Source organism: Candidatus Pelagibacter sp. PS_41 (assembly GCF_059417725.1).
The window spans coordinates 1090337-1204255 of sequence record NZ_CM182062.1 but is presented as its reverse complement, the minus strand read 5'-3'; the positions used below and the strand labels follow the sequence as shown (position 1 = coordinate 1204255).

The following is a 113919-nucleotide window of genomic DNA, read 5'->3' as shown; positions in this document are numbered from 1 at the left end:
TTGGGGCAAAATAACTGTACCAATTGCAATTCCAGCAATTGCTAAATTTATTTGATAAACTCTATCTGCATAATAAAGATAAGAAACTGCACTAGTTTGAAATGAGGCAATAATTGTTCCAACTAAAATATTTATTTGGGTAACACCAGATGAAAAAATACTTGGTAATAATTTTTTAAAGAAATTTTTTACTTTTTCATCAATCTTGATTGAAAAATTTACTATAGGTAAAAAATATTTTTTTACATAAAAATATAAAAAAATAAGCTGCAAAATACCTGAGATTGTCACAGCATAAGATAAATAATACACCAATTGATCATCTAAAATTTTACCCAAAAATAAAACACTAATTAAAAGTATGTTTAAAATAATTGGTGCAGCTGATGCTACAGCAAATTTATTATGTGAGTTTAAAATAGCAGAAAAAAAAGATGCTAAACTAATAAATAATAGAAAAGGAAATGTAATTCTTGTTAGAGTTACGGCTATTTCCATTTTTTTAAGATCGCCCTCAAAACCAGGTGCTATTAGAAAGACGAATACTGGCATTAAAATTTCAATAAGAAGTACTAAAAAAAACAATCCTAAAATTAATAAGTTAAAAATACTATTAGCAAAAGCTTGTGATTTTTTTTTATTATTTAATAAAGAGGAATAGCTTGGGACAAACGCAGCATTAAATGTTCCTTCAGAGAATAATCTTCTAAAAGTATTTGGAATTCTAAATGCAACAAAAAACGCATCAGCTAGCAATCCTGTTCCAAGAAAAATTGCTATTAAAATATCTCTTAAATAACCCAATAATCTACTAATTATTGTAAAAAAACTAAACGTACCTGTTGACTTGAGAAGATTCATAAATCATATTAGTCTTAAATTCGCTTCAATTGTATACCTAATTACCAAAAATGAAAAAAACTAAAATAGACCATTACACTGATAAAGAAGCTCTAGAATTTCATAGTTTAAATAAGCCAGGTAAAATTGAGATTAATTCCTCAAAACCAATGACGACTAAGAGAGATCTAGCACTTGCATACTCTCCGGGTGTAGCAGTTCCAGTAAAAGCAATTGCTGACAATCCCGAGGCAGCCTATGATTACACATCGAAAGGTAACTTGGTGGCTGTAATAAGTAATGGATCTGCAATTTTAGGAATGGGAAATCTGGGAGCTTTAGCTTCAAAGCCTGTAATGGAAGGTAAAGCAGTTTTATTTAAAAGATTTGCAGACATCGACTCGATAGATTTAGAAATAGACTGTAAAGATTCTGATGAAATAATAAATAGCATTAAAAATTTTGCATGTAGTTTTGGTGGGATTAACTTGGAAGACATAGCTGCACCTGACTGTTTTATTATTGAAGAAAAATTAAAAGAAATTTTAGATATTCCAGTATTTCATGATGATCAACATGGAACCGCAATAATAACTACGGCAGCTTTAATTAATGCTTTAGATATAAGTGGCAAGTCAATAAAAGACATTAAGATTGTGGTTAATGGTGCTGGTGCTTCTGCAATAGCTTGTACTAATTTATTTAAAAATAGTGGTGTCTTAAATGAGAACATAACCATGTTAGATCGAAAAGGTGTTATCTATAAAGGAAGAACAGAGGGTATGGACCAGTGGAAATCGGCTCATGCAATTGAAACTAAAAATAGAACACTTGAAGATGCAATAAGTGGGGCAGATGTATTTTTGGGACTATCTGCTAAAGGTGCTTTAAAAAAAGAACTTGTGAAAATAATGGCAAAGAATCCAATAATTTTTGCTTGTGCCAACCCTGATCCCGAAATAACTCCTGAAGAGATTATGGAAGTAAGAGATGATGCTATTATTGCAACTGGCAGATCAGATTATCCTAATCAAGTTAATAATTTAATTGGTTTTCCTTATATTTTTAGAGGAGCTTTGGATGTTAGGGCAACAACAATTAATGAGGAAATGAAGGTTGCAGCTGCAAACGCAATTGCTAAATTAGCAAGAGAAGATGTTCCAGATGAAGTGGTTGCTGCAATGGGTGGCGATCGTCCTAGATATGGAAAAGACTATATTATTCCATCTACCTTTGATCCAAGGTTAATTAGTGTTATCCCCGCAGCTGTTGCCAAAGCTGCTATGGATAGTGGAGTTGCAAAAAAACCGATAAAAGATTTTGAGCTTTATAAAGATCAACTTAAACAAAGACTTGATCCCTCGGTAACCATTATGCAGGGTATTAATTCTCATATTAAAAAAAATCCAAAGAGAATTGTTTTTGCAGATGGAGAAGATGAAAATACATTGAAGGCTGCTATAGCTTTTAAAAACTCTAAGCTAGGGATACCAATCTTAATTGGTAAAAAAACAAAAATTAAAGAAAGAATAAAAGAAATTGGATACAATGAAAACTTTGATATCAAAATAATAAATTCTGAAGATAATGAAAAAAGAGAAAAATATGTAAAATTCTTATTTGCCAAACTTCAAAGAGAACAGGGTCTACTAGAGAGAGATTGTGACAGGATGATTAGGAATGATAGAGTAATTTGGGCATCTTGTATGGTTTCTTGCGGTGATGCCGATGGCGCTGTCACTGGCAACACACGGAGGTTTGGATCATCTTTTGATAAAGTTACACAAGTAGTAAATGCTAGACCTGGTGAAATAATGTTTGGTTTAAACATGGTCGTTGCTAAAGGTAAGACAATTTTTGTTGGGGATACTAGTGTAAATGAATACCCAAGCTCAGAAGAGCTTGCAGAAATTGCAATTTCGTCTGCTCGTGTAGTTAAAATGTTTGGCTTTGTTCCAAAAGTTGCTTTTGTTTCTCACTCTACTTTTGGCCAACCTCTTACAAGTAGAACTAAGCATATTAAAAAAGCTGTTGAAATTTTAGAGAAGAAAAATGTCGACTTTGATTTTGACGGAGATATGCAACCAGATGTTGCTCTTAACTCAGAATACAAAGAACTTTATCCTTTTTCAAGTATCGTTGGAAATGCTAATATTTTAATAATGCCTGGACAACATAGTGCAGCAATCTCTTATAAATTAATGAAAAGTTTAGGTGACACAAGAGTAATTGGGCCCTTATTAATCGGATTAGGTCAACCCATTGAAATAGCACCTTTGAGATCTTCTACTTCTGAAATTATAAATCTAGCATCAGTGGCTGCTTACTCCGCTGACGTTATAGATTATAAAAAAAATTAATCTTTTTGAATTCTTAAATCTTCAACCAAAATAATACTTGCTATAACATTCTCAACATCAAGTATTTCTTTTGCTTCATTTATTACTTCTTTTTTTTCTTCATTTGTTAAAGCAATTCCATAAATGAATATTTTTTTCTTATAGGTGTCTATTTGATAATTAGTTGAATTTATTTTTTTATTAAAAATTAATGCAGAACGTAATTGAGAAGTTATCAATAAATCTTTTGCAGATTGTTTAAAATTAAAATCTTCTTTTATTTTAACATCATTTCTTACAGATCTGACACCTTTTGTTTCCCATGCTAGTTTAGTAATTTGAAGTTTTTCTTCAGGATCATCTACTTTACCAGTTAGAAAAATTCTTCCATCTAAAACTTTTGTTTTTACAGATATCAAATAACTTTTATTTGTTAATAGCAATCTACCTGTCAGATTTTTTTGCATCACAGAGTCATCTATTTGAGTACCTAAAGATCTTGGATCAAATGCAACACTTACACCTGTTCCAAAAACACCCTTCGAACTTAATCCTACACATCCAGTTAAAAATAAACAAATTAAGCTTATTAAAATAGTTCTATTTTTCATTTTTCAATTTTAGACAATAATTATAAATTTCTTTTTTTGGCACATTAGAGTTTTGGCTAATTAAATCTGTAATATCTTTTATACTTAGTTTCTTAATCATTTTTTGAATATTAATTTTATCTGATTCTTTTAAATTTATCGAAGAATTTTTTTCTTTTAATTTTTCAGAAATAACAATTGTTAATTCTCCTTTTGGGTCAGATTTAAAAGGTTCAAGTTTATCAATGTCAGTTCTAATATATTCCTCATAATACTTAGTCATTTCTCTACATATTAAGATCTTTCTATTTATAAAATATTCTTTGATGTATTTTACTGATTTGTTGAATTTCCTTGGTGAAATAAAAAAAACAATGCAGCCATCTTGTTTTTTAAGTTTTTCAAAATCTTCTTTGAGTTTATTATTTTTTTCTGGAAAAAAACCATAGAAAAAATATTGTTCATTAAAACCACTAATTGATACGGCAGAAGAAACTGCCGATGCTCCTGGAATAGGATAAATATCGATTTTATTAATTAAACACTCATTAACTAATATTGCCCCAGGATCTGAAACAGAGGGTGTTCCTGCGTCAGAAATTAGAGAAACAACACAATCCGACTTTAAAATCTTAATAATTTTAGATAGGTTTTTTTTTTCATTAAATTTGTGGTTTGAAATAAGTTTGGACTTAATTTCATAACGATCTAATAGGTTTTTTGAAGTTCGAGTGTCCTCGCACAAGATATAATCTGATTTTTTTAACACCTCTAATGCCCGCAAAGTAATATCACTTAAATTTCCAATTGGTGTGGAGACTATATAAAGGCCACTTTTAACTTTATTATTTGTAATGTCAGTATGTAGAATCATTAAATTTTAAACGTTATAATAATAACATTAAAATGAAAAAAATTATTAAAATTATATTGTTTTTGACCTTAACACTCTTAATGAGTTTAACGAGCATTAAAGCAAATGAAAAAATAAAGATAGGTTTGCTCATCCCTTTAACAGGTGAAAATTCAGAAATTGGTGAATCTATAATTAACTCTGTAGGACTTGCTATTAACAAAATTAACAACTCTTCAATTGAAATTATTCCAAAAGATACAGGATCAAATCCTGATATGGCCTTAGATGCCGCAATAGAATTGTCAAACTTAGGTGTCAAAATTATTATAGGCCCTGTATTTAATGAAAGCTTAGCTTATCTTAATAAAGTAAATGAAATAACTTTTTTAGCTTTAACAAATAAGAATAATAATTTTTCAAAAAATATTATTAATGCAGGAATAAATGCAACATCCCAATTAAGAGCAATTGATAGATTTATAAAATTAGAGAAAATTAAAAAAACTATTTTTTTAACTCCTGATATAGGCTTCAAAAATGAAATTGAAGTGGCTATTTCTAGATCTAAAATTAAAGTAAAAAAAAATTATATTTATAATACTGATCCAACTAAGCTCACTGAACAAATAGAAAAAATCACTCGTTATCAAATTAGAAAACAAAATTTACAAGATGAAATAACAAGATTAGAAAAATCTGATGAAAGTAATAAAGAATTGTTAATTGAGAGACTAAAAAAAAGAGACACGCTTGGAAATGTAAATTTTGATTCAGTTGTAATTTCAGACTTTGATGAAAGCTTAAAAAGTGTAACTACTTCTTTATTGTATACCGATGTCTCACCAAAAGAAAAATATTTTATCACTCTTAATCAATGGTTTGACGAATCACTTCTTAAAGAAAAAAGTTCACAGCCACTTTATTTTCCATCTGTAAATAAAAGTAATTATGAAGAATTTTCATCTGAGTATTATGAAAAATATAATCAATACCCAAATCAATTATCTTTTTTAAGTTATGATTTGGTTGGTCTTGTTTATTACCTGATACTACAAAATGATAATATTATTAATCAGGATATGTTTGTCAAAAAAACTTTATTCAAGGGAAAAGTTGGAATTTTTGAAATCCAAGACAATAAAATAAATCATATTTTAAATTTCTATAAAGTTGAGGATGAAAAATTTAAAAAAATTTTTTAATTTTTTTGAAAGCTTTAAATCTATGATCTATTTTATATTTTTCAGATGCTTTCATTTCTCCAAAAGTAATTTTTTTTCCTTTTGGAATAAAAATTGGATCATATCCAAATCCATTTTTACCTTTCATGGCAGGTGAAATTGAACCTTCAATTTTACCAATAGACCTTATTAATTTTCTATTTGGTACAAATATAGTTAATGCACAAACAAACCTTGCTCTAATTTTTTTTTGTTTCCAGTTTTTATCTTTTTTATTTAATTCTCTAAAAACTCTATTCATTGCTTTTTTAAAATCACCTTTTTTTCCACCCCACCTAGCTGAATAAATTCCTGGTTGTCCCTTTAAAAGATCTATCTCTAAACCAGAGTCATCGGATAAACATATTAATTTAGATTTTTTTGAGAAATATCTTGCTTTTATTGATGAGTTTTCTTCAAATGTTTTGCCATTCTCGGCTGGACTTTTAATTTTGAAATCTAAAGGTGAATATATTTTGAGATAATTAGGTAATAAGTCCTTAATTTCCTTTAATTTTCCCCTATTATTTGTTCCAACAATAAGTTCCGTAATTTTTTTCTTTAACATCTAGCAATTTTTAAATTTCATACCATATAAGCTCCTATGGAAAAAGAGCAAAACACTAACTCGGATAAGCAAAATAAAGAAGCTGAAGATAAAATAAACGAGGGACAAAATAATGATGCTCAAACAGATAATAGTACAGATTCTAAGGATGATAAAAAAGAGATAAAAGAGCTAACACCAGAAGAAAGAATTGTAGAACTAGAGGATAAAGTTGCAAGAACATTTGCAGAAATGGAAAATCAAAGAAGAAGGTTTGAAAAAGAAAAAGATGATGCATTTGACTATGGTGGATTTTCTTTTGCTAAAGAAGCTCTAAATCTTATTGATAACTTAGAAAGATCAAAACAAATTCTAGAAAGTGATGAAGCATTAAAAGGTACAGGGGCACTTAAAAAAACTTTAGAACATTTTGAAATTATTAGTAAAGATATGGTATCGATTTTTTCAAAAAATGGAATTACTCCTATAAGTTCTATTGGTAAAAAATTAGATCCAAATCAACATCAAGCAATGATGGAAATTGATGATGATCAAAAAGAACCTGGCACCATAGTTCAAGAAATTCAAAAAGGATTTATGATGAAAGACAGACTTTTAAGACCAGCTCTAGTTGGGGTATCAAAAAAAACAGAAACAAAAAAAGATGAAAAAAATGAGGAAAATAAAGAGAATTCAGACAATTAATAATCTTTGTCAGAGCTTGTAGATTAAAAATTAATAATTATATGAAAGGTAGGAAATAAATTATGAGCAAAATTATAGGGATAGATTTAGGTACAACAAATTCATGTGTTTCAATCATGGAAGGAAGCCAAGCAAAAGTTTTGGAAAATGCTGAAGGCGCTAGAACAACACCTTCTGTTGTTGCTTTTACTGAAGATGGTGAAAAACTAGTAGGCCAACCAGCTAAAAGACAGGCTGTAACAAATCCTGAAAATACTATATTTGCTGTAAAGAGATTAATTGGAAGAAACTTTGAAGACCCTACTGTAAAAAAAGATATTGCTGCTGCTCCTTTCAAAATTGTTAATTCTGAAAAAGGTGATGCTTGGATTGAAGCAAGAGGAGAAAAATATTCTCCCTCTCAAATTTCTGCTTTCATACTTCAAAAAATGAAAGAAACTGCTGAAAAATATTTAGGACAAGAAGTAACCAAGGCCGTTATTACAGTTCCTGCTTACTTTAATGATGCCCAAAGACAAGCAACTAAAGACGCAGGTAAAATAGCAGGTCTTGAAGTTTTAAGAATTATTAATGAACCTACTGCCGCCTCTCTTGCTTATGGTTTAGACAAAAAACAAAATAAAAAAATTGCTGTTTATGATTTAGGTGGTGGAACATTTGATGTATCTATTCTTGAATTAGGAGATGGTGTATTTGAAGTTAAATCAACTAATGGGGATACCTTCTTAGGAGGTGAAGATTTTGATAATGCTATAGTTGACTACTTAATTGGTGAGTTTAAAAAAGATAGTGGTATTGATCTAAAGTCAGATAAATTGGCTCTTCAAAGACTTAAGGAAGCTGCTGAAAAAGCAAAAATTGAATTATCTTCAGCAGAGCAAACTGATGTTAATTTACCCTTTATAACTGCAGACAAAACAGGTCCAAAACATATTAATTTAAAGATGACTAGAGCAAAGTTAGAGGCTTTAGTTGAAAACTTAATTTCAAGAACTTTACCTCCATGTAAAACTGCTCTTAAAGATGCCGGTCTTACAGCAAGTGAAATTGATGAGATTATAATGGTTGGTGGTATGACAAGAATGCCAAAAGTTATAGCTGAAGTTAAAAACTTTTTTGGTAAAGAACCAAATAAAAGTGTTAACCCTGATGAAGTTGTTGCAATGGGTGCAGCAATTCAAGCTGGAGTTCTTCAAGGTGATGTTAAGGATGTACTTCTTTTAGACGTAACTCCATTATCACTTGGAATTGAAACACTTGGTGGTGTATCAACAAAATTAATTGAAAAAAATACAACAATACCAACTAAAAAAAGCCAAGTATTCTCGACAGCAGAAGATAATCAACCTGCCGTATCAATCAGAGTTCTTCAGGGAGAAAGAGAAATGGCAACTGATAATAAAATGTTAGGAAACTTTGAGTTGGTGGGTATTGCACCAGCACCAAGAGGTGTTCCACAAATTGAAGTAACATTTGATATTGATGCAAACGGAATAGTTAGTGTTTCTGCAAAAGATAAGGGCACTGGTAAAGAACAAAAAATCCAGATTCAAGCTTCAGGTGGCTTAAGTGATGAAGAAATAGAGAAAATGGTCAAGGATGCTGAAGCAAATAAAGAAGAGGATAAAAAGAAAAGAGAGTCTGTTGATGTTAGAAACCAAGCAGATACCCTTCTCCACTCTACAGAAAAAAATCTTAAAGAGCATGGTGCCAAAGTTTCTGATGCTGATAAAAAAGCTATTGAAGATGCGTCTTCTGCTTTGAAAGAATCAATTAAAGGAACTGACACTGATGATATTAAGAAAAAAACTGAAACTTTAGTGCAAGCTTCTATGAAACTAGGTGAGGCAATTTATAAGTCTCAAGAAAAAAAAGAAAATTCATCTAAAGATGGTGATAAAAATGATGAAGGAAAAAAAGACGATAATGTAGTTGATGCTGACTTTGAAGAAGTAAAAGAAGAAGGCAAAGAAGGCACCGAAGATAAAGAAAAAAGCGCCTAAGTCTCACAACAACAATCATCTTGGAGTAACTTATGGCTAAAAAAGATTTTTATGACGTCTTAGGTGTTAGTAAAAATGCAAGCCCAGAAGAATTAAAATCAGCCTATAGAAAACTCGCAGTCAAATATCATCCAGATAAAAACCCCGGTGACAAAGCTTCTGAAGATAAATTTAAAGAAGCTAGTGAAGCCTATGGCATCCTTTCTGATAAAGAAAAAAAACAAAACTATGATAATTTTGGTCATGCTGCGTTTGAAGGCGGTGGTGGTAGACAAAGTGGAGGCTTTGGTGGTTTTGGAGGGGCGGATTTTTCAGATATTTTTGAAGATTTTTTTGGTGATTTTGGAGGTGGTGGACGATCAAGAGGAAGAAGAAATACTAGCAATAAAGGCTCAGATTTAAGGTATGATTTATCAATAACTCTTGAAGAAGCTTATGAAGGAAAAAAACAGGATATTAAATTTTCAACTACTGAAAAATGCAACACTTGTAAGGGTAATGGATCAAAACCAGGACACTCACCTGATAGATGCACAGTTTGTGGTGGGAATGGAAAAGTAAGATCAAATCAAGGTTTTTTTACTGTTCAACAAACTTGTCCTCAATGTGCAGGTTCTGGTGAAGAAATTACAAATCCATGTAATGATTGTAATGGCCAAGGCAATAAACAAGCGTCGAAAAAAATATCTGTTACAATTCCAAAAGGTGTGGATGATGGAACAAGAATAAGATTAGCAGGCAAAGGTGAGGCTGGTTCAAGGGGTGGAACAAATGGTGATTTATATTTATTCATAAATGTTCACTCACATGATTTATTTAAAAGATCTGATGAAAATTTATTCTTTGAGTTTCCAATATCTATTGCTGATGCGGCCTTAGGGACAACAATTGAAATACCAACTATTGATGGAGGTAAAGCAAAAATTAAAATACCTGATGGAACCCAAAATGGTAAACAATTTCGTTTAAAAGGAAAAGGAATGCCTTATATGCGAGGAAGCGGCAATGGTGATCTTTATGTGCAAGTAAACACTGAAGTGCCTATCTCATTAAATAAAGAGCAAAAAGAGTTACTTGAAAAATTTAGAGAAATAGAAAACGAAAAATCAAATCCAAGTATCAAAAAATTCTTTCAAAAAGCAAAAAGTTTTTGGAAAAACTAAAAGACTAATTAGTTAAAAAAGGTTAATATTTTCCTTAATGAAAAAAATTAATTTAGCAATATCTGGTTGTCTTGGTCGAATGGGTCAACAACTTATTAAATCTTCAAGATCAAATAAAAATTTTAAATTAGTAGCACTAACTGAAAATAAAACCTTTAACAAAAAAATTGCAGGAATAAAACTTAATCTTAATACAAATGAAGCTTTTAAAAATTCAGATGTTATAATAGATTTTACGGTACCTAATTGTACTTTTGATATCCTTAAAATTGCATCTAAATTAAAAAAAAGAGTAGTGATTGGTACAACTGGATTTAATCAAAAAGAAGAAAATATAATAAAAAATTACTCAAAAAAAATTCCCATACTAAAAGCGGGTAATATGAGCTTGGGGGTGAATTTACTAATGTATCTAACAGAGATTGCCTCAAAATCATTGCATGATGAATATTTAAGTAAAGTGTATGAAGTGCATCATAAGCATAAAAAAGATTATCCATCAGGAACAGCCCTAATGCTTGGTAAAGGCATTGCAGATGGTAAGAAAAAAAATCTTTATAATTTAATGGGTAAAAAGTTTTTAAATAAAAAAACTTTTCCCTATGGAAAAAAAATTAATTTTAATTCAATTAGAAAAGGTGAAATTATTGGAGAGCACGAAGTTACATTCTCAAGTGGGAAAGAAATCATAAAATTAAATCATAAAGCATTTGATAGGGCGCTGTATTCAGATGGTGCCTTAACGGCTGCAAAGTGGCTTATCAATAAGAAACCTGGACTTTACTCAATGAGAGATTTATTAAACTTTAAATAATGGATGAAAAGGAAAAAGCTAAAAAAATACTTAAAATTTTAAATAAAATTTATCCAACAACTCCTATCCCATTAAATCACATAAACAATTTTACTTTACTAATGTCAGTTCTTCTATCAGCACAATGCACAGATTTAAATGTTAATAATGTTACGAAAAATATTTATCCAAAATATAATAAACCAGAACATTTTGTAAAATTAGGTAGAAAAAAAATTGAAAAATTAATTAAAAGTATTGGTCTCTTCAGAATTAAAGCAAAAAATGTTTATCTAATGTCTAAACAACTTATAGAAAAGCATAGGGGTAAAGTGCCTAAAAGCTTTGAAGAACTCGAAAAACTTCCTGGCGTGGGCCATAAAACAGCAAGTGTAGTTATGTCTCAAGGATTTGGAGTTCCTGCTTTTGCAGTTGATACTCATATCCATAGACTAGCTCAACGATGGGGATTAACTAGTGGCAAGAATGTAATTCAAACAGAAAAAGATTTAAAAAGAATATTCCCAGAAAAAACATGGAGTAAGTTGCATTTACAAATAATTTATTATGGAAGAGAGTTTTGTAAAGCTAGAGAGTGTTATGGTTTGACTTGTAAAATCTGTAAGACTTGTTATCCTAATCGAAGAAATCATGTTCAAATAAAAAAAGCTTAATATGAAAATTCTAGGAATTGGTAATGCTATTGTGGATGTTGTATGTAGAATTAATGATCAATATTTAATTGATAATCAATTAACAAAAAGCACAATGAAATTAGTTGATGAAGTTGAATTTAAAAAACTATTATCAACTCTTAAAATAGAACAAACTATTTCTGGTGGATCGGTTGCAAATTCTATTGTTGGATTATCTCAATTAGGAAATGATGTTGGTTTTATTGGTAAAGTTAATGCTGATGATCTAGGACAAAAATATGAAGAGGGTCTAACCAAAGAAAAAGTGCAATTTTTCTATAATAAAAAAAGAGAAATTTTACCAACTGGAACATGTTTAATTTTAATCACTCCTGACGCCGAAAGAACGATGGTCACTTATTTGGGTATCGCAGGAAAAATAAATCAAAATGATATTGATGAAAAAGCTATAAAAGAAAGTGAAATGATTTTTCTTGAAGGCTACTTATGGGATAAGGGAGAGCCAAAATCGGCCTTTGATAAAGCAATGTCTTTCTCTCGTACCAAAGCAATGTCTCTGTCAGATCAATTTTGTGTGGAAAGACATAAGAATGAATTTTTAGATTTAGTGAAAAATAAACTTGATATTATTTTTGCTAATGAGCAAGAGATTAAATCATTAATTGATGTTAAAGATTTTGGGGATGTTGTTGAGTTTGGCAAACAAATTGAAAAAATCTTAATTATTACACGTGGTGAAAAAGGAAGTGTGGCCATTAAAAATAAAGAAGTTATGGAATGTAAAAGTAAGACAGATTTAAAAATTGTTGATTTAACTGGTGCTGGAGATCTTTTTGCAGCAGGTTTTCTTCATGGATTTATTAACAATATCTCAACCAAAGAGGCTCTAGAAAAAGGAACTGATATGTCTGCAAAAATAATTCAAAAAGTGGGTGCTAGACTTAATTAAAATTTTTTAGCCAATTAAATAACCATTTTTTTGACTTACAATAAATTTTTTATCCTTAAAAACTTTGTCTATTTTTTTTCTTAATCTATAAATATGAGTCTCCACTGTGTGTGTTTCAATATTTGCAGAATACCCCCAAATATTTTTTTGTAAATCAGCAATATCACAATTAATTTTTTTTTTATTTAAATACAGTATTATTTCAATTTCTTTTTCAGTTAATTTTAAAGTTATACCAAATTTAGATAAGTGCTTTGAATTAACATCTAATTGAAAATCTTTTATATTAATTTTAGACTGTAAACTGTATCTTAATTTAATTAAGTTAATATTAATTTTTTCTAAAAGTTTTTCAAAAGATAAGGGTAAGTCATTTAAATATAAAATGTTACTTTCATGAAGACCATGATTAAATAATAGTTTCGTTTTTTTATTTAAGATGATTAGAGATTTTCTTTTATCAAGACTATTATCTTTTAAAAAGTCATCTTCATTTTTAAATTTAATTGTTTTAAAAGGTAAATTTTCTTTTAAGTCATCAAATATTTCATATAGTGAATTATAATTTATTATAATAACATTTTGCATAAATATATTTAATTTTTTTTATGATAATTCATGTACTAAATAAAAACACTCTTATAATTGATGATTTTAAGATGAGATGTTGTGTGGGAAAAAATGGCTTAAACTCACAAAAAGAAGAGGGAGATTTTTCAACACCGAAAGGTTTATTTAATTTAAAGAAATTATATTTCAGAAAAGATCGTGTTGGTATTCCAAAATGCTCAATTAATAAAAAAGCAATTAATAAAAATATGGCCTGGTGTGATGACTCAAATGATAAAAGATATAATACAGAAATTAAAACTACAAATAAAAATCTTAAAGAATACTTATATAGAAGTGATCATAAGTATGATTACTTAATTACAATTAGTCATAATGATAAAAAAATACCTTATAAGGGTAGTGCTATATTTATTCATCTAACCGATAACTATAGACCAACATCGGGTTGCATAGCACTAAAGAGGAAAGATTTTGAAATTTTAGTAAAATTAATAAAAAATAACTCCAAGATAAAAATTGGTTAATTTCTATTTCCAAAAATTTTAGATCCAATTCTTAGGTAGGTAGACCCATATTTCGCTGCTTCAAGGTAATCATTTGACATGCCCATGCTTAATTCTTTAACATCTATTCTCTCTGCAAGATTCTTCATTTTAGAAAAATATTTTTTAGTATCTCCATTTTGTGGTGGCAAGCACATCAATCCAATAATATCTAATTCTAATTCGTTTATACATATTTTATGAAATTCATTTAATTCAGCTTGATCAATTCCACTTTTTTGGCTCTCGTTTCCAATATTTATTTGGATAAATATCTTTAATTTTTTTTTTAATTTTTTTTGTTCTTCAGAAATTTTTTTGGCTAATTTTAAGCTATCTAATGAATGAATATAGTCAAATAAACCCACAACAAACTTAACTTTATTTGACTGTAGTTTACCAATCATATGTAATTGAAGATGTTTAAAGTCCTGCTTGATCGGTTGCCATTTCTCTAACGCTTCTTGAACTTTATTCTCTCCAAAATGAACTTGGCCATGATTAATTAAAGGTAATATTTCATTAATTGGAAATGTTTTACTAACAGCTATTATTTTTGTTTGATTTGAATCTTTTTTTTCTATCTTTAATGTATTTTGGATAGAAACTAGATTATTAATACTTTGATGCAAAAAAAATTTCCTAAAATTTACTTGTTTGTTGAGGATTTCAATCCTGCTGATTTAAATAACTTAAATAAAAATATTTCAATTATTTATCGTAATTATAAAAAAAAACCTGATGAAAGTACAATATTATCATTAAAAAATTACTGTAGGGCTAATAAAAGAGAGCTTTATTTGTCAAATAATATTAAATTAGCTATTAAACATAGATTAAACGGAGTTTATATTCCATCTTTTAACAAAGTTAAAAATTTCAATTTTTTATCCAAACCAAATGATTTTTTAATTATAGGTTCAGCTCATAACAGAGCTGAAATTAAACTGAAGGAAGATCAAGGTTGCAATTTAATTTTCTTAGCTCCAACATTTAAGGTTAATAAAAAGATTGGTTTTCTTGGTATTAATAAATTTAACTTACTTACAACGAATAGCAAAAGTGTCTTTATTGCTCTTGGAGGAATTAATCAAAAGAATTTAAAAAAATTAAAACTCTTAAATTGTGAGGGTTTTGCGGGAATATCCTGGATAAAAAAAACGGCCCAAAAAATTAATTTTGGGCCGTTTTAAAATTAAATGATTTATCTAATTAAAACGCTAAACCAAGTGCGATTTCAGTCATAGATTTATCAGCTGCATCTTCATCATACGCTGGATTTGTTACGTCAATTTTGTATGCTTTAATTGACATAGCACCCATAGAGTAAGCTGCTTGGATACCATCAGTTTTCATTACAACATCAGCTACAGCTGTTGCTGCATTATCCTGCGCATCATAAGTTTCTTCTGATTCAGTGTATGAAACCGAAAAGTTTTCATTCACGTTGAAAGCGATCGACATTTGATTACCTTCAAAGAAACCAGCAGCTGTTCTTGTGTTACTGCCAACATTTTTTGCATCATTAACATCTTCGATAGTACCATTAGCACCACCATCCATGTAAGATTCAGTGTAACCAACTGCAACTGGACCAAATGAATAGTTTACATACCATGCACCTTCAAAAGCGTCTGCTACGTCTGTATTTCCTTCAGCAGTTCTCTCAATCTCAGCACCGTAGATACCAAACTTTAATGCATCGTAACTTAAAGTTACACCCGCAGCACTTGATGATCCGAAGTCTTCATTTACAGATACACTACCACCATCATTAACCATTACACCAGTACCACTAGCGCCTACGTTTGGCGAGTATTCTAAATCAAATGATGCAGTTACACCACCTAAATCAAATGAAGGTGAGTTATAAACGATCATGTTTGTGTCACCGAAGTTACCAATTCTGTTAGCAGAATTGTTCTGTGCATCAGACATTTGTTCGTATGCTTGTGGCACTTCTTCATCATACTTGTAGTTAGCTCCACCAGTATCTGTACCAAAAGATACAGTTCCTAGAGAACCCATAGTCATAGATGTGTAAGATGATGATATAGAAATAGCATCAGTTAACAATGAGCTAACTGTGAAAGTCCAACCATTATCTAATTCACCAGTACCTGTAAAAGATACGTCTTTATCAGTACCGATTGATTTTCCTGCAGCAGCATCTTTTCCAGTAACGTATGTTACGTTAGCAGAACCTGTTACAGAAATTTCTCCTGCTTGAGCACTAACTGCAACTAGCGAACCTGCTAATGCTGAAAGACCCAATTTTTTTATATTTGTCATATTTATTTTCCTTTTGTTATTATTCATATGAATAAGGCTTTTTAACAAAAAAATTTTTTTTTATTTGAAAAATTTACTCTAAAGTGTCTATTTTATTGAAATGTGACAAAATTATCACATATGATCAATTTTTTTGTTGAAATTCAACAAAACAAATGGTTTTTGACTACAAATGTATTTCTTAAAAAAATATTTTATCTTTCTTTTTCTAATTTTTTTCACTTTTTCGGGATGTTCGAATAGCATTTTTAAAAGAGCCGATATTAAAGATACACCAGTAAATGTTGATGATCGGATAAAGAAAAATATTGCAGAAGGTAGAGGAATTAGATTTGGCAAGGGATCCTCAAGTGGGGGCACTTTTGATTTTGCCTCCTCTAATGAATTATGGAGAGCGTCTATGGATGTACTAAATTTTGTTCCCTTTTCAAATGCGAGTTACTCTGGAGGTATTTTAATAACAGAATGGTTTGATGGTAATTCAAATGATCAAAATGAAAAGAGAGACTTAAAGATTACTGTAAGATTTTTATCTAATGAAATTAGAGCTGATGCTCTAGATATCAGTGTCCACGAAAGAATATGCCTAAGCAATGGAACGGGTTGCAATGTTAATAAAATTACATCCAACATAGAACCTGAAATAAAATTAGCAATTCTTAAACGCGCTGCAATTTTAGAAAAAGGTCTATTTTCAAAAAATGCCAAAGAATATGGTAGAAAGAAACGAACTACACTTAAAGATAAGTAATGTCGCAAAATAGTGTAGTAAAAAATGAGCCTCGGTGGATAAGGAATGACCTTAATAAAAAATAAATAATTTTATTAATATTGACTAGATACAATTTTAAACTAATCGAAAAAAAATGGCAAGATCATTGGATCAATAATGGCTTTTTTGAAAGCTCATTAGACAAAAATAAAAAAAAATTTTATTGTCTAGAAATGTTTCCTTACCCATCGGGTAAAATTCATATGGGACATGTAAGAAATTATACCATAGGAGATGTTTTAGCACGATTTAAGATAATGCAAGGTTATAATGTTTTACACCCTATGGGCTGGGACTCCTTTGGTATGCCAGCTGAAAATGCTGCTAGACAAAATAAATTAGATCCAAAAAAATGGACTGAAAAAAATATTAGTACAATGCGAGGCCAATTAAAACAATTAGGTCTTTCAATTGACTGGGATAAAGAAATTTCAACATGCTCACCTGAATATTATAAGCATCAACAAGCTCTCTTTTTAGAATTATATGAAAAAGGTCTTGTTTACAGAAAAGAAAATTATGTCAATTGGGATCCGGTTGATGAAACCGTTTTGGCCAATGAACAAGTAATTGATGGAAGAGGATGGAGATCTGGTGCTTTAGTTGAGAGAAAAAAATTAAACCAATGGTTTTTCAATATATCAAAATTTTCTAACGAGCTATTAGAGGGGCTAGAAACACTTAATGAGTGGCCTAATAAAGTGAAAACTATGCAAAAAAACTGGATAGGTAAATCTTTTGGTTGTGAAATAGATTTTCAAATAGATAGTAAGGTGCCTGTAAAAAGCATAAAATGTTTTAGCACAAGACCCGACACGTTATTTGGTTGCTCCTTCTTGGCAGTATCTGTTGATCACCCGATAGCAAAATTTTATCAAAATGATAAAAAATTTTTAGAATTTAAGAGAGAGTGTTCTAAAACTGGCACAACAGAAGAGTCTATTGCTCAAGCAGAAAAATTAGGATTTCCAACAAGTCTAATGGCTATTAATCCCTTAGACCCAACTATAAAAGTACCTGTTTTTTTCGCAAACTTTGTATTAATGGATTATGGATTTGGGGCAATATTTGGTTGTCCTGCACATGATCAAAGAGATTTTGATTTTGCAAAAAAATATAACTTAAATATCATTTCAGTTGTTAGTCCAATTGACTCAAAAGATAAAATTGAACTGAGTGGCAAGGCTTATACTGGTCCTGGTAAAATAATTAATTCAAAATTTTTGAATGATTTAAGTGCACCAGATCAATCTATTTTAGAGGCTATTAAAATATTAGAAGAAAAAAAATTAGGTAAAAAAAAAATTAATTTTAGGCTTAAAGACTGGGGCATTTCAAGACAAAGATATTGGGGCTGCCCTATACCGATTGCTTATAATGAAAAAAATGAAATTGTTAAAATTCCCAAAAAAGATTTACCTGTAACACTACCAGAAAACATTAATTTAAATACTAAAGGTAATCCTTTAGATCATCAAAAAGAATGGATTGAAATAGAAATAGATGGTCAAAAATGCAGAAGAGAAACGGATACTTTGGACACATTTGTGGACTCTTCTTGGTATTTTTTAAGATTTTGTTCAAGCAAGAACATTGAAGTAGGATTTGCTTTAGATGAAATTAAATATTGGATGCCTGTCGACCAATACATTGGAGGTGTTGAGCATGCAATACTACATCTTTTATATTCTAGGTTTTTTATGCATGCAATAAAAGATCAAAGAAAAGAATTTATAAACCCTGAACCATTTAAAGGACTTTTTACACAAGGAATGGTTTGTCATGAGACTTATAAAGATAAAAACAATCAATGGTTAAGTCCTGATGATATTGAAACAAGCGACAACATAAACTTTTATTTAAAGGGAAAACCTGATGAAAAAATACAAGTTGGACCAAGTGAGTCTATGTCAAAATCTAAAAAGAATACGGTGGATCCAGCAAAAATTATTTTAAATTATGGTGCAGATGCGGTAAGACTTTTTATTTTATCAGATAGTCCTCCTGAAAAAGATGTGCAGTGGTCTGATCAAGGAATGCAAGCTTCATATAAATTTATTCAAAAGTTTTGGCTTTTACACAAAAAAATTATTTCAAAAATTTCACTTAAAAATGAAAATGGTGACTCTAGTTCATTGGAATCGTTTACCAATATTATGATTGATAAAATTACAAAAAATATAGATAATTTTCATTACAATGTAATTATAGCAAATTATCATGAAACCTATAATTACTTAAACAAAGAAATTGAAAAACCAATTAATTATTTGAGTTTGACAAAAAATTATAAGAAAATATTAAGTCTAATACATCCTGTGGCTCCTCACCTTGCAAGCGAATGTTTGCTAGAACTAGATTCTAAAAATAAACTTGAGTGGCCAAATGTTGATCAAAAAAAGATATTGAATGAAAATATTAATATCGTTGTTCAAATAAATGGTAAAAAAAGAGGTATAATTAATCTAACTAGTGAGATTTCTGAAAGTGAATTAATTATTAAAATAAAAAATAATCCTTTAATAAATAAATTTATTAATAATGAAGAATTAAAAAAAACAATCTATATTAAAAATAAACTGATAAACTTTATTATCTGATGAATAAAATAATTTTAATTATAATTTTTATAATATTAAATAGCTGTGGATATAAATCTATTTATTCAAACAAAAATATTAACTTTAATATTATTAGCATCAAAAAGTTGGAGACAAACAAATTAAACAATATATTTGAAAAAAGAATAAAAAATTTTTCTAACAGTGACGCTAACAAACAAATTGTATTGGAAATTGTTTCAAAAAAAAATATTTCCATAATTTCAAAAGACTCAATGGGTAATCCTTCTCGTTATAAAATGACCATAATATTAAATCTTAAAACAATTGATGATCAAAACAAAAAAGTAGAAAAAGAATTCTTTAAACAATTTGATTATAATTCTAATTCGAATAAATTTGCACTTAGCCAATATGAGAAAGATATTGAAATAATATTAATTGAAAAAGTTATTGAAGAAGTAATAAGATATTTATCAAAATTTTAAAATGATTGTTAAGTCATTCGAAATAAAAAAAATTAAAGACAAACACAAATTTTTTTTATTTTATGGTGAAAACCAGGGCTTTAAAAATCAATTAATTGATGATGAATTTAAAAAAAAAAACCTAGAAAACTGTTATTTCTATGAAGAAAATGAAATTTTAAATAATAAAGAAACTTTTTTTTCAAACCTTTTAACAAAATCTTTTTTTGAAAATGAAAAATTAATTATTATTAATAGAGCCACGGATAAGATTAAAGAATTGGTAGAAGAAATTGTAGAAAAAAATCCTGAGGAAGTGATTTTAATTGTTAACGGAGGAATACTTGAAAAAAAATCCAAATTAAGATCATTTTTTGAAAAAAATGAACTAACCGTATGTGTTCCATTTTACGAAGATAATGCACAAACATTATCAACAATAACAAGTCAATTTTTTAGAGAAAATAATATTCAAATTTCTCAACAAATAATAAATTTAATTGTGGGAAGGTCACGCGGTGACAGACAAAATTTAAAAAATGAACTTGAAAAAATAAAAAACTTTTCACAAAATAAAAAAAAAATTCAAATAGAAGATATTCTTAAACTAACAAATTTAGCTGAAAATTATAGTGTTTCAGAATTAATCGATAGTTGTTTATCTAAAAATAAAAAAAAAACAATCAATGTGCTTAACGAAAACAATTATTCCCAGGAAGACTGCATTCTTATAACTAGAACTATGCTAATAAAGACAAAAAGACTAGTTAGATTATGCAAAGAACAAGCTAAATTAAACAATTTAGATGCTACAATTGCTGGATTTAGACCACCTATATTTTGGAAAGATAAAGAAATTATAAAACAACAAATTAAAAATTGGTCATATAATAAAGCAAAGTCTTTACTTTATGAGATTAATGAGGTCGAATTGTTAATTAAAAAAAATCCTGTAAATTCAATTAATATTTTATCAAATTTTATAATTGAAAAAACTTATATCAATTAATAATTAATTTTTATAATCTCAATTAGCTTATTTAATTGATCTAAATCTTTATATTCAAACACAAGAGACCCTGTGTTGTTTTTTTTATTTTTAATTAAAACATTAAGACCAATTTTTTCTCGAACTGAGTTTTCTAATGATTGTAAATTAATGTCACGTTGTCCTTTAAAGGATTGTTTCTTTATCTTAAAAATTTTTACAAAATTTTCTGCTTGTCTAACAGAGAGATTTTTCTCAACTATTTTATTTGCAACAAATTCTGAATTATCAAGACCTACTAAAATTTTTGCATGTCCTGGAGTTATTTTTTTTGTCTCAATTAATTTCAAAACTCCATTTGGAAGTGTAAGCAGTCGTAAAAAATTAGTTATATGACTTCTACTTTTTCCAATAAATTCAGCTACTTTTTCTTGATCGTAGGAAAATTCATCTATCAATCTTTGATAACCACGAGCTTCTTCTAATGCGTTAAGATCGTTCCTTTGAACATTTTCAATTATTGCAAATTCTAATGATTTTAAATCATCGACATCTGTAATTACTACAGGCACATCATGAAGACCTGCCTTTTGAGCTGCCAACCATCTTCTCTCACCTGCAATTATTTCATATTTGGAACTATCATCAGATGATTTTCTGACAATTATTGGCTGTATAATTCCTCTTTTTTTTATTGAATTAGTTAAGTCTTGTAAATTTTCTTCATCAAAAATTTTTCTAGGTTGGAATTTATTACTAACCAAATTGCTGATAGATAATTTATTAATATTTACCTCTGTCTTTGTCTCACCTATTAATGAAGATAATCCTCTACCTAGACCCTTCTTAACTTTATTTCTATCCATTATGCAGCACTCCCTACTGTTTCTTCTTGATTAATAAATTCATCTGTAAAGCTAAAATACGACTTACTTCCAGGACAAGATTTATCATAAATTAAAACTGGCATTCCATGAGATGGGGCTTCTGACAGTCTTACATTTCGTGGAATGACCGTTAAATAAACTTTATCATTAAAAAAATCTCTAGCTTCCTTTTCAACTTGGGAAGATAATTTATTTCTTTTATCGTACATTGTTAAAAGAATTCCTCTAATTCTTAAATCAGGATTTAAATTTGTTTTTACCCTTTCTATTGTTTTCATTAACTGTGTTAATCCTTCTAGCGCAAAAAACTCAGTCTGCAATGGAACAACTAAGGAGTGAGATGAAACTAAAGCCATGACAGTGAGCAAACTTAGGGATGGAGGACAATCAATTAAGATATAATCATACTGTCCTCTAAAATCATTTAAATAAGCGGTTAATTCACCTTTTAAAATGAAGGCTCGTTTGCTATCTCCTGCGGTCTCAACCTCTAAACCAGACAAATCAACATTTGAAGTTACTACATCTAAATTTTGATAGTTTGTTTTTTTAATTACATTAGAAATTGACTTAGAGCCATTGAGAACAGCATAAATTGTTTCATTTGAATTTTCTAAATTTGATAAACCAAGTCCTGTTGTAGCATTACCTTGTGGATCAAGATCAATAATTAAAACTTTTTTTTCTTTTTGAGCTAATCCTGCGGCAAGATTAATTACAGTTGTAGTTTTTCCTACCCCACCCTTTTGATTTATTACAGATATAATTTGCATCTATTTTTTTTTAATATTTTTTATGTTTAATAAAAAAGAATCTTGGCTTGTGATACTTTTTTTTTTTCAAAATCAAAATCCCAAATTTTTAAAGTGTCCTCCAAAATTTTTTCACCATTTTTACCCATAAATAAAATTAAATTTTTATAATTATTAAAATTTTTGTAAACTAATTCTAAAACTATTGGTAAGGGCTTAAATGCTCTTGCCATTATTGTACCTGACTTTATATTTTTTATCTCAAAAATATTTTTTTGTATTACTTCTGTTTCTAATTTTAATTCTCTAGATATTTTTCTTAAAAAAACGCTCTTATGATGACTTTTTTCATATAAGTTAACTTTTACGTTTTTTTTTAAGTTTTTGATCAAAATTGACACTATTATTCCTGGGAATCCACCTCCTGAACCTATATCTGTTACAATATTGCTGTTAAAATCAACAAAATCAATACTTTGAGCTGAATCTACTATATGTCGTTCTCTTATTGTATTATCCTGGGCATTTTCCTTGCTTATTAGGTTAATTTCTTCATTATTTCTTTTTAATTGAATAATAAATTTTTCAAAATCTACACAAGTTTCACGTGAAACATTTTGATATTTTAATAGTGGATATTTATCTAAAATTTCTTCCATTAAGCTATAAGCTTAATAGACTTTCTTTTCACATGTGACAACAAAATATATACAGCTGCTGGGGTAATTCCGTCAATTCTCAAAGCTTGACCCAAGGTTTTTGGCCTGATCAATTTAAATTTAGATTTTACCTCATTTGAAAGACCTGAGAGGTTATCATAGTTAAATTCTTCAGGTATGGATAAATTTTCATCTCTTTTAAAGGCTAAAATATCTGATCTTTGTTTTTTTAAATACCCCATATAATGGGCATTAATTTCAACTTGCTCATCTATTTTTTTATCAAAAAAGGGAATATTTGCCCATATTTCTCTTATTTTTTGCATATTAACTCCTTTTTGAGACAATATTTCATTTGATTTTCGTAAAACTCCATCCTGAGCTATATTTATCCCAAAATTCCTAACTTTATTTGGCGAAATTGATAATTCTGACATTTTTTTTACAATTATTTTTAATTTTTGTGACTTTTCCTCAAAAAGGACTTTTCTTATTTCATTTATTAAACCAATTGAAATACCTTTATCAGTTAATCTTTGATCGGCATTATCGGCTCTTAGGGTTAGTCTATATTCAGCTCTAGAGGTAAACATTCTATATGGCTCAGCTACGCCTTTGGTTACAAGGTCATCTATCATAACGCCTATGTAGGCATCAGATCTATCTAGAATAAAAGGTTCTTCATTTTTAAAAGATAGAGCAGCATTTATTCCTGCAATGAGCCCCTGTGCTGCAGCTTCTTCATAACCTGTTGTTCCATTAATTTGTCCCGCAAGATATAAATTAGGTATTTTTTTTGTTTCAAGCGTTAAAAAAAGCTCTCTTGGATCTATATAATCATATTCTATAGCGTATCCAGGTCTAATTATCTTGACATTTTCTAAACCACTGATATTATTACATATTTCTTGTTGAACTTCCTCGGGAAGTGACGTAGATATACCATTGGGGTATATTGTGTGATCATTTAAGCCCTCTGGCTCTAAATATATCTGGTGGCGACCTTTATCAGCAAACTTTACGATCTTGTCCTCTATTGATGGGCAATATCTCGGACCAACCCCCTGTATGCTACCAGAGTACATGGCACTTCGTTTTAAATTTTTTTGAATAATGTTATGAACATTCTCATTAGTATAGGTCATTCTACATGAAACCTGTTTGTTAATATTTTTTTTAGTTAAAAAAGAAAAAAAATAAGGATCCTCGTCTGCAAACTGTTCTTCCAAATTTTTATAATTAATTGTTCTTGAGTCTAATCGTGGAGGGGTGCCTGTCTTTAATCTTCCAATTTTAAAATTATATTTCTCCAACTGCTCGCTTAATCCTGTAGAAGGTTTCTCATTGTATCTTCCAGCTGGCGTTCTCTCTTCACCAATATGTATCAATCCATTTAAAAAAGTGCCTGTTGTTAGTATTAATTTATTACATAAAATTTTTTTTCCAGATTTTGTTACAAATCCAGTTATAGTGTTTTTTAAAAAAATAAATCTAATTACAGGATCTGAAAAAACTGTTAAATTACAATAGTTTAGTAGTTTTTCTTGCATATATTTACGATATAAATATCTGTCTGATTGAGTTCGTGGACCTTGAACGGCTGGACCTCTACTTCTGTTTAGCAGTCTAAATTGTATGCCTGATTTATCTGCAATCTCTCCCATTACACCATCTAATGCATCTATCTCTCTAACTAAATGACCTTTACCAAGACCACCTATCGCTGGGTTACAAGACATCTCTCCTATCGTTTCAATCTTATGTGTGAATAGGGCGGTATTAACTCCAAGACGCGCAGAAGCTGTTGCAGCCTCACAACCAGCATGTCCTCCACCAATAACCACTACCTCAAATGACAAATCATTTTTCATAAGCTAAATTTATAACTGATATAAATATTTACAAGCAGACAGTATTTTTTTTAAAGATATTTATCTAAAGCAATTCTGACTGTATTTATGATTTAAATTGACGAATTAGTTATGTTTATCAACAAAAATGGAGAAAATATGCTGAAAAACCCCGCAAAATCTTGTTTATTTGCCTATACAAAAATCGTTGAAAATACTACCTAATATCTCTTCAACATCTACTTTTCCAACTATCATTCCCAAATGTCGTGTTGCTAAACGAAGATCCTCTGCAGCTTTATCGAAATCCTCTGCTTCATTTTTTTCTTCAAAGTTTTTTAAATAATTTAAGCTTTGTTCAAGATGTTGTCTGTGTCTTTCGCGAGTAATTAAAATATCTTTATTTGTGATAAATTTATTTTTTAATTTATCTTTAATTTTTAAAATTAAATTTTCTATGTTGAGATTGTTTTTTACTGAAATTAAAACATGTTCAAAATTTTTTATTTCAGAGCTTAAATCTTTTTTTAAAAGATCAGATTTATTGACTACAAGTATTGCATTTTCATCCATCAATTTCCTCAAAACTCCTTTAAAATCAATACTTTTAGCGTCTACAATGATCAACTTTAGGTCTGCATTTTCCGCCTTATCAAGGGCTAGCTTTATTCCTTTTTTTTCTATCTCATTTTTAGAGTCTCTAATTCCTGCAGTGTCGGAAACCACAACTGGATATCCATCAATATTTAAATGAGTTTCTATTACGTCTCTTGTGGTCCCCGCTATCTCGGATACTATTGCAACATCTCTTTTTGATAGATGATTTAGTAAACTAGATTTTCCAGCATTAGTTGGTCCTATAATTGCAATCTTAAAACCTTCCCTAATCCTTTCTCCAACTTTTTGATCGTTTAAAATTTTTTTAATGCTTAAAATGACTTCATTAGAAATTTTTTTAATATTTTTTAAAACATCCACTGGCAAATCTTCATCGGGGAAATCTATTTTTGCTTCGACATTTGATAAAATTTTCAAAAGTTTTTCTCGAAGATCATTAAATATTTCTGATGATTCACCATGCATTATTTTTATCGCTTGCTGCCTTTGAATTTCGGTCTCTGCTGAAATTAAATCTGCTATACTTTCGGCTTTAAGCAAATTTATTTTTCCATTTTGAAATGCAAGTTTTGTAAACTCGCCAGGTTCTGCCAAGCGGCAATTTTCAATTTGAGAAATAGATGAATGTAGAGCGTCAATTACAGCTTTACTACCATGTACATGGAATTCTGCCATATCCTCGCCTGTGTAGCTCTCAGGGCCGGGAAACCATAATATTATACCCTCATCTATAAGCTCAGAAGTGTTAATTTTATTGATCTTTTTTAATGTGGCCACTCTGGCTTTTGGCAAATTCTCGTTGGTCAATAACTTTATTATTTTTTTTGTGTCTTCACCTGAAACTCTAATTATGGCTATGCCTGAAATACCTGGACCAGTTGATAGAGCATAAATTGTCATGCAATTATTATAGCTTCAATTTTACACTCATGTAAAACTTTAAATTAATGAAATAAATTTTTTAGGCTGGTTTGTTCATTGAATTAAAGAAATCTGCATTACTTTTGGTTTCTTTAAGTTTTGAGTTAATAAATTCAATTGCATCCATAGTGCCCATTGGAGCAATAATTCTTCTCAGAACATTCATTTTTGAAAGATCATCTTTGTTAAAAAGTAATTCTTCTCTTCTTGTTCCAGATTTAGTTATATCGATTGCAGGATAAATTCTTTTGTCAGCAATTTTTCTATCTAGAACTGTTTCACTATTTCCTGTTCCTTTAAATTCTTCAAAAATTACTTCATCCATTCTTGAACCGGTATCAATTAAAGCAGTTGAGATAATTGTTAAAGATCCACCTTCTTCAATATTTCTAGCTGCTCCAAAAAATCTTTTTGGTCTTTGTAACGCGTTCGCATCAACACCACCTGTTAAAACTTTTCCAGAGCTTGGAATTACTGCGTTGTAGGCTCTGCCCAGTCTAGTAATTGAGTCTAACAAAATAACTACATCTTTTTTATGTTCCGTTAGTCTTTTTGCTTTTTCGATAACCATTTCAGCAACAGCAACATGTCTTGAAGCGGGCTCATCAAATGTTGAGCTAATAACTTCACCTTTAACCGTTCTTTGCATGTCTGTCACTTCCTCTGGTCTTTCATCAATTAACAAAACCATTAAATAACTTTGAGGGTAATTTTTTGCGATAGAATTTGCTATGCTTTGTAAAATCATAGTTTTACCTGCCTTAGGAGGTGAAATAATAATTGATCTTTGACCCTTGCCTATTGGACTTACAAGATCAATTAATCTGGGTGTTAAGTCTGGTTTTTTTTCTATTTTAGTTGTTTCAATTTCCATGACCATTTGTTGATCTGGGTAGAGAGGTGTTAAGTTATCAAATGCGATTTTATGACGAGCCTTTTCAGGTTCCTCAAAATTTATTTTACTAACTTGCAATAATGCAAAATATCTTTCGCCTTCTTTTGGTGCTCTAACAGGACCCTCAACAGTATCACCCGTTCTTAAACCAAACTTTCTTATTTGACTTGGACTAACATATATATCATCGGGACCAGCTAAATAATTTGACTCCATGGCTCTTAAAAAACCAAAACCGTCTTGTAATAATTGCAAAACACCAGCACCTGTAATTTCCTCTTTTTCTGCAACTTTTTTTAGTATGGCAAATAATATTTCTTGCTTTCTAAGTGTGCTCGCATTTTCAATTCCAAGCTCTTCTGCTTGTGTAATTAATTGTTCAGATGATTTTAATTTAAGTTCTTGTATATTCATGTTGTGGGGGGTGTGTTTGAGATTTGTAAGATAGATAGAATATATATGCTCTTTAAAATATTACAAGTCTAAATGGGTTTAAATATTACAATAAAAACAATCAAAATTAACAATATTGTTGGTACCTCATTAAGTATTCTAAAAAATTTTGATGATTTTGTATTTCTGTTCAAGTTAAAATCTTTAAGCAATTTAGATAAATAGAAATGATAAATCGTTAATAAGATAACAAATAATAATTTTAACTTTACCCAAAGTGTAAAAAAAATATCAATTCCTATAGTAAGAATTAAAATAAATCCAAAAATCCAACTTAAAATCATGGCCGGCATCATGATGTAAAAAAATAACTTTCGTTCCATGGTTTTAAAAATTGAAGAAGAGTTTTGATCGTTTAAGTTTTCAACATGATAAACAAAAATTCTTGGTAGATATAAAAGTCCCGCCATCCAAGAAATGACGGCTATTAAATGTAAACTTTTGAATAATAAATAACTATTCATGATTTAAACATGGACATTTTTTAAATTCTAAAGGACATTGAATTTTTGGAGGATAAAGATCATCTTTAAACTCATATTCATTTTTTTTAATTATTAAATCTGACATTGTTTTAATAAAATCTTCATTTGTTCCAAGGGCAGGGACTCTTGTGTAATTCTTGCAACCATTTGCATCCGCAAGCTCTTTATATTCTATGTCTAGTTCAACAAGCGTTTCCGAGTGTTCAGAAACAAACGCAATAGGCACCAGGACTATATGTTTTCCAATTTTAGAGTTTTTTATAATGATGTCCTCTGTTGATGGTCCAATCCACTTAAGTGGACCAACTCTACTTTGATAGCTTAATATCCAATCTAAGTTTTCAATATTTAATTCTTCCACTATCTTTTTTACTGACTGTTCTACTTGCCATTGATAGGGATCTCCTTTTTTAATATTTTTTTCTGGCAAGCCGTGTGCTGAAAATATTAATTTAAAATTTTTTAAATCTTTAATCTTTTTAAGTATCTCTTTGGTGTGAGCTTTTACAAAGTTTTGATCAGTTGGATAACAACAAATGGTACTTGTTTTAACTTTATACTGATTTTTTTTACAAACATCTTTCCATTCTTTAATTGAAGACCCAGAGGTTGCTGCAGAATATTGGGGATAGAGGGGCATTAAAATAACTTCTTCTGGATTAAAAAACTGTACTTCTTTAATCACTTGCTCCGCTCTTGGGTGCCAACACCTCATAACAATAAAACATTTATATTCGTCAACCTCTTGATCTTGATTAATCTTTTTTTCAAGAGCGTCTGATTGTTCTTTTGTTAGTTTTAATATTGGTGATGCGCCACCAAGCTCTTCATAAATTTTTTTTGCAACAGGCGCCCTTCTATTAGAAATTAATTTTGCAAGAGGATATCTTAGAAAAGTTGGTAAATTTAATATTGCTGGATCATTAAACAAATTAAATAAAAAAGGCTCAACATTTTCTATTTTGTCTGGGCCCCCAAGATTAAATAAAATTATTGCTTTTTTCATTTAATAATCTTTTACTATCTTTACTAAATAATCAACCATTTCAGGATTGGTCTCTGGCAGGACACCGTGGCCTAAGTTAAAAATATAAGGATGGTCTTTAAATATATCTAGGTATTTTAAGGCTTGTTTTTTAAGGTTACTAATATCTGTTAGCAAAACTTTAGGATCCAACCCTCCTTGTACAGGAATGTTGATTGATTTAAATATTGAGATTGGATCTACATCATAATCGATATTGACTGCATCCGGATTGACTATATCACAATAATTTTTATAATTTTTTATTCCTCTAGGAAAACAAATTACAGGAACATTAAGCGATTTAACATAGTTTACCAAACTTAATGTTGGATTGTATACGTAATTAGGTAAATCATTTTCATCCAACAATCCAGCCCAACTATCAAAAATTTGTATTATGTTTGCTCCATTTTTAATTTGTTGATCAATATGTATTTTTAAAAATTTATCTAAGATTAATAGTATTTTTTTTATTAGATTTTTATTTTCAAAAAAAATTTTTTTTTCCAATTGTTTTTTTGGCGAATGTTTATTAATCATGTAAACCAATAGTGTCCAGGGTGCGCCAACAAAACCTATTAAACTCTTATTATTAATTAAATTTTGCTCACTTACTTTCTTAATAGATTTGTAAACTGGATCCAATTTTTTTAAAAAATCTGTTTCATTAATTTTTACCAAATCTTCTAAATTTAAATCACCTAACAGAGGGCCAAAATCTTTTTTAAATTCTACTTTTTGATTTAATCCATAAGGCAACATTAAAATATCTGAAAAAATTATTGCAGCATCTAGCTCGAATCTTTTTAAAGGTTGTAAAGTAACTTCAGATGATAATGTTTCATTTAAGCATAATTTTATAAAATCTGGATTATTTTTCCTAATTTCTCTAAACTCAGGCAAATATCTTCCTGCTTGTCTCATTAACCATATGGGTGTATTTGTGGTTTTTTTATTTAATATTGTTTCCTGAATAGGAGTCATAATAATAAGTAATTATTTAATTATAGTATTAGTTATATAGTATGTGAATAATGGTAATAAATTATTTTACCAATTTTATACACTTTTTATTAACAATTAATAATATTTAAGATCTCTTTTTAAATAGTATAATTAATATATTTTCTAATCTTGTTCGATAAGTTGTATATAAATAGTTCACATGTTTATTAATGTTTGTAAAAACGTTGTTTTACAATAAAAAATAATAAACTTCATTAATGGAAAAAAGTGATAAAAATAATACTTAATTACCAACATTTTATTCATGAGTAATACATATCAAATATATCTCATTTCTGATTCTACAGGTGAAACTTTAGACAGAGTGTTTTTAGCAATTAAAGCACAATTTAAAAATATAGAATATGATGTTAAATCTTATTTTTTTACAAGAACCAATAATCAAATCATTAAAATAATTGAAGAAGCAGAAAAAAAACCAAATGCTATAATTTTATATACAATTGTAGATAGTTCACTTGCTAAATTTTTAGGCAACAAAAGCGATGAAAAAAAAATTCCTTGCTTTAGTGTTTTAGGAAATTTAATCTTAAATTTTTCTAAACTTTTAAACCAAAAAGCATCACACAAACCTAGCGGACAGCACGAACTTAACGAAGAGTATTATGAAAGAATAGAGGCTATCCAATTTACTATGGCCCATGATGATGGTAATTTAGTTCAGGACATTAATAAAGCTGATTTAGTATTGTTAGGAGTAAGTAGGACTAGTAAAACTCCCACATCTATCTATCTTGCAAATAGAGGACTCAAAACGCTAAACATTCCTTTGGTTAATGAAAACTCAGTTCCAGAAACATTAAAAACAAACCCAAAATTATCGTGTGTTGTTGGACTCACAACTGAACCTGAAAGATTAGCCGATATAAGAAAAAATAGGATGAACACACTAAAAGAGACAGAAAACACAAGCTATACAGATATAAAAAAAATTGAAAAAGAAATTATGGAAGCAAAAAAAACATTTGCAAAATATAAATGGCCAATAATTGATGTTACGAGAAAATCAGTTGAAGAAACAGCAGCCTCGATAATTAAAATTCATGAAATATTTAAAAATAATGATCGATAAAATAATACTTGCCTCAAAAAGTGGAGTAAGAAAAAAAATTTTGGAAGATAATGGAATTAATTGCAGAGTTGAACCGTCTAATGTTGATGAAGATAGTATTAAAAAAAGTCTGCTAAAACAAAATGCAACACCAACAATTATTTCAAAAAATTTAGCAGAACTAAAAGCAAATAAAATAAGTCAAAAATTTACCAGTGAAATAATTTTGGGAGCAGACAGTGTTATCGATTTAGAAGGACAAATAATATCAAAGCCGAATGATAGAGCTGAGGCCATTAAAATACTTCAAAAATTAAATGGCAAAACCCATCAATTAGTTAGCTCTGTCTGTATTTCAAAGGGAGGTTCGATGTTATGGAATCATACAGACAAAGCTTCATTAACCATGAAAAACATGAGTTTTTTAGAGCTAGAAGATTATTTGGCTAAAATTTCAGACGAAGCGCTTTATGCTTATAATGTTTATCAAATTGAAGGAGCGGGGAGAAGTTTATTTTCTAAAATTGATGGAGATGAAGACACCATTATGGGATTACCCATTAAACAAATAAAGGAATATTTAAATATATTTTAATGATTAAAAAATTTTTAGTTATTGGCAATCCAATACAACATTCTTTATCGCCAGATTTGCACAATTATTGGATTAAAAAGAATAAAATAAACGCATCCTATGAAAAAAAACTAATACAAGAGAATGAATTAAAGAAATACATTTCTGACATCAAAGAAGAAAACATCCATGGAGCAAATATAACGGTTCCATTTAAAAATAAAATCATACCTTTGTTGGACTCTTTGACTTCTGAAGCCGATAGATCACAGTCTGTAAACACAATTTATAAAATGAAAAATAAAATTATAGGAGATAATACAGATATTGATGGTTTTAAAATTGCTTTAGAAAAGACAAAACAAACTATAGAAAACAAAACAGCACTTATTTTGGGGGCGGGTGGAGTAGTTTCATCAATAATTATTGCTTTAAAAAAATTAAAAATAGATAAAATTTTTATCACCAACAGAACAGAAAAAAAGGCAACCGAAATTAAAAAGACCTTTTCTGATGTAGAAATAATAAAATGGGGAGAAATAATTGATTTTGATATTATTATAAATGCAACTAGTGTTGGTCTGGACAAATCAGATGTGATTAAATTAGAGTATGAAAAAATTAGTAAAGATAAATTTTTTTATGATGTAATTTACAACCCCAAAGAAACAAATTTTTTAAAAGAGGCTAAAAAGTTTGGTGGAAAAACTGAAAATGGAAAAACAATGTTTTTATATCAAGCTCAAAAGGCTTTTTTTATATGGCATGGAGTTCTACCAAAAATAGATACAGAGGCCATTAATTTAATTAATTTATGATTAGAATAGCTGTTTTGGGAGGCATAGGGTCAGGGAAAACTTACATAGCTAAACTTTTTAATTTTCCAGTTTTTAATGCAGACTTAGAGGTTGCTAAAATTTATAAAAACAACAGGCAATGTTTTAAGAAATTAAAAAAAAAATTACCTGGATATTTTTTGTCATTCCCAGCAAAAAAAAATCAAATTATAAGAGCAATAATAAATAATGAGAAAAACTTAAAAGAAATAACCAAAATTATTCATCCAGAAATTAAAAAAAAAATGCATATATTTTTAAAAGATAATAATAAAAATAAAGCAGTTGTTTTAGACATCCCCCTTTTTCTTGAAAACAGACTAAATAAAAAAGATGATATTTTAATTTTCATTCAATCAAATAAATCAGAAACCATTAAAAGATTAAAAAAGAGAGATAACTTTAATATTGATTTATTTAAAAAATTTAAAAAAATTCAACTTCCTTTGAGTTTTAAAAAAAAAAATCAAATTATATAATTAAAAACAACTTTACAAAAAAATTAGTTAGACAAAGAATAGAAAGAATACTAAAAAAAATTATATAAAATGAAAGAAGTTGTATTAGATACAGAAACAACAGGACTATCGGTTAAAGAAGGACACAGGATTGTAGAAATTGGTTGTATTGAGTTAGATAATTTAATTCCAACAAAAAATAAGTTTCACTGTTATCTTAATCCTGAAAGAAAAGTTTCTGAAAGAGCGCTAGAAGTACATGGATACACAGATGAATTTTTATCTACACAAAAAAAATTTTCAGAGATTGTAGAAGAGTTTTTAAGCTTTATTAAAAATAAGAGATTAGTAATTCATAATGCTGAATTTGACTTATCGCACTTAAATAATGAATTGACACTATTAGGTAGGGAAAAAATAGAGAGTAAAAATACCATCGATACACTTGCCATAGCTAGAGATAAGTTTCCTGGTTCACCCACCAGTCTAGATGCGCTTTGTAAAAGATATCGTATAGACAATTCAAATCGAACTCAACACACCGCCCTTGTAGACTGCGATTTATTAGCGAAAGTTTATATTAATTTGTTAGATCAAAAAGAGCCCACACTTAATTTCAAAAATGAAGATAATGAAAGAACAACAATTAATACAAGTAATACAAACCAATATTATGAAAAAGTTGTTAAGCCTACCGAGGAAGAGCTAAAGCTTCACAAAGAGTATGTAAAAAATAGTTTAAGAAAAAATTTTTTTTAATTAGCCCTTTGCTTATATAGCTCTGTAAAATTTATTTTTTTTTCAAGTTTTATTTCTGGAAACCCTGAATTATGCAGCAAATTTAAAAATGCTTTTTCAAGGGTAGGATAAATTTTATTTTGAACATCACACAATATAATTTTTTCAAGTTCTTTTTTATCTTTGACCGCCTCATCAACTTGAACAATGGAAGCATATACTATTTCAAAATATGATTTTTTATCATTATACTCTTTGTCTTCAAATTTTAACGTTGTGCTAACCTCTACCATTTTATTTTTAAGAGGTTTGGAGCTAATATCTATATTCAATTGATATTTTGAAATATTTTCTTTTACATATATATAACTTTCAATATTTGGTGTTTCACTGGATATATCTTTTATGAATTCTGCTAAAATTTTAAAATTTTCTGTCATCTTCATCCTCTATATCTTCAAATTCGCCATTAATAAAATCTTGTTTTTTATTTATGGGTCTTTGTTTATTTGATACTTTTTTAAAAATCAATTTTCTTGTTGGCGGAAATATTATTAATAAGCCTATAAAATCAGTAGCAAATCCAGGTAAAATTAAAAGGAGTGCAGCAAAAGCTAAGGCTGCTCCAGAAATAATTTCGTAAACTGGGAGTTCATTTTTTACCATTTGAGACATCCCAGATCGCAATGTATTAAAACCTTCATAGCGGGCATAAACAACGCCAAAAAATGCAGTAATAAAAATCAATAAAATTGTATAAAAGGCACCTATTTGAGAACCTAATTTAATAAATAAATAAATCTCAATAACCGGAATACCTATAAGTAATAATAAAAATGTGTTCATTTGTCCTTAGTCTAAATTGCTAGTTGTAATTAATCAACTTAGTAAATATTATCAAGTTATGAATTATAGTTTTGAATACATCGATATTATTCTCTTAGCAATGATTGCAGGTTTCATATTTTTACGTTTGCGAGGAATACTTGGAAAAAAAACTGGTTTTGAGGGTAAAATTCCTTCACCAATCGAAAAAGAATTCCAGGAAATAAACATAAACCCAAAACCAGTGAGCGCAAATTTTGATGAACAATCTCAAAAAGAATTTTTAAAAGGTGCAAAAATAGCTTATGAGACAATTATTACAGACTTTAGTGATAGTGATAATAAATTAATAGCCAGCAAACCTCTTTTAAGTAAAAAGATTTTTGACCAGTTTAAAGAAGCACTTGAAGAAAGAGAAAGAAGGGGTCAGTTCGCAGAAATTACATTTATAGGAATTAAGTCAGCACTAGTAAAGTCTTATAAAAAAGTAGAAAATAGTTTTGAGGTTACGGTGGATTTTGTTAGTGAAATAATTACTTGTGTGAAAGATAAAGAAAAAAAAATAATTTCTGGTGATAGTGAAAAAATTAAAACTGTTTATGATACATGGGTTTTTTCAAGAGACCTTAAGTCAAATAATCCTAACTGGCTGTTAATTGATACACTTACATAATTGAATAAAAAAATTTCAGATAAAGATAAAGAGGATTGGGAAAATTTTTTAAAAGATAAAGAAAAAATACCCAATAAAGATTTCATTGTTAATAAAAAAATAAGACATGAAAAAATAAAAAAAATAGATCTTCATGGTTTTACACTTCAAGAAGCAAACAAAGCTATAGAACAATTTATTCAAAAGTCCTTTGATAAAGATGTCACTAAAATTATAGTAATTACTGGAAAAGGTTTAAGGTCTAAAAATGTTCACAACCCCTATCTCTCAAAAGATTTAAGTATATTAAAATATTCAGTTCCTGAATTTATTGAGTCAAATAACAATCTAATGAAAATGATTATAGAAATTACTGATGCTAAGATTGAAGACGGTGGTAGTGGTGCATTTTATATTTTTCTTAGAAATAAAAATAAACTTAAGTAATCATTAAAGAATAAATTTAGAGAGATCTGTATCTTTAACTAGTTCATCTAGATTCTGTTTAACATATTGAGAATTGATTATAATCTTTTCCCCAGCTCTATCTGTTGCAGTAAAACTTACGTCATCCAAAATTCTTTCAATAATTGTATGAAGTCTTCTTGCACCAATATTTTCTACTGTAGAATTTACTTCGGATGCAATATTGGCAATAGCATTAATTCCATCATCAGAAAACTCTAGATCTACATTTTCTGTTTTAAGTAAAGCAACATATTGCTTGATTAAACTATAGTCAGGCTCTTTAAGTATTCTTTTAAAATCATCACTATTTAAAGCTTCAAGCTCTACTCTTATGGGGAGTCTTCCTTGTAATTCTGGAAGCAGATCTGAAGGTTTTGCTAATTGAAATGCTCCAGAAGCAATAAATAAAATGTGATCTGTTTTAATTGGACCATATTTTGTACTTACAGTTGTTCCTTCAATCAAAGGAAGAAGATCTCTTTGTACACCTTCTCTAGACACATCTCCTCCAACTCTATCTGTACGACCTGAAATTTTATCAATTTCATCTAAAAAAACTATTCCATTATTCTCAGTTGAATTTTTTGCAGATTTAATAATTTTGTCTTCCTCAATTAGCTTATCGGCCTCATCATTTATTAAAATTTCATGAGATTCTTTAACAGTCATCTTTTTCTTTTTTTGTTTATTGCCAACTGATTTACCAATCATTTCACCAATATTAATCATCCCAATATTAGCCCCAGGCATTCCAGGAATTTCAAATGAAGCTTGGGAACCACTATTATTCACTGCGATTTCAATTTCATTATCATCTAAATCTCCATCTCTTAGTCTTTTTCTGAAACTCTCTCTTGTTGCAAGGCTTGCTTTATCACCCACCAAAGCATCTAAAACTTTTTCCTCAGCAAGCTTTTGTGCTTTTGCATATACTTCTTTTCTTTTTTTTACTTTTTCCATAGCAATAGCAATTTCAAGAAGATCTCTTATAATTTGCTCAACATCTTTTCCAACATAGCCAACTTCTGTAAATCTAGTTGCTTCTACTTTCACAAAAGGGGCTTCTGCCAATTTAGAAAGTCTTCTAGAGATTTCAGTTTTACCAACACCAGTCGGTCCTATCATTAAAATGTTTTTAGGTAGAACTTCATTTTTCATTTCACCTTGTAGGGCTTGCCTTCGCCATCTATTCCTTAGAGCTATCGCAACAGCCTTTTTGGCTTTGTTTTGACCAACTACATATCTATCTAATTCTGATACTATTTCTCTTGGGGATAAAGAGCTAACTAACGATCCATCGTTGTTTTGAATCTTTTCTTTTGGAAATGGAGTAACGTTTGTGTCTTTCATTAAATTTTTTCTATCTTAATATTGTCATTGGTAAAAACACAAATTTCTGATGCTATCTTAATAGCTTTTCTTGCAACTTCTTCTGCACCCAAATCTGTTTCTAATAAAACTTTAGCAGCTGCTAAAGCATAGTTTCCACCAGAACCTATGCCAATTGCATCACCTTCTGGCTCAAGAACATCACCTGTGCCAGAAATTATATAACTATTATCTTTGTCACCAATTGCCATTAAAGCTTCTAATCTTCTTAAATATTTATCAGTGCGCCAATCTTTAGCTAATTCGACAGCAGCGCGGGGCAGGTTTCCAGCATGCTTTTCAAGTTTTGCCTCCAATCTTTCAAACAAAGTTAAGGCATCAGCAGTAGACCCTGCAAATCCTGCTATTACATTTCTTTTTTCGATTTTTCGAACTTTTGCCGCTGTGCTTTTGATCACAGTATTTCCCATACTAACTTGACCGTCTCCAGCAACCACAACTTCGTTGTTTTTTCTAATAAGTACTATTGTAGTCATAGATTATAAATGGATATTAATTTTTTTTCTTCAAGTGCTCGATTACTAATATTGATATAGTTAGCTAATCTCTATATACCTATTAAATATTATGAGCAGAAAAGGAAAAGTTTCAAGAAAAACGAAAGAGACCAGCATTAGTGTTGATTTAAATATTGATGGTAAAGGTAAATATAATATTGATACAGGCATAGGTTTTTTAGATCATATGCTTGAGCAATTATCCAAACATTCACTAATTGATATCAATCTTAAGGCAAAAGGGGACACACACATTGATCTTCATCACACAACAGAGGATACCGGAATTGCTATTGGTGAGGCTTTAAAGAAGGCATTGAAAGACTATGCAGGGATAAAAAGATATGCCCATGCAATGATACCAATGGATGAAACCTTAACAAGAGTTGCAATTGATGTCTCTAACAGGCCATACTTAATATGGAAAGTTAAGCTTAAAGTGGAAAGACTTGGTGAAATGGATACAGAACTTTTTAAAGAATGGTTTCAAGCATTTTCTCAATCAGCAGGCATAACACTTCATATGGAAAACATCTATGGAGACAATAGTCATCACATAATTGAGTCCTGCTTCAAGGCTCTAGCAAGATCACTGAGGACTGCTTTAGAAATAGATCCTAGAAATAAAAAAAGCATACCATCAACTAAAGGCTCATTATAAGCTTAATGAATGTCACAATTGTTGATTATAATTCAGGAAACATAAGCTCTGTAATTAATTCTTTTAAGGAAGCTGCAAAAGATAAAGTTAAAATCGAAGTAACCTCTAATCTAAATAAAATAAAATCAAGTGATAAACTTGTATTGCCAGGACAGGGATCTTTTAAGAGCTGTGTTGATGCATTAAGTAGCATAAATGGTTTGATAGAAACACTCAATGAGTTTGCAATAATAAATAAAAAACCTCTTCTTGGGATTTGTGTTGGTTTACAAATGTTTGCAGATCTTGGTTATGAAGAAATTGAAACAAAAGGCCTGGGTTGGATCTCAGGCAAAGTTTCAAAGATTGATAATCAAAATAATAAATTCAAACTTCCACACATTGGTTGGAATGAAATAAAAATCATTAAAGAAAGCAAGATTTTTAAGGATATAGAAAATAAATCTCACATGTATTTTGTACATAGTTATGAATTCATTCCAGATGATAAAAGTACAATTTCAGCAACAACAGAATATTCGTCAAATATTGTTTGCTCTGTTGAAAAAGAAAATATCTTTGGAACTCAATTTCACCCTGAAAAAAGTGATAGAATTGGATTAAAGTTAATAGAAAATTTTTTGAATTTATAGAAATGAAAATATTTCCAGCAATTGATATTAAAGATAAAAAGTGTGTAAGATTAATTAGAGGAGATTTTAGTAACAAAACTGAATATCAAATATCACCAGTTGACCAAGCTGGTAAATATAAAGAACATGGCTTTAAAAATTTACACATAGTTGATTTAGATGGTGCTCTAACTGGAAAAACAGTTAATTTAGATATTATTCAACAAATAGTTCATAATTTTAATTTAAAAATTGAAGTAGGAGGGGGTATTAGAACCATTGATAGTATTCAAAAATATACAGATATAGGAGTTGAAAAAGTTATTTTAGGAAGTGCAGCCATAAAAGATAAAAATTTTTTAGAAGAAGCATGTAAAAAATTTTCAAATAAAATTGCCTTAGGTTTAGATGCTAAAGATGGATATTTATCTGTTTCAGGATGGAAGGAAAACTCTAATCAATTAACGTTAGATTTTTTAAAAGAGGTTAATGACTTTGGTGTTAGTAGATTAATTTATACAGATATAAATAGAGATGGCATGAAGCAAAGTCCTAATTTTGAAGAAACGATAAACGTTGCTAATGTTTCAAACTGTCCAGTGATTATTTCAGGAGGGGTATCCTCAATTGATGATATTAAAAATGCAAAAGGTTTAAAAAATATTGAAGGAATAATAGTTGGTAAAGCCATTTATGATGGTGATATTAGCTTAGATGAATTAATAAAAGAAATTGATGCTTAAAAATAGAATTATTCCTTGTCTAGATGTAAAAAATGGAAGAGTTGTTAAAGGAATTAATTTTATAGATTTAAAGGATGCTGGTGATCCAGTTGAGCAAGCTAAAATTTATAGTGAGGGTGGTGCTGATGAGATTTGCTTTTTAGACATTACTGCTTCCAATGAAAATAGAGACACAATTTATGATATTGTTGAAAGAACATCTAAAAAATGTTTTGTGCCCTTAACAGTTGGTGGAGGGGTTAGAAGCATTGATGATATTAGTAAATTATTAAATTGCGGAGCAGATAAAGTTTCGATCAATACTGCAGCAGTTCAAAATCCTGAAATGATAATTGAAAGTTCAAAAAAATTCGGATCACAGTGCATTGTTGTTGCAATAGATGCTAAAAAAAAAGACAATAAATGGGAGGTTTTTACTCATGGAGGAAGAAATAATACAAGCATAGATGCAATAGATTTTGCAAAAAAAATGGAAGATAGTGGAGCAGGAGAGTTGCTGGTCACTTCGATGGATAGAGACGGTACTCAAATTGGCTATGATAATGATTTAATGTTTAAGATATCATCAACAGTAAATATACCTGTTATTGCCTCAGGTGGTGTAGGAAATTTAGATCATTTAGTAGATGGTATAAAATTAGGAAATGCTAGTGCTGTACTAGCTGCATCCATTTTTCATTATGGAACCCATTCAATAAAGGAAGCTAAACAATATTTGAATTCAAAAGGGATTCCCGTTAGAAATTAAAGATGTCAGAAAATCTATTAAATTTAGTAAATATAATTAGAGAAAGAAAAAATAAAGACAAAGATAAATCTTACACATCATCATTGTTATCTGGTGGTTTATCTAAATGTATAGATAAAATGGAAGAAGAATTTGGTGAACTTAAAGAAGCTCTAAATGATAAGTCGAATGAGGTTCATGAAGCAGCAGATACAATCTATCATATATTAGTCACACTAGAAGCAGCTAACATTAAATTTGAGGATGTTTTACAAGAGCTAGAAAATAGGAAAAACCAATCAGGAATTGAGGAAAAAAATAATAGAAAATGATTTACGACAAGAATAATATTTTTGCGAAAATTTTACGAAAAGAAATTCCTTGTAAAAAAATTTTTGAGAATGAACATGTTTTATCCTTCTATGATATTAACGCTCAAAAAAAAATTCATGCTCTGGTAATACCAAAAGGTGAATATATTGACCTAGATGATTTTAATCAAAAAGCTTCAGATGAAGAAATTGTTGCTTTGAGTAAAGCAATTACAGAAGTATCAAAAATATTAAATATATCAACAGATACAGGCAAAGGTTATAGAGCGTTAACTAACTTGGGGGAGCATGGAGGACAAGAAGTTTCTCATTTACACTTTCATTTATTTGGAGGTGAAAAAATAGGAAAAATGGTTGAGTGACAGAAAAAATTCTTAGAAATTATTTAGAAATTAAATCCCTGGAAGATTTTAAAGAAGTAGAAGCACCCTCGCAGCATAGCTCTGTAGAATTACTTAATCCTAAAGATTTTCAATTAAATAAATTCTTTTATAAAAATGTAGGGAAAAATCATCATTGGATTGATAGACTTATTTGGACAGATTTAAATTGGATTGAATATGTATCTAATAAAAAGCTTTTTACTTATGTTTTAAAAGAAAAAAATGAGATTGCTGGTTATTATGAATTGTTATTTTATGAAAATAATAAAGAGGCAGAAATTGCTTATTTTGGAATTTTAGAAGAATATTTTGGAAAAAAATTAGGTGGATATCTACTTAGTGAAGCAATCAAAAATTCATTTAATCGGGGAGCAAAAAGAGTTTGGGTACACACCTGTTCACTTGACCATGAGAATGCCTTAAAAAATTATTTAGCAAGAGGAATGAAACTTTTTAAAACAGAAACTCTAATTAGGTAGAATTTTAGTTATTTTTTGGTAACTTGAATTTGTTATAATCTAATTTTTGATTTATCTTAATTGAAGAAATAAATGTAATACTCAAATTTTGATATATATCTTCTGTTTGCCATCCAATTAAGTTTAAATTTTTTTTGTCAAAAAAAATATTTATTTCATTATTATTTTCAAAAATTTTAAAGTTAAGATATTTATTATCTATATTCCTTGGTTCTAACTCTTGTATTTTAGAAATTAGATACTCTTTATCTAGTAAATACTGCAACGGCGTTTTAGCAAGTGGGTAAATATAATAATTACCACTATTGTTAATCTTAATTACTAAAGATTTTCCATTAGAGACAAGGACTTTCTTATTTGATCCACTATACTCACACCAAATTTTTCCCGGATATTCCAAGACACACATTCCATTTTCACTTTTATTATCAACAGTTTGAATAAAATTAAAACTTAAATTATTAGTGCTTTTCATTTTTGCAATTATATCTTCCTTCGTAGATGGTAATGCAGGATTATAAAAGTTTAGCAAAATAAATATTATTAATATCCTAGGCATTATAGGACATCTCTTTTACCAACATGGTTTGCTTTGCTAACAATTCCATCAGCCTCCATCATATCAATAATTCTAGCCGCCCTATTGTATCCTATTTGCAATTTTCTTTGTAAAAATGAAGTTGAGGCTTTACCTTCTGACCTAATTATATCTAAGGCTGCTTGATATAATTCATCTTTATCTCCATTATTAGATCCAGTATCACCACTATCTTTTTCATCCGCAAAATTTAAGATTTCATCTATATAGTCTGGTTCTGCCTGGACTCTTAAATAGTTATTTACCTTTTCAATTTCATTGTCAGAAACAAAGGGTGCATGAATTCTCACTATTCGATTAGCAGATGACATATAAAGCATATCTCCTTTCCCAAGTAATTGTTCAGCTCCTTGTTCTCCTAAAATTGTTCTACTATCAATTTTTGAAGTTACCTGAAAAGAAATTCTTGTAGGAAAGTTTGCTTTAATAGTACCTGTAATTACATCAACACTAGGTCTTTGAGTGGCCATTATAATGTGAATACCAGCAGCTCGGGCCATTTGTGAAAGCTTTTGAATATAATTTTCTATTTCTTTTCCTGCTACTAACATCAAATCAGACATTTCATCCACAACCACAACAATGTAAGGCATAGACAAAGTATGTTTTGCATTATATCCATCAATATTACGGACACCTTCTTTTGTCATAAGTCTATACCTATTCTCCATTTCTTTAACAACCCAACCTAAAACTGAAGCAGCTTTTTTTGCCTCTGTAATAACTGGACATAACAAATGAGGAATTCCTTCGTATGTAGACAGCTCTAACATTTTAGGATCGATTAATATAAATTTACATTTATCAGGAGCGTGCCTGTAAAGTAAGGAGAGAATAATAGTGTTGATACATACAGACTTTCCAGAGCCAGTTGTGCCAGCTATTAATAAATGAGGCATAGATGCCAAGTCACCAACAATAGGTATTCCCGAAATATTTTTTCCAAGTGCTATTGGTAGTCTTACGTCTTTTTTATTAAAGTCAGCATGTGAGAGAATTTCACTAAGAAAAACATTTTCTCTAGTAGAGTTGGGTAATTCAATACCAATAGTACTACGACCTGGTATAGTTGCTATTCTCGCAGATTCAGAGCTAGTGTTTCTAGCGATATCATCTGAGAGGTTAATAATTTTTGAAACCTTAACTCCTGCTGCTGGTTCAAATTCATTAAGAGTTACAACGGGCCCATGACTAACTTTTTTAATATTTCCACTAACTCCAAAGTCTAAAAGGATTTTTTCCAAGAATTCACTATCAATGTAATCTTCATCTTGAAGTTTAGCTCTTTCTTTTTCACTTGGAATTTTTAATAAATCTACAGAAGGTAATTTAAATCTTATTTTTTTATTGGTATCTTTATTTTCACTTTTAATAAAAGGAAGATCATCTTGAATTAAGCTTTTTATCTCATCTTGTGGTATAAATTCACTTATTATTTCATTTTCATTGGTGTAATTTTTCTCTTTTTTAGAAAACAGAAATTTGAATAATTTTTTTATAGTATTATAAAAAAAATTAATTCTAAATTGAATACTTATTAAAAAAATAGTCAAAATTAAAAAAATTAATAGATAATAAAATATTTGTGAATTGGTATTGATCATTGATGCCAGGAAAGTTGTTTCAAGGTACTTACCAATAAAACCCCCATTACCATTAATATAAAGATTAAATGCCCTAGGATAAAAAAAAGAAAAAAATAAAGATCCAATTAAAGAATAAATCAAAGTGTAGAAAATACTTTCTATTATTAATAAAATTTTTTTATTTAAAACAATATTAATTCCACAAATTATAAGACTAAAAGGAATTAATAAGGATATAACCCCAAAAGACTGAAAAAAAAGATCAGAAGTAAAACTTCCTTGAAAACCAAATAGATTTTTGATTACCGTGTTATCTGGAAAAATAAAATTTGGATCATCAGGCGAAAAACTAACCAATGAAATTAACAAAAAAACACCTGCAACTATGATACCCAAACCCAAAATCTCAATTACTCTATTTATTCCAAAGTTAATTGTATTGTTTGCTAGTTTTTTAAATTCCATAAATTAATTAATCAGATTAATCACTTTGTATCATCTAATTTTTATTGTTAAAATTAAAAAATATTATGAATGTATGCATTATAGGAGAAGGATTAACCAGTCTAGCTTTAGCTAAAAATCTTATAAATAAAAAAATAAATGTTCATATTTATTATAAAACTAAAATTCAAAAAAAAATAACTAGTAGAACTATTGGTATATCAAAAAATAACTTAGAATTTTTTAAAAAAGAAATTTTTGAAATCACTAAAATAAATTATTGGAAAATAAAAAAAATAGAAATTTATTCACAAAAAATTAAAAATGAAAATATCTTTAATTTTAATAATGAAAAAAATGATTTATTTTATATGGTTAAAAATGAGAGACTTTATGAATTGTTAAAAAAAGAAGTTTTAAAAAGTAAGTTTATTAAAAGAATAGCAATCAATAAAAAATTAAATGAGAAAAATCTTAATAAAAAAAATTACGATTTGATAATAAATAGTGACCCAAATAATTTTATTGCAAAGAAATATTTTACAAAAAAGATAGAAAAAAATTATTTTAATGTAGCCTACACAGCAATTTTTAAACATAAAGAAATAGAAAATAATACTGCAGTTCAGGTATTTACGGAGCTTGGTCCTGTTGCATTCTTACCTATTTCAAAAAATGAAACCTCAGTGGTATGTTCGCTGGATACAAAAAGTAAAAAATTCTCAAACTCTGAAATAATAGAATTGATTAATAAAAATAACCCTAAATATGTAATAAAAAATATTTTTGATATTAATAGTTTTAACTTAAGTTCGTCTGTTTTAAGGAAATATTATCAAAAAAATATTTTAGCTTTTGGAGATTTATTGCACAGAATTCATCCCTTGGCTGGACAAGGTTTTAATATGACTATTAGAGATATAAAAATTTTCTCTGAAATTATTCAAAATAAAATTGATTTGGGTTTACAGTTGGATTCTTCGATTTTAAAAGATTTTGAAAATCAAGCCAGAAATAAAAACTTTATGTTTTCAAATGGAATAGATTTTATTTATGAATTTTTTAATTTAGAAAAAAAATTGAAAATAAGAAATTTCACCAAAATTCTTAAAGCAGTTGGTAAAAATAATAATTTTAATAATTTATTGATTAAAATTGCAGATAGGGGAATAAATCTGTAATTTATTGAATGGTTGTATTATCAAAGTTATCATAATTATAAGTATTTAAAATTTCAGCAATTTTATTTTTTCTAATTTCTAAATCTTGGCTTTCCAATAATATTTGTTTTTCCTCTAATGAAAAAGGTGACGCCATTGCAAGAGCATTAATTGTTTCATTTAAATCTTGTTTCTCAAGAGATTTCCAATTGATTATGTATCCTTTTTTTTCAAACAAGGTTTTTAAGTCTTTAAAAATTAACTCAAGATCTGCAAATTTTAATTCTTTTTTTGAAATGTGTAAATCATCTGAAAAATCATCAAAAGTTACTTCACATAGACGGTAAGCTTTATCAGCTTTAATTTCTTTAATTACTTTAAATCGCGTTAATCCATTTAGCTCAATTAAATATCTGCCATCAACTTTTTCAAAATTTGAAATTTTCCCTAAGCATCCAACCTCATATAAATCAGGTATATTACTTAGTTTTTTTTGTTTTGGTTGAATTAAACCAATTAATTTATTGGTTTTCATACTATCATTTATCATCTCTATATATCTTGGTTCAAATATATTTAAGGGAACAGTTGTATTTGGAAAAATAATAAAGTTACTTAAGGGAAACACGGGTATAATTTTTGGTAAATCTTGTTTTTTCATAATTTCTTTTATCAAATTTTTGATAATCTATATACTAATCAAAAACTTTATTATTGCTTGCGTTAAAAAAACCGTCTATTTATTATATTTATATGCGGGTCTAGCTCATTGGTAGAGCGAATCGTTGCCAACGATTAGGTAGAGGGTTCGATTCCCTTGACCCGCTCCAATAAATTTTAAGTTATAATATTAAATGAGTGATCTTTTAAGTAAAAAATGTGTGCCATGTGAAGGTGGGATATTACCATTTGATATAAGTGAAATCCATAAATATCAAAAAAAAGTTGATGGATGGGATGTAAAAAAAAATGATAAAGATATTTTTTTTTTAGAAAAAAATTTTATATTCAAAAATTTTATTAATAGTCAAAATTTTATAAACAAGGTTGGGGAAATTTCTGAAAGTGAAAACCACCATCCTGATATCTCTTTTGGATGGGGTTATGCAAAAATTATAATTACCACACACGCAATAGAAGGTCTCTCTGAGAATGATTTTATTTTAGCAGCTAAAATTGATCAAATTGCTAATGTCTAAAATGTCTAGTTTTAGAAAAAACTAATATCGTATTAGTTTGATTTGCAAATTTTATTATTTCCTTATCTCTAATAGAACCAGAAGGTTGTATAACAGCACAAACTCCAGCTTGAATTAATTTTTCTATTCCATCTACAAATGGAAAAAATGCATCTGAAGCTGCAACCACGTCTTCTCTAAAATTTTCAAATTTATGCATTTTATCAATTGCGATTTGGCAACTATCTAGTCTACTTGGTTGACCTGAACCAATACCTACTGTTGCCTCATTAGCAGCTAATACGATTGCATTTGATTTGACATATCTACAAACATTAAAAGCAAAGATTAAGTTTTTTAATTGTAATTTGGTGGGTTTTTTTTTTGAAACTATCCTAAAATCTTTAATATTAAATTTATTTATATCTTCAGACTGAGTTAAAATTGACTCATTTGCAGAATTAAATCTTACCAAATCTTTTATTTTAAAATTTGAAGAGTCTATTAGACGTAAATTTTTTTTATTTTTTAATATATTAAGAGCCTCTCTATCAAATCCATTAGCAATAATAACCTCTAAAAAAATATTTTTTAATTCTTTTGCTAAAGTTTTATTTAATTTATAGTTGCATGCAATTATTCCACCAAAAGCACTAATAGGGTCACAAGCCAGTGCTAATTTATAACTTTCTAGAGCGTTTTTATGAATAGATACACCACAAGGGTTAGCGTGTTTTATAATAACCGTTCCAGTATTGGAGGGCAGTGATTTTGAAATAGTTAAAGCAGAAAATATATCATTATAATTGTTATAGCTTAATTGCTTTCCATGAATTTGATCTAAATTTAAACTATCAGTTTTTGAATAAATAGCTGCTTGTTGATGTGGATTTTCCCCATATCTTAAATTCTCTACTAAATTTCCATAAATAATTTTTTTTTTAGGAAATTTATTATCTTTAATGTTGTTAAAATAATTTGAAATTACTGCATCGTAATAAGCTGTTTCAGAAAAAGCTTCTAAAGACATTTTTTCTCTAAATTCCAAAGATGTTGAACCTTTATTTAATTGCAGTTCATTAATAAGTTCAGAGTATTGATTTGAGGAGGTAATAACAGTTACATCCTTATAATTTTTTGCTGCAGCTCTCACCATAGTTGGCCCACCAACGTCAATATTTTCTATTATTTTTAAATGATTATTTGTCTGTTCTAAAGTTTTCTCAAATGGATAGAAATTAACTATAACAAGGTCGATTTCATGAAAATTATTATTTTTTAAATCATTTTTATGTTTTTTATTTTTTCTTTTACTTAATATCCCAGCATGTATTTTTGGATGCAGTGTTTTAACTCTTCCACCAAGTATTTCAGGAGATCCTGTGTATTCTGAGACCTCTAAGCATTTAAATTTTAGTTTCCTAATTTCTTTGTAAGTGCCACCTGAGCTTATGAATTCAACTTTATATTTAGTTAAAATTTTTAAAAGGTCTTTTAAATTACTTTTATCAGATACAGAAATTAATGCTTTTTTGATTTTATTCATTATAATTTAGTAATTTCCCATTTTATAGTTTGATTTTCATCATTAGTCATTCCTGAAATAAATATATTTTGATTATCAGAAAAAGAATTTTTCTTACCAAAATATAGTCCGTTATCAATATTGATAGTATTGTTTTCTGAGTTAAATTTCCATCCTTCACCATCAAGATCAATGAGTATTGACTTGTTATCCTGTGTTTTCATTACCTTAATATTTGGCTCTAAATGAAATCTAATTTCAAATTTTATATTTTTAATACCATTTTTTGAAATCATTTTATCATGACCCACAAATTTTATTTGTTCTGGATAAAATTCAACTTCTCTTTCATGAATAATACCATATCGCTTTAGGTAACCATCGTGTGAGGCATGAACTTTCCAATAATTTTTTTCAAAAATAATATTTTTTTTTAATATTTTTAAATCCTGCAAAAGTTTGGAACCCTTATTTTTAGTTTTAGTAAATTTACATGAAGATCTGTCATCTATAATTAATGTGCTATGGACTGCACTTGATTTAGATAAATCATTTAATTTATGTTTATAGTCTTGATAATATCCTGAGTTACAAATTAATTTTTTACCATTTGTTAATATCTCCAGAGATAAAGCACCTGCCTGATAATCAGATGAAAATTTCTTATCAGGACTATCTCCAATATCCATTATTAGAGAGTATTTCTTATTATTAAGAATTACATATCCTCCTATTTCTTTGTTTTGAGATTTAAAGTTATAATCAAACTTTTTCAAATAATGATCAAAATTGTCATTATTTGTTTCATGATTACCGTTGAATAATAAGTCCACATTATTATTTTTCCAAGTAAAGGCATATCCTTGTCCTAAATAATAAATATATTCATTGATATAATCTGGTATTTCATTTTGAGATTCTTTGAACCACTCTCGAATTAGAATAAAATATTTTAAATAAAAATTTAATTGTCTTATGTTTCTAGATTTTGGAAAGCCATCATTATCTAAAGAAAATTTAACAAATTTTTTGAGCAAATTAAGCCCTTTATCTAAGTATTTATCTTCATCTCGGTAACACAATCCGGCTAAAATTATAGCAGCACAACCTATCATTTTATCATCAACTTTTTCAGACCGTTCAATTTGATCAATTAAATAGTTAATTTGTTTTTTAATAACACCGTTGAAATTATCTTTATAGTGGCTAGCGCCATCTTCATAAGTTAATCTAGCATTTGAAATCCAAGCTATTATTCTTTTTGCTAATATATCTATTTCCCAGCTTTTATGATTATAACGATAATTCTTACTTATCCATTGTTGTATTATTTCTTGAGTATCTTTTTTTGAGGATCTTAAATCTAAACTAAACAACCAAAAAAAACTGTTTAAATTTTTGTAATCTTTATCTTTTAAATTTTTATCATTCCAGATGTTACCTAGTGAGTAATTTTCGATATTAATTTTTTTTTTTTCAAATTTAATAAGTGAATCTAAAAGATTAGGACTTGGTTGATATTCTAAAGAACTGATGATGGTGGGATTAATTTTTTTATTATAAATACTGGAATTTAAATAAAGGGAAAGAATTTTTTTTTTAAAAAAAATAAATGAGTTATTAAAAATCATTATTTAACTTGATTTTAGAAGCTCTATATTTTTTTTTATATTTCCATTGTTATTTTTAAATATAGTTGTGCCTGAGACCAAAATATTAGCACCAGCTTCAATAGCCAATTTATTATTATCAAAGTTAATTCCTCCATCTATTTCAATATCAAATTTCAAATTTTTTTGATCTTTTATTTTTTTTAACTCTTTAATTTTTTGTAATACTTCTGGCATAAATTTTTGACCACCAAATCCAGGATTGACGCTCATGATTAAGATTAAATCTATCTCTTCTAAAAAATTTGTTACTAAATTAATTTCAGTTTTAGGGTTTAGCGATACACCCACTTTTTTATTTAAACTTTTAATGTGTGCTATTGAACTTTTTAAATCTTCAGTTGCCTCAGGATGTATAGTTATAATATCTGCTCCAGCATCTGCATAATCTTGAATGTATTTATGTACTGGTGAAATCATTAAATGAACATCAAATGGCAGTTTTGTATATTTCCTTAAAGCTTTAATAATTGGAGGCCCCATAGTTAAATTAGGAACAAAATGACCATCCATCACATCTACATGGATCATATCAGCCCCACCTTCTTCTAGTCTTTTAATTTCATTTCCTAATTGACTAAAATCAGCTGATAAAATTGATGGTGATATTTGTATTTTTTTCATTGATTGCCAGCTCTACTAGTATCAATTTTTAAAATTTAATTGAATTAAATAATTGATAAATTTGTTTAGAAATTTCACTTTCTAGAGGAAATGATAACATTCCCATTACAGAATATCCTAAGACCCAGGGCATAAAGTAAAATCTAATCATAAAAAAGAACCATGCTACATATAATGGAACTAGAGGTCCTATGATGAAAGAAGGGGTTATTGGTTTAAAAATTTTTATTAGTGGATTGGTAGATTTGACAAAAATCTTCATAAAAAAGAATTCAGAATCTTCTTTTTGAAAAATATTCATCGCAACTCGTCCTATTAAAGTCCACATAATCATACCAAATAAGTAATCTATAAAATAAACTAATGGATGGAAATTTGCTGACATTTAATGATTTATATTAGAAATGAGATTGAATTAAAAGGGGCGAAATTAATCGCCCCTTAGAATTAAAGTTTATTAGTTCTACTTACCAGTAACAGTTCTACCGCTTGGTATACGAACTTCATCAACCATTTTTTGAATTGCTTTATCTGGTTCTTGAGTCATTAAACTCACTACAACCATTGAAACAAAACTAACACCTGCTCCGAAGATACCAAATGTTAATTGAGTAAGTCCTAAGAACCCACTTCCACCACTTCGCACCCAAACTAGGTACCAAATAGCAGAACCAAGACCTAAAACCATACCAGCAATAGCACCTTCTCTGTTGGCTCTCTTCCACCATACACCAAGTACAAGTGGGAAGAACAATCCAGACATCGCAAAGTCGAAAGCCCAGATAACTGAACCTAAGATACCTTGGATTTCCATTGCTGCAATAGTTGCTCCAGCAAAACCAATTACTACAAGTAATACCCTTGCAACAAGAAGTCTTTTTGCAGTCTCTGCTTTTGGATCAATCATTTTGTAATAAACGTCATGAGAGATCGCGTTCGCAATTGCTAGGATCAAACCATCAGCTGTTGACATGGCAGCAGCCATACCTCCAGCAGCAACCAGTCCTGAGATTACATATGGTAATCCAGCTATTTCTGGTGTTGCTAACACAACCGCTTTACCGCCCATGAAAAACTCGTTTAACTCAAGAGTTCCATTGCCGTTAAAGTCACTGATGAACATCAAGTTTGCTTGATTCCAGTTTTGGAACCAATCTATTGACTGAACTTCAGCAAATGATTTACCAATAATACCTGTTGGTAGTGTTGGATCGATCAACGATAGTTTAGATAGCGTTGCTAACATTGGCGCTGAAGAATACAGAAGGAAGATAAAGAATAATGACCAACCAACTGATTTTCTAGCTGCTTTTACACTTGGAGTAGTAAAGTATCTCATCATCACGTGTGGTAATGATGCTGTTCCCATCATCATCGCCAATGCTAATGAAATAAACGCCCAAGGTGTTGCATTTACTGCAGAGTGTGCTTTAGTTATTCCAGCTAACCCTTTAGGTACCGTTGCTAGATCAGCAGCAGAGTTTTTAACAAAACCAAACTGTTGTTCTAACTCACCAATTCTAGCTACTTCATCAGCTAACATAAAGTGAGGGAAGAAACCCGCACCCATTTTGTTACTGATCCAAAAAATTGGAAGTAAGTAAGCTATAATTAGCACGATATATTGTGCAACCTGTGTCCAAGTTACCGCTCTCATACCCCCTAACATTGAACAAAGTAAAATACTTATTAGTCCAATATATACAGCGTATTTAAAGTCGATATCTAGAGCAACAGATGCAATAGTACCAGTAGCGTTAATCTGAGCAGTCACATAAGTGAATGAAGCAACAGTTAAAACTATTACCGCACATAGTCTCGCTAAATTACCACCGTATCTTGTACCTACAAAATCTGGAACCGTGTAACAGCCAAATTTTCTTAAGTATGGTGCTAATAAAGTTGCAACTAATATGTAACCACCAGTCCAACCGACAAGTAGAGCCATATATCCATAGCCTTTGAAGTAAATACCACCTGCCATTGCAACGAATGAAGCACCAGACATCCAGTCTGCCGCCGTCGCCATTCCATTGAATACAGTGGGCACTTGTCTTCCAGCCACGTAATATGCGTCTGCTTGAGCTGTTCTTGATAGATAACCGATCAATGCATAGATGAATATTGTAAAGGCCACAAAAGCAACACCTATTGCTTTAGCAGTCATACCCATCTGCTCACCAATTGCCATTAAGATTATGAAACCTATAAAACCTCCCGTATAGATTCCGTAAACTTTTGGCAAATTGTCTATAAATTTACCTTTTATCATTATTGATCTCCTTTTTCGTTGAAGCCAAATTCTTCATCGATTTTCTCTTGCCTATTAGCAAACCAGAAACATAAAATTACAAAAATTCCAAGAGATCCTTGACATGTAAACCAGTATGTCCATGGATAACCGAAAGGTCCTGTAACCTCATTCATTTCAGCTGCAAAAAGGAAGATGCCGATAGAGAAAACAAACCAAATAGCCAATGTTACGAATAACAATGTCCTAGTTTTTTCCCAGTGTTTTGTTGCGTTTGACATTTATACCTCTCTGTTTTTAGTTATAACTAACCGAAAACATACCCATTCTGATGGTTTTTAAAAGGCTAAAATTTTTCAAATTAAGTCCTTATTTGCTTAATTTTTAGGCTATGATGGCGCATATTTGAACTTTTATGCAAAAATATAAACTTTCCTGGAGAGATATATCACTCAATGATTTTAAAGTTTACTTGTTTGCGATGTTTAAGGCTTTTATCCCAAAGAAAAAAATTAAGAATTTAAATGACCTTGAACACTTTATTCAAACAAAATCTGCCTGGGTAACGCAAGTTACTTTATATAATTATTTAAAAACTAGAATGGGCACAAGGTACGTTCTTCATTTTGACAATGATGTATTCATGGCATCTCTTGATATTGCCAGATGGAATATTTATTCTGTTGCTTTACAGGATCTGACATTATTTACTTTCTCATATTTAAAAGTTAATTTTAATTATCAAAACATCAACCAGTCTAAAGAAATTTTTTTTAAAATTTTAGATAGTGAATCTTCTAATAAGATGCCAGTTGATATTATTGAGGGAGCAAAAAAAACTTTTAATGAGCGACATCAAAATATAAACTGGGAAACTTATTATAAAGATCTGCCATTTAATCCTAGCGCATTATCATTATATAAATGGGCCCCAATAGCTGAAGAATTAAAAACTTTAGATAGAAAAATTGTATTAAACTCTATGATTTTAAAATGGGATAATGTTGAAAAAGAGTTTAAAGAGTTAATAAATTTTTAAATATTTTTTCTATTATCAACTAAACTTTGTACAACACTTGGATCAGCTAAAGTTGTCGTATCTCCTAATTGGTCATGCTCATTAGCAGCAATTTTTCTTAAAATTCTTCTCATAATTTTTCCTGATCTCGTTTTAGGTAGCCCAGGTGAGAAATGAATGATGTCTGGTGTTGCAAGAGCACCTATTTGCTTACGAACCCAAAGTTTTAAATCTCTCTCTAGATCAAGGTCAGCTACCTCATCAACATTTAAAGTAACATAGCAGTAAAGTCCGTTACCCTTGATATCATGAGGATAACCAACTACTGCAGCTTCAGCAACTTTTGGATGGGCAACAAATGCACTTTCTATTTCGGCAGTTCCAAGGTTATGACCAGAGACAATAATTACATCATCAACACGTCCTGTTATCCAATAGTAACCGTCTTCATCTCTTCTAGCACCATCCCCTGTAAAGTATTTACCATCAAACTGAGAAAAATAAGTATCAATAAATCTTTGATGATCACCATACACTGTCCTCATTTGTCCAGGCCAAGATTGGGAAATACACAGCCTTCCTTCGCCAGCTCCCTTAATTTCATTTCCTTCTTTATCAACAATTGCTGGCTTAATACCATAAAATGGTTTTGTGGCCGAACCTGGTTTTAAATTTATAGCTCCTGTTTGAGGACTAATTAATATTCCACCCGTCTCAGTTTGCCACCAAGTATCAACTATAGGACAATTTGAATTTCCTACAGCTTTGTAATACCACATCCATGCCTCTGGATTTATTGGCTCACCTACCGTACCTAGTAATTTTAAGGATTTTCTTGAAGTTTTTTTCAAAGGACCATCACCTTCACGCATCAAAGCTCTAATAGCTGTTGGAGCAGTATAAAAAATATTTACTTTGTACTTGTCAATAATTTCCCACCATCTAGAACTGTCAGGATATGTTGGAATTCCTTCAAACATTATAGTTGTGGCTCCATTAGCCAGTGGACCATAAATTATATAACTATGACCCGTAACCCACCCAATATCAGCAGTGCACCAATAGATATCTTTAGGTTTATAATTAAAAATATATTGATGAGTCATTGAGGCATAAACCATATATCCACCAGTTGTATGAAGAACTCCTTTAGGTTTGCCAGTTGAACCAGAGGTATAAAGAATGAACAATGGATCTTCAGCATTCATCTCCTCAGGTTCACAGTGATTGGGAACACCTTCAATTAGATCATGGTACCAAATATCTCTATCATTATCCCAGCTAATTTGACCTCCCGTTCTCTTGACTACAATACATTTTTTAACATTAGCACAGCTTCTTAAAGCCTCATCTGTAATTTGTTTTAATGGAATAGTTTTTCCACCTCTAACTCCTTCATCAGCTGTTATGATATATTCTGACTCACAATCATTAACTCTTCCAGAAATAGAGTCTGCTGAAAATCCTCCAAAAATAATAGAATGAACTGCACCAATTCTAGCACAAGCAAGCATTGTGATTGCTAACTCAGGTATCATTGTTAAATAAATTGTAACTCGGTCGCCTTTTTTAATTCCCAATCTTCTCAAACCATTTGCAGTTTTTGATACTTCTCTGTGCAATTGATTGTATGAAATTTTTTTTGTATCTTTTGGATTATCTCCAACCCAGATAATTGCAGTTTTATCTTTTTTATTTTTTAGATGACGATCTATACAATTAGCAGAAGCATTTAATGTTCCATCTTCATACCATTTAATTCTAACTTCTTTCTTACTATATTTAACATTTTTAATTTTTTTGTACGGCTTAATCCAAGTTATTCTTTTTCCCTCATTTTTCCAAAATTCATTATTATTTTTAATTGAGTCATAATATTTTTTTTGATACTTAGTCTTATTAATTAAAGCACTTTTAACCCATTCTGGTCTAGTTTTAAAAACTAACTCTTTTTCTTTTTGTATTTTTACTTTTTTTTTTAAAACTTTTTTTTTAATCTTGGATTTTACAGAGCTCTTTTTTTTAGCTTTTGTTTTTTTTTTAAGCTTAGGCTTTATAGAGCTTTTTTTCTTAGCTTTAGATTTTGTTTTTTTTTTAAGCTTAGGCTTTATAGAGCTTTTTTTCTTAGCTTTAGATTTTGTTTTTTTTCGTTTTGGCATGATTTTATTTTTAAATACTACCCATCTTATATAAAACTTTCCAGCTTTTAGAGTTAATTGGCATAACGGAAAGTCTGCTTTGTCTAATCAGCGATAAATGGCTTAGTTCTTTGTTTTTTTTAATATCTTCAAGAGTTACGCTTTTCTCTAATTTTTCCTTAAACTTAACTTGGACAGCTACAAATCGACTTTTTTTATCTGTTTTATCTAAGAAAGCTTCTTTGATAACCTCAACAATGCCAACGATTTCTTTGCCAATATTTGAATGATAAAAAAAACATAAATCTCCTTTTTTCATTCCCTTTAAATTTTTTGCTGCTTGATAATTTCTAACTCCATCCCAAGGAGCCCCTTTTGCGCCAGCTTTTTTTTGCTGATCAATTGACCAAACATCAGGTTCTGATTTTAATAACCAATATTGCATCTAATTGTTTCTCCAGTGTTTACTTACTTTTTTAAACATAGAACTTTCATTTCTACTTATGTGATACCAATAGATTTAAACGTTTGTAATGTTTTCTATGAATATAAGGCATTAATATTGAAATCCAATTGTTCCAAACGTTAACTTTTTTTTTAAAATACCAATCTATATTATTATGGTCTAAGCCAAAGCCGTAATATGAATAACCATTAGTAATAAGCTTGTGTAAAATTTTTTGCTTTTGTTTAACATTTAAGTGCAAGTATTCTATTGAAATATTCTGTATATTATATTTTTTCAAATTTAGGTTCATAATTACATTAAAATCACCACCCTCTATATCAACTGAAAAAAAATCAATTATTTTTTTTTTAAAATTTTTTTCCATAAAATTTTTAATACTTTCAGTTTTTATTAATTTACTTTCAATTTTTGAATCAGGGAAATAATGTTTTACATGTTTGATGTTTTGAGAAAATAGCTGGTAATGTGGAGCATCTTTTTTACAATAGTAAAATCTAATTTTATTTTTATTTATTTTTTTTGACACAATAGCAAAATTATAAATTTTTACTGACTTATAATTTTTCCAGCATTTTTTTAATTTTTTAATATTTATAGGATTTGCCTCTACAACAAAAACATTTTTATTTTTTGTTTTATGATTTTTTACTAATTCAGTAAATCCATCTCTATAGTTTGCTGCTGGATCTAGGTCGCCAGCACCAGCTCCAATATGTACAAAATTCATAAATTCATTTTCCTATTTATTAAGTCTTCTTTGCAAGACATTATAATTTTATTCCAGCACCTTTTAAAAAAATAGCATCTGCATCTAATGGCCACCTAGGTTTTGCAGGACTATTCAAATCACTAAATTGTTTTAATTTAAATTTTTCTAATCCAACCATTGCAATCATTGCCGCATTATCACCACACAAGTCAATGGGTGGAAAAATTGCCTCAAAACCCTCTTCCACACAAAGGTTGGTTAGAATTTCTCTAATTTTTTTATTTGCCGCAACACCCCCTGCAACTACAAATTTATTTTTATTATTTGGGTTCATTTTTTTAAATTCTCCAAAAGCAATCTTACTTTTTTTATAAAGTATTTCCTCAATTGTTTTTTGAAAAGATGCTGCAAGATCATATTTTTCTTGGTCAGTTTTTATTTTTTTTGAAATTTTTAAAACAGCAGTTTTTAAACCTGCAAATGATAAATTACATCCTCCTTTATAAAAAATTGGTTTAGGTAACTCATATTTATCGGGATCACCTTTTTTGGCATACACTTCTATTTGTGGCCCACCTGGAAATTCTATACCTAATAATTTTGCTGTTTTATCAAAAGCTTCACCAACAGCATCATCAATAGTTGTTCCTAATCTTTTATAATTTCCTAATCCTTGCACACTTAAAAATTGAGTATGACCACCTGAAATTAAAAGTAACAAGTATGGATAGTTTAATTCAGAATTTAATTTTGGACTTAATGCATGTCCTTCTAAATGATTAACAGCTATAAACGGTTTATTGAGTGATGAAGCTACAGCTTTGCCAAAACTTAAACCCACTGATAGGCAAACTATAAGACCAGGCCCTGCAGTTGCTGCTATTGCATCTAGGTGTTCCATTTTTAGTCCACTTTCATCTAGTGCCTTTTTTGTAATTAAGTCTATTTTTTCTATATGAGATCTTGCAGCAAGTTCAGGGACAACACCGCCAAATTCTTTATGAACATCTACCTGGCTTGAGACAATACTTGATAAAATTGTTGGCATACCTTGCTCATTTTCTGTTACAATAGAAGCAGCAGTTTCATCACAGCTCGATTCAATTCCTAAAATTATAGGTTTTTTAATCATTAAATTAGTTTTTATTAATAATACATTCTCAATATAAGTATGAAGTATAAAGCAAATAAATGAAAAATAGAAAAATTATTATAGGTTCAAGAGGAAGTAAATTAGCACTGATCTATGCTGAAAAAGCTAGAGAAATTATTCTTAAACATGCAAAAGATTTTGGAATTGAGGATGTGGATATTAAAGAAATTGCAACTAAAGGCGATCAAGTTCAAGATAAACGATTGTCAGAAGTTGGTGGTAAAGGTTTATTTTCAAAATCAATAGAAATAGAATTATTGAATAAAAAAATTGATATAGCTGTACATGCTTTAAAAGATATGCCTTCAGAAGAAACTGAGGGGCTGTTAACTAATTGTTTTTTAAAAAGAAATGATCCACGAGAGATTTTGATTAGTAAAAATAATAAAAATTTAAAAGATCTAAAATTAAACTCTGTTATTGGAACTTCATCATTTAGAAGAGAATTTCAAATTAAAAAAATAAGAAGTGATTTTAAGTGTAAATTAATTAGAGGAAACATAGACACTAGATTAAGAAAGCTCGATGAAAATTTATATGATGCAATTATCTTATCCTATGCTGGAATTAACTCACTAGGTTTAAATAAAAGCATAACTCAAACTTTTTCAACTTCAGAAATTATTCCTTGTGCAGGACAAGGAGTTATAGCTTTACAATGTCGAGACAACGACAATGAATTGATTAAATTGTTAGACTTAGTGAATCATAAAAAAACATACGACTGTATAAAAGCAGAAAGAAGTGTTTTAAAGATTTTAGAAGGTGATTGTGAAACAGCTGTAGGTGCTTTTGCAAATATTGAAGGAGAAAAAATCACTTTAGAGGTAGAGCTTTTTTCCTTAGATGGAAAAAATAGATTTTATTTAAAATCCTCTAAAGGAATAGAGGAGGCTGAGAAATTAGGTATAGAGATAGGTAGTGCTCTTAAAAAACAGTCAAATAATTCTTATAAAAAATAATATGCATATTTTATTTACAAGACCATTGGAAGATTGTCATGAAATGATGATAAGATTTAAATCATTAGGGAATGAAATATCTCATTTACCATTAATTAGTATTCAAGGTATTAAGTACAAATCTGTTGATTATTCAAAATTTAAGGGAATTATTTTTACAAGCTCTAACGCTATCAAATTTTTGGATATTAAAAGTATTAATAAAAAGTTAAAATGTTTTTGTGTAGGAAGCGCCACTGAAAAAAAAGCAAGAGATGCTGGTTTTCAAAATGTATTTGCTGCAGAGGGAAATGTAAATAATCTCAAAGAATTGATTTTGCAAAATTTTAATCCCTCGGATGGAAAATTGATTTATGTTAGTGGAGAAGTTGTCTCTAGTGATTTAGATCAAGAATTAATTTTAGACGGCTATAGCATAGATAGAATAATTAACTACAGAGCTAATGAGATAAAGAAATATGACGAAAATTTTATCGAAAAATTAAAGCTAAATATGCCAGACATTACTTATATATACTCAAAAAATAGTGCGATTAATTTTTTAAAGGTAATTAAAAATTATCAGCTAGAAACGTTGTGGATGAATACTAATTTGATGTGTGTGGGTGAGAAAACCTCCGCAGCACTTAATGAAATAAAATGGAAAAAAATTTTTCTTTTTAACCCTGGAGAAGAAGAATTTTTGCTATATAAAATTTGATTATGGACATATTTAATAATTTCAGTGAATTATTTTTTTCAGTTTGGTCAAGAGGAATTTATGGAATTGATATTTTTCAAATTTTAATTGGAATTGGAATATTTTTTATATTTTTAGTTTTTAGAGGTTTAATTAGTAAACTTATTATAAAAAAATTAGAAATAATTTCTAAAAGAACTACAAATAAACTAGATGATACATTTGTTCATGCAATGGTGGGGCCTGCAAGATTTTTACCAATTGTTCTAGGTTTTTTTATTGCAAGTTATTACATGTCTTTTGGAGAAGAGGGTAAGTTAGCCATAGATACAATAAATAGAACACTGATTACTATTTTTATTTTTTGGTTGATCCATCAGGTTGTTGAACCCATTTCTTATATTTTAAGTGGTTTAGACAAGATGCTAACTAAAGAGTTGATTGGTTGGATTATTAAATCGTTAAAAATCTTAATTTTTATATTAGGTTTAGCTGCTGTCCTTGAACTTTGGGGAATAAAAATTGGACCAATTATTGCTGGACTTGGTTTATTTGGTGTTGCGGTTGCTTTGGGTGCCCAAGATTTATTTAAAAATTTAATATCTGGGATTTTAGTTTTAGTTGAAAAAAGATTTAAGATTGGTGATTGGATTTTAGTTGAAGGAACAATCGAAGGTATTGTTGAAAAAATTGGCTTTAGATCTACGGTGATTAGAAAGTTTGATAAATCTTTAGCAATAATTCCAAATTTTCAATTTGCAGAAAATTCAGTAGTTAATATTAGCGAGACTACTAATTGGAGAATAAGATGGTCGATTACTCTTCAGTACGACACAACTGTTGAACAATTAAAAAAAATTAGAGAAGAAATTGAAAACTATATAAATAAAAGTGATGATTTTAATCAAAGTGTAGGTGTTGCTGTAAGAATTGAAAAATTTTCAGATAGCTCAATAGATCTACTTGTTAGATGTTTTACAGCCAGTAATAGTTGGACTGACTCACTTTTAGTTAAAGAGAGATTAGCAATTGCAATAAAGGAAATAGTAGAAGGTAATAAAGCTTCTTTTGCTTTCCCAAGTCAGTCAATTTATATCGAGAAAAAATGATAGCAATTTTTTATTTGTTTCTTCAAATATTAAAACTCTATTCTTATGTGGTAATTGCAAATGTAGTTACCAGCTGGCTTGTTGCATTTAATGTTTTAAATACTCAAAATAGATTTGTTTATTCTATTTTAGAGGTGACTTATCGATTAACAAGTCCTGCACTTAATAAAATAAGAAGTTTTTTACCTAATTTAGGATCAATAGATATTTCACCAGTTATATTACTTTTATTGATTTGGTTTATAGAAATGTGTATGAAGCTGTACATTGCACCAATGATTTTTTAAGAAAATACATGATTTTAATAGATGGAAAAAAAATAGCAGCTGAACTTAGAGAAGAACTAAGACAAGAGGTTATAGAGTTAAAAGCTAAACACAATAAAGTTCCAGGACTTACAGTTATTTTAATTGGCGATATGGCTCCTAGTCAGATTTATGTTCGTAATAAAGAAAAATCAGCGAATGAAGTAGGGTTAAAATCAGAAGTGATTAGATATCCAGAGGCTGTTGAAGAAAAAACAGTATTAGATAAAATTGAAGAACTTAATAAAGATGAGAGAGTTTCAGGAATTTTAGTTCAATTACCATTACCAAAACATATTGATAAGCAAAAAGTTATTGAAACTATTTTGCCAAGTAAAGATGTTGATGGGTTTCATCCAATGAATGTTGGCAATCTTTCTTCAGGCTATGAAAGCTCAGTTCCTTGCACTCCTTTAGGGTGTTATCTAATGATTAAAAAAATTGAACCAAACTTGAGTGGAAAAAAAGCAGTTATGATTGGCAGATCAAATCTAAACGGTAAGCCAATGGCACAGTTACTTTTAAAAGAAAATTGCACAGTAACAATTACTCATTCAAAAACTAAAGATTTAAAAGCAGAATGCTTAGAAGCAGATATTATCGTTGCAGCTGTTGGTATTCCTGAACTTGTAAAAGCTGACTGGGTTAAAAAAGATGCAATCGTAATAGATGTTGGGATCAATAAAACTGAAAACGGCATAGTTGGAGATGTTGCATTTGACGAAGTGTCAAAAGTTGCAAGTGCTTTAACGCCTGTTCCAGGAGGAGTAGGACCAATGACTATTGCCTGTCTGTTAAAAAATACAATTGAGTGCTTCAAAAGATCCCAAAGATAAGTGTTAAAAAAGATTTTCAGAAAACTTCATATACTTCACAGTATTTATATTAAGCATAAGTTTTTTATTAAAAAAAAATCTTATTCAATGGATAATGAGGATACTGTTATTTTAAAATATTTCAAAGATAGAAAAAATGGTTTTTATGTTGATGTTGGTTGTTATCATCCTATACATAGAAATAATACATATCTCTTACACAAACAAAATTGGCATGGAATCAATATAGACACAAGTCAATTTTCTATTGATCTTTTTAATTATATGAGACCAAAGGATTTGAATTATAATTGTGCAATTTCTAATAAGAACGAATTTATAAAGTTGTTTTACCAGAAAGAGCTTAGTCAATTAAGTACAACAGAAAAAAAACAAGCTGAAATTGTTTTTCAAGGCAATATTAAAGAAAAAGAAATAGAAGCTTTTACCTTAGATGAAATATTAAATAGAGATAAATATAAAAATTCCAAAATTGATTTTTTAGACATCGATGTTGAAGGGGCCGACCTCAAGGTTTTAGAGGGTCTTTCTTTTGATAAGTTTAAACCCGAGTTAGTTTGTGTTGAAATTCGTGCAAAAGAAATAAAAAAAAGTGATATCTATAATTTTTTAACTGATAAAAATTATGAATTATTATGGTCAGGTGTTTTTAGTCATATTTTTAAAAGATTGTACAATTAAGAAAAGATAGATGAAAAAATTTTTAACTTTTATAATTATGATTTTTATTTATAACTCATCATCATTTGCTATGGATAAAAAACCTTACCATCATTTACCAGATGGAACTTTTAGAAACCCAGAAGGATCGCCCGTTAGAACTAGTAAAGCCAAGTTTTCTTACACACAATTTATTAAATTGAAAAAGAAAATAGACATGACCGTTCCTAAAGAACACGTTGTTGATAAAGAAAAAGTTTTATCTGATTTAGAAAAGCATAAAAATGAAGATTATATTGCTTGGATTGGTCATGCTACTTACTTAATTAAACTTGGAGATACAACGATTATAACTGATCCTGTATTTTCAAAAAATGCAGGTCCTTTAATTTTTGGTCCAGATAGATTTACTGAGCCTGCTTTAAATTTAAATGAAATTCCAAAGACTGATTTATTATTATTAACACATAATCATTATGATCATCAAGATATGGGAACTATTAAAAAATACCCATTTAAAGATACAAAAGTTTTGGCACCACTAAATCTTGGAAAATACTTTACAAAAAATAAATTTAAAGATGTAAATGAAATGGATTGGTATGAAGAAATTAAAGTTAATGAGGATTTAAAAGTAACATTGCTCCCAGCTGTTCATTGGTCTAAAAGAAGTCTAACGGATAGGAATAAAACACTCTGGGGTAATTTTTTAATTGAATATAAGGGTAAAAAAATCTTATTTGCTTGTGATACTGGCTATGGAAATATTTACAAAGAATTAGGTGAAAAATATGGTCCAATTGATTTAACAATGATTAATATTGGAGCTTATGACTTTAAGCCGATGTTTGATAAATCAATTTATCACACAACGCCAGAAGAAGCCTTAAATGTAGCAAAAGATTTAAGAAGTAAAAAGGTTATGGGAACTCATTGGGGTACATTTGTTTTATCTTTGGAACCAATTATGGAACCACCAATGAGATTTAAGGCTAGTGCAGAAAAATATGGGTTTAAAAAAGAGGATGCAATTATATTTAAAATTGGAGAGATAGCATCATTTAAAAGTATAATTTCCGAATAGAAATATTGATAAGTGCTTAAAATAGTTTTTATTCAAAACTTAGCCAACAACACCTTTAAATATTTTTTCTAAATTAGGAATTATATCTTTGTTTTCATAAGGTTTTATTGTCTCAAATAAAAATTATTTAATTAATTCCTTTTAATTTTTGATAATCTTTAAGGATGAAAAGACCAAAATATCCGTACAGAATTGCAATCATTATGCTTCTTCTAACGGCTGTGCCAATTGGTGCTACTCAACTAGGATGGTATTTGTATGGAAAACAGGTTGGCTTTGATTATGGAATGATAGCAGGCACTTTTGCTGTTATATTAGCTGGATATTTAATGTATGAAAAAGACTGGAGAAATGAAGATGAGGATGAGGATTAAATAATGGATAAATTAATATTTTTTATATTAGCAGTACCAATATTAATCTTTGTTTTTTATCTTGGTGGTTCAGCAATCATGACAGGCTTCAAGGCTAAGGTTGACAATGCGCCAAGTCAAGACAATGAAACTCAATCTGATAACTTTAATAATGTTTTAGAAAGTAATTCAAATTTAAGTAGTGAAATTACAAAGTTAAATGAACTTTTAAAATCAGGAATTTTAACACAAGAAGAATTTGATAAAGCAAAAAAAAAACTGTTAGATAATTAGCCTACAATTTTATTCAGAACATTCTCTAAATCAGTAATGGATTTTTTATTTTCATACAAGTTTGTCTCTGCTTTAAGTTTTAGTTGATTTTTAATTTCAATGAGATTCTTGTCGTTTGCAATTTCAACTGCTGTATCAACATAATTATCAATATTTTTTACAATTGGATTAAATTTCATGTCTGAAATTTTCATTTGATTATAGGCTCCGAGTACAAGTCTAGACTTTGTGTGATTTGTGGGCATAGTTATTGTGGGAGTTCCATAAAACATTGACTCGTAAAAACTATTACCAGCACCAAAATATAATGGGTCTAGCAAGACAGACGCTCTACCACAATGATTAATATATTGTTCCCAATTCATAATTTCTAAAAAATTAATTTTTTCAAGATTTATTTTTGAATTTTTTTTTAGTCTATTGATGAAAATATTGCTGAGAGCCTTGTTTGAATCCTTGATAAAATAAAATATTGAATTTTTATCTTTCTTTTGAATTTTTTCTATTATTTGGTCAAAATCTGGGTGTAATTTGAATAATGTTTGCGGACATGAATATAAATTTAATTCATTTAATTTTTCTTCATTAAGTATATTTTTAATTTTTGGTTTGTAGTAGTACATAGGCAAACTTTCTGAACAAATTATTTGCTCTGAAAAATTTTTATGTGAATTTTCAGACTCTATAAATTTTGAAGAAATGAAATAATCAATAGAGTCGTTTCCAGTAGTTTCAGGGTGTCCCCAAGAAGTTATTTGATATTTCGCAAGGCGAATATATGAGAGAAAATATAGTTGAATAGATAAGCCAATTTCTGGATAAAAAAGTATATCTAATTTTTGATCAAGTATTGAGATTTGTTTCTGTTTAAAATCTTTCGGTAAAAAAATATTTTTAATAACACCTTTTTTTTCGGCATCTACCAAATCATTTAATATTGATCCTTTTTTAGTTTGCTCAGAATGAAAAACCAATACTTCAAATTTTTCTTTATTAATTTTTAAGATAATACCTTTAAATAGTTTTCCAATAGTGTGGTCAGTTAAATATTCAGAGATAAAGCCTATTTTAATTTTACTCGATGAAGTATTTTTGTGAAGGTAAACTTTGTTAAGCTCAGGATATATTCTTCTAAACAAAGATATACATTTCTTGTTTATTTCTAAGTTATCGAACTGATCATATGATAAACCGAATTGAGGAGGTTTTATAAGATGGTCATTAATATTAAAATTGTAGTTTTTATTGTTATTTAAAATTTCTTCAATAAATTTATTAATATTGGATCTAAATTTTATAATTTCATTAGAGTTATTTTTAATCATTGGTATCAGCAGTTCTTTTTTGATTTTCCAATGGTCATTTAATAAATTATTATTTATACCAATACCGATAAATTCTTTTGCCTCTTCAATTTTATCTTGTTCCTCAAGGACTAAAATTAGCATATTTAAAGCATTAGGTTCTTTTAAATTTATTTTAATTATTTTTTTTAGAATATTCTCTGTTTCAAAGAAATTTTCTTGATTGAAATAAGTTAAAGATATGTTTCTTAATAGAGATAGGTTTTCAGGATAAAATTCTAAAATTTGAAACCACAGCTCTCTTGCTTTTTCATATTTTAGAGACTCAAAATTTTTTTGAGCCTCGTTAAAAATTTTTTTAGCTTTTATTTCATCCATTTAGCTTTTTTCCATTAACCACAAACTATTATTTGCTAAAAAATAAATTTTTCCATTTACGGGATGTACCTGAATATCTCTTATTCTTCCAATATTATTTCTAAATATAAGATCTTCCTTCACATTCGTTAGATCATTAAATATTAATTTTCTTAAAGATTTATCTTTTAAAGAAGTGACTAGAGCATGACCATTCCATTCTTTAAACTCATCCCCTTTATAAATTGTGATAGCACTAGTAGCTATTGATGGTACCCAATATTGAATTGCTTTAGTAAAACCTGGTTTCCATTTAGGGCCAATAGGTATTCCAGAATAATTTTTTCCACCCCAGCCCAAAATTTTCCATCCATAATTTTCTCCTTTTTTAGCCTCTCCAAACCAATCACCACCTCTTGCTCCATGATTACTTAAATATATTTTTCCATCATAATCGGAGAGTGTTAACCCTTGTGGATTACGAACACCTATCTGATAAATTTCAGGCAACCAATCTGGTTCACCAGTAAATTTTGGGTTGTCTTTAGGAATACGACCATCAGTATGAATTCTAATAATACTACCAGGATGCTTTGTGGGATCTTGAGCAATCATACCTTGACCTCTTTCACCAGCTGATGCATAAATATAATCATCTTTAATCGCTAATCTTGAACCAAAATGATAACCTGAATCTATAGGAGGGTTTGCTTGAAAAATATTTTTAAAATTTAATTCTTGTTTGTTTAATTGTGCTTTTGCAATTGATGTACTTGTTTTCGAACTTCCTCTATCTTCTGAATAAGAAATCCATAAAGTATTATCTTGGTAAATAATATCTAATAATCCACCTTGGCCAGCTTCTAAAAAATTAAGATTATGCTTAACTTCTGTAACTTCTTTTGAAATGAAATTAACAATTTTAATTTTACCTTTTTTTTCGGTAATAATGATTTCTTCATTATTAATAAATGAAGATCCCCAAGGTTCATCTAGCTCTATAATTTTAGTGAATTTATAATTATTAGAATAGCCTTTTGAAGTAAATAAAAGAAAAAAAATTACTAATAAAAAATATTTTTTCACTTTAAGAAAGCTTTGATCTACCACCATCAACAGCTACTATCTGTCCAGTAATCCAAGAACTCTCTTCAGTAATTAAAAATTTAGCAAGCGCTGCAGAATCTTTTCCTTCACCCAATCTTTTCAGAGGATGTGCTTTAGCAATTCCTTCTGCAATTGTAAGATTTTTTAACATTGGTTCTGCGATTTTAGATTTCGATAAGCTAGGTGCAATACAATTTACTCTAATATTTGGAGCAAACTCAGCAGCCAGTGTAACAGTTAATCCCTCAACAGCAGCTTTAGCAGAAGCAATAATTGTATGATTAGTAAAACCTCTTTGAGCAGCAACGGTTGAAAATAAAACAACAGAGCCTTTATTTTTTTTTAAACTTTCTTGAAATCCTTTTATAACTTCAATGGCTGTATAAAGGTTTAGTTTCATACATTTATTCATATCAGCCTCTGTAACCATTCTTAATGGTTTTAAATCAATAGAGCCCACACAGTAAGCGACCCCTTTAATATCATTAATATCTGATTTTACTTTTTCTATAAACCCATCTTCTAAAACGTCAGCAACTGTATAAGAGCAACCCAATTTTTCTGCGATTGCTTTAACTTCACTTTCATTTCTTGCAACAAGATGTATATCGTTACTTGAATTTTTTAATTGTTCAGCTAAGCTAGAGCCCACAGAACCTGTCGCACCAAAAATAAGATATTTTTCTGACATATAATTTTTAATTAGTTATATTTAATTATGAAATTGTTTTTTATACTTGGCAATCAATTATTTCCATTAAAATACATAGACCGCTTCAAAAAGGACCACTCTTTTTACATGGCAGAAGACTATGAGCTATGTACTTATGAAAAGCATCATAAACAAAAGATACTGCTATTTCTATCTTCTATGAGGTCTTATGCGGATACGCTTAAAGCGAATAAATACAAAGTCGAATATTCTAAAATTGAAGACAAAGGGTTTAAAGACACTTACTTTAAAAAATTAAAAATTATCATTCATCAAAAAAAAATTACTGAAATTTCAAGTTTTGAGGTTGAGGATAAATTTTTTGAAAAGAAAATTTCTCAATTTTTAAAAAAAGAAAAAATAAATTGGAATATTATTCAAACTCCAATGTTTTTAACCTCAAGAGATGAGTTTAAAAATTATTTAGCAAAATCAAAAAAACCTTTTATGGCAACATTTTACAAAGAGGTTCGTAAAAAATCTGGAATATTAATGGGTGCAGATGGAAACCCTATTGGGGGCAAATGGAGTTTTGATGAGGATAACAGAAATAAATTACCAAAAGATGTGTTAATACCAAAATTTCCAAAAATTAATGAAACTAATCACACTAAAAAATTAAAACCAATTATTGAAAAAATATTTAAAGATCATCCCGGTAGCACAAATGATTTTTGGCTTGCAACTGAATATGCTGATGTTGTTAAGCTTTTAGAATTTTTTATTAAAGAAAAATCAAATTTATTTGGTGACTATGAAGATGCTGTTAATCAAAAAGACAATATTTTATTTCATAGTGCATTAAGTCCGTACATTAATTTAGGATTGATAACTCCTGAGATTATCATTCAAAAAATTTTAGAATTTCATAAAAAACATAAAATTAGAATGAACTCGCTTGAAGGTTATATTCGTCAGATAATAGGATGGAGAGAGTTCATGCGTGGAATTTATCAAGGTTACTCTGATGAAATGGAAACAAAAAATTTTTTTAAACATGAAAGAAAAATGAAAAAGTCTTGGTATGAAGGCACAACTGGTTTACCTCCATTGGATCATGCAATTAAAAATGCTGTTAATCATGGCTGGTCTCATCATATTGAAAGATTGATGATTTTATCAAATATAATGAATCTTTGTGAGGTTAAACCAACAATTGTTTATAAATGGTTTATGGAAATGTTTGTCGATTCATCTGACTGGGTGATGGTTCCCAATGTTTATGGAATGGGTTTATTTAGTGACGGAGGTATTTTTGCAACAAAACCATATATCTGTGGATCAAGTTATTTTATGAAAATGATGGATTTTAAGAAAGGGGATTGGTGCAATACGATGGATGGTTTGTACTGGAGATTTATAGATAGAAATAGAAAATTTTTTTTAAAAAACCCCAGATTATCAATGATGGTTTATGTGTTTGATAAAATGAAAAATGATAGAAAAAAAATGATTTTATCTGAAGCAGACAAATTCATAAAACAAAATACAATTTAGTGAAAAAAAAACATCTACCATCAAAAATTTGTCCTGTTTGTAAAAGACCTTTTATTTGGCGCAAGAAATGGAAATTAAACTGGGATAAGGTAAAGTATTGTTCTAAGAAGTGTTCGAAGTGATTTACTTATCTTTATTTGCTATATCTTTTTTAGCTGCAACCATTTTACCATTTTCATCTGAACTCACATTGGCAGGGTTAATTGCAACATCGAATTATGATAATTTATTATTGTTAATCGTTGCAAGCTTTGGAAATGTTTTAGGATCTGTTGTTAACTGGGTTTTAGGATTTTATTCAAGAAACCTTACTACAAAAAAGTGGTTTCCATTTAAAGAAAAGCAAATAGAAAGATCATCAGTATGGTTCAGAAAGTTTGGTAAGTGGACATTATTATTTGCTTGGGTTCCTGTTGTAGGTGATCCGCTAACTTTAGTTGCAGGATTACTACGAGTTAAATTTTTAGATTTTATTATTTTAGTGGCAATTGGAAAGGTAAGTAGATACCTTCTAGTCTTCTATTTGATCGGTTAAGGAATGAACATAATTGTCTTACAGCACATAAAGATTGAAGACCCAGGCTATATCAAAGATTTAATGTTAGCTGATGGTTTTAACTTAACCACCATAGAGCTGGATGAAGGTGAAAAAATTCCAAGTGATCTAAGAAAATTTGATGGAATGTTTTGTATGGGTGGTCCAATGGATACTTTTATGGAACAAGAATACCCATGGCTAATTGAAGAAAAAAAAGCAATTAAAGAATTTGTTGTTAATTTAAAAAAACCTTATTTAGGTTTTTGTCTTGGGTGTCAATTATTAGGCGAGGTAATAGGTGGCAAGGTAGTTAAATCAAATCCAGCAGAAATTGGAATAATGGATATAAATTTTACTAAAGAAAAAAATGAAGACATCTTATTTTCAAAATTTCCAGAGCAAATTAAAAGTTTGCAGTGGCATTCTTATGAAGTGCAAGGAATAGAAAATAATAAGGATGTAACTTTACTAGCATCATCTTCTGTCACCAAATATCAAATTTTTAAATACCAAAATCATGCATATGCAATTCAATTTCATATTGAAATTAAAGAAACCACAGTAAATGAATGGGGATGCGTACCCGAATATAAAAAAGCCCTAGAAGACCAATTAGGAGATGGAGCATTAGAAAAATTTGATAAAGCTGCCAAAAATAATATGACTGATATGAATAATTATTCTAAGATTCTTTATAAGAATTTTAAAAAAATATTATGAATAAATTAAAACTAGGTCCTAAGGTAAAATTTAAAAAAGCAAAGTTACCATTAAAAAAAAAATTAGTTGGAAATTATACAATTCTTGAACCTTTAAATGTTAGCAAACATTCAAAAGACTTATATTCAGAATATTCAAAAGATAAAAAGAATATAATTTGGACGTATTTGCCTTATGGGCCATTCAAAACTTATTCAAATTTTAGAAATTGGATGAAAGCATTTTGTTTAAACAAGGATCCTTTTTTTATTCAATTTATTCCAAAAGACACAAAAAATATTGTGGAATGGCGAGCTATCTAAGAATTGAACCAGATCATGGTTCAATTGAAGTTGGGCACATTAATTATTCTCCACTTCTTCAAAATTCAGTTGAAGGAACTGAAACGATGTATTTGATGATGAAAAATGCATTTGAAGTTTTGAGGAACAGAAGATATGAGTGGAAATGTAATAATTTAAATTCATCCTCAAAAAAAGCAGCTTTAAGATTGGGTTTTAGATTTGAAGGTGTGTTTAGACAAATGTTTATTTTTAAGGGCAGAAGCAGAGATTCAGCCTGGTTCTCTATTTTAGATAAAGAATGGCCTAAAAATAAAAAAAGATTTTTGAATTATTTAAAAAAGATAAATTTTAATAAAAATTTTAAACAAATAAAAAAATTATAAAATGAATAATAAATTTTTTGAATGGGCGGGGGTTGTTACAGCAATTCTTTATTCTTTATTTGTAGCCTTAAATATTGGAATAGAGTTTTTAGGATTTTGTTTGTTACTGTTGTCAGCTATTTTAATTGGTATCTGGGCATACAGAGGAGGTCATAAGGGAATACTCGTATTACAATTTTTTTATGCCACAGCTGGTATAATTGGAATGATACGTTGGTTTTAATTAAAATTAGCAATAATTTTTGGAATATAATTTTTAAAATTAAAAAACCCCTTATTACAATATTGCCAAGAAAATTGATCTAACTTTCTATATAAAAATTTAAAATTTCTTAATTGATTATTTTGAATAAAATCCAAGTTTTCACCAACGGTTGGATAAAGAGCATAAACTTCTTCAGTAATATTTTTTAAATCATTAATATTAATAGTTTCACAATTAATTGATTTTTCTTCTAATCTTATTTTTTGATCCTCTAAAAGATTAGCTTTAAATTTCAACACTTTTTCACTTAATTTGATAGTTCTATTTGTATTATTTAGGACCAAAAAAATTTTTTTAAATTTATCTTCTTTAAAATCAGAAAATTCAAATGCCATATTATTTTCAAATATTAATAAAGTTTTATCTTCAAAAATCTCAGAATTTTTAAAGCTCTTATTGATAACTGAATACATTTTATCACCAGATATAGGCTTAGCATTTTCATTAAGTTTTATGTTTTTAAACCTATTATTTGTAAATTTATTTATGTTCCATTCATTTGCTAAATAATTTTTACCCTGCGTTTGAATGCCAGCAACCCATCTCCAACCAAGGGTATTTGATGCAGCATCTCCATCGTACAAATGATTCATAAAAAATTCGGCTCCTAATTGCCAAGGAAGTTCTAAAGTGAAAACCCAAATACTTGCAAACCACATTCTTGCATGATTGTGCAAATAGTTATTTTCTTTCAATTCATTTACCCATTCATTGAAACATTCTATGTTTGTACTACCCTCAATAGCATTTTTATAATCAGCGTTATCTATAAATTCTTCACGTATCTTTTTTAATTCATTTAAGTAATCTGTCCAAACATTAGGTCTTAATTCTAACCAACCTTTCCAATAAACACGCCAAAGAACTTCCTGAATAAATTTTTCATTTTTTGCAAATGAAAACTTTTTAAGAGATTTATTAATTACTTCTAATTCATTTATTACCCCGTGTGTTATATAGGGGGATAAAGAAGAAATATTAGATCTATTACTAGGTCCAAAATCAAAATTTCTTAGTTTTGAATAATCTGTAAGATTTTGTTCAATAAAATTATTTAATTGATCAACGGCTTTAGCCCTTGAAGCTTCAAAAATCATTTTAAACTATTTAGATTTTCTTTTCTTTAGGCCCAATTTATCACTATGTCTCAATCTAAGAATAACTATTGCAGATGCAATCAGAACTATAGCTATAGCTTCATAAACTAATGCTGATGGATCCATCTCTTTTCCTTGCAATATAATAAATCGAGCTAGGGCAGTTATTGCAATTAAAAGAGGTAAAGTTATGCTTATTGATTGCTGGTTCCAAAAAACACGAACCATTGCTAAGACTTCTAAATAAAGAAACATCAAAAGTAAATCTGCTAGCATTACAGATTGATTTAGAAACATATTTTTAATTTCCATACCAACAGCAATTACAGTGCTTACTAAAATAATGCACATTAATACTAGTTGTAAATTTTTTGCTATTTTATCCATTACTTATCTTTACTAAATGGTAGCCACTTTTCAAACACTGATTTTGATGGACCATCATATGGAATTGAGTAAGAGCTAGGGTTTGGACTGGTTAAAACTTCTATTCCTTTAGAGAATACGAAGATGAATACAATGACAAAAACAATAACCATAATTTTAAATGGATCAAAGTTTTTAGTTTTGAATACACTACTAGATTGTGCTTCTGCTTTATGAAAATGCTTGAATGTCATATAGACTGCAAATATCAATCCAATATGAGCAACATATAAACCGGCCCAACCAAATGCAAAAGTTGTATAAGAAAATATATATAAACTAAAAACAGTTGTCCAAACGAAGCTCAGAACTAATAAAATTTGTAATCTAACAGACCTTGGTAAAGACCTTAGATCATTTTTACTATCATCAAATAAAATGTTAGCAGCATCTTTCATCCAATTTTTTAATGATTCCATAAAGATAGATTAGATTTTTATTAGATAAAAACAAAGGTTAAATTGTCCTTTAATTTTTAGCTTAAATTGGACTTTATTACACTTTCTAAATTTGTGGAGCTTTGGGCGCCTGAAATAAAATCTTTTCCTATTTCAAAGAAGGGCACTCCATGAATTTCTTTCTCTCTCGCGACCGAAATATATGAATTAACTTCTTCAATATTTTTTAAGTTAAAAAAATCATTAATTGCTTCTCCATTAATATTAAATCCTTTTCCAATATTAATTAAGATTTCTTTATCTCCAATATCAAGACCTTCAATAAAGTATGATTGATATATTTTTTCTTTAATTTCGTTGTGTACATTAGATTGTTCAGCTAATTTGATTAATAAGTGAGAAAATACAGTATTGGGTGTTTTTTTTATCTTATCTAGATTAAAATTAAGATTTTCTTTATTGGCCTCTTCTGTCATTCGATCATACATTGGTTGAGCAAACTCTTTTCCCCCAAACTTTATTTCTAAGTACTTGTTTCTTTCAATTCCTTCTTTAGGCATGTCGGTATTTAGTTGAAATGGAACATGCTCTATCTCAAACTTAGTTTCAGGAAAGGCGTTTAAAGCTTTATTTAATCTTGTCTGACCAATAAAACACCACCCACAAATTGTGTCAGCAAATACTTTTATTTTCATTAATTTATGAACGAAGTTTTTGTTTATGAAAGTTAATAAATCTTTCTACGTTTGATTTATTAAAGGTTTTATTTTCTTCAAAAGAAACTTTTTTCATTGAGTAAGCATTACTTTTTGTCTGTCTAGACATTATAGTGATATTACCTTTGTATAATTTAAGCTTAACAGAGCCATTAACTTTATTCTTTTTAAGGTCGACAATTTTTTGAAGTTTAAATCTTGCTTTTGAGTACCAATAACCATTGTAAATAAGTTCTGCATATTTAGGCATAATCTCATCTTTTTTATGCATAGTTTCTTTATCTAAAGTAACAGACTCAATTGCTCTATGTGCTAACATTAATAGTGTTCCACCAGGCGTTTCATAAACACCTCTAGATTTAATCCCAATAAATCTGTTCTCAACTAAATCAACTCTACCTACTCCATTTTTGCCAGCAACATCGTTAAGTTTTTTTAACAAATTTCCAGGCGATAATTTTTTACCATTAATTGTTACAGGGTCTCCATTTTTAAATCCTATAGTTACAAAAGAAGGTTTATTAGGTGCTTTTTCAGGGGACACTGTTCTTTGAAAAAGAAATTCAGGAGCTGAATTTTTTGGGTTTTCTAAAACCTTACCTTCAGTTGATGTGTGATATAAATTATCATCAATAGAAAAAGGAGGAGCACCTTTTTTATCTGTTGGAATTGGAATATTATTTTTTTTTGCATATTTAATTAAATCTGTTCTAGAATTTAATTTCCAAATTCTCCATGGTGCAATAATTTTAACTTTTGGACCAAAGTAATGATAGCCTAATTCAAATCTTACTTGGTCATTTCCTTTACCAGTTGATCCATGTGAAACAGCATAAGCTCCAAATTTTTTAGCAGCAGCAATTTGACGTTTTGCAATTAAAGGTCGAGCAATTGATGTACCCAATAAATAAACACCTTCATAAATTGCATGTCCTCTTATCATTGGAAAAACATAATCTTTTACAAAAATATCTTTTAAATCTTCAATAATGATGTTTCTAACACCTAGTCTTTTGGCATTTTTTATAATTTTTTTTCTATCAATTTCTTGTCCAATATTTGCAGTATAACAAATAACTTCTGCGTCATAGTTTTCTTGAAGCCATTTTAATATAATAGATGTGTCAAGCCCACCAGAATATGCGAGTACAATTTTTTTTTTAGGCTTCATCTACTTAGCTGCAATTTGCTATAGTAGCATTGTATGCCTTTGTGAAACCCAATAGTGAATAATGATCAATAGTTGAAGATCCATTCTGAGTATAACCTGTAATCATTATCCTAGATCCTCTTTTCATTGTTTTGATCATTTTTTTCTCTAGTTTATTATCTTGGTCTGACATCCAAGCAAATCCTTCTTGAATAAGATCAAATTTATATTTATTTTTTCCTGAAGTTGCAGTTACCGTATTTTTATTATTAAATTCATAGCCACCAGTAACACTTATCTCATTGGTTATTTTTTCTCCGGGTCTAAAGCTAATAAATAATCGTGCTTCTCTAGGGTTCGCCTTGGGTGATTGGAGAACTGGCTTAGATTGAGCAAAACACACTTTACCTGTGTCCGAGTTTATTACATATGTTTCCCAATCTTTATGTGTACCCATTTTTTTTACTTCTTCAGCATTAGCTTGACTGATAAAAGTAGCAACAAAGATTATGATTATAAAATTTTTAATTATGGACATGGGTTAGGGTAAATAGTTTGTATTTCATTTATTTCTTTAATTACGTCTTCACTTAAATCTATACCTATACTTTCTATATTAGTTTTCAACTGTTCCATTGTCGTTGCACCAATGATAACCGATGTTACAAACGGCTGAATTTCTAAAAATTTTAAAGACATTTGAGCTAAATCCAAATTATGTTTCTTTGATATTTCATAATATAATTCAATAGCTTTTTCAGCATTTTGATTATTATATCTAGACCAAAAATCACCATCTCTTTCCATTCTAGAATTTTTTGGCAATTGTTTATTTCTGTATTTTCCAGATAAATAACCACACGCAAGAGGAGAGTAAGCTAGCAATCCTGCTTGCTTCCTAATAGACATTTCTGCAAGTCCAATTTCATAAGTTCTATTTAATAAATTATAAGGATTTTGAACCGAAAGCATTCTTGGTAATTTTTTATCTTTCGAAAGCTCTAAATATTTAGATAATCCCCACGGTGTTTCATTCGATACACCAACGTATTTAATTTTTCCTTGATCAATAAATTTTTTTAAATTTCCTAGAATATCTTCAAACCTAGTCCACTCATTGCTATCATCATGTTCATAACCCAGTTTGCCAAAAAAATTTGTTTTTCTTTCTGGCCAATGTAATTGGTATAAATCAATACAATCAGTTTTTAATCTTTTTAAACTTCCTTCAAGTGCTTCTGTAATATTCTTTTCTCCAAATTGATTTCCACCACCTCTTACATACTCTCTCATTGGGCCACAAACTTTTGAAGCTAAAATTACTTTGTCTCTCTTTTTTGTTTTTTCAAACCAATTACCAATAATAGTCTCAGTATGACCAAACGTTTCTTCTCTTGGAGGAACAGAATAAATTTCCGCAGTATCCCAAAAGTTTACACCCTGATCTAAAGCATAATCCATCTGCTCAAAACCTTCATTTTGTGTATTTTGTTCACCCCAAGTCATAGTACCGAGACAAATAGTGCTTACTTTTAAATCTGTATTTCCTAGTTTTTTATAATTCATAATTATTTAACCTTATTAAGACATCTTGAAATAATAGTAAAAGGCTATTATATATGTGTCATGGAATTCAATAAACAAAACATACTAAATAAAGTAAAAGAAGCTCAGCAATCAACAGTGGTAATGGATGAGGGCTTAAGAGCCTACATGTTAAAAGTCTATAACTACATGGCATCTGGTATTTTATTAACTGGATTAGTTTCTTTAATATTTTTTAAACTTTCAGTAGTAACAGATGCGAATGGATCAATTGTTGCTTTAACAAGTTTGGGAAATACAATTTTTTTATCAGGTTTTAAATGGGTTGTAATGTTAGCTCCTCTTGGAGTTGTTTTTTACATGAGTGCTAGAATTAACAAAATGTCGGCTGCAAGTGCCCAAACAACCTTTTGGGTTTTTGCCTCATTGATGGGTCTTTCTTTATCTTCAATTTTTTTAGTTTATACAGGAGCGAGTATTACTAGAGTTTTCTTTATTACTTCAATTACTTTTGGAGCAATGAGTATTTACGGCTATACAACTAAAAGAGACCTTACAAAATTAGGATCATTTTTAATGATGGGATTAATTGGTATTATTGTGGCTTCAGTTGTTAATATGTTTATGAAATCTTCCATGATGGATTTTGTTATTTCAATCTTAGGTGTTTTAATTTTTGTGGGACTTACTGCATATGATACTCAAAGAATTAAAAACATGTTTGTATCAAGTGATACTGGAGAGTTAATGGGTAAAAAAGCTGTGATGGGTGCCTTAACTCTATACTTAGACTTTATAAATTTATTTATAATGTTGCTGAGATTGTTTGGACAAAGAAGATAGTTTTTATTTTTTAAGATTTTTCCAATTAGTATTCTTAAGTAATATTTCTAGATCAAAAGAATTTTTTAATATTTTTCCATTAGAGTCAGTGATTAAATATTTCAGATTTTTACTGTTAGGTTTAAAATTTTTACAAATTTTGTATAAAGCATTTTCGGTAGCATTTTTAAAAACACTGAAACTTACTTGTCTGCTTGAAATATTTAAACCATAATCTTTCCAAGTTCCTGCTGAGACCATTTTGGCATATAAATCTAAAATAACTTTAAGCTCATTCTTTTCAAAAAATTGTTTCTCTGTTATCTGATTATGAGGATTGTTGATGACTAATTTTAAGTTTCTATTCATCAAGCTTATGCTTCTTAATTATAGATATTTGAAAGGCCGTAAAAATAATAGTTATTGGTAGCATTCCCCAAACCTTAAAATTAACCCAAAACTCTTCAGTTTGTGTTCTCCAAATATATTCATTTAACAATGCAAGACTAAAGAAAAAATACATCCATCTTTTGTTTAAAATTTCCCAACCAATATCAGTTAAAGAAATTGATTTACCCATAATCTTCTTAAGAACAGGTTCTTTTGTAAAGTATTTTCCAAAAAACAAACCAAGAGCAAATAAAATATTTATAATTGTTGGTTTTATGTAAACAAAAATTGGATCATTAAAATAAATGGTAAGACCACCAAAGAGTGTAATTAAAATACCACTCAGCAAAGGCATCATGGGTATTTTTTTTTCAAAAACCCAAACAATTGCTAAAGCAACTAGAGTTGCAACTATAAGTGGTGGTATGGCAACTGATAAATTTTTATCATTATTATAATAATAGAAAAAAAATATAGCTAAAGGCCCAAAGTCTGTTGCAAATTTAAGAAAAGATTTATTCACTTGAGACATATTAACATAATAAAAAAACAATTATATTTTTTTTATTGATTTTTGTTTTTAAACCCCCATATTAATAATAATGGCAATTCAAAAAGCAAAATTTTCAATAGGTGATATTGTTAAACACAAACACTTTGAGTTTAGAGGTGTAATTTACGATGTTGATTTTGAGTTTAATAACTCTGAAGAATGGTATCAGTCAATTCCTAAGAATGTACGTCCAAGAAAAGATCAACCCTTTTATCATTTACTAGCTGAAAATGATGAGATTACCTACGAAGCCTATGTATCAGAACAAAATCTACTTATGGATGACTCAGAGGATCCAATTAAACATCCATTAATTGAAGAGATATTTTCTGGAAAAAAGGGCTCTAGTTACTTTAAGCCATCTAATTAAATCTTTTTTTTAACACATTTTACTCAAACCTCAGACACAGATTGAGCCTAAATTAAACTATATTCTGGTCAAGAGTGTTATACTAATACCTCTTAGTAATCATTATCTCCCTCTTCACTCTTGATCAGATTAACTTTTCAAAATAATAATTAATTTAACTTCTTTTAATATATATAATTTTAAAATGTTTAGATATTTTGAACCTAATAAGATTTTTGCAATAACTTCAAAGGCACCAAAATATGTTCTATTTCTATTTATCGTTGTTTTAACAATTGGCTTAATAGAAGCACTCATTCTTTCACCTGAAGATTATAAACAAAGTGACTCTGTAAGAATTATGTACGTACATGTCCCCGCAGCATGGATATCACTTGGAATATTTTCAAGTTTAACTTTATTGTCTATTGGAAGCTTTATTTTTAAAAATAAAAATTTTGCATTAATTGCAAAAAGCTTGGCACCATCAGGCTTTGTTTTTAATATTGTAGCATTAGTTACTGGATCTATTTGGGGCAAACCAACATGGGGAACTTGGTGGGCATGGGATGCAAGAATAACATCTATGCTAGTGTTAGCTTTATTTTATGGAATGTATTTATTGGCATGGAGGATATATGAGGACAAAGAAGAAGTGGTTAAAATAACTTCTATAATTGCAATCATAGGAGTAGTTAATGTTCCAATTATTAAATATTCAGTTGATTGGTGGAACACACTCCATCAACCGGCATCAATAAACATCATAACAACTAACACAGCAATTCACCCATCAATGTTAATACCTTTAGGCTTAATGACTGCGGCATTTGCTCTTTTTTCATTACTCATTTTTTTGATGAAATATAATACGGAACTGATAAAACTTAAAAATAAAGGATTAGATAGATTATGATAATAGAAATAATTTCAATGAATGGGTACGGAGCTTATGTATGGTCAGCCTTTGCATTTACATTGACTAGTTTTACAACTTTATATTTTGTGATCAAATTGCAACTTTCAAAAGAACAAAAAAGATTTGCAAATAAGTTTGGTTCCCTAAGTATTGAAAAAGCTAAAGCTGCTAAACAACAAACTATCAATAACGAAATATTATCCAATATATCAAATATTTAACTAATAAACCATGTATGGTAAAAAGGTTAAATTACGATTTTTATTCTTAGTATTGCTTCTAGCAACTGTAATTTTAACTGTTTTTCTAATTCTACAATCATTAAAAGAGAACGTTATATATTTTCAATCTCCATCTGAAATAAATTCTCTAATAGAAATAGAGAGCAAAAAGATAAGAGTAGGGGGTATGGTTAAAGAAAAATCTGTAGTTATCAATTCCAATAAAGTAAATTTTATTATTACTGATTTTAAAAATGAAATTAACGTCACTTATTCAGGTGCCGTACCAAATTTATTTGCTGAAGGAAAAGGAGTAGTTGCTGAGGGTTTTTTAAAAGACAAAAATTATTTTTCTGCAACAAAAATTTTGGCAAAACATGATGAGAATTATATGCCACCAGAAGTCAAAGAAGCTTTAGGAGTTAAATAAATTGCTTGCTAATCAAATAGGTTATTATTCGTTAATACTTGGATTGTTATTTTCATTTTTACTCTGCACAATAGCTATCCAAGACTTTAATAAAGTTAATAAAAAACTTAATGAAAACATAATAATCTTAACTTTCCTTCAGTTAACTTTTGTGATTGTAAGTTTTTTTAGTTTAATTTTATCTTTTATAAATTCAGATTTTAGCAATGAGACAGTTTTTAATAATTCACATACAACCAAACCATTATTTTATAAAATTTCTGGAACCTGGGGCAATCATGAAGGTAGTTTGTTATTATGGTTATTAGTTCTAACTTTATTTATTTTTCTATTTTTACTAAAATCAAATTCACAACCAAAAAAATATAGAATATTAACTTTATTATTTCAGCAAATTATAATTATTGGATTTTTTTTATTTGTATTAACTACCTCAAATCCGTTTAATTATTTATTTCCAATTCCTAAAGAAGGCCTTGGTCTTAATCCAATATTGCAAGATCCGGCATTAGCAATACATCCTCCAATTTTATATTTAGGATATGTTGGTGCCTCTATAATATTTTCAGCCTCACTGGCAGCAGTTGCTCAAAATTATATTTCTCAAGAATGGGCACAGCACATAAAAAAATGGGTTTTAATATCTTGGATTTTTTTATCATTAGGAATTATGCTGGGTTCAATTTGGGCTTATTATGAATTAGGCTGGGGAGGTTTTTGGTTTTGGGATCCTGTTGAGAATGTTTCTTTAATGCCCTGGTTATCGTTAACAGCTCTTTTACATTGTATTGCGGTATTAGAAAGAAGAGCCACATTAACATCATGGGTAGTTGTGTTATCTATTACAACATTCACCTTAAGTATGTGTGGAACATTTTTAGTTAGATCTGGCTTACTAAATTCTGTGCATACTTTTGCAAACGATCCAGCAAGGGGAATTTTTATATTAATCTTCCTGTTTGTTTTAATAATCTTATCTTTGGGTGTATTTTTTATTTTTCATAAAGATAATAATGTTAATCAAAATAATTTTTTTTGGCTTAGTAGAGAAACATCCATTTTAATAAATAATTGGTTTATGATGTACTTTTTGTCTGTTGTTTTAATAGGTACAGTTTATCCAATTTTTTTAGATGTTATTTCATCAGAAAAAATTTCTGTAGGACCTCCATTTTATCACAAACTCATAGCTCCATTTTTAATACCCTTTTTATTATTTATGGCCTTGGGCCCAAGACTTAAATGGATCAAGTCAAAAATTGAAAAGAAATATTCAATAATTATAATATTTATAATTTCAATAATTTTAACGTTTTTTATAATCAAAAATCTAACAACAAATATTCTTTTCTATACTCTTTTATTATCAGCTGCTTTTTTTCTTTTTTTCACAACTCTTAAAGAATTTTTGACTAAAAAATTAAATAATAGTTCACAAACAATTGCCCACTTTGGTTTTAGTTTATTAATATTGAGTATTTTATTTAATGGCATCTTATCATCAGAGGTGATTACCAATATGAAGATAGGTGAAAAATTTAAATTTGGAAAAGAAGAAATTTTTTTTAAAAAGATTGAAGAAAGAAGAGAGAGTAATTTTAATTCAATTATTGCTTTTTTTGAAATTAAAGATCTGGAGGGAAACGTTGTTGAATTAGAACCAGAGATAAGAGTTTATAATCAACCTCTAATGGTTACTAGCGAGGCAGATATAAAAACAACATTATTGGAAGATAAATTTATAGTCATGAATCTTGTTAAAGGTAATGAATATTTTAATGTTAGATATCAATCAAAACCATTTATGGTATGGATTTGGATTTCTGTCTTTTTATTAGGTCTTGGTGGAACGATAGGTTTATTTAAAACTAGGACATGAAAAAAAATATAACTATATTAATTACAGGCGTAGTTTTAAGTTTTTGTTTTATAATTTTTTACAAAGGATTAAATAATCCAAATACTTATGCACCAAAAACTAGCATTAAAAAAGATATTCCAATTTTTAATGCAGTAGATTTCTTTTCAAAAAAAACTGTTAGTTCAGATGAAATTTTTAAAGATAATACTTATTATATTGTAAATATTTGGGCATCTTGGTGTGTGCCTTGTAGAGCAGAACACCCTCTATTAATGCAATTAAATAGAAATCATTCAGTTAAACTAATTGGTATAAATTACAGGGATAGTTTTAATAATGCAAAAAATTTTATTGATGAATTTGGAAATCCCTATTCAAGAATTTTAATTGATAAAGATGGTACTTTAGGTGTTGAATTTGGTGCTTTCGGTGTCCCGGAAACCTTTTTAATAGATAGAAATAAAAAAATAATAAAGAAATTTATTGGCCCAATTGATCAAGAAGCTGTAAATAAGATTGAGTTAATTATTAAATGAAAATTTTTAAGATATTTATAATACTTTTATTAATTACAAATTTTTCAGAGTTAAAATCTGAAGAAAAAAATGATATCTTAAAAAATAAAATATTAAAAAATATCCGTTGTTTGATTTGTCAGGGTCAGTCTGTATACGACTCCGAGTCAGAATTTGCATCTAGTATAAAATTAATTGTTGATAGAAAAATTAATGAAGGACTAAAAGAAGAGTATATATATGAATTTTTAAGAGAAAAGTATGGTGATTGGATAGTTTACGATCCACAATTAAATAAAAATACTTATATATTGTGGTTATTACCGTTATTGTTATTTTTGTTAGGTGGTGCAATAATGAGAAAAAAAATTAAAATTTAAATACTAAATATTCATGGAGCTAAAAAAAATATATTTATTGTTATCCTTGTTGCTTTTTTTTACTCCAGCAAAGAGTGAAACAGAGTTCAGCTTCTATGCCGGCACCTTTGATACCATAGATAAAGAAGGTGATGATGAGGCAACTCTATATGGTTTTGAACATAATAATCCAATATTATTCAGAGATACGTTTATTGGAAAATTTTCTCCGATTACAGGTGGATTTGTTACAGATAAAAGTTCAATTTATTTGTACACTGGGGTTCAAGCTGAATATGAGTTGGGTCCTTTAAATATTGTACCCAGTTTTGCACCTGGTTATTACGAGCAAGGTGATGGAAAAGATTTAGGAATGGCTCTAGAGTTTAAAAGTGAATTAAAATTTAGTTTAGATATTTTTAAAGAATCTAAAATAGGATACTCTTATAGTCATATTTCAAACAATGACTGGGGAGACAAAAACCCTGGTGTAGATAATCAAACAATTTCATTTTCAAAAATTTTTTAATTTAATGAAGTTAAATGATTGTTATAATTTTAATGACTTTAGAAAATTAGCTAAAAAAAAATTACCTTCACCTATATTTCATTATATTGATGGTGGTGCAGATGATGAGCAAACATTAAGAAGAAACACAGAATCTTTTAATGATTGTGATTTAGTTCCTAATATACTTGCTAGCGTTGGTAAGCCTGATCTTTCAGCGACTGTTTTTGGTAAAAAGATTAATATGCCTATCTTTCTTTCCCCAACTGCAATGCAAAGACTTTATCATCATGATGGCGACAAAGCATCTGCTAGAGCTGCTGAAAAATTTGGTACTTTTTATAGCATGTCAACTATGGCTAATAATACAATTGAAGAGATTGCAGAAATCTCAAATGGTCCAAAATTGTTCCAACTTTATGTTCATAAAGATCAATCAATAACAGATGATTTAATTGATAGATGTAAAATATCTGGCTTTGACGGCATGTGTTTAACAGTAGATACTTTAGTTGCTGGAAATAGAGAAAAAGATCATAGAACTGGATTTACCACTCCTCCAAAACTTACCCTTCAAAGTTTAATTAGTTTTGCAATGAGGCCTGAGTGGGTATTTAATTATTTTACTCATAAAAAATTTGAATTATCTAATGTTAAAAACAAAACAGACAAAGGTACCAATATTTCAAAGTCTGTAATTGAATATATTAATGAACAATATGATCCAGCTATGAATTGGAAAGACGCTGAATATTGTGTGAAAAAATGGAATGGTCCATTTGCACTTAAGGGCGTGATGTCAGTCGAGGATGCAAAAAAAGCTATAGATATAGGATGCTCTGCAATTATGATTTCAAACCATGGCGGTAGACAACTAGATGGTTCAAGGTCGCCTTTTGACCAAGTTAGTGCAATTCGAGAGGCTGTTGGAGATAAATTAGAGATCATATTAGATGGTGGAGTAAGACGTGGAACTCATGTTTTAAAAGCTTTAGCAGCTGGTGCAACAGCTTGTAGTTTTGGAAAAATGTTTTTATTTGCATTAAGTGCAGGAGGTCAACCAGGTGTTGAACGTCTATTGCAAAACATGCATGATGAAATTAATAGGAATATGGTATTAATGGGCTGTAAGACCCTGAAAGAATTAGATGCATCAAAATTAATCTATAGAAAATAGTTATTACTTATCATAAGTATATATAAAAAAAATAAATTAAATTATAAAATATTAATATTAGAATTAAATTATTATGAAATTAGCAAAAAATTTAGAGAGATTAGGAACTGAGTCTGCATTTAGTGTTTTGGCTGAAGCTAAGGCTTTAGAGGCTAAAGGAAATCCAATGATTCATTTAGGGTTAGGTCAGCCTGATTTTAAAACACCCCAACACGTAGTAGATGCTGCAAAAAAAGCTTTAGATGATGGTCACCACGGATATGTAATGTCCAACGGTATTCCAGAATGTAGACAAGCTGTAACAAGATGGATTAAAAAACGTTATAGTGTTGATGTAGATTTTGAAAGAATTTTAATCATGCCAGGTGGAAAACCTACGATGAGTTATGCCATTCAATGTTTTGGAGAACCAGGTGCTGAAATAATTCACCCTACACCTGCCTTTCCAATATATGAGTCAATGATTAATTATACTGGATCAACATCTGTACCTTATGATTTAACTGAAGATAAGGATCTTAAATTTAATCCAGAAAAAATTTTATCACTAATCACTGATAAAACTAGATTGTTAGTATTAATTAACCCAAACAATCCAACGGGTAGCTTTGTGGAAAAAGCGGATATTGATGTATTGGCTGAAGGTCTTAAAAAACATCCACACGTAACTATATTAAGTGATGAAATTTACAGTAGACAGATTTTTGATAATAAAGAAATGCCATCATTTTTTAATTATCCAGAGTTAAGAGAAAGACTGATTGTATTAGAAGGTTGGAGTAAAGCATATTCGATGACGGGATGGAGACTAGGATGGAGTTTTTGGCCCAAGGAATTAATTTCACATGTTAATAAGCTTTTAATTAATAGTGTATCGTGTGTAAACGCAGCAGCTCAATTTGCAGGAATTGCAGCATTGGATGGTCCAGATGATTCAATTAATGAAATGATGGTAAAGTTTACACAGAGAAGAAAACTAATTCATGAAGGTTTAAATAGTTTGCCAGGTATAGAATGTAGCCTTCCAGGAGGAGCTTTTTATGCATTTCCAAAGGTAATTGGAACGGGAATGAATGGTTCAGAATTTGCAAAAAAATGTATGCATGAAGCAGGAGTAGCAATAGTTCCAGGAACAGCTTTTGGTAAAACTTGCCAAGATTACGTAAGATTTAGCTTTGCAGCCTCACAAGATAACATATCTAACGCATTGGAAAATATCAAAAAAATGCTAGGCTAAGACTAATGAGTGAATTAGTTCTGCCAAAGATAGATAAAGCAACGATAAATAAAAAAGAATATATCTTTAAAAATCTTGCAAAAATTATAAATCCAGAAAATGTTTTAAGTCATGCTGATGACGTTAAGCCATATGAAACTGATGCATTAGCGGCTTATACGCAGACACCACTTGCTGTTGTGATGCCAGAAAATACTGAAGAAGTAAGTAACATTTTAAAGTTTTGTTACAAAGAAAATATTAAAGTTGTACCAAGGGGAGCTGGCACTGGCCTTTCAGGTGGTGCACTACCTTTAAATGATGCAATTTTATTAAGTCTTGGGAAATTTAATAAAATTATAGAAATTGATTTTGAAAATAAATGTGTAGTAACCCAACCTGGTGTAACAAATCTAGGAATTACTCATGCTGTCCAACATAAAAATTTTTACTATGCACCAGATCCATCAAGTCAGCTTGCATGTTCAATAGGTGGTAATGTTGCTGAAAATTCAGGAGGTGTTCACTCTTTAAAATATGGAACAACAACTAATAATATTTTAGGTGTTGAAATGGTAATGATGGATGGAACGGTTTGTAGAGTTGGTGGAAAAACTCTTGATCAAGAAGGATATGATTTGATGGGATTAATTTGTGGTTCAGAAGGATTATTAGGAGTGATTACTGAAGTGACAGTTAAAATTTTAAAAAATCCTCAAGTAGTTAAAGCAGCGTTAATAGGATTTCCAACAATTGAAGAAGGTGGAAATGCAGCATCAGAAATAATTTCAAGTGGAATTGTTCCAGCAGGCATGGAAATAATGGATAAAGCTTTAATAGAGGCAACAGATAATTTTAGTAAAGCAGGTTACCCAAGAGATGCAGAGCTTTTATTAATTGTAGAATTAGATGGAACTGAGTCTGAAGTAGATGAATTATTAAAACAAGTAAGAACTATTTGTGAAAAAAATAATTGCTCAAGTTTAAAATTTAGCAAAAATGAAAAAGAAAGACTATCATTTTGGGCAGGTAGAAAAGCAGCTTTTCCAGCATGTGGAGCTATGGCACCAGATTATTATTGTATGGACGGATCCATACCAAGAGGAAAACTAGCAGAAGCTTTACTTGAAATAAAAAAACTTTCTGAAAAATATGAGTTGCCAGTAGCAAATTGTTTTCATGCGGGAGACGGAAATTTGCACCCGTTAATAATGTTTGATGGGGGTGATAAAGAACAATTAAGAAAAACTGAAGAATTTGGAGCTGAAATACTAAAAGCCTGTGTAAGGTTAGGAGGAGTTATAACTGGAGAACATGGGGTCGGAATTGAAAAAAGAGAACTAATGTGTGAGATGTTTAATAATACAGATATTCAACAACAATTAGATATTAAAAAATCGTTAGATGAAAAAAATTTGTTAAATCCTGGAAAGGTTTATCCAATATTAAGAAAATGTGCAGAGGAAGGAAGGGTACATGTCCACAGAAATGAAGAAAAATTCCCAGATCTTCCAAGATTCTAACAACATCTATTATCCAGAAGATGAGCTGCAAGTTTCAAATCTAGTTCAGGAGCTTTATAAAAAAAACCAACCAACAGAAATAATTGGCACAGGCTCAAAAAATTTTATTGGTAACAGAATACAATCTGCAAAAAAACTATCTATGTCTAAATTGTCAGGTGTAATTGAGTATTTGCCTGAAGAACTTTATATTAAAGTTAAAGCTAACACGCCATTAGAGTTAGTTGAAAAGGAGTTAGAAAAAAATAATCAAGAATTGGCTTTTGAGCCTATTGATTTTGGATTTATTGAAAATGGAAAATCAAATAAGGGCACTATAGCAGGTCATTTAGCTTGTAATTTTGCTGGCTCTCGAAGATTTAAAGTCGGAAGTTTAAGAGATCATATATTAGGTTTCAGAGGTGTAAATGGTAAGGGAGATATAATTAAATCAGGCGGAACAGTTGTAAAAAATGTTACTGGTTATGATTTATCAAAGCTAGTTACAGGATCTTTTGGAACTTTAGTAGCATTAACTGAAATAACATTAAAGGTTTTACCTAAAAAAAAATTATCAAATACAATTACAATTTATACTGATGATAAAAAATTAGTTAAAGATTTATTCGAAAAAATTTCTGGCTCAAGTAGCGAAGTCTCAGGAGCTGTTTATATTCCCGAAGAACCCAAAGATGAAAATTATGACCAAAATAAAGAAATGGTTTTTAAATTTAATGATTTAAAATATAAAGGGTCATTTTTAGCGTTAAGAATAGAAGGAGATAAAATCTCAATAGAAGAAAAATTAAAAGCTTTAACAATTGAACTTGAGTTTAGTAATTTGAATACAATAATTTTGGATGTTCATCAATCAATACCATTTTGGAAAAAAATAAACAATCTTGAGATATTTAAACAAACAAAAAATAACCTCTTAAGAGTAGTAGTGCCTCCTTCAAAAGGCCCTAAGTTGATGCAATTTCTAGGCAATAAGTATAAATATTACATTGATTGGTGTGGCTCATTATATTGGATAGAAGTTCAATCAAAGAAGAGCTCTAAGGTAAGTGATATTAAAAAATTAACCAAGGAATTAGGTGGCTATTTAACTATCATAAAGACATCGGAAGAATATGATTACGAAGAAACGATTTTTACAGTAGACGATACAAGACTTTTAATATCAGAAAAGATCAAAAAAAGTTTTGATCCTAAAAGAATTTTTAATCCAGGAAAAATGTACAGAGGAATTTAATGCAAACAAACTTTACTGAAAAACAATTAAAAGACAGTGATAATACGGCAACAGAAAAAATTTTTAAAAAGTGTGTTCATTGTGGTTTTTGTAATGCAACTTGTCCAACTCATCAAATATTTGGTGATGAATTAGATGGGCCTCGGGGAAGAATTTATTTAATTAAGGATATGTTGGAAAATCAAAAAAAACCAACAGCAAAAACGGTAAAACACATAGATAGATGTTTGTCTTGCTATAGCTGCATGACCACTTGTCCTGCTGGAGTAAATTATATGCACATCATTGATCATGGAAAAAAATATATTGAAAAAAACTATGAAAGATCCTTTTTTGATAGAACAATTAGGAACTTTTTATCAGTAGTGTTACCGAATACTGGATACTTTAGATTAGCAAGTTATATGGTTAAATTAGCTAAACCTTTTCAATTTTTAATGCCATTAAAAATAAAAGATATGATGAACTTGATGCCAACAAGTTTTCCCAAAAAAACCTTAAAACAAAAAGAAATTTATCCTGTGGCTAAAAATAAGAAAGTTGCAAGAGTTGCGCTTTTAACTGGTTGTGTGCAGAAAGAAATTTCTCCTCAAATTAATGAGGCCACGATTAGACTCTTAAATAGACATGGAGTTGAAGTAATTGTTCCTAAAAAAATTAGATGTTGTGGTTCTTTAAATCACCACTTAGGCAAAGAAGATGATGCTCACCAGGATTTTATAAATAATATCAATACTTGGTATGACGAACATCAAAAAGGAAATTTAGACGCTATTTTATCTAATACTTCTGGATGTGGAACTACCATGAAAGACTATGGTTTCATTTTTAGAGATGATGAAAATATGAAAAAGAAAGCTAAAGTAATTTCTGATTTAACTAAAGATGTCACTGAATATTTAAATACAAATTTAAAATTAAATTTTAACTCTAAAGAAAAGAAGTATAAAATTGCTTATCATTCAGCTTGTTCAATGCAACATGGACAAAAAGTACACAGTCAACCCATGTCATTACTTTCAAAAACAAATAATGAAATTATGGAAATTCCAGAAGGACACATCTGTTGCGGATCTGCTGGTACTTATAATATTTTGCAGACTGAAATTGCAAAAGAATTATTAAGTAAAAAAGTAAAAAATATTGAAAGTTTAAAACCTGATTTTATATCAACTGGAAATATTGGTTGTATTACTCAAATTTCTAATGGAACGAAAACTCCAATTTTACATACCATTGAGATATTAGATTGGTATACTGGTGGCCCAAAACCAAAAATATTACAAAAAAATTAACTATGAAAAAAATTATAATTACAAGAAGGTTATTAAAAGAGTCTGAAGATAAAGCATCAAAAATATTTGATGCAAAATTTAATAGCAATGATGAATTATACTCTCAATCAAAACTAATTGAATTGAGCAAAGGACAAGATGCAATCCTAACTTCTTTAACTGATAAGATGGATGAAGAAACTATAAACAAACTGCCAGATAGTATTAAGATAATTTCTAATTTTGCAGTTGGTTTTGGAAATATTGATTTAGAAGCAGCCAAAAAAAGAGGAATAGCTGTAACTAATACACCAGAAGTTTTATCTGATGCCACAGCTGAGATTGGAATTTTATTAATACTTGGAGCATGTAGAAGAGTGCCAGAGGGCATTCAGGCTGCAAAAGAAAGTAGCTGGAAATGGTCAGCAGATTATTTGATAGGAAAACAGTTAACTGGTACGAGGCTTGGAATTTTAGGAATGGGGAGAATAGGTCAAAAGATTGCAAAAATTGCAAAATCTTTAGGAATGATTATTCATTATCACAACAGATCAAAACTAAGTGACGAAAAAGAACAGGGTGCTATTTATCATGATAGCATTAAAAGTCTTTTTGGAGTTTCAGATGTATTGTCAATTTGTTGTCCCGCAACAAAAGAAACAGAAAATTTAATTAATAAAGAAACATTAGAATATTTTCCAACAGGTGCAGTTATAACAAATGTAGCTCGAGGAGATATTGTTGAAGATGAAGCTTTAATAGATGCATTAAATAGAAGAAAAATTTATGCAGCAGGACTTGATGTTTATAAGGGTGAACCAAATTTAAATCCGGGCTATCTGAAGATTAAAAGTGTTTTTATTTTGCCTCACCTTGGAAGTGCTACTAAGCACACAAGAATTGCTATGGCCAATCTAGCTATAGACAATATTGATGAGTTTTTCAAAACAGGAAACTGTAAAAATTTAGTAAATTAATTTTTGGTTATCAAGTTAATATAATACAATTTTAAGTTGTACTGTTATTGTCGCAAGAAGATTTTTCATTATAAAAACACAATTTTATAAAGCCATTCAAAGTCTACTATTCTTTAGACTCTGATTACGAATGTGATTAAGATGCCGACAGTTAATTAACTAATAATCAAAGGAGAAATAATGATTAAAGAAAAAAAATCATTGAAGAGCTCAAATTCTTCAAGACGTAAGTTCTTTAAGACTGCTGCTAAAGCTGGTGCTGTAGCTGCAACAGCTGTTGCAATGCCTAATATTGCAACTGCAGACGGACACGTTACATTAAAAATGCAAGCTGCTTGGCCTTCAGGCGCAAACATTTTTTTTGAAATGGCGCAAGACTACTGTAACATGGTTAGCGATATGTCTGGAGGATCACTTAAAATTGATCTTCAGCCTGTAAACGCAATTGTTAAAACTTCAGAAATCGGAGCGGCGGTAAGCGATGGAATCGTTGATATGGGTCACTGGGTGACTGCATATTGGTATGGTAAAAACGCTGCAGCTTCACTTTTTGGAACTGGTCCTTCATACGGAATGTCATCTCAAGAAGTTATGGGATGGATGGAGTATGGTGGAGGAAGAAAATTATATGAAGAAGCAGTAGCTAGTGTTGGATATAACTACACTGGATTCTTTCATATGCCTATGCCAGCACAACCTTTTGGTTGGTTCAAAAAGAACGTAACTAAAGTATCTGATGTTAAAGGTATGAAGTATAGAACAGTTGGTCTAGCGACTAACGTTTTAACTGCTATGGGAATGGTCGTAAGACAATTACCAGGTGGTGAGATCCAACCAGCAATGAAAACTGGTTTGATTGATGCTGCTGAGTTTAACAACCCAACATCAGACTCACAGTTTGGAATGCAAGATGTCTCTAAACACTATCACTTAGGAAGTTTCCATCAATCTCAAGAGATGTTTGAAATTCCTATGAACACTAAGAGACTGAAAAGCCTTTCACCTGCTCATCAAGCTATCTTGAAGAACGCTGCTTATGCTGCTAACTCAGATAACTACTTCAAAGCACTTGTTAGATACTCTGACAGTTTAGCTGATTTGATGAACACACATAAGGTTAACGTTTACCAAACATCTGATGCCATTTTAGCTGAACAGTTAAAAGGTTGGGATAAAGTTGTTGGAGAATTCTCAGGAAAAGATGCATTCTTCAAAAAAGTGGTAGACTCTCAAAAAGCATACGCTAAGAAAGTAATGAAGTACTTGCTGATGAATCAGCCTAATTACAAACTAGCTTATGAAAATGAGTTTGGACCAATTGGAAAAGTTAAAATCTAATTAACTTTTTAATTATTTAAGAAGGGGGTTTCGGCCCCCTTTTTTTTATAGTACAGTTTTTAACAAAATTAGAGTATCCTATTCAAATCATGATGAGAGCCTACATAAAATTAGCTGACACATTAAGCACCTCAATAGGTAAGGCTTTTTCTTGGTGTATTGTTATTTTGATGGGTGGAACTTGTTATGAAGTTATGATGGCCTATGTATTTAATAAGCCAACACTTTGGAATTTTGACTTTAGTATGCAGATGTATGGTGCGATATTGATGATGTCAGGTGCTTATTGTTTAGCAACAGAATCTCATGTTAGAGGAGATGTAATTTACAGATTATTTAAACAAAGAACACAAGGCTATATTGATTTAGTACTTTATTTTATTTTCTTTTTTCCTGGTGTCGTTTCTTTAGCATTTTATGGTTATGAATATGCTGCACTTGCTTGGAAGATAAAAGAGACTAGTTGGAGTAGCCCGGCACAAATTAATATTTACATGGTAAAATCTTTAATACCTGCCGCGGGAATATTTTTGGTTATTCAGGGAATAGCTGAAGTATTTAGAGCAATTATTTGTATTAAAACTGGACATTGGCCAGCAAGAATGGTTGTTGCTGAAGAGACAGAGCAAATTTTAATGAGAACAGCACAAGACGAGGATCAAAGAGATGTTATTTAGTTTAACAAATCCAGAAGTAGCCATCTTCATGATGGGACTATTTTTATTTGCAGTGCTATTAGGTTTTCCAATTGCCTTCACTTTAATGGCAATGGGAATAGGTTTTGGGTATTATGCTTATTACGATCCTGCTTTAATGGATCATGTATTTGATAATAGAATATTTTCTTTATTTGTAAAAAACACATACACCGTTATGGATAATAACGTGCTCACCGCTGTACCACTGTTTTTATTCATGGGATATTTAGTTGAAAGAGCTGGCATTGTAGCAAAATTATTTTTTGCAATAAGACTTGCAGCTCATAGATTACCAGCTTCAATGGCAGTAGCCGCTCTAATAACATGTACTTTGTTTTCTACAGCAACAGGAATTATTGGTGCGGTTGTAACCCTAATGGGGCTACTTGCTTGGCCTGCGATGGTTAAGGCAGGATATGATAAAAAATTTGCTTCAGGAGTAATTTGTGCAGGCGGATGTTTGGGTATTTTAATACCACCTAGTATTATGTTAATTGTTTATTCAGTAATAGCCCAGTTATCTCCTTTGAGATTATTTGCGGCAGCAATTTTTCCAGGACTTTTACTTGCAGGACTTTATATAGCTTACGCTGTGGGTAGAGCTTGGCTCCAACCATCAATTGCACCTAAGCCAAGAGCAGAAGATATTCCACCACGAGCTGAAATTTTAAAAGAAGTATTAGTTTCTTTCGTCCCTCTTTTTGGATTAATTATGTTGGTTCTTGGAACAATCTTAGCAGGTATAGCAACTCCAGCAGAGGCAGCAGCAGCAGGAGCATTTGGTGCTATATTGTTATCTTGGTTTTACAAAACACTTAAATGGCAAAGTTTTAAAGAGTCTGTTTTTCTAACTGCAAAAACTACAGCTATGATTATGTGGTTATTTATTGGTTCTTGGACTTTTTCTTCTGTATTTTCTTATCTAGGTGGTCATGAAATTTTTGAACATTTCTTTACATCAATAAATATAAATACATGGCAATTTTTAATTATCACACAAATTATTATTTTTCTTTTAGGATGGCCATTAGAATGGACTGAAATCTTAATTATATTTGTTCCAATATTTTTACCGCTTCTAGAGGTATTTGATGTTAATCCATATTTCTTTGCAATGTTAATTGCTCTTAATTTACAAACATCTTTCTTAACTCCTCCAATGGCAATGTCAGCTTATTATTTAAAGGGCGTTCAAAAGAAAAATGTTGAATTGATGGAAATATTTGCAGGAATTATGCCATTCTTGGGTATAGTAATATTTGCTATGTTTCTTATGTATATGTTTCCAGGCATTGCCTTATGGTTGCCAGAAACGTTATTTGCAAATTAGACAAACTAAATGTTAAATATTTTTACACTCACAGCCAATAAATTGGCTGAACATTTAAAATCAGGTCAATTATCTTCAGTTGAAGTTTGTACACAATATATTGAGAGAATTGAAAAATTTGAAAAAGATGTAAAGGCGTGGCAATATTTTGATAAAAAAAAGCTTTTAGAAAAAGCTGTAGAGGCAGATGAGTATAGAAAATCAGGTAAACCACTAGGCTCATTACATGGCTTACCAATTGCGGTTAAAGATATAATTGGCACATTTGAAATGCCTACTGAATGTGGTTCTCCCTTAAGAAAAAAAATGCCTAGCTCACAAGATTCAGAGATAGTTAATTTACTTAAGATTGAAGGAGCGATAGTGATGGGTAAAACTGTAACCACAGAACTTGCATATTTCCATCCTGGAAAAACTACCAATCCACACGACAACACAAGAACGCCAGGGGGATCATCAAGTGGTTCAGCAGCTGTCATTGCAGCACATATGGCACCCCTATCAATTGGAACCCAAACTAACGGCTCAGTTATTAGGCCCGCTTCTTACTGCGGGGTTGTAGGCTATAAGCCTTCTTATGGATTAATTTCAAGAAGTGGAGTTATGAGACAGTCTGATAAATTAGATCACATCGGAGTTTTTGGAAAAACGGTTGAAGATGTTGCCTTGTTTGCAAAATCATTAATTAAAAAAGATTTATATGATCCATCAACTATTCATTATGCTGCAGATGAAATGTTAAATGTTTGTAAAAAGGGTCCAATATATGAGCCAAAGTTTATTTTTTACAAAACTAAAAATTGGAAAAATATTGATAAAGAGTCCCAAAAATCTTTTGATTTCTTTATAAAAACTTTTAGTAAAAATATTGAGGTCTTTGATACCCCATCTTATTTTGATGACATTCCAAAATATCATAAAATAATTCATGAAACTGATATGGCAAATAATTTTCAAGGTTATTATAAAAAATCTAAAAAATTTCTTTCTAAAGAGATGGTTAGTGCAATTGAAAGAGGACTAAAATACTCAGCAAAAGAATATGCTGAAGCAATAGACTTTATGAAAAGAAGCTACGAGTCTTATAAAGAGGTTTTTGAAGATTTTCATGGAGTATTAACTCCGTCATCGTCTGGCGTTGCTCCAAAGGGTTTAAAGAGCACAGGTAGCCCAGAATTCTCAACTATTTGGACATATATGGGTTTGCCGTCTATCTCATTACCTTTACTTATCGGTGCAAATAATTTACCATTAGGAATTCAATTAGTTGGAGACAAGTTAGATGACCTAAGATTTCTTGGTGTAGCTAATTGGTTAGAAAAAAATTGTAAAAAATATGCTAAATAAAATATCAACATTTTTAGGATCGTGTCTTGCAACAATATTTCTTATTGGACTTGCAACAACCTTAACTAGATCTTCTATGATTGGTTTTTGGGACGTGTTACCCGTATATATCTTAATGGCTCTAGCAATTGGAATGATGATTTACGAAGCTTATTTCGATAAAAAATAAATCAAATTTTTAGTGAATAATTCAAAGAATAATTATTTACCTTTTTTATTACTTTTCATTCAACCTATTTTTATGGCAAGCAATCTAATCGTTGCAAGAGGTGGAGTTGAATATGTGCCTCCAATTTCTCTAGCATTTTGGCGGTGGACTGCTGTATTCTTAATATTATTACCTTTTACCTATAGCTCTCTTAAAAAAAACTTTAAATTTGTAAAACAAGAATACAATAGAATATTCTTTATTGGGTCAATGGGGTGTGGTGTTTGTGGCGCCTTTCCATTTTTAGCAGGCCAAACAACAACCGTTACAAACATGGGAATTATATATTCCTCATCACCAATATTTATAATTTTAATTTCAAGTATTTTTTTTAAAGAGAAAATAAATTTTTTAAGAATTGTAGGTCTAGTTTCTTGTTTAGTTGGGGTTTTTGCTATTATTATTAAAGGTGACTTATCTTTATTAATTAGCTTAAAATTTACAATTGGTGACCTCTGGATGTTAGCTTCTGCAATAGGTTGGGCCCTTTATTCAATTTATTTATTTTATTGGAAAACAAATTTAAAAATTTTTGATAGATTTACATTGATTGCATTTTTTGGTGTAGTTAGTTTATTTCCATTTTATTTGATTGAAGAAATTTTTTTTGTTAAAACAATTTTTAATGAAGACTTTTTCATTTGGGTTTTATTTGCTGCTATTTCCCCAGGAATAATAGCTTTTACATTATATACCATGGCACAAAAAAAACTTGGGGCCTCCATAACAGGTTTTACACTTTATATCTTTACAGTTTATAGTGCCATTTATGGAGTGCTATTTTTTAAAGAACAGCTTGAATATTATCACTATCTAGGAACAGCCTTAGTTTTTGGTGGTGTTTATTTAGTTAAAAAAAAAAATAAATATGAAAAAAAAACTTAAAGAGTATTTATTGAAGTTAATTTTAATTATACCAATAGCTTACTTTTCTTTACTTTTTATTATATTTATATTTCAACGAAATTTATTATATCACCCAAAAGAAAATAACTATTCTGGTGATGAATTAAAAGTTAAAATAGAAAAAGTAAAGATTGAGACAGGTGATAATATTGAATTACTTGGATGGTTTCATGAAAAAGATCTTGTAAATTTTAAAACTCTGGTTTTCTTTCATGGCAATGCGGGAACATTAGAAAATAGAATACATAAAATTAATCATTTTAAAGAAATGAATATAAATTTTCTAATCATTTCCTGGAGAGGATTTAGTGGCAACTTAGGCAAACCATCAGAAAAAGGATTATATGAAGATGGCGAGAGTGCAATTAATTGGTTAAAAGGAAAAGGACTTAAAGATAATGACATTATTCTTTATGGTGAGTCATTAGGTACTGGAATTGCAACTCATGTTGCTCAAAAGCGTAAATTTGCAGGTATTATATTAGAATCTCCATTTACATCTATGGTTGATGCAGCAAAAAATGTATATCCATATTTTCCAATCAGATTTTTACTTAAAGATAAATACGAAAGTGACAAAAAAATTAAAAATTTTAAGTCTCCAATTCTGATTATGCATGGAGAAGCAGATAAAATAGTGCCATTTTGGATGGGTAAAAAAATGTATGAATCAGCAAATGAACCAAAGTATTCTTACTTTTCCGAAAAAGATAATCACATGATGGAATACAACAAAAAAATGATAGTAGTTTTGAAGGAATATTTAAAGAGTTTAAATTAAGCCACAATCTGACCAAATAATTTACAGATTTTATTTTTAAATATTAAGAGTGCTAAGATTTATTATATCTTTATTAATTATAATTTCTTTCAGTAATTTTACATACTCTGGTGAGACAAATTATAATACAGATAATCTTTTTCATGTAGGTCAAATGAATTCTTATGATAAAAATTTTAGTCTTTATTTTAAAACTAGAGAAAAATCTATTTTAGCAAGAGGAGAAAATTTTAATTATGTTACTGATTTTCCCCAGGATCTATATATTTATGACTATAAAACAAAAACTTCATCCCCTTTAATCTCTTATGAATGGTTTCCATCACAAGCTAAATTTTTTTTAGAAGAGTATGATTTTCCAGTTTTTCCAGAGGATTTTGCGTATTACCTACTAAGGGATAACAATACACTAATTATGATTAGTGCAATTAAAAATATCAAAACAAATTTTCAATTTGATATTGCGAATAAGAAATTAAATCAATATTCCTCTACTGGAAAACTAGAATTTATAATTTCATCAGTTGCAAAAAATTGTGGACATTCACATCTACAAGAAAATTATAAATGTAATTATTACAAACCTTTAATTTCTAATAACTTGATTAATTAATATTAATAAAAGCTTCTGCAAACTTTTCTGCATTAAAGATTTGTAAATCATCTTCTTTTTCTCCAAGTCCCAAAGCAATTATTGGTAGCTGATATTTTTTAGCAAGAGCTAATAAAATACCCCCTTTTGCTGTTCCATCTAATTTTGTCATTATTAGACCCGTAACAGGGATAATTTTATTAAATTCCTCTACTTGGTTAATTACATTTTGTCCTGAAGTAGCATCTAAAACCAAAATTACATCATGTGGTGCATTAGGATCTATTTTTTTAGTTACATTAGCAATTTTCTTATATTCTTCCATTAAGTTCTTTTTATTTTGTAATCGTCCAGCTGTATCAATTAACACATGATTAAAACCTTCTTTTAATGCTTCTTCTATAGCCTTGTATGCAACAGAGGCTGGATCAGACCCTTGTGATGATTTAATGATTTGTATATTAATTTTATTCGCCCAGCTTTCTAACTGCTCGATAGCCGCCGCTCTAAATGTGTCACACGCAGAAAACATAACTTTATTTCCGTTAGATTTTAAAATTTTACCTATTTTACCTATGGTTGTGGTTTTACCAACTCCATTAACTCCTGATATTAATACTGCATTGAGTGTTTCTTTCTTATCAAAAAAATTTTGGTTTTCTAATGGTTTCATTAATGTGATTATATAATTTTTAAGAATTAAATTAACCTCATTCATAATATCTTTTTTAGGATTAATTTTTTCTTCAGAAATAATCTTTTTAATTTCTTCGGCTGCAACAAGACCAACATCTGACTGAATTAAGTATTCCTCTATTTGATCTAATGTTTTGTCATCAATTTCTTTTTTGATAATTATATCTCTTAAACCAGAGGTGAAAGTAGATGCACTTTTTTTAAAACCAATTTTAAATTTATCAAAAATTCCCATTATAATTTAATATCTATATCTTGAATATCAGAGACTGGTCCCTTCATAAAAACACTATTTCTTTCGTCAATAAAAATTGTTAGTTTTCCTAGAGCAAACTCAATGTCTAAAGTTTTATCAGCTAGTTGATTTATATTTGCTGCAACAGCAGTTGCACAAGCTGCAGTACCACATGCCTTAGTAAGTCCAGCACCTCTTTCCCAAACTTTAACTTTTATTAGATTTTTATTTATAACTTTTGCAAGAGTAACATTGCATTTTTCTGGAAAAAATTCATGATGTTCAATTTTTGGACCAAGGTTTTTCAAATCAAATTTTTCTATTTCTTCTACAAAAAATATTATATGTGGATTGCCAACATTAACGGCTGTACCCCCAATAAATTTAATATTATTGTCATCTATAATCTCAATTTTCAAATTTTTTGTATTCATTTCTCTAATTAAAGGAATTTCTTGCCAATCTGTTTTTGTTATTCCTATCTCAGTTTCTACCAATTTATTTTCAATGATATTAGATTTTAGTGAACCCGACTCTGTCAAAACTGTTATTTCCTTTTGCCCATTTTCCCTTGATAGGAACTCCGCAACACATCGAGTACCATTTCCGCAGGCTCCAGATATACTGCCATCTGAATTATAAAAAACTAGTTCTGCGTCAGCATCATTTGTTTTATTTTTTTTAATCAAAATTAGCTGATCACATCCAATGAAATTACGATCACATATTTTGATTATTTGATCTTTATTTAAATTTAAGTCCTTTTTTCTTAAATCAATGATAACGAAATCATTGCCTAAACCATCCATTTTAAATGCTTTAATATCCATATATAGATATTTAACTTATTTATTGACTTTTTGTACCTCTATTATAGGTTGTTGCCGTTCCCACAAAAACGTTAAATTTGTGGTGTCTTTGGTAACAAAGAGATCAACACTAGTCAGCGAGGATTCGCCCACTAGTGCAGTACTGCTATGTGTAAAAAAAATGTTTGAAAACTTAACAAATAAATTTGAAGAAATCTTTTCTTCTTTAAAAAAAGCACCATCACTTGATGAAAATCAAGTTGATGAAGGTTTAAGAGCTATTAGACAAGCTCTCTTGGAAGCTGATGTATCGCTTGATGTAGCTAAAGATTTTATAACAAGAGTTAAGCCAAAAGTTTTAGGACAAGAAATAATTAGATCAACCTCTCCGGGGGATATGGTTGTTAAAATTGTTCACGATGAGTTGGTAAGTTTTTTAGGTGAAAGCAACACAGATATTAATTTAAATGCTGTTCCACCAGTTTCGATGATGCTAGTGGGCTTGCAAGGTTCGGGTAAAACTACAACTACTGCAAAATTAGCAAAATACTTAGAAAAAAATAAAAAAAAGAAATTAATGATGGTCAGCCTTGATGTCTACAGACCAGCAGCACAAGAGCAACTTAAATCCTTAGGTGAACAAAACAATATTTTAACTTTACCAATTATTGAAGGACAATTGCCAGCAGATATTTGTAGAAGAGCAGTAAGTGCTGCTAATTTAAATGGGGCAGAAATTATATTATTTGATACAGCAGGAAGGACTCAAATTGATCTTCAGATGATGAGTGAGATTAAACAAATAGAGAGTATAATTAATCCAACAGAAACTTTTTTGGTCGCAGATTCATTAACAGGGCAAGTAGCAGCAGAGGTTGCTAAAGAGTTTAAAAATACCGTGAATTTAACTGGTATTGTTTTGACTAGAGCCGATGGTGATGCAAGAGGTGGAGCTGCACTTAGTATGAAGTATGTCTCTCAAGTTCCAATTAAATTTTTAGGGGTAGGTGAAAAAACAGAAAATTTAGAAGTTTTTCATCCAGATAGAATAGCAAATAGAATATTAGGTATGGGTGATATTGTTTCTCTAGTTGAGAAAGCAGCTGAAGATCTTGGTGAAGAGAACATAAAAAAAGCAGAAGAGAATTTAAAAAAAGGTCAATTTTCGATGGAGGACTATTTAACTCAGCTAAGACAAATGAAAAAAATGGGTGGAATAGAGGGGATAATGTCATTTATGCCAGGTGTTTCTAAGATGAAGGCACAAATGGATACTGCAGGAATTGATGAAAAAATTATTTCTCAAAATGAAGCAATAATTTTATCTATGACGAAAAAAGAAAGAGGAAATCCTAAAATCATTGATGGTTCTAGGAAAAAAAGAATTGCTAATGGCTCTGGAACAGATGCGGCCACTATCAATAAATTGCTTAAGCAATTTAAAATGATGTCTGAAATGATGAAAAAGATGTCAAAAGGAAACCTGAAGGGTATGTCCGATAAAGGAATACCTCCAGAGCTACTAAATCAACTTAAATAATAAAGGAGAAGAAATGTTAAAAATAAGACTATCAAGAGGTGGAACAAAAAAAAGACCAGTTTACAAAGTAGTTGTAGCTGATAGCCGACGTGCAAGAGATGGAAGATTTATTGAGAAGGTAGGATTTTTTAATCCTCTTTTACCAAAAGATAAAAAAGAAAGAGTTGGACTAGAAGCTGAAAGAATTAAATATTGGTTAGGTGAAGGTGCACAACCAACAACTAGAGTTGCAAGAATATTAGGTGAAAATAATTTAATCACAATGCCAGTAAATGGAAGCAATCCTCTTAAAGCGGTTCCAAAAAAAGAAAGAAAAAAAGAAGGTGATGAAGCTCCAAAAGCAGATGCTCCAAAAGCAGATGCTCCTAAAGCAGATGCTCCTAAAGAAGAAGCTCCAAAAGCAGATGCTCCTAAAGCAGATGCTCCTAAAGAAGAAGCTCCAAAAGCAGATGCTCCTAAAGAAGAAGCTCCAAAAGCAGATGCTCCTAAAGCAGATGCTCCAAAAGCAGAGGCAGCTCCTAAAGCAGATGCTCCTAAAGAAGAAGCTCCAAAAGCAGAGGCAGCTCCTAAAGCAGATGCTCCTAAAGAAGAGGCAAAATAGTTTGACTTATGTGGCAAGCTCAAATTTTTACACTTTACCCAGATATTTTTCCCGGTCCTTTAAGCAAGGGGCTTTATGGGAAAGCTTTAGCAAATAAAATCTGGGATTTAAAAGTTGTAAACATAAGAGATGCAGCAGAAGATAAACACAAAACTGTAGATGACACTCCATTTGGAGGTGGTTCTGGAATGTTGCTAAAGGCTGATGTATTAGCAAAATCTATTGATCAAAATAAAAAGGAAGGAGAAAGAATTTTTTATTTATCTCCTAAAGGAAAAAAACTTGATCAAAAATTAGCTTTAGAATTATCAAGAGAAAAATCTGTAAGTTTAATTTGTGGACACTTTGAGGGTGTTGATGAAAGAATATTGTCGACCAGAAATATTGAAGAACTTAGCATTGGTGATTTTATTTTGTCAGGAGGAGAAACGGCTTCATTTGTTGTTTTAGATAGTATTCTAAGATTATTACCTGGCGTTTTGGGAAATGAACAATCAAAAAGTGATGAGAGCTTTGAGAATGGACTTTTAGAGTATCCCCAGTACACAAAACCTCAAATTTGGGAGGAAAAAAGCGTTCCAGATGTGCTATTATCAGGAGATCATAACAAAATTAAAGACTGGCGTTTATCACAATCAGAGGCTATAACACGCGTCCGAAGACCAGATTTATGGGAAAAGTATAAGAAAAACTAATTAAAAATATAGCATTATGAAAACGATTGAAGAAATAAACCAATTTAACGTTAAAAAGATATTAGCAGAAAAAAAGATACCAGAATTTTTTCCTGGCGATGTTATTAAAGTTGGTGTGAGAATTACTGAAGGAAAAAAAGATAGAATTCAGTATTTCGAAGGTGTTTGTATTGCTAGAAAAAATAGAGATCTTAATTCATCATTTACAGTTAGAAAAATTTCATTTGGTGAAGGTGTTGAAAGAACGTTTCCTTTATATGGAACCGTTATTGACTCAATTACTGTAATAAGACATGGAAAAGTTAGAAGAGCTAAATTATATTATTTAAGAGATAGAACAGGTAAATCAGCTAGAATTGCAGAAAAAATTAGAAAAAAAATAGGTATAGAAGTTGATGTTAAGCCTGAAACAGTAACAGAAGAGACTTTAGCACCAGTAGAGACTGTAGAAGCTGAGACTGAAAAACAACCAGAAGTTCAAGTTGAAACAAAAATAGAAAAAACTGAAGAAAAAAAATAATTTTTTTTCAATGCCTTTAACTCTTTACGATAAAATTTGGAATGATCATTTAGTTGATCAGCAGGAGGATGGAACAGCACTACTTTTTGTTGATAGGCATTTAGTCCATGAAGTTACAAGCCCCCAAGCATTTGAAGGATTAAGAAATGCAAATAGAAAAGTAAGACAACCAAGTCTTACCCTAGCTGTTGCAGATCATAATGTTCCAACTACTGATAGATCCAAGGGTATTGCTGATGCAGAGTCAAAAATTCAAGTAGATACCTTGGAAAACAATTGTAAAGAGTTTGGAATTCAATATTTAGGAATGAATGATAAACGACAAGGTATAGTTCATATTATTGGACCAGAGCAAGGATTTACACAACCAGGGACAGTAATTGTTTGTGGAGATAGTCATACAGCAACCCATGGAGCATTTGGAGCCCTAGCTTTTGGTATAGGCACATCTGAAGTTGAACATGTTTTGGCAACTCAAACCTTAGTGCAGAAAAAAGCAAAAAATTTCAGAATAAATGTAAATGGAAAGCTTCCAATTGGTGTGACTTCAAAAGATGTAATTTTACAAATTATAGGTGTTATTGGTACTGCAGGTGGAACAGGATCTGTTATAGAATATTCAGGTAGCCTAATTTCATCCTTAAGTGTTGAGCAAAGAATGACAATTTGCAACATGACAATTGAAGGTGGAGCAAGAGCTGGATTAATAGCCCCAGACGAAAAAATTTTTGAATATTTAAAAGGCAAGCCAATGTCCCCAAAAGATACAGATTGGGATAAAGCTATGAAATATTGGATGAGCTTAAAAACAGATGATGGTGCTAAATTTGATAAAGAAATAAACTTGGTTGCAGAAGATATTCTTCCCATGATTACTTGGGGAACATCTCCTCAAGACGTCATCACTATTGATGGCAAAGTTCCAAACCCACAAAATGAAAAAGATGAGGATAAGAAAAATTCTATAGAAAGATCTTTGAAATATATGGGTTTAAAGGCTGATACATTAGCTACAGATATAAAAATTGATAAAGTTTTTATTGGAAGTTGTACAAATGGTAGAATAGAGGATTTAAGAGAGGCTGCAAAAATATTAAAGGATAAAAAAAAAGCAGCACATGTTCATGCAATGGTTGTTCCAGGATCTGGGTTAGTTAAAGAACAAGCAGAACAAGAAGGGCTTGATAAAATCTTTATAGAGTCAGGATTTGAATGGAGAGAGCCAGGTTGCTCTATGTGTTTAGCCATGAATGCTGATAAATTAAAACCAGAGGAAAGATGCGCATCAACATCAAATAGAAACTTTGAAGGTCGACAAGGAAGAGGTGGGCGTACGCATTTAGTAAGCCCTGGAATGGCAGCTGCTGCAGCCATTTCTGGAAATCTTGATGATGTTAGAAAATATCAAAATTAGAAATGAAAAAATTTAATACACTTAAAAGCATTCCAGCTTATTTACCAATAGTTAATATTGATACAGATATGATTATTCCTAAACAGTTCTTAAAAACAATTAAGAGAACTGGACTTGGTAAAAATTTATTCTTCGAAATGAGGTACGATGATAACGGTAATAGTTTAAAAGATTTTATTTTAAATCAAGAGCCTTACATTCAATCAAAAATATTAATTGCAGGTAAAAATTTTGGCTGTGGGTCATCAAGAGAACATGCGCCCTGGGCATTATTAGATTTTGGAATAACATGTGTGATAAGCTCAAGCTATGCAGATATTTTTTATAATAATTGTTTTAAAAATGGAATTTTGCCAATTACTTTGGAAGAAAATAAAATTAAAGAATTATCTGAATATTCAAAAAGAAAAGAGGAAATAGCAATTGATTTAATGGAAGAGAAAATAATTTTTGGAAATAATGAAATAAGGTTTGATATTGATCCTTTTAAAAAAAAATGCCTATTAGAGGGATTAGATGATATTGCTCTTTCATTAGCAAAAAAAGATAAAATCATGACATTTGAGGAAAATTTAAAAAATACTAAGCCATGGATATTTAATGATTAAAGTAAAAAAAAGAAAAATTTTACTTTTACCAGGGGATGGCATTGGTCCTGAAGTAATTCAGGAAGTGAAAAAAATTATTCAATGGTTAAATTCAAATAAATCTTTGGACTTTGAGATTGATCAAGATTTAGCTGGAGGATGTTCTTACGATAAACATGGAACTCCAATTACAGATGAAGTTTTTTATAAAGCTTTAGAAAGTGAAGTTGTAATGTTAGGAGCTGTTGGTGGTCCAAAGTGGGATAATTTAGATTTTTCTAAAAAACCTGAAAGAGCATTATTGAAATTAAGAAAAGAATTAAAATTATTTGCAAATTTGAGACCAGCAATTTGCTTTGAGCAATTAGTTGATGCATCAACTTTAAAGCCAGAGATTGTATCTGGATTAGATATAATGATTGTAAGAGAATTAACAGGTGGAATTTATTTTGGAGAACCAAGAGGAATTAAACCAATAGAAAATGGAGAAAGAAAAGGCATAAATACTCACACTTATACTACTAGCGAGATAGTTAGAGTGGCTAAAGTTGCCTTCGATTTAGCAAGAAAAAGATCCAACAAAGTTACTTCGTGTGAAAAATCTAACGTGATGGAAGCTGGGCAATTGTGGAAAGAAGAAGTTCAAGAATTACATGACAAAGAATATAAGGATGTAGAACTAAGCCATATGCTTGCAGACAACTGCGCTATGCAGTTATTAAGAAATCCAAAACAATTTGATGTGATTGTTACGGATAATTTGTTTGGAGACATGTTATCTGATCAAGCCTCAATGTTAACTGGTTCGTTAGGTTTGCTGCCATCAGCATCATTAGGAGCTAAAAATAAAGAAGGAGAAATGAGAGCAATGTACGAACCCATTCATGGATCGGCACCTGATATAGCCGGCAAAGGAATTGCTAATCCAATCGCTAGTATTTTAAGTTTTGCAATGGCTTTAAAATATTCTTTGGATTTAGATAAAGAGGCGGAGGCTTTAGAGAAAGCGGTTCAAGATGTACTAAATGACGGCTTAAGAACTAAAGATATTCTATCAGAAGGCACAAAAGAGGTTTCAACTTCTCAAATGGGTGATGCGATAATTTCAAAATTGCAATAATCTATTAATTATTCTAAACTATTTTTATGCCAACCTATTCTGCTCCAGTAGAAGACATGATGTTTCTTTTTGAGAAATTGAGAGACAACAAAAATTACAATGAATTAGAAAAATATAAAGAAGTCAGCTCTGAACTAGTTAAGGATATATTAGAAGAGGCAGCAAAAATAAATCAAAATTTAATTTTACCACTTGCAAAAATAGGAGATGAAAATCCTGCAGTTTTAGAAAATGGAGTAGTAAGAACACCCCCAGGATATAAAGAAGCGTACCAAAAATATATTGAAGATGGTTGGACTTCTTTATCTTGTGATCCAAAATTTGGTGGCCAAGGAATGCCAAAAACTGTAAGTGCATTTTTTGATGAAATGCTCTCTTCTGCAAGCCTATCATTTAAATTATATAGTGAATTAAGTATTGGAGCATACAACTGTATTAATCATCATGCTTCAGATGAAATAAAAAATAGGTATTTACCCAAGATAGTGGAAGGTAAATGGAGTGGCACAATGTGCTTAACAGAACCTGTATGTGGAACTGATTTAGGACTTTTAAAAACAAAAGCAGAAAAACAAAGTGATGGAACTTATAAAATTACTGGTCAGAAAATATTTATTACTTCGGGAGACCAAGATTTGACAGAAAATATTATTCATTTAGTAATTGCTAGAGCAACAGATTCTCCTGCTGGAACCAAGGGTATTAGCTTATTTTTAGTTCCTAAATTTAAAGTAAATGAGGACGGGACTGTTGGCCAACGAAATGGAATATCAACAGGATCCATTGAAAGCAAGATGGGTATTAAAGGTTCTGCTACATGTGTGTTAAATTTTGATCAAGCTACAGGTTTCATGATTGGTAAAAAAGACAAAGGTCTAAATGCAATGTTTACAATGATGAATCTTGAAAGAATAGTTGTTGGTATTCAAGGATTAGGAATTTCTGAAATTGCTTATCAAAACTCACTTGCTTACGCAAAAGAGAGAAAACAAGGTAAAACTAATAATACTAAATCTACTAATGGTGCAGATTTTATAATTGAGCATGCTGATATAAGAAGATCATTATTAAATATGAAATCAATAATAGAGGGTGAGAGAGCCTTATGTTTTTGGTTATCGCAGCAAACTGAAGTTAGTCTGAATCATCCAGATGAAAAAATTCGCCAAGAGGCCTCTGATTTTGTTTCGCTAATGACTCCAGTGGTAAAGTCATTATTTACAGATCTAGGCATGGAAATTACAAATGATGCAATGCAAATTCATGGAGGTTATGGTTATACTAAAGACCAAGGGATAGAACAATTATTTAGAGACAACAGAATAACACCAATATATGAGGGAACAAATTCTGTGCAAGCTGCAGACTTAGTTTTTAGAAAATTATCCAATAAAAATGGAAGTATAATTAATAAATTTTTAGATCTAATAAAATCTGAAACAGATATAGATAACGAAAAAATTAAGCCATTTACTAAGGATTTTGCTCACTATTTAAGCATCTTAACTAAGTTTAGTGAATGGATAAATGAAAAAACAAAATCAGATAAAGACGATGTGAGTGCAGCAGCAAACGATTATTTAAAGACACTTGGGTTTGTGGCAGTTGCTTATGCTTGGATAAAGGTTTTAGATATAAGTTTTAAAAATTACGATGAGAACAAAAACTTTTATGATGATAAAATAAATACGGCAAAATTTTACTTTGATAAAGTTTTACCAAGAGCAGAGCAACATTATAAATCAGCCATATCTGGAAGTTCAAATATAATGAATTTTAAATTTAATTAAAATGAGTCATTACGATACTAATTTAGACAAAAATGCAGCAAACTATGTTCCATTAACACCGATATCTTTTTTGGAAAGAGCAAAAGATGTTTACCCAAATTATGAAGCAATTGTTTACGAAGATCGAAAATATACTTGGGCTGAAGTTTATAAAAGAACCACTAAATTTGCTAGTGCACTCGAAAAAATTGGTGTTAGTAAAGGTGATACCGTTTCGTTTTTAGCTTTTAATACACCAGAAATTTTTGAGGCTCATTATTCAGTTCCTATGATGGGTGCTGTGTTAAACACAATAAATATTAGGCTGGATGCTAATACTATCTCTTATATTTTAAAACATAGTGATGCAAAAGTATTAGTAGTAGATAGACAACTTCACATAGAAGTAAAAAAAGCATTAAGTAAATTGGATAAAAAAATAACTATTATCGACATACATGATAAGTTTGCAGATCAGTCAAAGTTAGAAAAAATTGGCGAACTAGAATATGAAAGCTTCTTAGAAACAGGTGATGATGGTTTTATTTGGAAAAGACCAGAAGATGAGTGGCAAGCTATATCATTAAGTTACACCTCTGGAACAACAGGAAATCCTAAAGGAGTTGTCTATCATCATAGAGGATCATATTTAATGGCAACAGGAAGTGCAGTTGCATGGAATATGCCTAACAGATTAAATTTTTTAACAATTGTTCCAATGTTTCATTGTAATGGCTGGTGCTATCCTTGGACAGTTCCAATGTTAAATGGAAGGACTATTTGTTTAAGAAATATAGATGTTAAAAAGATTTTTGAGTTAATTGATAAATACAATGTTACTCATTTTGGAGGTGCACCAATCGTATTAAATATGATTACGGGTGCTCCAGAAAGTGATCGAAAAAAATTAAAACACAAAGTTCATGTGCTTACCGCAGGAGCGCCACCACCAAGTATAATTTTCAAAAAAATGAAAGAACTTGGTTTTGAAGTAATGCATGTTTATGGTTTAACAGAAACTTATGGTCATGTTACTCAATGCGCTTGGAATAATGATTGGAATGAATTTGATGAAGACAAACAAAATGAAATTAAAGCAAGACAAGGTGTAAGGTACCCTAATCTTGAAGGTGCAACTATTATGGACCCTGAGACGATGAAAGAAGTTCCAAGAGATGGAAAAACAATTGGTGAGATTATGCTTAGAGGTAACGTGGTCATGAAAGGTTATTTTAAGGACAAAGCAGCAACAGATAAAGCTATGGCTGGTGGCTGGTTTCATTCTGGAGATTTAGCGGTCATGCACCCGGACGGTTATGTTAAAATACAAGACAGATCTAAAGATATAATTATTTCTGGAGGAGAAAACATATCTTCAATTGAGATCGAAAATACGCTTTCTAAACATCCATCAGTATCAATTGCTGCTGTTGTTGCTAAGCCTGATGAAAAGTGGGGAGAAGTACCATGTGCATTTATTGAAATGGTTAAAGACAAGCCTACAACTGAAAAAGAATTAATAAGCTTTTGTAAAGAAACTTTGGCTAGTTTTAAGGTTCCTAAACAAGTTGTTTTCTGTGAATTGCCAAAAACTTCTACAGGAAAAATTCAAAAATTTGAGCTTAGAAAAAAATTTTAATTAATTAAAGTGATAGAAAGATAAAGTTTTCTTATTAAAAAATCAATTTAAGCAGTTAGACTTCAGATTAGGCTTTTGGTAACATTAATTAATGAAAAAATTTAAAATTTGTTTAACGCTATCTTTATCTTGGATAGTATTAGTGGGATACCTCGTTTGGGCTAATGGATTACTTGCAAGAGGTACTAAAGATTTTAGGTGGGATGAATGGATATGGTTTGGACTAATTCCTGCAATAGTTCCATATATATTTTATTATATTTGGAAACCAGAGGTTATAAAAGATTTTTTAAATCAAAATAAACAATGAAAATAGAAATCTATACACAAAACTTAAATTTAATATATGAGAATAGCATTTTGTTTATTGATTATTGTTATCAAGGTGTAGTTAATTTAGTTACTTATTTAAATCTTTGATTTTTTTTTATTCATTCTTAATCTTTTCATTAGGTGCTTGCCTTGGAAGCTTCGCAAATGTTTGTATCTATCGTTTACCAAAAAATAAACAGATTGTTAGTGGTCGGTCTTTTTGTCCAAAGTGTAAAAAAAAAATCAATTGGTACGATAATTTACCTTTAATTTCTTTTATCATTTTAAATAATAAATGTAGAAATTGTAAAAGAGTTATTTCATCAAGATACTTTATTGTTGAATTAATAACTGGAATTTCTTTCTTGTTGATTTATTTAAATTTTAAAAATCCTTATACAATTATTTTTTTATCTATTTTAAGTTTAATTTTAATAATGATATTTTTTATCGATTTAGAAAATTTCATTATCCCAGATAGTTTAAATTTTATTGTTATGGGTTTAGCTTTATTAAAAAATTTTCTACCTAATTTTGATACAAGTTTAATTCATGAAATAAACCAATCAATTATTGGCGGTATGGTTGGATATTTAAGTATTTGGCTAATTATTTATTTATATAAAACGTTTAAAAAAATTGATGGTATGGGATTTGGGGATGCAAAATTAATGGCAGGTATTGGCTTATTATTTGGTTGGCAATCTATACCTTTTATTCTTTTTGTTTCATCTATTTTAGGCTTAATTTTTGTAGTCCCATCATTAATTAAAAAACAAAAAACTATGAGAACTGAAATTCCTTTCGGACCCTTTATTATAGCGGCCTGTCTAATCTATTTTGCCCAAGGTGATCTATTATACAGTCTAATATTAGTTTAATTTTTATTATTAAATAGTATTATTAACATGATGTTAAACAAAATTTCAGAGCTTGCAAAAACTAATAAAAAAATTTCCGATTTTCATTTAAGGTCTGGTTCAGATATTTCTTATAGAGCCTTAGGAGACATTGTCATGGAACCTAACAGTCAAGTTGAAGATAAAGATTTACAAGAATTATTAAAGAATAACTGTTCAGCAGATGAAATTAAAAAGTTTGAAGTAAAAAATGAATTAGATACCGCAGTTATGTTAGGTGAACTAAGGTTTAGAGCTAACTTTTTTAAAACTTTAAATGGTTTAGCTGCAGTTTTAAGAAGAGTGGAGACAAAAATTCCCCTAATGGAAGATTTAAACCTTCCTCAAGTATTGTTCACTTTACTTGATGCCCATAAAGGTTTGGTATTAGTTACAGGTCCAACAGGGTCTGGAAAATCTACAACTTTAGCAGCAATTATTAATCAGATAAACGAGTCGAGACCCTCAAATATAATTACAATTGAAGATCCTGTGGAATTTATTCACAAAGATAAAAAAAGTATAGTCTCTCAAAGGGAAGTTGGAAAACAAACAGAGAGTTTTTCTCATGCATTAAAAGCAGCTTTAAGAGAAGATCCAGATGTAATTCTTGTTGGAGAACTTAGAGATCTTGAAACTATAGGTATGGCATTAACTGCTGCTGAAACAGGTCACTTAGTTTTTGGAACATTGCATACAAGTGGTGCGCCCAATACTGTGAATAGAATTATCGATGTCTTTCCACCTGAACAACAGGGTCAAATAAGAGCACAACTTGCAGAGTCTTTAAAGATGGTTGTCACTCAAAAGTTATTCAAAAAGAAAGATGGTTCAGGCAGAGTTGGGGCTTTTGAAATTATGATTTGTAATCCACCCATTAAAAATTTAATTCGTGAAGCAAAAATTCATCAAATTCCAAGCGTTATGCAAACGGGTCAACGTGAAGGGATGGTTACGATGGAAAAATCAATTGATGAATTAATTAGTGGAGGTATCATCTCAAGTGCAGAAAAAAATTCTTAAAGGTTTTACTTTAATTGAATTATTAGTTGTGATGGCAATAATTAGTATTTTATCAGGAGTGGGTGTAGTGGCTTATAATGGCTATACTTCAGCTGCCAAAGATGTTGCTACAAAAGCTAATCACACAAAAATTGTAAATAACATGGAAAGTGAGTTTGCCAAATGCAAATTAGATAAAAGCTCTAAAATATTTAATTCTCATAAATGTGATTCATCTAATCGTCCATCAACAGCAACTATCAATAATTATGTTAATAGTTTAGGCCTTAAAAACCCTTATGATAAAACTCAAAAAGTTGCACAATCAAATGTTTGTACATCTGGATCTATTGCAATTACTGAAAAAGAAGTAGGCTCATATGATGTTGCTTATGCATCAGTTAAAAAACAAAAAAAAAACACTTCATTAGTAAGCTCTGGTTGGTCAGAAAATTATTCTAAAACTAAAACTACTTCTGTTGCTTACACTTGTGCTTCTGCCTCAAATTCTAATAAACCAAAGAATAGTCTTGCAGAATATAAGCCACCTAATCCTGGTTCAGGAGCGGGTATTATTGTTGATAAAGATGGTAATATTGTTCAAAATGGAGCGCACGCATGTAGTGCTGACTGTTTTAAAACAGATTCAGCTGGGATGAAGAATTGGTACACTTATATTAATGGACAAAAAGTTTATCCAAATAGAAGTGGCAGTCCATATAGGTTTGTAATGTTTGAAGGTGCTAGTCCATCTGGAAATATAGCTTCAAAATGTGGCGGTGGGAATTGTAAGTACAATTTTGCTGATGATACTTATACAGATCTAGGAAATGGCCAGATCTACAAAGCAGGGGAATAGATAAAATTTCAATGCAACTGATAAGTAATAAAAAAGGTTTTACAATTTTAGAGCTTTTAGTTGTTCTAGCCGTTATGGGTGTTTTTACTGCAATAGCTTATCCAAATATATCTAGTTGGATCACTGATCGTGAAGTAAAAAAAGAAGTTTATGAAACTGTTACCTTTATAAAAGAGCGTAAAGCTGAAGTTACTAGTGGAAAATATGGAATGACCCAAATTGTTTTACAACCAAATTTAGAAGTTTATACGATGAGCCCCCAAAATTTTTTTAACACATATCAAAATATTTCTTCAAGTAGTTCGTATAAAACAAATAAACAGTGCGACTATGCATCGAGGCAATCAGGATTTACAAGAAACTCAAGTTTAGAAACAATTAGTTTTCCAATCAATGTTAGTGAGGTTCAGGTTTATCCTAATGGTGCACACAATCCATCAGCTACGTACCTTTGTATTACAAAAGATGCGAGTATTAAATTTATGCAATTAAGAAAAACTGATAGAGATCCAGATACAAATCAAAATGTTGATATGT

The 113919-nt window shown here is 29.6% G+C and carries 130 protein-coding genes, 1 tRNA gene and 1 pseudogene (2 of these 132 only partly in view); 85 read left to right on the top strand and 47 right to left on the bottom strand.

The features are described 5' to 3' along the window. On the bottom strand, positions 1–861 hold the 5' portion of the coding sequence (gene murJ, locus AC5SL8_RS06585) for a murein biosynthesis integral membrane protein MurJ (RefSeq protein ID WP_494579850.1). Its footprint begins 666 nt before the window's first position; 861 of the gene's 1527 nt are visible here — the first part of the coding sequence; it begins with the start codon at positions 859–861; its stop codon lies beyond the left edge, outside the window. A 50-nt stretch (positions 862–911) separates the two neighbouring features. On the opposite strand from murJ, the gene AC5SL8_RS06580 reads away from it, so the two are divergent. Continuing rightward, on the top strand, positions 912–3200 hold the full coding sequence (locus AC5SL8_RS06580) for an NADP-dependent malic enzyme (RefSeq protein ID WP_494579849.1): 2289 nt from the start codon (positions 912–914) through the stop codon (positions 3198–3200). Here AC5SL8_RS06580 and AC5SL8_RS06575 read toward each other — a convergent pair. Together AC5SL8_RS06575 and rsmI are read right to left on the bottom strand one after the other, a co-directional pair. Then, positions 3197–3790: a BON domain-containing protein gene (locus AC5SL8_RS06575; protein WP_494579848.1), complete on the bottom strand. Its 594-nt coding sequence runs from the start codon at positions 3788–3790 to the stop codon at positions 3197–3199. The two genes, AC5SL8_RS06580 and AC5SL8_RS06575, sit on opposite strands and share 4 nt — an antisense overlap. Next, on the bottom strand, positions 3780–4643 hold the full coding sequence (gene rsmI / locus AC5SL8_RS06570) for a 16S rRNA (cytidine(1402)-2'-O)-methyltransferase (protein WP_494579846.1): 864 nt from the start codon (positions 4641–4643) through the stop codon (positions 3780–3782). The genes AC5SL8_RS06575 and rsmI overlap by 11 nt, the downstream gene beginning before the upstream one ends. 32 nt (positions 4644–4675) lie before the next feature. On the opposite strand from rsmI, the gene AC5SL8_RS06565 reads away from it, so the two are divergent. Next, positions 4676–5827: an ABC transporter substrate-binding protein gene (locus tag AC5SL8_RS06565; RefSeq protein WP_494579844.1), complete on the top strand. Its 1152-nt coding sequence runs from the start codon at positions 4676–4678 to the stop codon at positions 5825–5827. On the opposite strand, the gene rdgB is transcribed toward AC5SL8_RS06565, so the two are convergent. Next, on the bottom strand, positions 5811–6413 hold the full coding sequence (rdgB, locus tag AC5SL8_RS06560) for an RdgB/HAM1 family non-canonical purine NTP pyrophosphatase (protein ID WP_494579843.1): 603 nt from the start codon (positions 6411–6413) through the stop codon (positions 5811–5813). The genes AC5SL8_RS06565 and rdgB overlap by 17 nt on opposite strands. A gap of 36 nt (positions 6414–6449) precedes the next feature. On the opposite strand from rdgB, the gene grpE reads away from it, so the two are divergent. From grpE to AC5SL8_RS06530, 6 genes are all read left to right on the top strand, one after another. Beyond that, positions 6450–7097, top strand: a complete 648-nt coding sequence (grpE, locus tag AC5SL8_RS06555) for a nucleotide exchange factor GrpE (RefSeq protein WP_494579841.1) — start codon at positions 6450–6452, stop codon at positions 7095–7097. Between the two features lie 62 nt (positions 7098–7159). Then, entirely contained in the window at positions 7160–9100 is a 1941-nt protein-coding gene (gene dnaK / locus AC5SL8_RS06550) for a molecular chaperone DnaK (protein WP_494579839.1), read from the top strand. A gap of 32 nt (positions 9101–9132) precedes the next feature. Next, positions 9133–10263, top strand: a complete 1131-nt coding sequence (gene dnaJ / locus AC5SL8_RS06545; RefSeq protein WP_494579837.1) for a molecular chaperone DnaJ — start codon at positions 9133–9135, stop codon at positions 10261–10263. 37 nt (positions 10264–10300) lie between these two features. Continuing rightward, a complete protein-coding gene (dapB, locus tag AC5SL8_RS06540; protein ID WP_494579835.1) occupies positions 10301–11077 on the top strand; it encodes a 4-hydroxy-tetrahydrodipicolinate reductase in 777 nt (258 codons plus the stop codon). After that, positions 11077–11730: an endonuclease III gene (gene nth, locus AC5SL8_RS06535; protein WP_494579834.1), complete on the top strand. Its 654-nt coding sequence runs from the start codon at positions 11077–11079 to the stop codon at positions 11728–11730. The genes dapB and nth overlap by 1 nt, the downstream gene beginning before the upstream one ends. 1 nt (position 11731) lies before the next feature. Beyond that, positions 11732–12661: an adenosine kinase gene (locus AC5SL8_RS06530; protein ID WP_494579833.1), complete on the top strand. Its 930-nt coding sequence runs from the start codon at positions 11732–11734 to the stop codon at positions 12659–12661. A gap of 6 nt (positions 12662–12667) precedes the next feature. Here AC5SL8_RS06530 and AC5SL8_RS06525 read toward each other — a convergent pair whose 3' ends face one another. Beyond that, positions 12668–13249 carry a winged helix-turn-helix domain-containing protein gene (locus AC5SL8_RS06525; protein ID WP_494579831.1) on the bottom strand — a complete coding sequence of 194 codons (582 nt, stop codon included), beginning with the start codon at positions 13247–13249 and terminating at the stop codon, positions 12668–12670. A 20-nt stretch (positions 13250–13269) separates the two neighbouring features. On the opposite strand from AC5SL8_RS06525, the gene AC5SL8_RS06520 reads away from it, so the two are divergent. Further along, positions 13270–13758: a L,D-transpeptidase family protein gene (locus AC5SL8_RS06520; protein WP_494579829.1), complete on the top strand. Its 489-nt coding sequence runs from the start codon at positions 13270–13272 to the stop codon at positions 13756–13758. Here the strand turns inward: AC5SL8_RS06520 and AC5SL8_RS06515 are convergent. Continuing rightward, positions 13755–14408 carry a YggS family pyridoxal phosphate-dependent enzyme gene (locus AC5SL8_RS06515; RefSeq protein ID WP_494579827.1) on the bottom strand — a complete coding sequence of 218 codons (654 nt, stop codon included), beginning with the start codon at positions 14406–14408 and terminating at the stop codon, positions 13755–13757. The two genes, AC5SL8_RS06520 and AC5SL8_RS06515, sit on opposite strands and share 4 nt — an antisense overlap. Here AC5SL8_RS06515 and AC5SL8_RS06510 point away from each other — a divergent pair. Continuing rightward, positions 14403–14969, top strand: coding sequence for a thiamine phosphate synthase (locus tag AC5SL8_RS06510; protein ID WP_494579825.1), 567 nt, complete (start codon positions 14403–14405; stop codon positions 14967–14969). The genes AC5SL8_RS06515 and AC5SL8_RS06510 overlap by 6 nt on opposite strands. Positions 14970–14988: 19 nt before the next feature. Here the strand turns inward: AC5SL8_RS06510 and AC5SL8_RS06505 are convergent, their stop codons facing one another. Then, positions 14989–16068 (bottom strand): porin family protein, encoded by a 1080-nt coding sequence (locus AC5SL8_RS06505; RefSeq protein ID WP_494579824.1) that lies wholly within the window; start codon positions 16066–16068, stop codon positions 14989–14991. A 172-nt stretch (positions 16069–16240) separates the two neighbouring features. Between AC5SL8_RS06505 and AC5SL8_RS06500 the strand changes: the two genes are divergently transcribed. From AC5SL8_RS06500 to holA, 4 genes are all read left to right on the top strand, one after another. Further along, positions 16241–16819 carry a DUF3576 domain-containing protein gene (locus tag AC5SL8_RS06500; RefSeq protein WP_494579822.1) on the top strand — a complete coding sequence of 193 codons (579 nt, stop codon included), beginning with the start codon at positions 16241–16243 and terminating at the stop codon, positions 16817–16819. Between the two features lie 80 nt (positions 16820–16899). Continuing rightward, positions 16900–19440, top strand: coding sequence for a leucine--tRNA ligase (leuS, locus tag AC5SL8_RS06495; protein ID WP_494579821.1), 2541 nt, complete (start codon positions 16900–16902; stop codon positions 19438–19440). Beyond that, the gene (locus AC5SL8_RS06490) at positions 19440–19889 is read left to right on the top strand and encodes a hypothetical protein (RefSeq protein ID WP_494579819.1); all 450 of its coding nucleotides are present in this window, start codon (positions 19440–19442) and stop codon (positions 19887–19889) included. Before leuS ends, AC5SL8_RS06490 begins: the two co-directional genes overlap by 1 nt. Position 19890: 1 nt before the next feature. Further along, a complete protein-coding gene (gene holA, locus AC5SL8_RS06485) occupies positions 19891–20877 on the top strand; it encodes a DNA polymerase III subunit delta (protein WP_494579817.1) in 987 nt (328 codons plus the stop codon). Here holA and AC5SL8_RS06480 read toward each other — a convergent pair. From AC5SL8_RS06480 to hemE, 9 genes and pseudogenes are all read right to left on the bottom strand, one after another. Continuing rightward, entirely contained in the window at positions 20874–21722 is an 849-nt protein-coding gene (locus tag AC5SL8_RS06480; protein WP_494579815.1) for a ParB/RepB/Spo0J family partition protein, read from the bottom strand. The two genes, holA and AC5SL8_RS06480, sit on opposite strands and share 4 nt — an antisense overlap. Then, positions 21722–22516: a ParA family protein gene (locus AC5SL8_RS06475; RefSeq protein ID WP_494579814.1), complete on the bottom strand. Its 795-nt coding sequence runs from the start codon at positions 22514–22516 to the stop codon at positions 21722–21724. The genes AC5SL8_RS06480 and AC5SL8_RS06475 overlap by 1 nt, the downstream gene beginning before the upstream one ends. Then, positions 22517–23154, bottom strand: a pseudogene (locus tag AC5SL8_RS06470) (16S rRNA (guanine(527)-N(7))-methyltransferase RsmG). Beyond that, entirely contained in the window at positions 23154–25025 is a 1872-nt protein-coding gene (mnmG, locus tag AC5SL8_RS06465; RefSeq protein ID WP_494579812.1) for a tRNA uridine-5-carboxymethylaminomethyl(34) synthesis enzyme MnmG, read from the bottom strand. The pseudogene AC5SL8_RS06470 and the gene mnmG overlap by 1 nt, the downstream one beginning before the upstream one ends. Before the next feature lie 165 nt (positions 25026–25190). Beyond that, entirely contained in the window at positions 25191–26522 is a 1332-nt protein-coding gene (gene mnmE / locus AC5SL8_RS06460) for a tRNA uridine-5-carboxymethylaminomethyl(34) synthesis GTPase MnmE (RefSeq protein ID WP_494579810.1), read from the bottom strand. Positions 26523–26583: 61 nt separating this feature from the next. Further along, positions 26584–27852 (bottom strand): transcription termination factor Rho, encoded by a 1269-nt coding sequence (rho, locus tag AC5SL8_RS06455; RefSeq protein WP_494579808.1) that lies wholly within the window; start codon positions 27850–27852, stop codon positions 26584–26586. Positions 27853–27920: 68 nt separating this feature from the next. Beyond that, positions 27921–28355 carry a protoporphyrinogen oxidase HemJ gene (hemJ, locus tag AC5SL8_RS06450; protein ID WP_494579807.1) on the bottom strand — a complete coding sequence of 145 codons (435 nt, stop codon included), beginning with the start codon at positions 28353–28355 and terminating at the stop codon, positions 27921–27923. Further along, positions 28348–29382, bottom strand: a complete 1035-nt coding sequence (hemH, locus tag AC5SL8_RS06445) for a ferrochelatase (protein WP_494579805.1) — start codon at positions 29380–29382, stop codon at positions 28348–28350. The genes hemJ and hemH overlap by 8 nt, the downstream gene beginning before the upstream one ends. Next, positions 29383–30387 (bottom strand): uroporphyrinogen decarboxylase, encoded by a 1005-nt coding sequence (hemE, locus tag AC5SL8_RS06440; protein ID WP_494579804.1) that lies wholly within the window; start codon positions 30385–30387, stop codon positions 29383–29385. A gap of 286 nt (positions 30388–30673) precedes the next feature. On the opposite strand from hemE, the gene AC5SL8_RS06435 reads away from it, so the two are divergent. From AC5SL8_RS06435 to dnaQ, 5 genes are all read left to right on the top strand, one after another. Continuing rightward, positions 30674–31501, top strand: a complete 828-nt coding sequence (locus AC5SL8_RS06435; protein WP_494579802.1) for a pyruvate, water dikinase regulatory protein — start codon at positions 30674–30676, stop codon at positions 31499–31501. Then, on the top strand, positions 31491–32075 hold the full coding sequence (locus AC5SL8_RS06430) for a Maf family protein (protein WP_494579800.1): 585 nt from the start codon (positions 31491–31493) through the stop codon (positions 32073–32075). Before AC5SL8_RS06435 ends, AC5SL8_RS06430 begins: the two co-directional genes overlap by 11 nt. Further along, entirely contained in the window at positions 32075–32872 is a 798-nt protein-coding gene (aroE, locus tag AC5SL8_RS06425) for a shikimate dehydrogenase (protein WP_494579799.1), read from the top strand. The genes AC5SL8_RS06430 and aroE overlap by 1 nt, the downstream gene beginning before the upstream one ends. After that, positions 32869–33369 carry a dephospho-CoA kinase gene (gene coaE / locus AC5SL8_RS06420; RefSeq protein WP_494579797.1) on the top strand — a complete coding sequence of 167 codons (501 nt, stop codon included), beginning with the start codon at positions 32869–32871 and terminating at the stop codon, positions 33367–33369. The genes aroE and coaE overlap by 4 nt, the downstream gene beginning before the upstream one ends. Positions 33370–33438: 69 nt before the next feature. After that, positions 33439–34107, top strand: coding sequence for a DNA polymerase III subunit epsilon (gene dnaQ, locus AC5SL8_RS06415; RefSeq protein ID WP_494579796.1), 669 nt, complete (start codon positions 33439–33441; stop codon positions 34105–34107). Here dnaQ and AC5SL8_RS06410 read toward each other — a convergent pair. Next, positions 34104–34526, bottom strand: coding sequence for a protein-export chaperone SecB (locus AC5SL8_RS06410; protein ID WP_494579795.1), 423 nt, complete (start codon positions 34524–34526; stop codon positions 34104–34106). The genes dnaQ and AC5SL8_RS06410 overlap by 4 nt on opposite strands. Then, positions 34510–34932 carry an FxsA family protein gene (locus AC5SL8_RS06405; RefSeq protein WP_494579793.1) on the bottom strand — a complete coding sequence of 141 codons (423 nt, stop codon included), beginning with the start codon at positions 34930–34932 and terminating at the stop codon, positions 34510–34512. Before AC5SL8_RS06405 ends, AC5SL8_RS06410 begins: the two co-directional genes overlap by 17 nt. Before the next feature lie 58 nt (positions 34933–34990). Between AC5SL8_RS06405 and AC5SL8_RS06400 the strand changes: the two genes are divergently transcribed. Both AC5SL8_RS06400 and AC5SL8_RS06395 read left to right on the top strand, forming a co-directional pair. After that, the gene (locus AC5SL8_RS06400; RefSeq protein WP_494579791.1) at positions 34991–35584 is read left to right on the top strand and encodes a Tim44/TimA family putative adaptor protein; all 594 of its coding nucleotides are present in this window, start codon (positions 34991–34993) and stop codon (positions 35582–35584) included. Then, positions 35585–36010: a Smr/MutS family protein gene (locus tag AC5SL8_RS06395; protein ID WP_494579790.1), complete on the top strand. Its 426-nt coding sequence runs from the start codon at positions 35585–35587 to the stop codon at positions 36008–36010. Between the two features lie 3 nt (positions 36011–36013). On the opposite strand, the gene hslU is transcribed toward AC5SL8_RS06395, so the two are convergent. Both hslU and hslV read right to left on the bottom strand, forming a co-directional pair. Next, a complete protein-coding gene (gene hslU / locus AC5SL8_RS06390) occupies positions 36014–37381 on the bottom strand; it encodes an ATP-dependent protease ATPase subunit HslU (protein ID WP_494579788.1) in 1368 nt (455 codons plus the stop codon). After that, positions 37381–37896 (bottom strand): ATP-dependent protease subunit HslV, encoded by a 516-nt coding sequence (gene hslV, locus AC5SL8_RS06385; protein ID WP_494579786.1) that lies wholly within the window; start codon positions 37894–37896, stop codon positions 37381–37383. Before hslV ends, hslU begins: the two co-directional genes overlap by 1 nt. A 91-nt stretch (positions 37897–37987) precedes the next feature. Here hslV and hisB point away from each other — a divergent pair, with 91 nt between their 5' ends. From hisB to AC5SL8_RS06350, 7 genes are read left to right on the top strand one after another with little or no spacing between them, the layout of a single operon-like run. Continuing rightward, positions 37988–38578: an imidazoleglycerol-phosphate dehydratase HisB gene (hisB, locus tag AC5SL8_RS06380; protein ID WP_271516978.1), complete on the top strand. Its 591-nt coding sequence runs from the start codon at positions 37988–37990 to the stop codon at positions 38576–38578. A 5-nt stretch (positions 38579–38583) separates the two neighbouring features. Further along, positions 38584–39210: an imidazole glycerol phosphate synthase subunit HisH gene (gene hisH / locus AC5SL8_RS06375; RefSeq protein ID WP_494579785.1), complete on the top strand. Its 627-nt coding sequence runs from the start codon at positions 38584–38586 to the stop codon at positions 39208–39210. Positions 39211–39212: 2 nt separating this feature from the next. Continuing rightward, positions 39213–39932, top strand: a complete 720-nt coding sequence (gene hisA, locus AC5SL8_RS06370) for a 1-(5-phosphoribosyl)-5-[(5-phosphoribosylamino)methylideneamino]imidazole-4-carboxamide isomerase (RefSeq protein WP_494579784.1) — start codon at positions 39213–39215, stop codon at positions 39930–39932. Next, the gene (gene hisF, locus AC5SL8_RS06365) at positions 39925–40680 is read left to right on the top strand and encodes an imidazole glycerol phosphate synthase subunit HisF (protein ID WP_494579783.1); all 756 of its coding nucleotides are present in this window, start codon (positions 39925–39927) and stop codon (positions 40678–40680) included. Before hisA ends, hisF begins: the two co-directional genes overlap by 8 nt. A gap of 2 nt (positions 40681–40682) precedes the next feature. Further along, positions 40683–40991 carry a phosphoribosyl-ATP diphosphatase gene (gene hisE / locus AC5SL8_RS06360; RefSeq protein WP_494579781.1) on the top strand — a complete coding sequence of 103 codons (309 nt, stop codon included), beginning with the start codon at positions 40683–40685 and terminating at the stop codon, positions 40989–40991. Continuing rightward, positions 40988–41353: an HIT domain-containing protein gene (locus AC5SL8_RS06355; protein ID WP_494579779.1), complete on the top strand. Its 366-nt coding sequence runs from the start codon at positions 40988–40990 to the stop codon at positions 41351–41353. Before hisE ends, AC5SL8_RS06355 begins: the two co-directional genes overlap by 4 nt. Next, a complete protein-coding gene (locus AC5SL8_RS06350) occupies positions 41350–41853 on the top strand; it encodes a GNAT family N-acetyltransferase (RefSeq protein WP_494579777.1) in 504 nt (167 codons plus the stop codon). Before AC5SL8_RS06355 ends, AC5SL8_RS06350 begins: the two co-directional genes overlap by 4 nt. Positions 41854–41857: 4 nt before the next feature. Here the strand turns inward: AC5SL8_RS06350 and AC5SL8_RS06345 are convergent, their stop codons facing one another. Continuing rightward, positions 41858–42412: a LolA family protein gene (locus tag AC5SL8_RS06345; RefSeq protein ID WP_494579775.1), complete on the bottom strand. Its 555-nt coding sequence runs from the start codon at positions 42410–42412 to the stop codon at positions 41858–41860. Continuing rightward, positions 42412–44502: a DNA translocase FtsK gene (locus AC5SL8_RS06340; RefSeq protein ID WP_494579773.1), complete on the bottom strand. Its 2091-nt coding sequence runs from the start codon at positions 44500–44502 to the stop codon at positions 42412–42414. Before AC5SL8_RS06340 ends, AC5SL8_RS06345 begins: the two co-directional genes overlap by 1 nt. A 65-nt stretch (positions 44503–44567) precedes the next feature. On the opposite strand from AC5SL8_RS06340, the gene AC5SL8_RS06335 reads away from it, so the two are divergent. After that, positions 44568–45662 (top strand): FAD-dependent monooxygenase, encoded by a 1095-nt coding sequence (locus AC5SL8_RS06335; RefSeq protein WP_494579771.1) that lies wholly within the window; start codon positions 44568–44570, stop codon positions 45660–45662. 1 nt (position 45663) lies between these two features. On the opposite strand, the gene AC5SL8_RS06330 is transcribed toward AC5SL8_RS06335, so the two are convergent. Beyond that, positions 45664–46302 carry an LON peptidase substrate-binding domain-containing protein gene (locus AC5SL8_RS06330; protein ID WP_494579769.1) on the bottom strand — a complete coding sequence of 213 codons (639 nt, stop codon included), beginning with the start codon at positions 46300–46302 and terminating at the stop codon, positions 45664–45666. Positions 46303–46396: 94 nt separating this feature from the next. Here AC5SL8_RS06330 and AC5SL8_RS06325 point away from each other — a divergent pair. Together AC5SL8_RS06325 and AC5SL8_RS06320 are read left to right on the top strand one after the other, a co-directional pair. Further along, a tRNA-Gly gene (locus AC5SL8_RS06325) sits at positions 46397–46471 on the top strand. 24 nt (positions 46472–46495) lie between these two features. Beyond that, positions 46496–46840, top strand: a complete 345-nt coding sequence (locus AC5SL8_RS06320) for a 4a-hydroxytetrahydrobiopterin dehydratase (RefSeq protein WP_271516403.1) — start codon at positions 46496–46498, stop codon at positions 46838–46840. On the opposite strand, the gene purH is transcribed toward AC5SL8_RS06320, so the two are convergent. The 6 genes from purH to AC5SL8_RS06290 form a co-directional block, all read right to left on the bottom strand. Next, on the bottom strand, positions 46830–48365 hold the full coding sequence (gene purH / locus AC5SL8_RS06315; RefSeq protein ID WP_494579767.1) for a bifunctional phosphoribosylaminoimidazolecarboxamide formyltransferase/IMP cyclohydrolase: 1536 nt from the start codon (positions 48363–48365) through the stop codon (positions 46830–46832). The genes AC5SL8_RS06320 and purH overlap by 11 nt on opposite strands. Further along, positions 48365–49975, bottom strand: a complete 1611-nt coding sequence (locus tag AC5SL8_RS06310; RefSeq protein ID WP_494579766.1) for a heparinase II/III domain-containing protein — start codon at positions 49973–49975, stop codon at positions 48365–48367. Before AC5SL8_RS06310 ends, purH begins: the two co-directional genes overlap by 1 nt. A gap of 3 nt (positions 49976–49978) precedes the next feature. Next, positions 49979–50638 (bottom strand): ribulose-phosphate 3-epimerase, encoded by a 660-nt coding sequence (rpe, locus tag AC5SL8_RS06305; RefSeq protein WP_494579764.1) that lies wholly within the window; start codon positions 50636–50638, stop codon positions 49979–49981. 28 nt (positions 50639–50666) lie between these two features. Beyond that, positions 50667–51023, bottom strand: a complete 357-nt coding sequence (locus AC5SL8_RS06300; protein ID WP_271516410.1) for a hypothetical protein — start codon at positions 51021–51023, stop codon at positions 50667–50669. 78 nt (positions 51024–51101) lie between these two features. Next, the gene (locus tag AC5SL8_RS06295; RefSeq protein WP_494579762.1) at positions 51102–52910 is read right to left on the bottom strand and encodes a sodium:solute symporter family protein; all 1809 of its coding nucleotides are present in this window, start codon (positions 52908–52910) and stop codon (positions 51102–51104) included. Further along, entirely contained in the window at positions 52910–53170 is a 261-nt protein-coding gene (locus AC5SL8_RS06290) for a DUF4212 domain-containing protein (protein ID WP_494573093.1), read from the bottom strand. Before AC5SL8_RS06290 ends, AC5SL8_RS06295 begins: the two co-directional genes overlap by 1 nt. Before the next feature lie 134 nt (positions 53171–53304). Between AC5SL8_RS06290 and AC5SL8_RS06285 the strand changes: the two genes are divergently transcribed. Further along, positions 53305–53928, top strand: a complete 624-nt coding sequence (locus tag AC5SL8_RS06285; RefSeq protein WP_494573092.1) for an esterase — start codon at positions 53305–53307, stop codon at positions 53926–53928. On the opposite strand, the gene acs is transcribed toward AC5SL8_RS06285, so the two are convergent. From acs to tsaD, 4 genes are read right to left on the bottom strand one after another with little or no spacing between them, the layout of a single operon-like run. Further along, positions 53925–56066 (bottom strand): acetate--CoA ligase, encoded by a 2142-nt coding sequence (acs, locus tag AC5SL8_RS06280; protein ID WP_494579760.1) that lies wholly within the window; start codon positions 56064–56066, stop codon positions 53925–53927. The two genes, AC5SL8_RS06285 and acs, sit on opposite strands and share 4 nt — an antisense overlap. Positions 56067–56076: 10 nt before the next feature. Continuing rightward, entirely contained in the window at positions 56077–56490 is a 414-nt protein-coding gene (locus tag AC5SL8_RS06275) for an EVE domain-containing protein (protein WP_494579758.1), read from the bottom strand. A 52-nt stretch (positions 56491–56542) separates the two neighbouring features. Then, complete coding sequence (locus tag AC5SL8_RS06270; RefSeq protein ID WP_494579756.1) at positions 56543–57241, bottom strand: FkbM family methyltransferase; 699 nt, start codon at positions 57239–57241, stop codon at positions 56543–56545. Positions 57242–57281: 40 nt separating this feature from the next. Further along, positions 57282–58355 (bottom strand): tRNA (adenosine(37)-N6)-threonylcarbamoyltransferase complex transferase subunit TsaD, encoded by a 1074-nt coding sequence (tsaD, locus tag AC5SL8_RS06265; RefSeq protein WP_494579754.1) that lies wholly within the window; start codon positions 58353–58355, stop codon positions 57282–57284. Positions 58356–58414: 59 nt separating this feature from the next. Here tsaD and hemC point away from each other — a divergent pair, with 59 nt between their 5' ends. The 9 genes from hemC (at position 58415) to AC5SL8_RS06220 (ending at position 64658) form a co-directional block, all read left to right on the top strand. After that, positions 58415–59338 carry a hydroxymethylbilane synthase gene (hemC, locus tag AC5SL8_RS06260; RefSeq protein WP_494579753.1) on the top strand — a complete coding sequence of 308 codons (924 nt, stop codon included), beginning with the start codon at positions 58415–58417 and terminating at the stop codon, positions 59336–59338. A gap of 1 nt (position 59339) precedes the next feature. After that, complete coding sequence (locus AC5SL8_RS06255) at positions 59340–60038, top strand: uroporphyrinogen-III synthase (RefSeq protein WP_494579751.1); 699 nt, start codon at positions 59340–59342, stop codon at positions 60036–60038. A 2-nt stretch (positions 60039–60040) separates the two neighbouring features. Continuing rightward, on the top strand, positions 60041–61126 hold the full coding sequence (locus AC5SL8_RS06250) for a mechanosensitive ion channel family protein (protein WP_494579749.1): 1086 nt from the start codon (positions 60041–60043) through the stop codon (positions 61124–61126). Continuing rightward, positions 61123–61413 (top strand): YggT family protein, encoded by a 291-nt coding sequence (locus tag AC5SL8_RS06245; RefSeq protein WP_494579747.1) that lies wholly within the window; start codon positions 61123–61125, stop codon positions 61411–61413. Before AC5SL8_RS06250 ends, AC5SL8_RS06245 begins: the two co-directional genes overlap by 4 nt. Before the next feature lie 8 nt (positions 61414–61421). Next, positions 61422–62267, top strand: coding sequence for a bifunctional 5,10-methylenetetrahydrofolate dehydrogenase/5,10-methenyltetrahydrofolate cyclohydrolase (locus tag AC5SL8_RS06240; RefSeq protein ID WP_494579745.1), 846 nt, complete (start codon positions 61422–61424; stop codon positions 62265–62267). 87 nt (positions 62268–62354) lie between these two features. Then, positions 62355–62948 carry an FkbM family methyltransferase gene (locus AC5SL8_RS06235; RefSeq protein WP_494579743.1) on the top strand — a complete coding sequence of 198 codons (594 nt, stop codon included), beginning with the start codon at positions 62355–62357 and terminating at the stop codon, positions 62946–62948. Between the two features lie 10 nt (positions 62949–62958). Beyond that, positions 62959–64011, top strand: a complete 1053-nt coding sequence (locus AC5SL8_RS06230) for an MBL fold metallo-hydrolase (protein ID WP_494579741.1) — start codon at positions 62959–62961, stop codon at positions 64009–64011. Positions 64012–64175: 164 nt separating this feature from the next. Beyond that, positions 64176–64385: a hypothetical protein gene (locus tag AC5SL8_RS06225; RefSeq protein ID WP_494579739.1), complete on the top strand. Its 210-nt coding sequence runs from the start codon at positions 64176–64178 to the stop codon at positions 64383–64385. 3 nt (positions 64386–64388) lie between these two features. Continuing rightward, complete coding sequence (locus tag AC5SL8_RS06220) at positions 64389–64658, top strand: SHOCT domain-containing protein (protein ID WP_494579737.1); 270 nt, start codon at positions 64389–64391, stop codon at positions 64656–64658. Here AC5SL8_RS06220 and AC5SL8_RS06215 read toward each other — a convergent pair. The 3 genes from AC5SL8_RS06215 to AC5SL8_RS06205 are packed head-to-tail and all read right to left on the bottom strand — an operon-like array spanning position 64655 to position 68117. Beyond that, a complete protein-coding gene (locus AC5SL8_RS06215; protein ID WP_494579735.1) occupies positions 64655–66340 on the bottom strand; it encodes an O-linked N-acetylglucosamine transferase family protein in 1686 nt (561 codons plus the stop codon). The two genes, AC5SL8_RS06220 and AC5SL8_RS06215, sit on opposite strands and share 4 nt — an antisense overlap. Beyond that, positions 66341–67432: a PQQ-dependent sugar dehydrogenase gene (locus AC5SL8_RS06210; protein WP_494579733.1), complete on the bottom strand. Its 1092-nt coding sequence runs from the start codon at positions 67430–67432 to the stop codon at positions 66341–66343. It lies immediately after the preceding gene. Next, the gene (locus AC5SL8_RS06205) at positions 67407–68117 is read right to left on the bottom strand and encodes an SDR family NAD(P)-dependent oxidoreductase (protein WP_494579731.1); all 711 of its coding nucleotides are present in this window, start codon (positions 68115–68117) and stop codon (positions 67407–67409) included. The genes AC5SL8_RS06210 and AC5SL8_RS06205 overlap by 26 nt, the downstream gene beginning before the upstream one ends. 27 nt (positions 68118–68144) lie before the next feature. Between AC5SL8_RS06205 and AC5SL8_RS06200 the strand changes: the two genes are divergently transcribed. From AC5SL8_RS06200 to AC5SL8_RS06170, 7 genes are read left to right on the top strand one after another with little or no spacing between them, the layout of a single operon-like run. Then, positions 68145–69635 (top strand): cryptochrome/photolyase family protein, encoded by a 1491-nt coding sequence (locus AC5SL8_RS06200; RefSeq protein ID WP_494579729.1) that lies wholly within the window; start codon positions 68145–68147, stop codon positions 69633–69635. Continuing rightward, entirely contained in the window at positions 69635–69757 is a 123-nt protein-coding gene (locus AC5SL8_RS06195; RefSeq protein WP_494579727.1) for a DUF2256 domain-containing protein, read from the top strand. The genes AC5SL8_RS06200 and AC5SL8_RS06195 overlap by 1 nt, the downstream gene beginning before the upstream one ends. Further along, positions 69754–70170, top strand: a complete 417-nt coding sequence (locus AC5SL8_RS06190) for a YqaA family protein (RefSeq protein ID WP_494580805.1) — start codon at positions 69754–69756, stop codon at positions 70168–70170. Before AC5SL8_RS06195 ends, AC5SL8_RS06190 begins: the two co-directional genes overlap by 4 nt. A gap of 3 nt (positions 70171–70173) precedes the next feature. Continuing rightward, entirely contained in the window at positions 70174–70893 is a 720-nt protein-coding gene (locus AC5SL8_RS06185) for a type 1 glutamine amidotransferase (RefSeq protein WP_494579725.1), read from the top strand. Then, positions 70890–71195 (top strand): hypothetical protein, encoded by a 306-nt coding sequence (locus tag AC5SL8_RS06180; protein ID WP_494579724.1) that lies wholly within the window; start codon positions 70890–70892, stop codon positions 71193–71195. Before AC5SL8_RS06185 ends, AC5SL8_RS06180 begins: the two co-directional genes overlap by 4 nt. Continuing rightward, positions 71180–71560 (top strand): GNAT family N-acetyltransferase, encoded by a 381-nt coding sequence (locus AC5SL8_RS06175; RefSeq protein WP_494579722.1) that lies wholly within the window; start codon positions 71180–71182, stop codon positions 71558–71560. Before AC5SL8_RS06180 ends, AC5SL8_RS06175 begins: the two co-directional genes overlap by 16 nt. A gap of 1 nt (position 71561) precedes the next feature. Next, positions 71562–71783, top strand: a complete 222-nt coding sequence (locus tag AC5SL8_RS06170; protein WP_271516447.1) for a hypothetical protein — start codon at positions 71562–71564, stop codon at positions 71781–71783. Here the strand turns inward: AC5SL8_RS06170 and AC5SL8_RS06165 are convergent. Genes AC5SL8_RS06165 through AC5SL8_RS06135 form a run of 7 tightly spaced genes read right to left on the bottom strand, consistent with a single transcriptional unit; the run spans position 71780 to position 77178 of the window. Beyond that, positions 71780–72922 (bottom strand): FAD-binding domain-containing protein, encoded by a 1143-nt coding sequence (locus AC5SL8_RS06165; protein ID WP_494579720.1) that lies wholly within the window; start codon positions 72920–72922, stop codon positions 71780–71782. The two genes, AC5SL8_RS06170 and AC5SL8_RS06165, sit on opposite strands and share 4 nt — an antisense overlap. Positions 72923–72928: 6 nt before the next feature. Further along, entirely contained in the window at positions 72929–73309 is a 381-nt protein-coding gene (locus tag AC5SL8_RS06160) for a phosphate-starvation-inducible PsiE family protein (RefSeq protein ID WP_494579718.1), read from the bottom strand. Continuing rightward, positions 73309–73767, bottom strand: a complete 459-nt coding sequence (locus tag AC5SL8_RS06155; protein WP_271516453.1) for a hypothetical protein — start codon at positions 73765–73767, stop codon at positions 73309–73311. The genes AC5SL8_RS06160 and AC5SL8_RS06155 overlap by 1 nt, the downstream gene beginning before the upstream one ends. 56 nt (positions 73768–73823) lie before the next feature. Further along, a complete protein-coding gene (locus AC5SL8_RS06150; RefSeq protein WP_494573074.1) occupies positions 73824–74441 on the bottom strand; it encodes a DsbA family oxidoreductase in 618 nt (205 codons plus the stop codon). A 4-nt stretch (positions 74442–74445) separates the two neighbouring features. Further along, positions 74446–75633, bottom strand: a complete 1188-nt coding sequence (locus AC5SL8_RS06145) for an argininosuccinate synthase (protein WP_494579716.1) — start codon at positions 75631–75633, stop codon at positions 74446–74448. Positions 75634–75637: 4 nt separating this feature from the next. Further along, positions 75638–76150 (bottom strand): invasion associated locus B family protein, encoded by a 513-nt coding sequence (locus tag AC5SL8_RS06140; protein WP_494579714.1) that lies wholly within the window; start codon positions 76148–76150, stop codon positions 75638–75640. Further along, entirely contained in the window at positions 76141–77178 is a 1038-nt protein-coding gene (locus AC5SL8_RS06135) for an aldo/keto reductase (protein ID WP_494579712.1), read from the bottom strand. Before AC5SL8_RS06135 ends, AC5SL8_RS06140 begins: the two co-directional genes overlap by 10 nt. Positions 77179–77238: 60 nt before the next feature. On the opposite strand from AC5SL8_RS06135, the gene AC5SL8_RS06130 reads away from it, so the two are divergent. Next, positions 77239–78000: a Bax inhibitor-1/YccA family protein gene (locus AC5SL8_RS06130; protein WP_494579710.1), complete on the top strand. Its 762-nt coding sequence runs from the start codon at positions 77239–77241 to the stop codon at positions 77998–78000. Positions 78001–78003: 3 nt separating this feature from the next. On the opposite strand, the gene AC5SL8_RS06125 is transcribed toward AC5SL8_RS06130, so the two are convergent. After that, entirely contained in the window at positions 78004–78348 is a 345-nt protein-coding gene (locus tag AC5SL8_RS06125; protein WP_271516466.1) for a DUF2794 domain-containing protein, read from the bottom strand. Beyond that, complete coding sequence (locus tag AC5SL8_RS06120) at positions 78341–78892, bottom strand: septation protein A (RefSeq protein ID WP_494579709.1); 552 nt, start codon at positions 78890–78892, stop codon at positions 78341–78343. The genes AC5SL8_RS06125 and AC5SL8_RS06120 overlap by 8 nt, the downstream gene beginning before the upstream one ends. A gap of 79 nt (positions 78893–78971) precedes the next feature. Between AC5SL8_RS06120 and hspQ the strand changes: the two genes are divergently transcribed. From hspQ to AC5SL8_RS06010, 22 genes are all read left to right on the top strand, one after another. Continuing rightward, positions 78972–79292 carry a heat shock protein HspQ gene (gene hspQ, locus AC5SL8_RS06115; RefSeq protein ID WP_271516469.1) on the top strand — a complete coding sequence of 107 codons (321 nt, stop codon included), beginning with the start codon at positions 78972–78974 and terminating at the stop codon, positions 79290–79292. 184 nt (positions 79293–79476) lie between these two features. Then, a complete protein-coding gene (gene ccmC, locus AC5SL8_RS06110; protein WP_494579707.1) occupies positions 79477–80187 on the top strand; it encodes a heme ABC transporter permease CcmC in 711 nt (236 codons plus the stop codon). Further along, the gene (locus AC5SL8_RS06105) at positions 80184–80411 is read left to right on the top strand and encodes a hypothetical protein (protein WP_271516472.1); all 228 of its coding nucleotides are present in this window, start codon (positions 80184–80186) and stop codon (positions 80409–80411) included. Before ccmC ends, AC5SL8_RS06105 begins: the two co-directional genes overlap by 4 nt. Before the next feature lie 10 nt (positions 80412–80421). Beyond that, positions 80422–80841, top strand: a complete 420-nt coding sequence (gene ccmE, locus AC5SL8_RS06100; protein WP_494579705.1) for a cytochrome c maturation protein CcmE — start codon at positions 80422–80424, stop codon at positions 80839–80841. Position 80842: 1 nt separating this feature from the next. Continuing rightward, positions 80843–82720 carry a heme lyase CcmF/NrfE family subunit gene (locus tag AC5SL8_RS06095; protein ID WP_494579703.1) on the top strand — a complete coding sequence of 626 codons (1878 nt, stop codon included), beginning with the start codon at positions 80843–80845 and terminating at the stop codon, positions 82718–82720. Further along, on the top strand, positions 82717–83238 hold the full coding sequence (locus AC5SL8_RS06090) for a DsbE family thiol:disulfide interchange protein (protein WP_494579701.1): 522 nt from the start codon (positions 82717–82719) through the stop codon (positions 83236–83238). Before AC5SL8_RS06095 ends, AC5SL8_RS06090 begins: the two co-directional genes overlap by 4 nt. Then, positions 83235–83597 carry a cytochrome c-type biogenesis protein gene (locus AC5SL8_RS06085; protein WP_494579699.1) on the top strand — a complete coding sequence of 121 codons (363 nt, stop codon included), beginning with the start codon at positions 83235–83237 and terminating at the stop codon, positions 83595–83597. The genes AC5SL8_RS06090 and AC5SL8_RS06085 overlap by 4 nt, the downstream gene beginning before the upstream one ends. Before the next feature lie 13 nt (positions 83598–83610). Further along, positions 83611–84105 carry an acyloxyacyl hydrolase gene (locus AC5SL8_RS06080; protein WP_494579697.1) on the top strand — a complete coding sequence of 165 codons (495 nt, stop codon included), beginning with the start codon at positions 83611–83613 and terminating at the stop codon, positions 84103–84105. Positions 84106–84109: 4 nt separating this feature from the next. After that, positions 84110–85261 carry an alpha-hydroxy acid oxidase gene (locus tag AC5SL8_RS06075; RefSeq protein ID WP_494579696.1) on the top strand — a complete coding sequence of 384 codons (1152 nt, stop codon included), beginning with the start codon at positions 84110–84112 and terminating at the stop codon, positions 85259–85261. Positions 85262–85334: 73 nt separating this feature from the next. Then, entirely contained in the window at positions 85335–86498 is a 1164-nt protein-coding gene (locus AC5SL8_RS06070; protein ID WP_494579694.1) for a pyridoxal phosphate-dependent aminotransferase, read from the top strand. A 5-nt stretch (positions 86499–86503) separates the two neighbouring features. Continuing rightward, positions 86504–88000 carry an FAD-linked oxidase C-terminal domain-containing protein gene (locus AC5SL8_RS06065; protein WP_494573060.1) on the top strand — a complete coding sequence of 499 codons (1497 nt, stop codon included), beginning with the start codon at positions 86504–86506 and terminating at the stop codon, positions 87998–88000. Beyond that, positions 87954–89234, top strand: a complete 1281-nt coding sequence (locus tag AC5SL8_RS06060) for an FAD-binding protein (protein ID WP_494579692.1) — start codon at positions 87954–87956, stop codon at positions 89232–89234. Before AC5SL8_RS06065 ends, AC5SL8_RS06060 begins: the two co-directional genes overlap by 47 nt. Next, positions 89234–90529 (top strand): glycolate oxidase subunit GlcF, encoded by a 1296-nt coding sequence (gene glcF / locus AC5SL8_RS06055; protein WP_494579691.1) that lies wholly within the window; start codon positions 89234–89236, stop codon positions 90527–90529. The genes AC5SL8_RS06060 and glcF overlap by 1 nt, the downstream gene beginning before the upstream one ends. A 2-nt stretch (positions 90530–90531) precedes the next feature. Next, entirely contained in the window at positions 90532–91485 is a 954-nt protein-coding gene (locus AC5SL8_RS06050; RefSeq protein ID WP_494579689.1) for a 2-hydroxyacid dehydrogenase, read from the top strand. A gap of 180 nt (positions 91486–91665) precedes the next feature. Further along, the gene (locus AC5SL8_RS06045) at positions 91666–92823 is read left to right on the top strand and encodes a TRAP transporter substrate-binding protein (RefSeq protein ID WP_494579688.1); all 1158 of its coding nucleotides are present in this window, start codon (positions 91666–91668) and stop codon (positions 92821–92823) included. Positions 92824–92915: 92 nt separating this feature from the next. Beyond that, positions 92916–93500, top strand: a complete 585-nt coding sequence (locus tag AC5SL8_RS06040) for a TRAP transporter small permease subunit (protein WP_494579686.1) — start codon at positions 92916–92918, stop codon at positions 93498–93500. Beyond that, the gene (locus AC5SL8_RS06035; RefSeq protein ID WP_494579684.1) at positions 93490–94851 is read left to right on the top strand and encodes a TRAP transporter large permease; all 1362 of its coding nucleotides are present in this window, start codon (positions 93490–93492) and stop codon (positions 94849–94851) included. Before AC5SL8_RS06040 ends, AC5SL8_RS06035 begins: the two co-directional genes overlap by 11 nt. Before the next feature lie 9 nt (positions 94852–94860). Further along, positions 94861–96198 (top strand): amidase, encoded by a 1338-nt coding sequence (locus AC5SL8_RS06030; RefSeq protein WP_494579683.1) that lies wholly within the window; start codon positions 94861–94863, stop codon positions 96196–96198. Further along, positions 96188–96367 (top strand): hypothetical protein, encoded by a 180-nt coding sequence (locus tag AC5SL8_RS06025; protein ID WP_494573053.1) that lies wholly within the window; start codon positions 96188–96190, stop codon positions 96365–96367. Before AC5SL8_RS06030 ends, AC5SL8_RS06025 begins: the two co-directional genes overlap by 11 nt. Positions 96368–96379: 12 nt before the next feature. Beyond that, complete coding sequence (locus AC5SL8_RS06020) at positions 96380–97291, top strand: DMT family transporter (RefSeq protein ID WP_494579681.1); 912 nt, start codon at positions 96380–96382, stop codon at positions 97289–97291. Further along, positions 97275–98093 (top strand): alpha/beta hydrolase, encoded by an 819-nt coding sequence (locus AC5SL8_RS06015; RefSeq protein WP_494579679.1) that lies wholly within the window; start codon positions 97275–97277, stop codon positions 98091–98093. Before AC5SL8_RS06020 ends, AC5SL8_RS06015 begins: the two co-directional genes overlap by 17 nt. A gap of 49 nt (positions 98094–98142) precedes the next feature. Beyond that, complete coding sequence (locus AC5SL8_RS06010; RefSeq protein ID WP_494579677.1) at positions 98143–98706, top strand: hypothetical protein; 564 nt, start codon at positions 98143–98145, stop codon at positions 98704–98706. Here AC5SL8_RS06010 and ftsY read toward each other — a convergent pair. Both ftsY and dapF read right to left on the bottom strand, forming a co-directional pair. Further along, positions 98699–99616 (bottom strand): signal recognition particle-docking protein FtsY, encoded by a 918-nt coding sequence (gene ftsY, locus AC5SL8_RS06005; RefSeq protein WP_494579675.1) that lies wholly within the window; start codon positions 99614–99616, stop codon positions 98699–98701. The two genes, AC5SL8_RS06010 and ftsY, sit on opposite strands and share 8 nt — an antisense overlap. After that, a complete protein-coding gene (dapF, locus tag AC5SL8_RS06000; protein WP_494579674.1) occupies positions 99616–100446 on the bottom strand; it encodes a diaminopimelate epimerase in 831 nt (276 codons plus the stop codon). Before dapF ends, ftsY begins: the two co-directional genes overlap by 1 nt. Before the next feature lie 160 nt (positions 100447–100606). Here dapF and ffh point away from each other — a divergent pair, with 160 nt between their 5' ends. The 14 genes from ffh to AC5SL8_RS05930 all read left to right on the top strand — a co-directional run. Next, on the top strand, positions 100607–101965 hold the full coding sequence (ffh, locus tag AC5SL8_RS05995; protein ID WP_494573048.1) for a signal recognition particle protein: 1359 nt from the start codon (positions 100607–100609) through the stop codon (positions 101963–101965). 13 nt (positions 101966–101978) lie between these two features. Continuing rightward, positions 101979–102566 carry a 30S ribosomal protein S16 gene (gene rpsP, locus AC5SL8_RS05990; RefSeq protein ID WP_494579672.1) on the top strand — a complete coding sequence of 196 codons (588 nt, stop codon included), beginning with the start codon at positions 101979–101981 and terminating at the stop codon, positions 102564–102566. 8 nt (positions 102567–102574) lie between these two features. After that, positions 102575–103261 (top strand): tRNA (guanosine(37)-N1)-methyltransferase TrmD, encoded by a 687-nt coding sequence (trmD, locus tag AC5SL8_RS05985; RefSeq protein WP_494573046.1) that lies wholly within the window; start codon positions 102575–102577, stop codon positions 103259–103261. Positions 103262–103277: 16 nt separating this feature from the next. Further along, complete coding sequence (gene rplS, locus AC5SL8_RS05980; protein ID WP_494579670.1) at positions 103278–103781, top strand: 50S ribosomal protein L19; 504 nt, start codon at positions 103278–103280, stop codon at positions 103779–103781. Between the two features lie 10 nt (positions 103782–103791). Beyond that, positions 103792–105195 carry a 3-isopropylmalate dehydratase large subunit gene (gene leuC / locus AC5SL8_RS05975; RefSeq protein WP_494579668.1) on the top strand — a complete coding sequence of 468 codons (1404 nt, stop codon included), beginning with the start codon at positions 103792–103794 and terminating at the stop codon, positions 105193–105195. Between the two features lie 2 nt (positions 105196–105197). After that, positions 105198–105803: a 3-isopropylmalate dehydratase small subunit gene (leuD, locus tag AC5SL8_RS05970; RefSeq protein WP_494579666.1), complete on the top strand. Its 606-nt coding sequence runs from the start codon at positions 105198–105200 to the stop codon at positions 105801–105803. Then, positions 105796–106902: a 3-isopropylmalate dehydrogenase gene (gene leuB / locus AC5SL8_RS05965; RefSeq protein WP_490039839.1), complete on the top strand. Its 1107-nt coding sequence runs from the start codon at positions 105796–105798 to the stop codon at positions 106900–106902. Before leuD ends, leuB begins: the two co-directional genes overlap by 8 nt. Positions 106903–106928: 26 nt before the next feature. Next, positions 106929–108692, top strand: a complete 1764-nt coding sequence (locus AC5SL8_RS05960) for an acyl-CoA dehydrogenase family protein (RefSeq protein WP_494579664.1) — start codon at positions 106929–106931, stop codon at positions 108690–108692. A 1-nt stretch (position 108693) separates the two neighbouring features. Then, positions 108694–110310 (top strand): acyl-CoA synthetase, encoded by a 1617-nt coding sequence (locus AC5SL8_RS05955; protein WP_494579662.1) that lies wholly within the window; start codon positions 108694–108696, stop codon positions 110308–110310. Positions 110311–110401: 91 nt separating this feature from the next. Further along, a complete protein-coding gene (locus AC5SL8_RS05950; protein ID WP_297682570.1) occupies positions 110402–110620 on the top strand; it encodes a hypothetical protein in 219 nt (72 codons plus the stop codon). Positions 110621–110726: 106 nt separating this feature from the next. Further along, a complete protein-coding gene (locus tag AC5SL8_RS05945; protein ID WP_297682568.1) occupies positions 110727–111503 on the top strand; it encodes a prepilin peptidase in 777 nt (258 codons plus the stop codon). A 30-nt stretch (positions 111504–111533) separates the two neighbouring features. Next, positions 111534–112544, top strand: a complete 1011-nt coding sequence (locus tag AC5SL8_RS05940; protein WP_494580804.1) for a type IV pilus twitching motility protein PilT — start codon at positions 111534–111536, stop codon at positions 112542–112544. Further along, on the top strand, positions 112525–113382 hold the full coding sequence (locus tag AC5SL8_RS05935; protein WP_494579660.1) for a prepilin-type N-terminal cleavage/methylation domain-containing protein: 858 nt from the start codon (positions 112525–112527) through the stop codon (positions 113380–113382). Before AC5SL8_RS05940 ends, AC5SL8_RS05935 begins: the two co-directional genes overlap by 20 nt. 11 nt (positions 113383–113393) lie before the next feature. Next, positions 113394–113919, top strand: partial view of a pilus assembly FimT family protein gene (locus tag AC5SL8_RS05930; protein WP_494579659.1) — the 5' portion only. It continues 155 nt past the right edge of the window; 526 of the gene's 681 nt are visible here — the first part of the coding sequence; the start codon lies at positions 113394–113396; its stop codon lies off the right edge, out of view.

Excerpts from the sequence above, each read along its gene's own strand:
- AC5SL8_RS06580 (WP_494579849.1), top strand. The coding sequence starts at position 912 with ATGAAAAAAACTAAAATAGACCATTACACTGATAAAGAAGCTCTAGAA.
- AC5SL8_RS06575 (WP_494579848.1), bottom strand. The coding sequence starts at position 3,790 with ATGAAAAATAGAACTATTTTAATAAGCTTAATTTGTTTATTTTTAACT.
- rsmI (WP_494579846.1), bottom strand. The coding sequence starts at position 4,643 with ATGATTCTACATACTGACATTACAAATAATAAAGTTAAAAGTGGCCTT.
- AC5SL8_RS06565 (WP_494579844.1), top strand. The coding sequence starts at position 4,676 with ATGAAAAAAATTATTAAAATTATATTGTTTTTGACCTTAACACTCTTA.
- rdgB (WP_494579843.1), bottom strand. The coding sequence starts at position 6,413 with ATGTTAAAGAAAAAAATTACGGAACTTATTGTTGGAACAAATAATAGG.
- grpE (WP_494579841.1), top strand. The coding sequence starts at position 6,450 with ATGGAAAAAGAGCAAAACACTAACTCGGATAAGCAAAATAAAGAAGCT.
- dnaK (WP_494579839.1), top strand. The coding sequence starts at position 7,160 with ATGAGCAAAATTATAGGGATAGATTTAGGTACAACAAATTCATGTGTT.
- dnaJ (WP_494579837.1), top strand. The coding sequence starts at position 9,133 with ATGGCTAAAAAAGATTTTTATGACGTCTTAGGTGTTAGTAAAAATGCA.
- dapB (WP_494579835.1), top strand. The coding sequence starts at position 10,301 with ATGAAAAAAATTAATTTAGCAATATCTGGTTGTCTTGGTCGAATGGGT.
- nth (WP_494579834.1), top strand. The coding sequence starts at position 11,077 with ATGGATGAAAAGGAAAAAGCTAAAAAAATACTTAAAATTTTAAATAAA.
- AC5SL8_RS06530 (WP_494579833.1), top strand. The coding sequence starts at position 11,732 with ATGAAAATTCTAGGAATTGGTAATGCTATTGTGGATGTTGTATGTAGA.
- AC5SL8_RS06525 (WP_494579831.1), bottom strand. The coding sequence starts at position 13,249 with ATGCAAAATGTTATTATAATAAATTATAATTCACTATATGAAATATTT.
- AC5SL8_RS06520 (WP_494579829.1), top strand. The coding sequence starts at position 13,270 with ATGATAATTCATGTACTAAATAAAAACACTCTTATAATTGATGATTTT.
- AC5SL8_RS06510 (WP_494579825.1), top strand. The coding sequence starts at position 14,403 with ATGCAAAAAAAATTTCCTAAAATTTACTTGTTTGTTGAGGATTTCAAT.
- AC5SL8_RS06505 (WP_494579824.1), bottom strand. The coding sequence starts at position 16,068 with ATGACAAATATAAAAAAATTGGGTCTTTCAGCATTAGCAGGTTCGCTA.
- AC5SL8_RS06500 (WP_494579822.1), top strand. The coding sequence starts at position 16,241 with ATGTATTTCTTAAAAAAATATTTTATCTTTCTTTTTCTAATTTTTTTC.
- AC5SL8_RS06490 (WP_494579819.1), top strand. The coding sequence starts at position 19,440 with ATGAATAAAATAATTTTAATTATAATTTTTATAATATTAAATAGCTGT.
- holA (WP_494579817.1), top strand. The coding sequence starts at position 19,891 with ATGATTGTTAAGTCATTCGAAATAAAAAAAATTAAAGACAAACACAAA.
- AC5SL8_RS06480 (WP_494579815.1), bottom strand. The coding sequence starts at position 21,722 with ATGGATAGAAATAAAGTTAAGAAGGGTCTAGGTAGAGGATTATCTTCA.
- AC5SL8_RS06475 (WP_494579814.1), bottom strand. The coding sequence starts at position 22,516 with ATGCAAATTATATCTGTAATAAATCAAAAGGGTGGGGTAGGAAAAACT.
- mnmG (WP_494579812.1), bottom strand. The coding sequence starts at position 25,025 with ATGAAAAATGATTTGTCATTTGAGGTAGTGGTTATTGGTGGAGGACAT.
- mnmE (WP_494579810.1), bottom strand. The coding sequence starts at position 26,522 with ATGACAATTTATGCTCTATCAACTGGTCCAGGTATTTCAGGCATAGCC.
- rho (WP_494579808.1), bottom strand. The coding sequence starts at position 27,852 with ATGAATATACAAGAACTTAAATTAAAATCATCTGAACAATTAATTACA.
- hemJ (WP_494579807.1), bottom strand. The coding sequence starts at position 28,355 with ATGAATAGTTATTTATTATTCAAAAGTTTACATTTAATAGCCGTCATT.
- hemH (WP_494579805.1), bottom strand. The coding sequence starts at position 29,382 with ATGAAAAAAGCAATAATTTTATTTAATCTTGGGGGCCCAGACAAAATA.
- hemE (WP_494579804.1), bottom strand. The coding sequence starts at position 30,387 with ATGACTCCTATTCAGGAAACAATATTAAATAAAAAAACCACAAATACA.
- AC5SL8_RS06435 (WP_494579802.1), top strand. The coding sequence starts at position 30,674 with ATGAGTAATACATATCAAATATATCTCATTTCTGATTCTACAGGTGAA.
- AC5SL8_RS06430 (WP_494579800.1), top strand. The coding sequence starts at position 31,491 with ATGATCGATAAAATAATACTTGCCTCAAAAAGTGGAGTAAGAAAAAAA.
- aroE (WP_494579799.1), top strand. The coding sequence starts at position 32,075 with ATGATTAAAAAATTTTTAGTTATTGGCAATCCAATACAACATTCTTTA.
- coaE (WP_494579797.1), top strand. The coding sequence starts at position 32,869 with ATGATTAGAATAGCTGTTTTGGGAGGCATAGGGTCAGGGAAAACTTAC.
- dnaQ (WP_494579796.1), top strand. The coding sequence starts at position 33,439 with ATGAAAGAAGTTGTATTAGATACAGAAACAACAGGACTATCGGTTAAA.
- AC5SL8_RS06410 (WP_494579795.1), bottom strand. The coding sequence starts at position 34,526 with ATGACAGAAAATTTTAAAATTTTAGCAGAATTCATAAAAGATATATCC.
- AC5SL8_RS06405 (WP_494579793.1), bottom strand. The coding sequence starts at position 34,932 with ATGAACACATTTTTATTATTACTTATAGGTATTCCGGTTATTGAGATT.
- AC5SL8_RS06400 (WP_494579791.1), top strand. The coding sequence starts at position 34,991 with ATGAATTATAGTTTTGAATACATCGATATTATTCTCTTAGCAATGATT.
- hslU (WP_494579788.1), bottom strand. The coding sequence starts at position 37,381 with ATGAAAGACACAAACGTTACTCCATTTCCAAAAGAAAAGATTCAAAAC.
- hslV (WP_494579786.1), bottom strand. The coding sequence starts at position 37,896 with ATGACTACAATAGTACTTATTAGAAAAAACAACGAAGTTGTGGTTGCT.
- hisB (WP_271516978.1), top strand. The coding sequence starts at position 37,988 with ATGAGCAGAAAAGGAAAAGTTTCAAGAAAAACGAAAGAGACCAGCATT.
- hisH (WP_494579785.1), top strand. The coding sequence starts at position 38,584 with ATGAATGTCACAATTGTTGATTATAATTCAGGAAACATAAGCTCTGTA.
- hisA (WP_494579784.1), top strand. The coding sequence starts at position 39,213 with ATGAAAATATTTCCAGCAATTGATATTAAAGATAAAAAGTGTGTAAGA.
- hisF (WP_494579783.1), top strand. The coding sequence starts at position 39,925 with ATGCTTAAAAATAGAATTATTCCTTGTCTAGATGTAAAAAATGGAAGA.
- hisE (WP_494579781.1), top strand. The coding sequence starts at position 40,683 with ATGTCAGAAAATCTATTAAATTTAGTAAATATAATTAGAGAAAGAAAA.
- AC5SL8_RS06355 (WP_494579779.1), top strand. The coding sequence starts at position 40,988 with ATGATTTACGACAAGAATAATATTTTTGCGAAAATTTTACGAAAAGAA.
- AC5SL8_RS06345 (WP_494579775.1), bottom strand. The coding sequence starts at position 42,412 with ATGCCTAGGATATTAATAATATTTATTTTGCTAAACTTTTATAATCCT.
- AC5SL8_RS06340 (WP_494579773.1), bottom strand. The coding sequence starts at position 44,502 with ATGGAATTTAAAAAACTAGCAAACAATACAATTAACTTTGGAATAAAT.
- AC5SL8_RS06335 (WP_494579771.1), top strand. The coding sequence starts at position 44,568 with ATGAATGTATGCATTATAGGAGAAGGATTAACCAGTCTAGCTTTAGCT.
- AC5SL8_RS06330 (WP_494579769.1), bottom strand. The coding sequence starts at position 46,302 with ATGAAAAAACAAGATTTACCAAAAATTATACCCGTGTTTCCCTTAAGT.
- AC5SL8_RS06320 (WP_271516403.1), top strand. The coding sequence starts at position 46,496 with ATGAGTGATCTTTTAAGTAAAAAATGTGTGCCATGTGAAGGTGGGATA.
- purH (WP_494579767.1), bottom strand. The coding sequence starts at position 48,365 with ATGAATAAAATCAAAAAAGCATTAATTTCTGTATCTGATAAAAGTAAT.
- AC5SL8_RS06310 (WP_494579766.1), bottom strand. The coding sequence starts at position 49,975 with ATGATTTTTAATAACTCATTTATTTTTTTTAAAAAAAAAATTCTTTCC.
- rpe (WP_494579764.1), bottom strand. The coding sequence starts at position 50,638 with ATGAAAAAAATACAAATATCACCATCAATTTTATCAGCTGATTTTAGT.
- AC5SL8_RS06300 (WP_271516410.1), bottom strand. The coding sequence starts at position 51,023 with ATGTCAGCAAATTTCCATCCATTAGTTTATTTTATAGATTACTTATTT.
- AC5SL8_RS06295 (WP_494579762.1), bottom strand. The coding sequence starts at position 52,910 with ATGATAAAAGGTAAATTTATAGACAATTTGCCAAAAGTTTACGGAATC.
- AC5SL8_RS06290 (WP_494573093.1), bottom strand. The coding sequence starts at position 53,170 with ATGTCAAACGCAACAAAACACTGGGAAAAAACTAGGACATTGTTATTC.
- AC5SL8_RS06285 (WP_494573092.1), top strand. The coding sequence starts at position 53,305 with ATGCAAAAATATAAACTTTCCTGGAGAGATATATCACTCAATGATTTT.
- acs (WP_494579760.1), bottom strand. The coding sequence starts at position 56,066 with ATGCCAAAACGAAAAAAAACAAAATCTAAAGCTAAGAAAAAAAGCTCT.
- AC5SL8_RS06275 (WP_494579758.1), bottom strand. The coding sequence starts at position 56,490 with ATGCAATATTGGTTATTAAAATCAGAACCTGATGTTTGGTCAATTGAT.
- AC5SL8_RS06270 (WP_494579756.1), bottom strand. The coding sequence starts at position 57,241 with ATGAATTTTGTACATATTGGAGCTGGTGCTGGCGACCTAGATCCAGCA.
- tsaD (WP_494579754.1), bottom strand. The coding sequence starts at position 58,355 with ATGATTAAAAAACCTATAATTTTAGGAATTGAATCGAGCTGTGATGAA.
- hemC (WP_494579753.1), top strand. The coding sequence starts at position 58,415 with ATGAAAAATAGAAAAATTATTATAGGTTCAAGAGGAAGTAAATTAGCA.
- AC5SL8_RS06255 (WP_494579751.1), top strand. The coding sequence starts at position 59,340 with ATGCATATTTTATTTACAAGACCATTGGAAGATTGTCATGAAATGATG.
- AC5SL8_RS06250 (WP_494579749.1), top strand. The coding sequence starts at position 60,041 with ATGGACATATTTAATAATTTCAGTGAATTATTTTTTTCAGTTTGGTCA.
- AC5SL8_RS06245 (WP_494579747.1), top strand. The coding sequence starts at position 61,123 with ATGATAGCAATTTTTTATTTGTTTCTTCAAATATTAAAACTCTATTCT.
- AC5SL8_RS06240 (WP_494579745.1), top strand. The coding sequence starts at position 61,422 with ATGATTTTAATAGATGGAAAAAAAATAGCAGCTGAACTTAGAGAAGAA.
- AC5SL8_RS06235 (WP_494579743.1), top strand. The coding sequence starts at position 62,355 with ATGGATAATGAGGATACTGTTATTTTAAAATATTTCAAAGATAGAAAA.
- AC5SL8_RS06230 (WP_494579741.1), top strand. The coding sequence starts at position 62,959 with ATGAAAAAATTTTTAACTTTTATAATTATGATTTTTATTTATAACTCA.
- AC5SL8_RS06225 (WP_494579739.1), top strand. The coding sequence starts at position 64,176 with ATGAAAAGACCAAAATATCCGTACAGAATTGCAATCATTATGCTTCTT.
- AC5SL8_RS06220 (WP_494579737.1), top strand. The coding sequence starts at position 64,389 with ATGGATAAATTAATATTTTTTATATTAGCAGTACCAATATTAATCTTT.
- AC5SL8_RS06215 (WP_494579735.1), bottom strand. The coding sequence starts at position 66,340 with ATGGATGAAATAAAAGCTAAAAAAATTTTTAACGAGGCTCAAAAAAAT.
- AC5SL8_RS06210 (WP_494579733.1), bottom strand. The coding sequence starts at position 67,432 with ATGGTGGTAGATCAAAGCTTTCTTAAAGTGAAAAAATATTTTTTATTA.
- AC5SL8_RS06205 (WP_494579731.1), bottom strand. The coding sequence starts at position 68,117 with ATGTCAGAAAAATATCTTATTTTTGGTGCGACAGGTTCTGTGGGCTCT.
- AC5SL8_RS06200 (WP_494579729.1), top strand. The coding sequence starts at position 68,145 with ATGAAATTGTTTTTTATACTTGGCAATCAATTATTTCCATTAAAATAC.
- AC5SL8_RS06185 (WP_494579725.1), top strand. The coding sequence starts at position 70,174 with ATGAACATAATTGTCTTACAGCACATAAAGATTGAAGACCCAGGCTAT.
- AC5SL8_RS06180 (WP_494579724.1), top strand. The coding sequence starts at position 70,890 with ATGAATAAATTAAAACTAGGTCCTAAGGTAAAATTTAAAAAAGCAAAG.
- AC5SL8_RS06175 (WP_494579722.1), top strand. The coding sequence starts at position 71,180 with ATGGCGAGCTATCTAAGAATTGAACCAGATCATGGTTCAATTGAAGTT.
- AC5SL8_RS06170 (WP_271516447.1), top strand. The coding sequence starts at position 71,562 with ATGAATAATAAATTTTTTGAATGGGCGGGGGTTGTTACAGCAATTCTT.
- AC5SL8_RS06165 (WP_494579720.1), bottom strand. The coding sequence starts at position 72,922 with ATGATTTTTGAAGCTTCAAGGGCTAAAGCCGTTGATCAATTAAATAAT.
- AC5SL8_RS06160 (WP_494579718.1), bottom strand. The coding sequence starts at position 73,309 with ATGGATAAAATAGCAAAAAATTTACAACTAGTATTAATGTGCATTATT.
- AC5SL8_RS06155 (WP_271516453.1), bottom strand. The coding sequence starts at position 73,767 with ATGGAATCATTAAAAAATTGGATGAAAGATGCTGCTAACATTTTATTT.
- AC5SL8_RS06150 (WP_494573074.1), bottom strand. The coding sequence starts at position 74,441 with ATGAAAATAAAAGTATTTGCTGACACAATTTGTGGGTGGTGTTTTATT.
- AC5SL8_RS06145 (WP_494579716.1), bottom strand. The coding sequence starts at position 75,633 with ATGAAGCCTAAAAAAAAAATTGTACTCGCATATTCTGGTGGGCTTGAC.
- AC5SL8_RS06140 (WP_494579714.1), bottom strand. The coding sequence starts at position 76,150 with ATGTCCATAATTAAAAATTTTATAATCATAATCTTTGTTGCTACTTTT.
- AC5SL8_RS06135 (WP_494579712.1), bottom strand. The coding sequence starts at position 77,178 with ATGAATTATAAAAAACTAGGAAATACAGATTTAAAAGTAAGCACTATT.
- AC5SL8_RS06130 (WP_494579710.1), top strand. The coding sequence starts at position 77,239 with ATGGAATTCAATAAACAAAACATACTAAATAAAGTAAAAGAAGCTCAG.
- AC5SL8_RS06125 (WP_271516466.1), bottom strand. The coding sequence starts at position 78,348 with ATGAATAGAAACTTAAAATTAGTCATCAACAATCCTCATAATCAGATA.
- hspQ (WP_271516469.1), top strand. The coding sequence starts at position 78,972 with ATGGCAATTCAAAAAGCAAAATTTTCAATAGGTGATATTGTTAAACAC.
- ccmC (WP_494579707.1), top strand. The coding sequence starts at position 79,477 with ATGTTTAGATATTTTGAACCTAATAAGATTTTTGCAATAACTTCAAAG.
- AC5SL8_RS06105 (WP_271516472.1), top strand. The coding sequence starts at position 80,184 with ATGATAATAGAAATAATTTCAATGAATGGGTACGGAGCTTATGTATGG.
- ccmE (WP_494579705.1), top strand. The coding sequence starts at position 80,422 with ATGTATGGTAAAAAGGTTAAATTACGATTTTTATTCTTAGTATTGCTT.
- AC5SL8_RS06090 (WP_494579701.1), top strand. The coding sequence starts at position 82,717 with ATGAAAAAAAATATAACTATATTAATTACAGGCGTAGTTTTAAGTTTT.
- AC5SL8_RS06085 (WP_494579699.1), top strand. The coding sequence starts at position 83,235 with ATGAAAATTTTTAAGATATTTATAATACTTTTATTAATTACAAATTTT.
- AC5SL8_RS06080 (WP_494579697.1), top strand. The coding sequence starts at position 83,611 with ATGGAGCTAAAAAAAATATATTTATTGTTATCCTTGTTGCTTTTTTTT.
- AC5SL8_RS06075 (WP_494579696.1), top strand. The coding sequence starts at position 84,110 with ATGAAGTTAAATGATTGTTATAATTTTAATGACTTTAGAAAATTAGCT.
- AC5SL8_RS06070 (WP_494579694.1), top strand. The coding sequence starts at position 85,335 with ATGAAATTAGCAAAAAATTTAGAGAGATTAGGAACTGAGTCTGCATTT.
- AC5SL8_RS06065 (WP_494573060.1), top strand. The coding sequence starts at position 86,504 with ATGAGTGAATTAGTTCTGCCAAAGATAGATAAAGCAACGATAAATAAA.
- AC5SL8_RS06060 (WP_494579692.1), top strand. The coding sequence starts at position 87,954 with ATGTCCACAGAAATGAAGAAAAATTCCCAGATCTTCCAAGATTCTAAC.
- glcF (WP_494579691.1), top strand. The coding sequence starts at position 89,234 with ATGCAAACAAACTTTACTGAAAAACAATTAAAAGACAGTGATAATACG.
- AC5SL8_RS06050 (WP_494579689.1), top strand. The coding sequence starts at position 90,532 with ATGAAAAAAATTATAATTACAAGAAGGTTATTAAAAGAGTCTGAAGAT.
- AC5SL8_RS06045 (WP_494579688.1), top strand. The coding sequence starts at position 91,666 with ATGATTAAAGAAAAAAAATCATTGAAGAGCTCAAATTCTTCAAGACGT.
- AC5SL8_RS06040 (WP_494579686.1), top strand. The coding sequence starts at position 92,916 with ATGAGAGCCTACATAAAATTAGCTGACACATTAAGCACCTCAATAGGT.
- AC5SL8_RS06035 (WP_494579684.1), top strand. The coding sequence starts at position 93,490 with ATGTTATTTAGTTTAACAAATCCAGAAGTAGCCATCTTCATGATGGGA.
- AC5SL8_RS06030 (WP_494579683.1), top strand. The coding sequence starts at position 94,861 with ATGTTAAATATTTTTACACTCACAGCCAATAAATTGGCTGAACATTTA.
- AC5SL8_RS06025 (WP_494573053.1), top strand. The coding sequence starts at position 96,188 with ATGCTAAATAAAATATCAACATTTTTAGGATCGTGTCTTGCAACAATA.
- AC5SL8_RS06015 (WP_494579679.1), top strand. The coding sequence starts at position 97,275 with ATGAAAAAAAAACTTAAAGAGTATTTATTGAAGTTAATTTTAATTATA.
- ftsY (WP_494579675.1), bottom strand. The coding sequence starts at position 99,616 with ATGGGAATTTTTGATAAATTTAAAATTGGTTTTAAAAAAAGTGCATCT.
- dapF (WP_494579674.1), bottom strand. The coding sequence starts at position 100,446 with ATGGATATTAAAGCATTTAAAATGGATGGTTTAGGCAATGATTTCGTT.
- ffh (WP_494573048.1), top strand. The coding sequence starts at position 100,607 with ATGTTTGAAAACTTAACAAATAAATTTGAAGAAATCTTTTCTTCTTTA.
- rpsP (WP_494579672.1), top strand. The coding sequence starts at position 101,979 with ATGTTAAAAATAAGACTATCAAGAGGTGGAACAAAAAAAAGACCAGTT.
- trmD (WP_494573046.1), top strand. The coding sequence starts at position 102,575 with ATGTGGCAAGCTCAAATTTTTACACTTTACCCAGATATTTTTCCCGGT.
- rplS (WP_494579670.1), top strand. The coding sequence starts at position 103,278 with ATGAAAACGATTGAAGAAATAAACCAATTTAACGTTAAAAAGATATTA.
- leuC (WP_494579668.1), top strand. The coding sequence starts at position 103,792 with ATGCCTTTAACTCTTTACGATAAAATTTGGAATGATCATTTAGTTGAT.
- leuD (WP_494579666.1), top strand. The coding sequence starts at position 105,198 with ATGAAAAAATTTAATACACTTAAAAGCATTCCAGCTTATTTACCAATA.
- leuB (WP_490039839.1), top strand. The coding sequence starts at position 105,796 with ATGATTAAAGTAAAAAAAAGAAAAATTTTACTTTTACCAGGGGATGGC.
- AC5SL8_RS05960 (WP_494579664.1), top strand. The coding sequence starts at position 106,929 with ATGCCAACCTATTCTGCTCCAGTAGAAGACATGATGTTTCTTTTTGAG.
- AC5SL8_RS05955 (WP_494579662.1), top strand. The coding sequence starts at position 108,694 with ATGAGTCATTACGATACTAATTTAGACAAAAATGCAGCAAACTATGTT.
- AC5SL8_RS05950 (WP_297682570.1), top strand. The coding sequence starts at position 110,402 with ATGAAAAAATTTAAAATTTGTTTAACGCTATCTTTATCTTGGATAGTA.
- AC5SL8_RS05940 (WP_494580804.1), top strand. The coding sequence starts at position 111,534 with ATGTTAAACAAAATTTCAGAGCTTGCAAAAACTAATAAAAAAATTTCC.